Annotated in this window: 102 protein-coding genes and 2 pseudogenes (1 of these 104 running past the window's edge); 35 read left to right on the top strand and 69 right to left on the bottom strand. The window is 69.4% G+C overall.

Annotation, left to right across the window (positions count from 1 at the left end):
* Nucleotides 1–503 precede the first annotated feature (503 nt).
* Nucleotides 504–1,130: a hypothetical protein gene (locus tag ABGB08_RS07460; protein WP_347587679.1), complete on the top strand. Its 627-nt coding sequence runs from the start codon at nt 504–506 to the stop codon at nt 1,128–1,130.
* On the opposite strand, the gene ABGB08_RS07465 is transcribed toward ABGB08_RS07460, so the two are convergent.
* Nucleotides 1,127–1,816 (bottom strand): hypothetical protein, encoded by a 690-nt coding sequence (locus tag ABGB08_RS07465; protein ID WP_347587681.1) that lies wholly within the window; start codon nt 1,814–1,816, stop codon nt 1,127–1,129. The genes ABGB08_RS07460 and ABGB08_RS07465 overlap by 4 nt on opposite strands.
* Nucleotides 1,817–2,131: 315 nt before the next feature.
* On the opposite strand from ABGB08_RS07465, the gene ABGB08_RS07470 reads away from it, so the two are divergent.
* On the top strand, nt 2,132–3,481 hold the full coding sequence (locus ABGB08_RS07470) for a wax ester/triacylglycerol synthase domain-containing protein (RefSeq protein WP_347587683.1): 1,350 nt from the start codon (nt 2,132–2,134) through the stop codon (nt 3,479–3,481).
* Nucleotides 3,482–3,556: 75 nt separating this feature from the next.
* Here ABGB08_RS07470 and ABGB08_RS07475 read toward each other — a convergent pair whose 3' ends face one another.
* Both ABGB08_RS07475 and ABGB08_RS07480 read right to left on the bottom strand, forming a co-directional pair.
* Complete coding sequence (locus tag ABGB08_RS07475; protein WP_347587685.1) at nt 3,557–4,399, bottom strand: oxidoreductase; 843 nt, start codon at nt 4,397–4,399, stop codon at nt 3,557–3,559.
* Nucleotides 4,400–4,444: 45 nt separating this feature from the next.
* Entirely contained in the window at nt 4,445–4,786 is a 342-nt protein-coding gene (locus tag ABGB08_RS07480) for a nuclear transport factor 2 family protein (protein WP_347587687.1), read from the bottom strand.
* Between the two features lie 98 nt (nt 4,787–4,884).
* On the opposite strand from ABGB08_RS07480, the gene ABGB08_RS07485 reads away from it, so the two are divergent.
* The gene (locus ABGB08_RS07485) at nt 4,885–5,409 is read left to right on the top strand and encodes a helix-turn-helix domain-containing protein (protein ID WP_347587689.1); all 525 of its coding nucleotides are present in this window, start codon (nt 4,885–4,887) and stop codon (nt 5,407–5,409) included.
* Here the strand turns inward: ABGB08_RS07485 and soxR are convergent.
* Complete coding sequence (gene soxR / locus ABGB08_RS07490) at nt 5,392–5,856, bottom strand: redox-sensitive transcriptional activator SoxR (protein ID WP_347587691.1); 465 nt, start codon at nt 5,854–5,856, stop codon at nt 5,392–5,394. The genes ABGB08_RS07485 and soxR overlap by 18 nt on opposite strands.
* A 55-nt stretch (nt 5,857–5,911) precedes the next feature.
* Here soxR and ABGB08_RS07495 point away from each other — a divergent pair, with 55 nt between their 5' ends.
* Together ABGB08_RS07495 and ABGB08_RS07500 are read left to right on the top strand one after the other, a co-directional pair.
* Nucleotides 5,912–7,129 (top strand): NAD(P)H-binding protein, encoded by a 1,218-nt coding sequence (locus ABGB08_RS07495; protein WP_347587693.1) that lies wholly within the window; start codon nt 5,912–5,914, stop codon nt 7,127–7,129.
* 5 nt (nt 7,130–7,134) lie between these two features.
* Nucleotides 7,135–7,578, top strand: a complete 444-nt coding sequence (locus ABGB08_RS07500; RefSeq protein ID WP_347587695.1) for an SDR family NAD(P)-dependent oxidoreductase — start codon at nt 7,135–7,137, stop codon at nt 7,576–7,578.
* A 71-nt stretch (nt 7,579–7,649) separates the two neighbouring features.
* On the opposite strand, the gene ABGB08_RS07505 is transcribed toward ABGB08_RS07500, so the two are convergent.
* The 8 genes from ABGB08_RS07505 to ABGB08_RS07540 form a co-directional block, all read right to left on the bottom strand.
* Nucleotides 7,650–9,290, bottom strand: a complete 1,641-nt coding sequence (locus ABGB08_RS07505; RefSeq protein ID WP_347587697.1) for a hypothetical protein — start codon at nt 9,288–9,290, stop codon at nt 7,650–7,652.
* A 17-nt stretch (nt 9,291–9,307) separates the two neighbouring features.
* Nucleotides 9,308–10,774, bottom strand: a complete 1,467-nt coding sequence (locus ABGB08_RS07510; protein WP_347587699.1) for an FGGY family carbohydrate kinase — start codon at nt 10,772–10,774, stop codon at nt 9,308–9,310.
* On the bottom strand, nt 10,771–11,781 hold the full coding sequence (locus ABGB08_RS07515; protein WP_347587701.1) for a LacI family DNA-binding transcriptional regulator: 1,011 nt from the start codon (nt 11,779–11,781) through the stop codon (nt 10,771–10,773). Before ABGB08_RS07515 ends, ABGB08_RS07510 begins: the two co-directional genes overlap by 4 nt.
* Before the next feature lie 16 nt (nt 11,782–11,797).
* On the bottom strand, nt 11,798–12,442 hold the full coding sequence (locus ABGB08_RS07520) for a hypothetical protein (protein WP_347587703.1): 645 nt from the start codon (nt 12,440–12,442) through the stop codon (nt 11,798–11,800).
* The gene (locus ABGB08_RS07525; protein WP_347587705.1) at nt 12,442–13,287 is read right to left on the bottom strand and encodes a carbohydrate ABC transporter permease; all 846 of its coding nucleotides are present in this window, start codon (nt 13,285–13,287) and stop codon (nt 12,442–12,444) included. The genes ABGB08_RS07520 and ABGB08_RS07525 overlap by 1 nt, the downstream gene beginning before the upstream one ends.
* Nucleotides 13,284–14,234 (bottom strand): sugar ABC transporter permease, encoded by a 951-nt coding sequence (locus ABGB08_RS07530; protein ID WP_347587707.1) that lies wholly within the window; start codon nt 14,232–14,234, stop codon nt 13,284–13,286. Before ABGB08_RS07530 ends, ABGB08_RS07525 begins: the two co-directional genes overlap by 4 nt.
* Nucleotides 14,235–14,261: 27 nt before the next feature.
* The gene (locus ABGB08_RS07535; protein ID WP_347587709.1) at nt 14,262–15,584 is read right to left on the bottom strand and encodes a sugar ABC transporter substrate-binding protein; all 1,323 of its coding nucleotides are present in this window, start codon (nt 15,582–15,584) and stop codon (nt 14,262–14,264) included.
* Nucleotides 15,585–15,712: 128 nt separating this feature from the next.
* On the bottom strand, nt 15,713–16,708 hold the full coding sequence (locus ABGB08_RS07540; RefSeq protein ID WP_155353429.1) for a LacI family DNA-binding transcriptional regulator: 996 nt from the start codon (nt 16,706–16,708) through the stop codon (nt 15,713–15,715).
* 140 nt (nt 16,709–16,848) lie between these two features.
* Here ABGB08_RS07540 and ABGB08_RS07545 point away from each other — a divergent pair, with 140 nt between their 5' ends.
* Complete coding sequence (locus ABGB08_RS07545) at nt 16,849–19,314, top strand: GH116 family glycosyl hydrolase (protein ID WP_347587712.1); 2,466 nt, start codon at nt 16,849–16,851, stop codon at nt 19,312–19,314.
* A 121-nt stretch (nt 19,315–19,435) separates the two neighbouring features.
* Here ABGB08_RS07545 and ABGB08_RS07550 read toward each other — a convergent pair whose 3' ends face one another.
* From ABGB08_RS07550 to ABGB08_RS07560, 3 genes are all read right to left on the bottom strand, one after another.
* A complete protein-coding gene (locus tag ABGB08_RS07550) occupies nt 19,436–19,657 on the bottom strand; it encodes a hypothetical protein (protein ID WP_347587714.1) in 222 nt (73 codons plus the stop codon).
* Nucleotides 19,658–19,710: 53 nt separating this feature from the next.
* Nucleotides 19,711–20,484 carry a neutral zinc metallopeptidase gene (locus tag ABGB08_RS07555; RefSeq protein WP_347587716.1) on the bottom strand — a complete coding sequence of 258 codons (774 nt, stop codon included), beginning with the start codon at nt 20,482–20,484 and terminating at the stop codon, nt 19,711–19,713.
* 123 nt (nt 20,485–20,607) lie between these two features.
* Nucleotides 20,608–21,486 (bottom strand): SDR family NAD(P)-dependent oxidoreductase, encoded by an 879-nt coding sequence (locus ABGB08_RS07560; RefSeq protein WP_347587718.1) that lies wholly within the window; start codon nt 21,484–21,486, stop codon nt 20,608–20,610.
* A gap of 88 nt (nt 21,487–21,574) precedes the next feature.
* Here ABGB08_RS07560 and ABGB08_RS07565 point away from each other — a divergent pair, with 88 nt between their 5' ends.
* Both ABGB08_RS07565 and ABGB08_RS07570 read left to right on the top strand, forming a co-directional pair.
* Nucleotides 21,575–22,231, top strand: coding sequence for a TetR family transcriptional regulator (locus tag ABGB08_RS07565; RefSeq protein ID WP_347587720.1), 657 nt, complete (start codon nt 21,575–21,577; stop codon nt 22,229–22,231).
* A 53-nt stretch (nt 22,232–22,284) separates the two neighbouring features.
* Nucleotides 22,285–22,911 (top strand): NADPH-dependent F420 reductase, encoded by a 627-nt coding sequence (locus ABGB08_RS07570; RefSeq protein WP_347587722.1) that lies wholly within the window; start codon nt 22,285–22,287, stop codon nt 22,909–22,911.
* A 179-nt stretch (nt 22,912–23,090) separates the two neighbouring features.
* On the opposite strand, the gene ABGB08_RS07575 is transcribed toward ABGB08_RS07570, so the two are convergent.
* The 9 genes from ABGB08_RS07575 to ABGB08_RS07615 all read right to left on the bottom strand — a co-directional run bounded on the left by ABGB08_RS07575 (nt 23,091) and on the right by ABGB08_RS07615 (nt 34,898).
* Nucleotides 23,091–24,947, bottom strand: coding sequence for an allophanate hydrolase (locus ABGB08_RS07575; RefSeq protein ID WP_347587724.1), 1,857 nt, complete (start codon nt 24,945–24,947; stop codon nt 23,091–23,093).
* On the bottom strand, nt 24,944–25,627 hold the full coding sequence (locus ABGB08_RS07580) for an isochorismatase family cysteine hydrolase (protein ID WP_347587726.1): 684 nt from the start codon (nt 25,625–25,627) through the stop codon (nt 24,944–24,946). The genes ABGB08_RS07575 and ABGB08_RS07580 overlap by 4 nt, the downstream gene beginning before the upstream one ends.
* The gene (locus ABGB08_RS07585; protein ID WP_155353443.1) at nt 25,624–26,172 is read right to left on the bottom strand and encodes an isochorismatase family protein; all 549 of its coding nucleotides are present in this window, start codon (nt 26,170–26,172) and stop codon (nt 25,624–25,626) included. The genes ABGB08_RS07580 and ABGB08_RS07585 overlap by 4 nt, the downstream gene beginning before the upstream one ends.
* On the bottom strand, nt 26,169–27,308 hold the full coding sequence (locus ABGB08_RS07590) for a BMP family ABC transporter substrate-binding protein (protein WP_347587729.1): 1,140 nt from the start codon (nt 27,306–27,308) through the stop codon (nt 26,169–26,171). Before ABGB08_RS07590 ends, ABGB08_RS07585 begins: the two co-directional genes overlap by 4 nt.
* A gap of 13 nt (nt 27,309–27,321) precedes the next feature.
* Complete coding sequence (locus ABGB08_RS07595) at nt 27,322–28,227, bottom strand: ABC transporter permease (RefSeq protein ID WP_347587731.1); 906 nt, start codon at nt 28,225–28,227, stop codon at nt 27,322–27,324.
* Nucleotides 28,224–29,276 (bottom strand): ABC transporter permease, encoded by a 1,053-nt coding sequence (locus ABGB08_RS07600; RefSeq protein WP_347587733.1) that lies wholly within the window; start codon nt 29,274–29,276, stop codon nt 28,224–28,226. Before ABGB08_RS07600 ends, ABGB08_RS07595 begins: the two co-directional genes overlap by 4 nt.
* The gene (locus ABGB08_RS07605) at nt 29,276–30,790 is read right to left on the bottom strand and encodes an ABC transporter ATP-binding protein (RefSeq protein WP_347587735.1); all 1,515 of its coding nucleotides are present in this window, start codon (nt 30,788–30,790) and stop codon (nt 29,276–29,278) included. The genes ABGB08_RS07600 and ABGB08_RS07605 overlap by 1 nt, the downstream gene beginning before the upstream one ends.
* Nucleotides 30,753–31,505, bottom strand: coding sequence for a GntR family transcriptional regulator (locus ABGB08_RS07610; RefSeq protein WP_347587737.1), 753 nt, complete (start codon nt 31,503–31,505; stop codon nt 30,753–30,755). The genes ABGB08_RS07605 and ABGB08_RS07610 overlap by 38 nt, the downstream gene beginning before the upstream one ends.
* A 147-nt stretch (nt 31,506–31,652) precedes the next feature.
* Nucleotides 31,653–34,898 carry an amidase family protein gene (locus ABGB08_RS07615; RefSeq protein ID WP_347587740.1) on the bottom strand — a complete coding sequence of 1,082 codons (3,246 nt, stop codon included), beginning with the start codon at nt 34,896–34,898 and terminating at the stop codon, nt 31,653–31,655.
* A gap of 313 nt (nt 34,899–35,211) precedes the next feature.
* On the opposite strand from ABGB08_RS07615, the gene ABGB08_RS07620 reads away from it, so the two are divergent.
* Nucleotides 35,212–36,297: a Gfo/Idh/MocA family oxidoreductase gene (locus tag ABGB08_RS07620; RefSeq protein WP_347587742.1), complete on the top strand. Its 1,086-nt coding sequence runs from the start codon at nt 35,212–35,214 to the stop codon at nt 36,295–36,297.
* Nucleotides 36,298–36,322: 25 nt separating this feature from the next.
* On the opposite strand, the gene ABGB08_RS07625 is transcribed toward ABGB08_RS07620, so the two are convergent.
* A complete protein-coding gene (locus ABGB08_RS07625; protein ID WP_347587744.1) occupies nt 36,323–37,006 on the bottom strand; it encodes an SDR family oxidoreductase in 684 nt (227 codons plus the stop codon).
* Between the two features lie 85 nt (nt 37,007–37,091).
* Between ABGB08_RS07625 and ABGB08_RS07630 the strand changes: the two genes are divergently transcribed.
* Nucleotides 37,092–37,559: a helix-turn-helix domain-containing protein gene (locus tag ABGB08_RS07630; RefSeq protein ID WP_347588079.1), complete on the top strand. Its 468-nt coding sequence runs from the start codon at nt 37,092–37,094 to the stop codon at nt 37,557–37,559.
* Here ABGB08_RS07630 and ABGB08_RS07635 read toward each other — a convergent pair.
* The 13 genes from ABGB08_RS07635 to ABGB08_RS07695 form a co-directional block, all read right to left on the bottom strand.
* Nucleotides 37,530–38,591, bottom strand: coding sequence for an MSMEG_0565 family glycosyltransferase (locus tag ABGB08_RS07635; RefSeq protein ID WP_347587746.1), 1,062 nt, complete (start codon nt 38,589–38,591; stop codon nt 37,530–37,532). The two genes, ABGB08_RS07630 and ABGB08_RS07635, sit on opposite strands and share 30 nt — an antisense overlap.
* Complete coding sequence (locus tag ABGB08_RS07640) at nt 38,588–39,424, bottom strand: carbon-nitrogen hydrolase family protein (protein ID WP_347587748.1); 837 nt, start codon at nt 39,422–39,424, stop codon at nt 38,588–38,590. The genes ABGB08_RS07635 and ABGB08_RS07640 overlap by 4 nt, the downstream gene beginning before the upstream one ends.
* Nucleotides 39,425–39,540: 116 nt before the next feature.
* Entirely contained in the window at nt 39,541–40,350 is an 810-nt protein-coding gene (locus tag ABGB08_RS07645) for a carbon-nitrogen hydrolase family protein (protein WP_347587750.1), read from the bottom strand.
* Complete coding sequence (locus tag ABGB08_RS07650; RefSeq protein ID WP_347588081.1) at nt 40,347–41,795, bottom strand: MSMEG_0567/sll0787 family protein; 1,449 nt, start codon at nt 41,793–41,795, stop codon at nt 40,347–40,349. Before ABGB08_RS07650 ends, ABGB08_RS07645 begins: the two co-directional genes overlap by 4 nt.
* Before the next feature lie 2 nt (nt 41,796–41,797).
* Complete coding sequence (locus tag ABGB08_RS07655) at nt 41,798–42,844, bottom strand: MSMEG_0568 family radical SAM protein (RefSeq protein ID WP_347587752.1); 1,047 nt, start codon at nt 42,842–42,844, stop codon at nt 41,798–41,800.
* Between the two features lie 8 nt (nt 42,845–42,852).
* Nucleotides 42,853–43,365, bottom strand: coding sequence for an MSMEG_0572/Sll0783 family nitrogen starvation response protein (locus ABGB08_RS07660; RefSeq protein WP_155353453.1), 513 nt, complete (start codon nt 43,363–43,365; stop codon nt 42,853–42,855).
* A gap of 12 nt (nt 43,366–43,377) precedes the next feature.
* Nucleotides 43,378–44,196: an amidohydrolase family protein gene (locus tag ABGB08_RS07665; protein ID WP_347587755.1), complete on the bottom strand. Its 819-nt coding sequence runs from the start codon at nt 44,194–44,196 to the stop codon at nt 43,378–43,380.
* Nucleotides 44,193–45,467, bottom strand: coding sequence for an MSMEG_0569 family flavin-dependent oxidoreductase (locus tag ABGB08_RS07670; protein ID WP_347587757.1), 1,275 nt, complete (start codon nt 45,465–45,467; stop codon nt 44,193–44,195). Before ABGB08_RS07670 ends, ABGB08_RS07665 begins: the two co-directional genes overlap by 4 nt.
* Nucleotides 45,464–45,730 (bottom strand): MSMEG_0570 family nitrogen starvation response protein, encoded by a 267-nt coding sequence (locus tag ABGB08_RS07675; protein ID WP_246268122.1) that lies wholly within the window; start codon nt 45,728–45,730, stop codon nt 45,464–45,466. The genes ABGB08_RS07670 and ABGB08_RS07675 overlap by 4 nt, the downstream gene beginning before the upstream one ends.
* A gap of 116 nt (nt 45,731–45,846) precedes the next feature.
* Nucleotides 45,847–46,704, bottom strand: coding sequence for an LLM class flavin-dependent oxidoreductase (locus tag ABGB08_RS07680; protein WP_347587759.1), 858 nt, complete (start codon nt 46,702–46,704; stop codon nt 45,847–45,849).
* A gap of 24 nt (nt 46,705–46,728) precedes the next feature.
* Entirely contained in the window at nt 46,729–47,604 is an 876-nt protein-coding gene (locus ABGB08_RS07685; protein ID WP_347587761.1) for an NAD(P)-dependent oxidoreductase, read from the bottom strand.
* Between the two features lie 70 nt (nt 47,605–47,674).
* The gene (locus ABGB08_RS07690; RefSeq protein WP_347587763.1) at nt 47,675–48,067 is read right to left on the bottom strand and encodes a hypothetical protein; all 393 of its coding nucleotides are present in this window, start codon (nt 48,065–48,067) and stop codon (nt 47,675–47,677) included.
* A gap of 57 nt (nt 48,068–48,124) precedes the next feature.
* Entirely contained in the window at nt 48,125–50,524 is a 2,400-nt protein-coding gene (locus ABGB08_RS07695; RefSeq protein ID WP_347587765.1) for a choice-of-anchor L domain-containing protein, read from the bottom strand.
* A 1,029-nt stretch (nt 50,525–51,553) separates the two neighbouring features.
* Here ABGB08_RS07695 and ABGB08_RS07700 point away from each other — a divergent pair.
* Nucleotides 51,554–53,692 (top strand): hypothetical protein, encoded by a 2,139-nt coding sequence (locus ABGB08_RS07700; RefSeq protein ID WP_347587767.1) that lies wholly within the window; start codon nt 51,554–51,556, stop codon nt 53,690–53,692.
* Nucleotides 53,693–54,273: 581 nt separating this feature from the next.
* Here the strand turns inward: ABGB08_RS07700 and ABGB08_RS07705 are convergent.
* Nucleotides 54,274–54,939, bottom strand: a complete 666-nt coding sequence (locus tag ABGB08_RS07705) for an NAD(P)H-binding protein (protein ID WP_347587769.1) — start codon at nt 54,937–54,939, stop codon at nt 54,274–54,276.
* 62 nt (nt 54,940–55,001) lie between these two features.
* On the opposite strand from ABGB08_RS07705, the gene ABGB08_RS07710 reads away from it, so the two are divergent.
* On the top strand, nt 55,002–55,379 hold the full coding sequence (locus ABGB08_RS07710; RefSeq protein WP_155352429.1) for a helix-turn-helix domain-containing protein: 378 nt from the start codon (nt 55,002–55,004) through the stop codon (nt 55,377–55,379).
* 31 nt (nt 55,380–55,410) lie between these two features.
* On the opposite strand, the gene ABGB08_RS07715 is transcribed toward ABGB08_RS07710, so the two are convergent.
* From ABGB08_RS07715 to ABGB08_RS07745, 7 genes are all read right to left on the bottom strand, one after another.
* Nucleotides 55,411–56,901 (bottom strand): tetratricopeptide repeat protein, encoded by a 1,491-nt coding sequence (locus ABGB08_RS07715; RefSeq protein ID WP_347587772.1) that lies wholly within the window; start codon nt 56,899–56,901, stop codon nt 55,411–55,413.
* Between the two features lie 440 nt (nt 56,902–57,341).
* Complete coding sequence (locus ABGB08_RS07720; protein ID WP_347587774.1) at nt 57,342–58,187, bottom strand: helix-turn-helix transcriptional regulator; 846 nt, start codon at nt 58,185–58,187, stop codon at nt 57,342–57,344.
* Nucleotides 58,188–58,196: 9 nt separating this feature from the next.
* Entirely contained in the window at nt 58,197–58,721 is a 525-nt protein-coding gene (locus tag ABGB08_RS07725; RefSeq protein WP_347587776.1) for a DUF6879 family protein, read from the bottom strand.
* 2 nt (nt 58,722–58,723) lie between these two features.
* Complete coding sequence (locus ABGB08_RS07730) at nt 58,724–59,050, bottom strand: hypothetical protein (protein WP_347587778.1); 327 nt, start codon at nt 59,048–59,050, stop codon at nt 58,724–58,726.
* Between the two features lie 120 nt (nt 59,051–59,170).
* Nucleotides 59,171–59,926, bottom strand: a complete 756-nt coding sequence (locus ABGB08_RS07735; protein ID WP_347587780.1) for a class I SAM-dependent methyltransferase — start codon at nt 59,924–59,926, stop codon at nt 59,171–59,173.
* Nucleotides 59,927–60,139: 213 nt separating this feature from the next.
* Entirely contained in the window at nt 60,140–60,649 is a 510-nt protein-coding gene (locus tag ABGB08_RS07740; protein WP_347587782.1) for a DinB family protein, read from the bottom strand.
* A 42-nt stretch (nt 60,650–60,691) separates the two neighbouring features.
* Complete coding sequence (locus tag ABGB08_RS07745; RefSeq protein WP_347587784.1) at nt 60,692–61,357, bottom strand: class I SAM-dependent methyltransferase; 666 nt, start codon at nt 61,355–61,357, stop codon at nt 60,692–60,694.
* 124 nt (nt 61,358–61,481) lie between these two features.
* Between ABGB08_RS07745 and ABGB08_RS07750 the strand changes: the two genes are divergently transcribed.
* Entirely contained in the window at nt 61,482–62,060 is a 579-nt protein-coding gene (locus ABGB08_RS07750) for an XRE family transcriptional regulator (RefSeq protein ID WP_347587786.1), read from the top strand.
* A gap of 295 nt (nt 62,061–62,355) precedes the next feature.
* Here the strand turns inward: ABGB08_RS07750 and ABGB08_RS07755 are convergent, their stop codons facing one another.
* From ABGB08_RS07755 to ABGB08_RS07775, 5 genes are read right to left on the bottom strand one after another with little or no spacing between them, the layout of a single operon-like run.
* Nucleotides 62,356–63,687 carry a UDP-glucose/GDP-mannose dehydrogenase family protein gene (locus ABGB08_RS07755; protein WP_347587788.1) on the bottom strand — a complete coding sequence of 444 codons (1,332 nt, stop codon included), beginning with the start codon at nt 63,685–63,687 and terminating at the stop codon, nt 62,356–62,358.
* A gap of 38 nt (nt 63,688–63,725) precedes the next feature.
* A complete protein-coding gene (locus tag ABGB08_RS07760; protein WP_347587790.1) occupies nt 63,726–64,895 on the bottom strand; it encodes a NosD domain-containing protein in 1,170 nt (389 codons plus the stop codon).
* Between the two features lie 3 nt (nt 64,896–64,898).
* The gene (locus tag ABGB08_RS07765; protein ID WP_347587792.1) at nt 64,899–66,836 is read right to left on the bottom strand and encodes a right-handed parallel beta-helix repeat-containing protein; all 1,938 of its coding nucleotides are present in this window, start codon (nt 66,834–66,836) and stop codon (nt 64,899–64,901) included.
* Nucleotides 66,833–68,806, bottom strand: a complete 1,974-nt coding sequence (locus tag ABGB08_RS07770) for a right-handed parallel beta-helix repeat-containing protein (protein ID WP_347587794.1) — start codon at nt 68,804–68,806, stop codon at nt 66,833–66,835. The genes ABGB08_RS07765 and ABGB08_RS07770 overlap by 4 nt, the downstream gene beginning before the upstream one ends.
* Nucleotide 68,807: 1 nt before the next feature.
* The gene (locus ABGB08_RS07775) at nt 68,808–70,070 is read right to left on the bottom strand and encodes a glycosyltransferase family 2 protein (protein ID WP_347587796.1); all 1,263 of its coding nucleotides are present in this window, start codon (nt 70,068–70,070) and stop codon (nt 68,808–68,810) included.
* Between the two features lie 486 nt (nt 70,071–70,556).
* On the opposite strand from ABGB08_RS07775, the gene ABGB08_RS07780 reads away from it, so the two are divergent.
* Both ABGB08_RS07780 and ABGB08_RS07785 read left to right on the top strand, forming a co-directional pair.
* Nucleotides 70,557–71,459: an ADP-ribosylglycohydrolase family protein gene (locus ABGB08_RS07780; RefSeq protein WP_347587798.1), complete on the top strand. Its 903-nt coding sequence runs from the start codon at nt 70,557–70,559 to the stop codon at nt 71,457–71,459.
* 42 nt (nt 71,460–71,501) lie between these two features.
* Nucleotides 71,502–72,071, top strand: coding sequence for a DUF4291 domain-containing protein (locus ABGB08_RS07785; protein ID WP_347587800.1), 570 nt, complete (start codon nt 71,502–71,504; stop codon nt 72,069–72,071).
* A gap of 204 nt (nt 72,072–72,275) precedes the next feature.
* Here ABGB08_RS07785 and ABGB08_RS07790 read toward each other — a convergent pair.
* The 4 genes and pseudogenes from ABGB08_RS07790 to ABGB08_RS07805 all read right to left on the bottom strand — a co-directional run.
* Nucleotides 72,276–72,941: pseudogene (locus ABGB08_RS07790) on the bottom strand (ABC transporter permease); the annotation flags it as partial.
* A gap of 88 nt (nt 72,942–73,029) precedes the next feature.
* Nucleotides 73,030–73,137 (bottom strand): annotated as a pseudogene (locus ABGB08_RS07795) (ABC transporter ATP-binding protein); the annotation flags it as partial.
* A 125-nt stretch (nt 73,138–73,262) separates the two neighbouring features.
* Nucleotides 73,263–74,045 carry a hypothetical protein gene (locus ABGB08_RS07800; protein WP_347587802.1) on the bottom strand — a complete coding sequence of 261 codons (783 nt, stop codon included), beginning with the start codon at nt 74,043–74,045 and terminating at the stop codon, nt 73,263–73,265.
* Nucleotides 74,046–74,117: 72 nt separating this feature from the next.
* Complete coding sequence (locus tag ABGB08_RS07805) at nt 74,118–74,972, bottom strand: enoyl-CoA hydratase/isomerase family protein (protein ID WP_347587804.1); 855 nt, start codon at nt 74,970–74,972, stop codon at nt 74,118–74,120.
* A gap of 123 nt (nt 74,973–75,095) precedes the next feature.
* On the opposite strand from ABGB08_RS07805, the gene ABGB08_RS07810 reads away from it, so the two are divergent.
* Nucleotides 75,096–75,722, top strand: a complete 627-nt coding sequence (locus ABGB08_RS07810) for a TetR/AcrR family transcriptional regulator (RefSeq protein ID WP_347587806.1) — start codon at nt 75,096–75,098, stop codon at nt 75,720–75,722.
* A gap of 186 nt (nt 75,723–75,908) precedes the next feature.
* On the opposite strand, the gene ABGB08_RS07815 is transcribed toward ABGB08_RS07810, so the two are convergent.
* Nucleotides 75,909–77,135, bottom strand: coding sequence for an IS110 family transposase (locus ABGB08_RS07815; protein WP_347588084.1), 1,227 nt, complete (start codon nt 77,133–77,135; stop codon nt 75,909–75,911).
* Nucleotides 77,136–77,397: 262 nt separating this feature from the next.
* Here ABGB08_RS07815 and ABGB08_RS07820 point away from each other — a divergent pair, with 262 nt between their 5' ends.
* From ABGB08_RS07820 to ABGB08_RS07840, 5 genes are all read left to right on the top strand, one after another.
* Nucleotides 77,398–77,931 carry a hypothetical protein gene (locus tag ABGB08_RS07820; RefSeq protein ID WP_347587808.1) on the top strand — a complete coding sequence of 178 codons (534 nt, stop codon included), beginning with the start codon at nt 77,398–77,400 and terminating at the stop codon, nt 77,929–77,931.
* Nucleotides 77,931–78,521 carry a thiamine pyrophosphate-dependent enzyme gene (locus ABGB08_RS07825; protein WP_347587810.1) on the top strand — a complete coding sequence of 197 codons (591 nt, stop codon included), beginning with the start codon at nt 77,931–77,933 and terminating at the stop codon, nt 78,519–78,521. The genes ABGB08_RS07820 and ABGB08_RS07825 overlap by 1 nt, the downstream gene beginning before the upstream one ends.
* Complete coding sequence (locus tag ABGB08_RS07830; protein ID WP_347587812.1) at nt 78,518–79,141, top strand: aldehyde dehydrogenase family protein; 624 nt, start codon at nt 78,518–78,520, stop codon at nt 79,139–79,141. Before ABGB08_RS07825 ends, ABGB08_RS07830 begins: the two co-directional genes overlap by 4 nt.
* A gap of 346 nt (nt 79,142–79,487) precedes the next feature.
* Nucleotides 79,488–81,521 (top strand): M6 family metalloprotease domain-containing protein, encoded by a 2,034-nt coding sequence (locus ABGB08_RS07835; protein ID WP_347587814.1) that lies wholly within the window; start codon nt 79,488–79,490, stop codon nt 81,519–81,521.
* Between the two features lie 139 nt (nt 81,522–81,660).
* Nucleotides 81,661–82,104: a hypothetical protein gene (locus tag ABGB08_RS07840; protein WP_347587816.1), complete on the top strand. Its 444-nt coding sequence runs from the start codon at nt 81,661–81,663 to the stop codon at nt 82,102–82,104.
* On the opposite strand, the gene ABGB08_RS07845 is transcribed toward ABGB08_RS07840, so the two are convergent.
* On the bottom strand, nt 82,094–83,170 hold the full coding sequence (locus ABGB08_RS07845) for a saccharopine dehydrogenase NADP-binding domain-containing protein (protein WP_347587818.1): 1,077 nt from the start codon (nt 83,168–83,170) through the stop codon (nt 82,094–82,096). The two genes, ABGB08_RS07840 and ABGB08_RS07845, sit on opposite strands and share 11 nt — an antisense overlap.
* A gap of 103 nt (nt 83,171–83,273) precedes the next feature.
* Here ABGB08_RS07845 and ABGB08_RS07850 point away from each other — a divergent pair, with 103 nt between their 5' ends.
* From ABGB08_RS07850 to ABGB08_RS07875, 6 genes are all read left to right on the top strand, one after another.
* Nucleotides 83,274–84,203 (top strand): AraC family transcriptional regulator, encoded by a 930-nt coding sequence (locus ABGB08_RS07850; RefSeq protein WP_347587820.1) that lies wholly within the window; start codon nt 83,274–83,276, stop codon nt 84,201–84,203.
* Between the two features lie 132 nt (nt 84,204–84,335).
* Nucleotides 84,336–84,926, top strand: a complete 591-nt coding sequence (locus ABGB08_RS07855; protein ID WP_347587822.1) for an RNA polymerase sigma factor — start codon at nt 84,336–84,338, stop codon at nt 84,924–84,926.
* The gene (locus tag ABGB08_RS07860; RefSeq protein ID WP_347587824.1) at nt 84,919–85,917 is read left to right on the top strand and encodes a CU044_5270 family protein; all 999 of its coding nucleotides are present in this window, start codon (nt 84,919–84,921) and stop codon (nt 85,915–85,917) included. Before ABGB08_RS07855 ends, ABGB08_RS07860 begins: the two co-directional genes overlap by 8 nt.
* 381 nt (nt 85,918–86,298) lie before the next feature.
* Nucleotides 86,299–87,771, top strand: coding sequence for a heparinase II/III family protein (locus ABGB08_RS07865; RefSeq protein WP_347587826.1), 1,473 nt, complete (start codon nt 86,299–86,301; stop codon nt 87,769–87,771).
* A gap of 34 nt (nt 87,772–87,805) precedes the next feature.
* Nucleotides 87,806–88,111 carry a hypothetical protein gene (locus ABGB08_RS07870; RefSeq protein ID WP_347587828.1) on the top strand — a complete coding sequence of 102 codons (306 nt, stop codon included), beginning with the start codon at nt 87,806–87,808 and terminating at the stop codon, nt 88,109–88,111.
* 278 nt (nt 88,112–88,389) lie between these two features.
* Nucleotides 88,390–88,911, top strand: coding sequence for an XdhC family protein (locus ABGB08_RS07875; protein WP_347587830.1), 522 nt, complete (start codon nt 88,390–88,392; stop codon nt 88,909–88,911).
* A 28-nt stretch (nt 88,912–88,939) separates the two neighbouring features.
* Here ABGB08_RS07875 and ABGB08_RS07880 read toward each other — a convergent pair whose 3' ends face one another.
* A complete protein-coding gene (locus ABGB08_RS07880) occupies nt 88,940–89,797 on the bottom strand; it encodes a helix-turn-helix transcriptional regulator (protein WP_347587832.1) in 858 nt (285 codons plus the stop codon).
* An 86-nt stretch (nt 89,798–89,883) separates the two neighbouring features.
* Between ABGB08_RS07880 and ABGB08_RS07885 the strand changes: the two genes are divergently transcribed.
* Complete coding sequence (locus ABGB08_RS07885) at nt 89,884–90,669, top strand: SDR family oxidoreductase (RefSeq protein WP_347587834.1); 786 nt, start codon at nt 89,884–89,886, stop codon at nt 90,667–90,669.
* Between the two features lie 47 nt (nt 90,670–90,716).
* Nucleotides 90,717–90,947 (top strand): hypothetical protein, encoded by a 231-nt coding sequence (locus tag ABGB08_RS07890; protein WP_347587836.1) that lies wholly within the window; start codon nt 90,717–90,719, stop codon nt 90,945–90,947.
* 3 nt (nt 90,948–90,950) lie between these two features.
* On the opposite strand, the gene ABGB08_RS07895 is transcribed toward ABGB08_RS07890, so the two are convergent.
* Nucleotides 90,951–92,213, bottom strand: a complete 1,263-nt coding sequence (locus tag ABGB08_RS07895) for a phytase (RefSeq protein ID WP_347587838.1) — start codon at nt 92,211–92,213, stop codon at nt 90,951–90,953.
* A 254-nt stretch (nt 92,214–92,467) separates the two neighbouring features.
* Here ABGB08_RS07895 and ABGB08_RS07900 point away from each other — a divergent pair, with 254 nt between their 5' ends.
* Nucleotides 92,468–93,331, top strand: coding sequence for a methyltransferase domain-containing protein (locus ABGB08_RS07900; protein WP_347587840.1), 864 nt, complete (start codon nt 92,468–92,470; stop codon nt 93,329–93,331).
* Here the strand turns inward: ABGB08_RS07900 and ABGB08_RS07905 are convergent.
* The 5 genes from ABGB08_RS07905 to pstC form a co-directional block, all read right to left on the bottom strand.
* Nucleotides 93,309–95,681, bottom strand: a complete 2,373-nt coding sequence (locus tag ABGB08_RS07905) for an Ig-like domain-containing protein (protein ID WP_347587842.1) — start codon at nt 95,679–95,681, stop codon at nt 93,309–93,311. The genes ABGB08_RS07900 and ABGB08_RS07905 overlap by 23 nt on opposite strands.
* 10 nt (nt 95,682–95,691) lie before the next feature.
* Nucleotides 95,692–97,611 (bottom strand): phosphate ABC transporter substrate-binding protein PstS, encoded by a 1,920-nt coding sequence (locus tag ABGB08_RS07910; protein ID WP_347587844.1) that lies wholly within the window; start codon nt 97,609–97,611, stop codon nt 95,692–95,694.
* Nucleotides 97,608–98,393: a phosphate ABC transporter ATP-binding protein gene (locus tag ABGB08_RS07915; protein ID WP_347588086.1), complete on the bottom strand. Its 786-nt coding sequence runs from the start codon at nt 98,391–98,393 to the stop codon at nt 97,608–97,610. The genes ABGB08_RS07910 and ABGB08_RS07915 overlap by 4 nt, the downstream gene beginning before the upstream one ends.
* 98 nt (nt 98,394–98,491) lie before the next feature.
* The gene (gene pstA / locus ABGB08_RS07920) at nt 98,492–99,655 is read right to left on the bottom strand and encodes a phosphate ABC transporter permease PstA (protein ID WP_347587846.1); all 1,164 of its coding nucleotides are present in this window, start codon (nt 99,653–99,655) and stop codon (nt 98,492–98,494) included.
* A gap of 1 nt (nt 99,656) precedes the next feature.
* Nucleotides 99,657–100,742, bottom strand: coding sequence for a phosphate ABC transporter permease subunit PstC (gene pstC / locus ABGB08_RS07925; protein WP_347587848.1), 1,086 nt, complete (start codon nt 100,740–100,742; stop codon nt 99,657–99,659).
* A gap of 340 nt (nt 100,743–101,082) precedes the next feature.
* Between pstC and ABGB08_RS07930 the strand changes: the two genes are divergently transcribed.
* From ABGB08_RS07930 to ABGB08_RS07945, 4 genes are read left to right on the top strand one after another with little or no spacing between them, the layout of a single operon-like run.
* Nucleotides 101,083–103,791, top strand: a complete 2,709-nt coding sequence (locus tag ABGB08_RS07930; protein ID WP_347587850.1) for a hypothetical protein — start codon at nt 101,083–101,085, stop codon at nt 103,789–103,791.
* Nucleotides 103,788–105,353: a sortase gene (locus tag ABGB08_RS07935; RefSeq protein ID WP_347587852.1), complete on the top strand. Its 1,566-nt coding sequence runs from the start codon at nt 103,788–103,790 to the stop codon at nt 105,351–105,353. The genes ABGB08_RS07930 and ABGB08_RS07935 overlap by 4 nt, the downstream gene beginning before the upstream one ends.
* A gap of 11 nt (nt 105,354–105,364) precedes the next feature.
* Nucleotides 105,365–107,569, top strand: a complete 2,205-nt coding sequence (locus ABGB08_RS07940; RefSeq protein ID WP_347587854.1) for a hypothetical protein — start codon at nt 105,365–105,367, stop codon at nt 107,567–107,569.
* 2 nt (nt 107,570–107,571) lie between these two features.
* Nucleotides 107,572–108,210 (top strand): acyltransferase, encoded by a 639-nt coding sequence (locus ABGB08_RS07945; protein WP_347587856.1) that lies wholly within the window; start codon nt 107,572–107,574, stop codon nt 108,208–108,210.
* Here ABGB08_RS07945 and ABGB08_RS07950 read toward each other — a convergent pair.
* Both ABGB08_RS07950 and ABGB08_RS07955 read right to left on the bottom strand, forming a co-directional pair.
* Nucleotides 108,152–109,018, bottom strand: coding sequence for a sulfotransferase (locus ABGB08_RS07950; RefSeq protein WP_347587858.1), 867 nt, complete (start codon nt 109,016–109,018; stop codon nt 108,152–108,154). The two genes, ABGB08_RS07945 and ABGB08_RS07950, sit on opposite strands and share 59 nt — an antisense overlap.
* A 90-nt stretch (nt 109,019–109,108) precedes the next feature.
* Entirely contained in the window at nt 109,109–110,296 is a 1,188-nt protein-coding gene (locus ABGB08_RS07955) for a substrate-binding domain-containing protein (RefSeq protein ID WP_347587860.1), read from the bottom strand.
* A 217-nt stretch (nt 110,297–110,513) separates the two neighbouring features.
* Here ABGB08_RS07955 and ABGB08_RS07960 point away from each other — a divergent pair, with 217 nt between their 5' ends.
* Nucleotides 110,514–110,903 carry a hypothetical protein gene (locus tag ABGB08_RS07960; RefSeq protein ID WP_347587862.1) on the top strand — a complete coding sequence of 130 codons (390 nt, stop codon included), beginning with the start codon at nt 110,514–110,516 and terminating at the stop codon, nt 110,901–110,903.
* On the opposite strand, the gene ABGB08_RS07965 is transcribed toward ABGB08_RS07960, so the two are convergent.
* The 3 genes in view from ABGB08_RS07965 to ABGB08_RS07975 are tightly spaced (each overlapping or abutting the next) and all read right to left on the bottom strand, a layout consistent with a single transcriptional unit that may run on beyond the window.
* Nucleotides 110,900–111,571 carry a class I SAM-dependent methyltransferase gene (locus ABGB08_RS07965; RefSeq protein WP_347587864.1) on the bottom strand — a complete coding sequence of 224 codons (672 nt, stop codon included), beginning with the start codon at nt 111,569–111,571 and terminating at the stop codon, nt 110,900–110,902. The two genes, ABGB08_RS07960 and ABGB08_RS07965, sit on opposite strands and share 4 nt — an antisense overlap.
* The gene (locus ABGB08_RS07970; RefSeq protein ID WP_347587866.1) at nt 111,568–112,809 is read right to left on the bottom strand and encodes a glycosyltransferase; all 1,242 of its coding nucleotides are present in this window, start codon (nt 112,807–112,809) and stop codon (nt 111,568–111,570) included. Before ABGB08_RS07970 ends, ABGB08_RS07965 begins: the two co-directional genes overlap by 4 nt.
* Nucleotides 112,806–112,973: the 3' portion of an O-antigen ligase family protein gene (locus ABGB08_RS07975; RefSeq protein ID WP_347587868.1), read on the bottom strand. The gene runs 1,311 nt beyond the window's last position; the window shows 168 of its 1,479 coding nt (coding positions 1,312–1,479); the start codon falls outside the window, past its right edge; its stop codon occupies nt 112,806–112,808. Before ABGB08_RS07975 ends, ABGB08_RS07970 begins: the two co-directional genes overlap by 4 nt.

Consider the following 112,973-nt stretch of genomic DNA (forward strand, 5'->3'; position numbering starts at 1 on the left):
ACCCAGGCCAGGAACCCAGGACTGAGGAAGTTCTCCGATCCTGAGACAGCGCGTGAAGGGTCGATCCTGGCCACCATGCGTAGCCACGCGATCGGCGCGCCACCATGCGTAGCCACGCGATCGGCGCGCCACCATGCGTAGCCACGCGATCGGCGCGCCACCATGCGTAGCCACGCGATCGGCGCGCTACGCCTGCTGAACTTCACCGACATCGCCGAAGGCACCCGCTGGGCGCGCGACGACTTCCACAACCCGCTCATCGCCCTCGGCCTCACAAGGTGAGAATTCCTTCGGCCCTGCCCCGCACGCCTGGGCGCGGGAGGCGTCATTATCTGGACGTTCAAGTCGAAGACGATAAGCGCCGGATGATTTAAACCGATCCGCTCTGTATTAATGGGAAAGATGGGGGTTGGTAGCTCGGTTTCGGGAAATGGACTCTTGGCCTGCGGCAAAGGACTTCAGCCCCTGACGTGGCGCGCCCGTGGCCGGGCAGGGTGGCGTCCATGAAAGTCCTCGTCACGGAATCCGTTCCGGCGGCCGGAACGGTCCCAGGGGCGATGCTGGCACTCGACGGCCACAACGTCGTGTTCTGCCATCCGGCCGGCGCCGATGTAGGGCCCGCGCCCTGCATCGGGCTGGCGGTCGGCGGCCGTTGCCCGCTGAGACCTGGTGAGGTGGATCTGGTGGTGGACATCAGACCGGCTTCCGGGCCGTTCACCATGCGGGAGGCGGGAGCGATGTGCGCGGTGCGCACCGGCACGCCACTCCTGATCGCCGGTCGCCCGCCCACGGGATCCACCCTCGCCGAGGAAGCTGTGGAGGTGTGCGAGCAGGATGAGCTCCTCGCGGCGTGTGCGAAGGCGGTGGCGCCCACCGGCCCAGTCGTCCGCCGAGCGGTCATCGAGGCGGTGGCGCCCATCGCACGACGACTCGGAGAGACCCCTGATGTCCGGCTGCTCGACGTCGAGGGCACCGTGCACATCTATGTCTCGCTGCTCAACGATCCCGACGACGTGGTGATCGAGGACATCCGCCGGGCGGCCTGGCTCGCCTTCACCAGGGCGACCCGTGGCCGGGTGCAGGCCGTGAGCCACATAGCGGTACGGACGAAGTCCACAAGCCGGCCCTAATGAGGTAGCTCAGGAGCCAGGGGGCGGATGGCATCAGCGGCAGGCGCCGGTGACTGAACGCCCGTACCCTCCGGTGTGGTTCGTTCCGCCCGGTCGCGGATGCCGAGCAACATCTTGCGCTCCATGATGAGGCTGCCCGGTTCGACGATCAGCAGGTTGAGCAGCTTGGCGGACGGTGCCGCGTCCGGAGTGGAGATGCGGTTGCGGCTGATCAGGCGCGTCGTCTTGCCCTGGGCGAGGAGGATGAAGGCCCACACCCAGGTGCCGTCGCCGGACCTGAAGACCAGCGCCCGGCCAGGTTCCACGATCTCGGCGCACATGACCGGTCCCTTGTCCCCCAGCGGGAGCTTGTCGCCGACCTTGAGATCCTGGTACTCGGGAAGGATCTTGTCGGCGCTGTGCATGTTCAGGCCGAGCAGGTTCTCGATCCAGTCATAGGTGTACGCTCCCGCGCGCCCGCTGCCCATTTGGACCAGCCATGGCCAGACGGCGTCCGTGGTCGCCCCGATGGTGACGGCACGGGTGGAGATCAGGCAGGGCGGCGGCAGAAGTTCGTCTCCTGGTAGTTCGCGCCCTATCTCCTCCGGGGTCGCACCCCAGGTGAGGCTCCATTTGCGCAGGAACAGCGCGTACGTAGCGGTGATCGCGCCGGCTGCCACGCCCGCCTTGACGAGAGATCTGATCATTGTGTCCTCCCCTGGGACGGAATGTCGATCGCCACTCCCCCGGTGGGGACGGCGTATCGATGGCGACCACGCGGTGGCGGCTCGCCGTTCCCAGCCAAACAGCCGGCAGCGGGCGGATGCGAGGGACGTACGTCCCATTGCCCGCGTCCTTCGGCCTCCACCTGGCGCGGGCAACCGAAACCCGAGGATCACCGGCCTGAACGCCTTTCTCGGCGAGCCGACCAATGGCACCACTGATGATGACCTCCGCCTCATGGCGAGCGGCGTGCGGCCGGGCCAGGCTGGGAACGCGTACGGGTGTGAGGAGCACGGGCTGTGACACACGCGAAAATCGACCGCGCCAGCGGCACCGACCTGGTCAACCTCGCGGTCGATGTCGGGCCGGTCCCCATGCAGGCCGGAGCCTGCCTGATCCTGGACACCAAGCCGGGTTTCGACGTGGCGCTCGCGCAGCGGCTGATCGCCCAGCGCGTCCAGGCGATCCCGCGGCTGCGCCACCGACTGGTCCCCACACCCGTGGGCGGCGGCCGCCCCATCTGGATCGAGGACCCGTCCTTCGACATCGACCATCACCTGCGAGTCACCCGCTGCCCACCGCCCGGCGACCAGAACACGCTGCTCGACCTCGCCACGCAGATGCTCAGCCAGCCGCTGCCGGCGTCCCGGCCACTGTGGTCGATGCGGCTGGTGACCGGCCTGCCGGATCACCAGATCGCACTGATCGCCTGCTTCCACCACGTGCTCACCGACGGCATGGGAGGCCTGGCCATCCTGGCCGGACTGGCCGACGGCGTAACCCCGCCCCCACCGCCGGACTCCTTCCCGCAGCGCCTGCCGCCCTATCGCAGGCTCGCCTCCGACGCCTGGGCCGCTCGTCTGCGTGCGCTCGCCCGCGCACCGCGTACCTGGCAGTATGTCAGGCGCGCCGTCACGGACCTGCGGGCCCTCCCACGGGCGGCCCGCAGTTCCCTGAACCGGCCCACCGGCCCACACCAGCGGGTGGCCGTGGTCACCGCGCCCCTCCAAGAAGTCCGGCGAACCGCGCACGCCCATGGCGGCACCGTCAACGACGCCGTCCTGACCGCCGTCACCGGCGCCATCCGGGCGCTGCTGCACAGCCGCGAGGAGACCCTACCGGCGCTGGTGGTGTCCATCCCGGTGTCGGCACGACCGTTGGCCACCATCGCCCAACTCGGCAACCAGGTCGGCGTCCTGCCGATCAGCCTGCCCACCGCCGGCACCCTGGCACACCGCCTGGAGCGGACGGCGGCGATCACCCGAGCCGGCAAAGCGGCGGCAAGAACGGGAGCTTCCGCCGAACTGGTCGCCAGCGTGAACCGGATCTCCGCCCGCCTGCACACGCTGCGCTGGATGCTCAACCACCAGCGTCTGATCCACACCGTCGTCAGCAACCTGCGCGGCCCCGAACAGCCGCTGACCCTCGCCGGCGCCACGATCCGCACACTCATCCCGATCTCCCTGGTACGGGGAAACGTGACCATCGCCTTCACCGTCCTGTCTTACGCCGACGCTCTGACCGTCACGATCGCCGCCGACGCCACCCACGTCCCCGACCTGCCCATCCTCATCGCGGCCCTGGAGGCGGAATTCGCGGCGATGAGGGAGCATCCTTCCACCGACCCCACAGGCAACCCGATCGGGTGAGCAGTGACCCAGGGGCGTTCCGGCATAAGCCGCTCGAACAGGTACTTCCCTTCGATCACGTACGTTCTCTGAGCTTCAGTGGCCGGGCGGGAAGTCCGAGCCGCGTGAGACGGCCTCGTGGGCGCGGATTTCGGTGAGCGTCGTTTCGAGCTTGTCGATGACCCTGTCGTACCCGCCGCTGCCGAGTACGAGCCGGTGAGGCGGGTCGTCCCGGTTGATCGCAGCGATGACGGCCCGCGCGCCGAGGCGGGGGTCGCCGGGCTGTTTGCCGTCCTGGTCCACCATGGCGGCACGGACGGTTCGCAGCATCTCCTGGTAGTCCTCGATGGTCTCCTTCACCGGCTCGTCAGCGAAGCCCGCGTAGGCCTGGGTGCGGAAGGCTCCCGGTTCCACGGCCAGCACCTTGATGCCCAGCTGCGCCACCTCCTGCCGCAGCACGTCCGTCATTCCTTCGATCGCGTGTTTGGCCGCGGTGTAGTGGCCGAAACCGAGGACTCCGGCCAGGCCCGCGACCGAGGACATGTTGACGATCCAACCGCTGCGCCGGGCGCGCATGCCAGGGAGTACGGCGCGGGTGACCGCCAGGACCGCGAAGAAGTTGAGCTCGAACAGGTTGCGCACCGCGGCGTCGTCCATGCCCTCCACCGAGCCGTACCAGCCGCGGCCGGCGTTGTTGACCAGCACGTCGATACCGCCGAAGCGTGCCTCCGCGGCCGAGACGGCCCGGTGGATCTGCTGGGTGTCGGTGACGTCGAGCGGGAGCACGAGCACCCGGTCACCGTGGGTCTCGGCCCAGGCCCGCAGTTCCGCGGGCCTGCGGGCGGTCACTACGACACGGTCGCCCTCCTCGAGCGCGGCGTCGGCGAAGGCCATCCCGAACCCGCCGGGGGTGCCTCCGGTGATGAACCAGGTCTTCATGTACATCCTTGCGTGGGCGAAGAGGGATTCCCGGACCGCCGGCCTTCAGGGCTCGATGACGAGGTGCTCGATGAGGGCGCCGCGCAGGGTGAAGCGGTAGTGAAGATCCACGGTGCCGCCGGGGAAGTCGCCCTCCAGATGCTGGGTGACGGTGTAGTGGCGGTCGCCGGTCCGCTCGGCGGCGATCGGTGTGGTGGTGAAGGTGTATTCGCTGGCCGCGTGGTTCATCCATGTCTCGATGGCGCCGACGCCGGTGTGGGTACGGCCGTCGTCGACCACGGTGGCGTCAGGGGTGAAGTGCGCGAGTTCGGCGGCGGTGTCGCGGACGCGGTGCGCGATCAGGAAGCCGGAGATGGTGCCGGGAAGCGCGTCGAGGGCGATGGGCATGACGTCTCCTTCGGAGATCAGAAAGGGTATTCCATCAACGTACCTACTGCTAAAATAGAAGTAAGTAGCTTCGATAATAGCAGTAACGAGGGAGCGGCATGACAGGGCGCACCAGACCACAGGACCGCGAATGCCCGCTGTCGACCACGATCGAGCATGTCGGCGAGTGGTGGACCCTGCTGCTCCTGCACGACGCCTTCGACGGCTACACCCGCTTCGACCAGTTCCAGGAGAATTTGGGCATCTCCTCCAGCATGCTCACCGCCCGCCTGAAGACCCTCGTGGCCGACGGGTTGCTGGAACGCCGCCCGTACCAGACCAACCCGGTGCGCCACGAGTACGTCCTGACCGAGCTGGGCCGATCCCTGCGGCCGGTCATCGTCGCCATGGCGGCCTGGGGCAACGCCCGCCTCGCCCCGGGACAGCGCAGCATGATCCTGATCGACGCCGCCACCGGCGAAGAGGTCGAGCCGGTGGTCGTCGACGCCAAGACCGGCCGCCGCCTGGAGGACAGCCGGACGTACGTCTTCACCGCCGGCCCGGCCGCCGGCCCGGGCATGCGCGCCCGCTACATCCCCCAGGAGAGCGGCAGCGCTCGACGCAGCCTAAGCGGGGGCTCCTGAGCTGAGGCGGTGCGGCCCGCTGCCCTTCTCGCCGAGCCGGTCCCCCGGGTTGACCAGCAGGCACTGCTCGAACGACAGGCAGCCGCAGCCGATGCACTCGGTGAACAGGTCGCGCATGCGTTCCAGCCGTTCGATCCGGGCGTTGAGCTCCTCGCGCCAGCAGTCGGACGCCCGTACCCAGAACTCCCGGGTCGGGGTGGCGCCTTCGGGCAGGAAGCCCAGGACCTCGCCGATCACCGCGAGCGGGATGCCCACGTTCTGCGAGGCGCGGATGAAGGCCACCACGCGCAGCGTCGTCCGGTGGTAGCGGCGCTGGTTTCCGGACGTACGGCGGCTGCGAATGAGCCCCTGGCGCTCGTAGAAGCGCAACGCCGACGCGGGCACGCCGCTGCGCTCGGCGAGCTCGCCGATGGTCAGTTCCTTGGTGTTCCAGGGCACGGTGCTCACATATCAGAGCCTAGAGGTTGACTTAAACATATGTTTAAGTCCGAACATGGCCAGCATGACTGATCTGAACAAGAAGGTGCTGGTCACGGGAGCAACCGGCAACGTGGGCAGGCGCCTGGTCGCCATGCTGGCCGAGGCGGGTGTCACGCCGCGCGCGCTCGCCCGGGACCCCCGCTCGGCCGGCCTGCCGGACGAGGTCGAGGTGGTACGCGGCGACCTGACCGATCCGGGTTCCCTCGACGCGGCGCTCGAGGGTGTGGACTCGGTGTTCCTGCTGTGGCCTTTCCTCACGGCGGAGGGAGCGCGGCCCGTCGTGGACGCGATCGCCAGGCACGCGCGCCACGTGGTCTACCTTTCCGCCTTTTCCGTACGCGATGACCGCACGGAGAACGGGGTCTGGGGCGAGGTGGAGCAGCTGATCGAACACGCCGGAACGCAGTGGACGTTCCTCCGGGCCGGCGGGTTCGCCACCAACACCCTGGGCTGGGCCGGTGAGATCCGCGGCACGGGCGTGGTGCGGGCGCCGTACGCGGGCGCGGCCCGGTCGCTGATCCACGAGGCCGACATCGCCGCCGTGGCGGCGCTGGCGCTGACCGAGGACGGGCACGCCGGTCGGCGGTACGTGCTCACCGGCCCGGAGGTGCTCACTCAGGCAGAGCAGGTGCGCGTCATCGGCGAGGTGATCGGGCGGAGCCTGCGCTTCGACGAGCAGCCGCCCGAGGAGGCCCGCGAGCAGATGATCGCCGCCTGGGGAGATCCGACTTTCGTGGACCAGGCACTCGGATATTGGGCCAGCATCGTCGACGAGCCGGAGCTGGTCACCTTCACCGTGGCGGAGCTGACCGGCCGACCGGCCCGTACGTTCCGGGAGTGGGCCCGCGACCACGCGCCCGCCTTCCGGAACTCCGCGGATGTCGCCAACGCTTATGTCGGGACGTTCCGGCAGGGATCGATGGAGGAGGCCCTGGCGCTGCTGTCGCAGGACGTGGTGCGTGTGGCGCCGCTGGAGGGCGCGGAAGAGCTGACCGGCCTGCGAGCGATCATGGAAAATGCCCGGCTGCTGACGGCGGGCTACGACATCCACGGCGTCGACGTCGACGGGCCGTTCCTGGCGGGTGACCGGTTCGCCGTCAAGTTCACCTTCGACGAGACCGACCAGCGAACCGGGCGGCGCGAGAGCACCTCGAAGATGTCGCTCTACACGGTGTCCGGCGGGCGGATCGTACGGGAGGAGGTCTACTACCTCGACGGACCGCAGGCCGTCACCCGATAGCTACTATGGCGTATGACCAGCGAATCCCCCGCGGTGGCACGGCGTCGGCGCGAGCAGCTCCGCGACTTTCCGCGTACGCGCCGGGCGCGGCTCACACCGGGCGCGACAAAACCAGGCTGGACGCCGCAGTCGAAGACCTGGACAGCGGGGACCGCGTCCTGGCCATGCGCGGCGACACGGCGAGCCTCCCCGACCTGGACGCGCTGACAGCCGCGATCCGAAGCCGGTACGGCCGCTTGGATGTGATCTTCGCCAACGCGGGCATCGCCTCATTCCAGCCAAACGGCGAGATCACCGAGGCCGATTTCGACCACATGGTGGACATCAACTTCAAAGGAGTGTTCTTCACCCTCCAGAAGGCCCTCCCACTACTGTCCAACCACGCAGCAATCGTGATCAACGCATCATGGACCCTGCGCCGAGGAACACCAGCACGGCACGTGTCATGAGACCACTGTCCAGCACGCTGGGAGAAGTCGCGACAGGGTGGGGCCCCAACGTGAGAGCCCCACCCTGAAGATCAGGTCAGGTGTGTTTCGCCGCACAGATGGACGGTGACGCCGAGTTCGGCGAAGAGTGCGGCCTTGGTGACGAGTGCCTTGTCGGCCGTCTCCGCGTCAGGGGCGTACGCGACGTTGAGGTGGTTGGCCTTGTGGCGGGCCATGAACTGGTCGCGGCTGACGCCGTGGAAGACGGCGTGCATGATGGGCCAGGCGGGCGTGGTCGCCAACGAGCGGCGTTCGGTCTCCTCGTCGGGCAGCGATATCGCCGAGGCGCGGCCCAGGTCGACGTGGAGCGCGCCGCCCTGTACGAAGACCCGGCTCCAGACGATCTCGCCGGGCTTGCAGACGCCCTTGATGGTCGATCCGCCGAGCGGGAAGTAGACGGGGTCCTGCCGCCAGCCGACCGCGCCCGCGTATCCGTCGGCGAAGTGCGAAGGGGGCACCGAACCGGAGATCTCGAAGACCCAGACGAACCGGCCGTCGTATTCCTCGCCCCAGCGCACGTCGTGGAGGGTGGTCGCCGGGTCGAGGCCCATGGCCGTCCAGATGCGGTTGGTCACGAGCGCGTCGACCGCGACCCCCTCGTCGGCCTCGTTGAAGTGGGGCAGGGCCTGCCCGTCCCACAGCACCCGCGCCCCGTCACGCGAGGTCACCGGCGGGCGGTCGACGTTGTTGAGGATGCCCTCGGCGAGGTCGGAGGCGGGCGAGAGGTCCTTCAAGCCCTGCTGGTACTGGATTCCCACGGCGTCCAGGCCGAAGTCGTCGCTGATGCGCAGCGCGGCGATGTACATCTTGTACTGCCAGCGCAGCTGCGCGGGGGTAAGTTCGGTGGCTTCGTCCGTGCCGAGGCGGAATGTCATGCCCTTGGCGACGAGCCAGGCGCCGATGGCGTCCGCCTCCTGGTCGGACACGGTCTGCATCTCGGCCCAGAGCGCGCTCTGGGAGAGCCGCTCCTTGTAGATGCCGATCGGGTTGAGCAGCTCGTCGTCGATGATCGCGTTGTACATGCCCATGCAGCCCTCGTCGAAGACGCCGATGATGGCCTTGTCGGCGAGGAGTTGCCGGGCGAGCGCGCGGCCGAGGGCGCGTTCCGGGCTCTCGGGCAGGGCGGGCAGGTCCCGGACATGCGACAGGTCATGGGCGATGGTCCCGTTCTGCACCCAGCTCTTGATGCCCGCCTTGAACCAGTCGTCGGTGAAGTCGACGCTCCAGATCGTCGAGTACTCGACGCCCATCTTCGCCATCCCGGCGTTGAGGCCGAGCAGGCCGACGAGGCCGGGCCAGTCGCCCGCGAAGTTCGCGACGGTGAGGATCGGGCCCTGGTGCGTGCGCAGCCCGGCGAGCACGTGGTGGCTGTACTGCCAGACGGCCTCGGCGACGATGAGCGGCGCGTCGACGGGGATGTTCTTGAACACCTCCAGCCCCATGCGCTGGCTGGAGATGAAGCCGTGGCCGGTGGCCGGGTCGACCGGGTTCGCCCGCAGCACCGCCCAGCCCAGTTCGGCGAAGGCGGCCGTGAGGTCGGCCTCCATCCGCACCTGGGTGGGCCAGCCCGCCAGGTTGGCGGTGGGCCGCAGGTCTCCGCTGGCGATGAGATAGGCCGTGTTCGGCGACGAGGCCGGGCGGCTGGCCGGAGCGGGGAGGGTGTAGCTGTCCATGGTCTTTCCTCCGAGGGTTACGCGAGCATCCGTTCCCGGGCCGCGAGCGTGTGGGCGATGGTTCTGGTGGCCGGATAGAGCTCGCGGTACATCGCGTACAGCTCGTCGTAGCCGGATCGCAGCGAGGGATTCGGGATGATCGTCTCCGCGGGTGGGTTCCAGTCGGTGATGGCGGCCGAGACGAGCGTGCGCGCCGCGAGGTAGGCGGCGCCGTAGGCCGCCCCGATGGTCGTGGCCGGGATGACCTGGGGCAGGCCGGTGACGTCGCTGACGATGCGCGTCCACAGCCCGCCGCGCGTGCCGCCGCCGACCGCGACCACGCGTTCGACGTGCGCGCCCGCGGCGTGGAGCGCCTCGATGTTGTGGCGTACGCCGAGGGCGGTCGCCTCCAGCGCGGCCCGGTAGAGGTCGCCCCTGGTGTGGCTGAGGGTCAGACCGGCGATGACGCCGCGGGCGTCCGGGTCCTGCAAGGGTGTGCGCTCGCCCGCGAAGTACGGCAGGACGAGCAGGCCGTGCGCGCCCGGCCCGGACTCTTCCGCCTCGGCGAGGAGGGTGGCGTAGTCGGGCGCGCCGACGAGGTCGCGCAGCCAGGTCGTGAGGGCGCCGGAGGTCGCCATGCCGCCCGCGAGGTTGTGCGAGCCGCGGAACGCGCCGACCGTGCCCCACATGGACGGCGTCCTGAGCGGCCGTTCGACGGTGGCGATCAGGAACATGGTCGTGCCGTACATCAGCATGAGGTCGCCCGGGTTCTGGGCGTCGACGCTCACGGCCTCGGTCCACGCGTCGATCGAGCCGGTGATGACGGGCGTGCCGGCGGCAATGCCCGCGACCGGCTCGCGGGTCGTCCCGGCGATCTCGTCGGACCAGGCGAGCGCCGGTAGCTCCAGCTGCGGCGCGATGTGCCCGGCCCACGGCCGGTGCCAGTCGACGGCGCGGATGTCGAACATCGGCGTGCACTGGCTCGCCGAGTGGTAGTCCAGGGTGTACGCCCCGGTGAGGCGATACGCGAGCCACGACGCGGGCATGAACAGGCGGCGGGCGCGGCTCCAGGTGGCCGGTTCGTTCTCGGCGAGCCACCGGAGTTTCGGCCCGACGGCCTGCGAGGACAGGACGGAGCCGCACCGGTCGAGGATCGCCTCCGGGCCGCCGAACTCGGCGGTGAGGTCCTCGATCTGCGTGGCCGCTCGGGTGTCGACGCCGTACAGGATCGCCGGACGCAGCGGCAGGCCGTCCTCGTCCGTCAGCAGCACGCACGGTCCCATGCCGCTGACACCCACCGCCGCGATCTCGGCTCCGGCGGTCAGCTCGGCGGCGAGCTCGCGGAACTCGGTCCACCACAGCTCGCCGTCCATCTCGACGTGGCCGGGGCGCGGTCGGCTGACCTCGTGTTCGCGTACGGCGGAGGCCAGCAGCCGCCCGGTTTCGTCCACCAGCACGCCCTTGCTGCTCGACGTGCCGATGTCGACGCCCAGAAAGAATTTCACTGCTTCTCCCTTGATCTGCGATCGGCGCGCAGGACCACGGTCCGCGCGGGGCCGTCGTCACCGGCGATGCGGTCGAGCAGCAGGCCCGCCGCCGCCTCGCCGAGCTTCCTGGCGGGCAGGTCGACGACGCGGATGCCCCGCCGCCCGAAGGACGCGAACGGCAGGTCGCCGAAGACGGCGAGGCCGAACCCGGGCGGCGCGAGCCCCGCGTCGTGCAGCGCCTCGATCGCTCCGGCGGCCATCAGGTTGTTGGCGACGACCGCGGCGTCCGGCGGCTCGCGGAGCGCGAGCAGCTCCGCCATGGCGGCGCGGCCGCCGTCGACGCGGTAGTCGGCGTAGCGCAGCAGCTCGTCATGGCGCAGCAGCTCGTCGTCGCCCGCGCCGTGGCGGTCGCGGCTGGCCTGCTGCCAGCCCTCCATGCGGAGCTGGGCGGTCTCGACCGAGCTGGGCCCGGTGATGCAGGCCACCCGCGAGAACCCGGCGGCGAACAGCGACTCCGCGGCCGACAGCCCGCCGGCCCGGTTGTCGACGGTGACGGCGTCGATGTCGGCCCGGTTCAGGCTCCGGTCGACGGCGACGACGGGACGCCGGTGGGCGATGAGCCTGCTCACGTCGCTGGTGGCGTCGGCCGGAGCCAGGATGACCCCGGCCATGTGCTCCGCGATCGCGATGTCCATGTACGTCGACTCGCGCGCCGGATCGTCGTCGGTGTTGCACAACACGACCGAGAATCCCCCCGCCCGGGCCCTGTTCTCCACACCCCGGGCGAGCGCGGTGAAGAACGGGTTCTCGATGTCCGGGATGATCAGCGCGATGACCTCCGAGTACTGACGGCGCAACCGCCGGGCGGTCCGGTTGGGCGTGAAGGCCAGCTCCGCGGCGGCGGCGCGCACGCGCCGTTCGGACTCCGGCGAGACCCGCGCCCCGTTCATCACCCGGCTCACGGTGGCCGCGGAGACTCCGGCGCGGGCGGCCACCTGGTAGATCGTCACCTTCGCGTCGGCCATCCGGTCCCGCCTGGGGTCATTGCCGCGAACCCTGGAGTTCGTCGATCTCGCCAAGAAGCGCGAGCGTCTGGGTGGCCGTGATCGCGAGCAGCAGCGGCAGGACCACGACGGCCAGGACGCCGGTGGAGGCCGCGACCGCGAAGCCGCCCAGCCAGCCCAGGCCGACGAGCGTGAACGCCCAGCTCGGCCGGTACGCGACCAGGATGGCCCCGCCCCGCAAGGCGCGCAGGCCGTACCGCCCGCGAAGCGCGCCGTAGACGAGCGCGTACGGGAAGACGAGCAGCAGCCCGGCGGCGCCCAGGGTGGCGGCCAGCGCGGCGGCTCCGCCCGAGGCCAGCCCGAACCCGGCCAGCGACACACCTGCCGCGAGCATCAGCGCGAGCGCAGGATCGATCTCGCGCAGCAAGGCCAGGCGCGGCCCGTCGCCCCGCGCCAGAGCGGCGGCGAACCGGGCCAGACCGGTCAGCGCGAGCGCGGGCGGCACGGTCGCCGCGGCGAGCATCCAGTCCGGCGCCGCAGCGAGGATCGCCACCAGCAGCGGGGCCGCCGAAGCGAGGCCGAACACACCCGCGGCGAGGCAGCGAGGCAGCTCGTGCCAGCACGCGAGCACGCCGCGCTTGACCAGCCACGGCAGCGTCGCGGTGCGCGATCCGGCCCGCATCAGAGCTTCAGCCCGCTCGACGCGATGGACTGCACGATGTACCGCTGCGCCGCGATGAACACGACCAGGACCGGGACGATCGCCATCGCGATGCCCGCCGCGATGGTGCCCAGGGACCCGGTGGAGAACCGGCCGGCGAGCAGGACGAGGCCGACCGGGAGCGTCTGGCGCTCGGTGTCGCTGATCATCACCAGCGGCAGCAGCAGGTCGTTCCACCAGTAGGTGAAGCACAGGATGCCGAGCGTCGCGATCGACGGCCCGGACAGCGGCAGGATGACCCGGGCGAAGGTGCGGAACCGGCCCGCGCCGTCGATCTTCGCGGCCTCCTCCAGCTCGCGGGGCAGCGACAGGAAGTGCTGGCGCAGCAGGAAGATCCCGAACGCGCTGAAGATGCCGGGCAGGATGAGCGCCCACAGCGTGTTGGTCAGACCGATCTTCGACATGACCAGGAAGAGCGGGACGATCGTGACCTGGATCGGGATCATGAGCGACCCGATGACGACGGCGAACAGCACGTTCTTGCCGCAGAAGTGCAGCCGGGCGAAGGCGTACGCGGCCGTCGAGCAGGTGATCAGCTGCGCGGCGGTGACCGTGCCCGACACGATGATCGAGTTCAGGAAGAACCGGAAGTACGGCACCTGCTCGGCGACCAGCCCGAAGTTGCGCACCGTGAGGTTCTGGGCGTCGAAGGTCGGCGGCAGGCGGTACAGCTCCGCGTCGGAGCCGGAGAAGGCGCCACGGAAGATCCACAGGAACGGCGCGGTGATGGCGACGGCCGCGACGGCCAGGACCAGGAAGGTCAGGACGCGGGCGGCCAGGTGCCCGGGGCGGAGGCGGGTGCTCATGAGTAGTGCGTCCATCTGCGCGAGAACCAGAACTGGATGGCGGTGAGCACGACGAGGACGAGCGCGAAGGTGATGCCGATCGCGGAGGCGTAGCCGAGGTCGAAGTCCCCGAACGCCCGGTCGTAGAGGTATTCCACGATCGTGCGGCTGGAGTCGCCCGGGCCGCCCTGGGTGAGCACGCGCGGCTCGGCGAAGATCTGGAAGGAGTTGATGGTGTTGATCACCACGAGGAAGAAGATGGTCGGCGAGAGCAGCGGGAACGTGATCCGCCAGAACCTGGTCCAAGCGGAGGCGCCGTCCACGATGGCCGCCTCCCGCAGCTGGTTCGGGATCGACTGCAAACCGGCGATGTAGACGAGGATCGAGAACCCGATCGTCTTCCAGGAGTTGACGATGATGACCGACACCGGGGCGAAGGCCGAGGAGCCGAGCCAGTCGATCCGGTCGATGTGGACCAGGCCGAGCAGGTAGTTGACCAGGCCGAGGTCCTTGTTGAGCAGGAAACGCCAGATCAGGGCCACCGCGGAGGCCGACACGACGAAGGGGAACAGGAAGGACAGGCGGAAGAACCCGCGCAGCCAGCGGGGCATCCGCGTTTCGAGCAGCACCGCGAGCAGGAGCCCGGCGACGACGTTGACGGCGAGGATCGCGAGCGCCATGTAGGTCGTCGAGCCGTAGACCCCGAGCAGCCGCTCGTCGTGCAGGAGCCGGTCGAAGTTGTCGAGGCCGACGAACGTGCCGTCGCTGAGCAGGTTCCAGTTGTAGAAGCTCAGCCCGAGCACGCCCACGGTCGGGGCGAGGACGAAGACGAGGAACATCAGGATCGACGGCGTCAGGAACGCCAGCGCGGCCGGCCCGTCTCCCCTTCGGGTGCGCGGGGCCGGTGGCCCGGGGTCGGCGACCGCGTGGTCGCCGGCCCCGGGCCGGAGTGTGCTACTGGTTGTCATGATCTGCCTTGCGGGATCGTGTCGGACTCAGCAGGTGACGATGCCGCTCAGTTCACTCTGCAGGCTCTTGAGGCCGTCGGAGACGGGGGTCTCGGCCGCGAAGATCTGCTGCAGGTGGCGGAGGACGGTCGACTCGAACGTGCTGTACTTCGCCGGGGCGGGGTACGGCACGAGCGTCGGATACTTGTCGATGCTGTTGTAGTAAAGGTCGGAGTTGGCGGGAGGAACGCCGACCTTGGAGATCGTCTCCGCCACCGAGCGGCGCGACGGGATGGAGTCGCCGGGCTTGTCAGGGGTCCCGACGTACTGCTTCTCGATCTCGTCGCTGACCGTGAACTTCTGGTACTCCCAGGCGAGGTCCGGGTTCTGCGACGACTTGAGGATCGGGTACCCGGCGCCGCCGAACACCGTCTTGTAGGTGTCGCCCTTAGGGTAGAGCTGGATGTCGAACGCCTTGAACCCCGCCGGGAGGAAGGTGGCGATCGGCCACCGGCCCGCGCCGAACATGGCGACCTGGCCGTTCTGGAAGCGGGTGAAGACATCGCTCATCGGCATCGGGGCCGGGGCGATCCCCTCTTTGATCAGGTCGTTGAGGAAGGTCACGGCCTTGTTGACCTGGGGTGTGTCGGCCGTGGCCGTGCAGACGTCGTCGCTGGTGAGGTTGCCGCCGGCGTTGGCGACCCAGGGCATGATGCCGGGGAAGATCTCGTTGCTGGCCCAGGTGAAGCCGTACTGGTCGGGTTTGCCGTCGTTGTTGGTGTCGGCGGTGAGCTTCTTGGCGGTGGCCTTGAAGTCGTCCCAGGTCCAGTCGGCGCTCGGCGGTTCGACACCGGCCTTCTTGAAGACGTCGGTGTTGTAGTAGACGACCATGTCGTTCCAGCCGTAGGTGAGCGTGACGACGTCGCCCTTGACGGTGAATCCGTCGATGAGGCCCTTGGCGATGTCGTCGACGATCGCCTTCGCGCCGGCGTCCTTGTCGAGGTAGGCGTTGATCGGCTGGACGAGGTTGTTGGCGTGCACGAACTGGGCGCCCTCGCCGGAGATGACCATCAGGTCGGGGCGCTTGCCGGACGCGATGAGCGTCGCGACGTTCGCGTAGTAGGTGCCCCAGTTCTCTCCGGTGACCGGGGTGAGGGTGACCTTGACATCGGTGTGCGAGGCCATGAAGGAGTCTGCCGTGGCCTTGTTGCCGCTCTCGGCGGCGGGGCCGTAGTTCCAGTAGACGATTTCGAGTGATTTGTTGCCGGACGACGACGGCGTGTCCGAGCCGCTTGCGCAACCCGCAAGGGCGGTCGCCGCCAGCGCGGTGACCGCGCAGGCCAGCGCGACCTTGCGCTGGGGGATGTTCATAGGCCTGCGTCCCTCTCTAACAGCTGTGGGGTGCGCCACAGTGAAGTCTAAGAAATCGATTTCGTCAAGAGTCGAACAAGAAGTCAGCAGAACGCCCTCTGATCAGGGAGATAACGTCCTGGCATCGATTACAGGGCTAGGCCTTTGCCCGGCGGCACCGGAGGGCTAACCTCCGCGCGCAGCACCACGGTGCGGAGCGGCTGGGTGTCGCCGCCGATGCGGTCGAGCAGCATCGTGGCGGCGGTCCTGCCCAGGTAGCGGGCCGGAAGCCGGACCTGCACCACGGTGGCGGGGGCCAGCACCATGAAGGGCAGCTCGCCGACGGCGGCGAGGCCGAACGTCTCCGGCGGGATCCCCGCCTCCGCGATCGCCTGTAAAGCGCCGATGGCCATCAGGTTGTTGGTGGTCACGACCGCGTCCGGCGGGGTGTCGAGGGCGAGCAGGGCCTTCATCGCCGCGTGGCCGCCCTCCACCCGGAAGTTGGCGTGCTGCAGGTAGCCCTCGTGCGTGCCGGTCCCGCGCGCGGCGACGACCTGCCGCCAGCCGAGGAAGCGGTCCTCGGTCATCTCGATCCCGGCCGGGCCGGCGATGCAGGCGATCCTGCGATACCCGGCGTCGAAGAGGGCGGCGGTGGCCGCGATCCCGGCGGCGCGGTTGTCGATCTTGACGGCGTCCACCGGATACGGCGTCGTACGGTCGACGGCCACGACCGGGCGCCCCAGCGACACGATCGCGCCGAGATCGACTTCATCCGAGGCCGGGGACAGGATGACGCCCGCCATCTGCTCGGAGGCGGCGATCTGCAGGTAGCGCAGCTCCTTGCCGGGATTGTCGTCGGTGTTGCAGAGCACGACCGAGAAGCCCGACTCCTGGGCGCGGTCCTCGACCCCGCGGGCGAGCGCCGTGTAGAACGGGTTCTCGATGTCGGGGATGAGCAGGGCGATGATCTCCGAGCTCTGCTTGCGCAGCCGGCGGGCCGTCTTGTTCGGGGTGAAGGCCAGCCGCGCGGCGGCGTCGCGGACGAGCCGCTGTTTCTCCTCCGAGACGGTGAGCCCGTTGAAGACGCGCGAGACGGTCGCGGGAGAGACTCCGGCGAGCGCCGCTACCTCGTAGATCGTGGCCATAGAGCTCCACATTACCGACCCGGCGTGAAACCGGCCTCCGTCGTAACCGCACTTGACACCTCCTGTGACCTCGCCCTACGTTTGTGAAACCGATTTCACGATCAAGGTCTTCAGCCTGGCTTTACGAAGGGAAGGCGCCGGTGAGGCGTTACACGGGAGAGGCGCGGCGCGCGGTCGCGTTTCCGCTCGGCGGCTTCGGCACCGGACACGTGGCTCTCGGCGGCGACGGCGCGCTGCGCCAGTGGCAGCTGTCCGGGGTGGCCAACCATCGCGGCTTCCTGCCCGACAGCTTCTTCGCGCTGCGGGTCTCCTCGACCGAGCCGCCCGGCGACGTGGTCCGGCTGCTGCGTTCCGCGCCGCTGCCGCCGCACGAGCGCCCGGCGCCGAACGTGTCCGACGCCGAGGTGCCCGACGCCGACCGCCTGCCGCCCTGGCCGACCGTGGCCGGCACGGAGTTCCGGGCCGCCTATCCCTTCGCCGAGGTGTCCTACCTGGACGAAGAGCTGCCGGTCGCGGTGTCGCTCTCGGCGTTCACGCCGTTCGTGCCGCTCGATCCGGACGCCAGCGCGCTGCCGCTGGTGCGGTATCGCTTCACGGTGCGCAACACCAGCGCGGAGTTCCGGCACGGCTGGCTGCTCGGGACGCTGCAGAACGCGGTCGGCTGGGACGGGGTCACGCCGATCGACGGCACTCGCGGCGCGGGCTACGGCGGCAACGTCAACCGCCTGCTGCGCCGTCCCGGCCAGACCGGCGTGCTGATGGATCATCCGGGCCTGGCCGAGGACGATCCGGCGTACGGCGAGATGCTGCTGTGGACCGACGGCCCGGCCGCGGCGCTGCCCCGCGCGATGAGCGCCGAGGCGATGCTGCGTTTCGTCGAGACCGCGAAGCTGGTGACCCCGATCCAGCTGGGTGACTACAGCGACGCGGCCCTGCGCGACGCGGTCGCGGACGGGGTGTCGCCGTTGCGCGCTCCGGCGGGCCCGAGCCCGGCCGGGCACACCTGGGACGCCGGCGTGGCGGTCGCGTTCGCGCTGCGTCCGGGTGAGACCACCACGATCGATTTCGTGCACGCATGGTGGTTCCCCAACCGGTACGCGGATTTCGACCGGTTCGGTCCCACGCAGTCGTACGGGCGGAGCAGGTTCTGGGTCGGCAACCACTACGCCGGCCGGTTCGGCGGCGCGCTGGACGTCCTGGACGCCTACCTCGCCGACCGGGATCACCTCGATACCGCCTCGCGGGCGTGGGCCGACGCGGTCGCCCACAGCGACCTGCCGGAACCGCTGCGGGAGGTGGTCTCCGCCCAGGGCACGCTGGTGCGCTCGCCGACCCTGTTCCGTACGGCCGACGGGCGCGCCTACGGTTTCGAGGGCGCGCTCGGCGCCTCCACCCGCAACTGGAACGGCGACGCCGGCGGCTCCTGCCCGCTCAACTGCAACCACGTCTTCAACTACGAGCAGGCCCTGGCCAGGCTCTTCCCCGAGCTGGGGCGCAGCATGCGCGAGACGGAGCTGTCCGTGCAGGGGCCCGACGGATCGTTGCCGCACCGGGTGGAGCTGCCGCTGTTCCTGCCGCAGTTGCACGACGTGCGGATCGGCGGCCCGGAACGCCCGGCGCTGGACGGCATGCTCGGCGCGGTGCTCAAGACCTACCGCTCGGTGCTGGACGGCGCGGGCGTCGACTGGCTGCGCGGGCACTGGCCGGCGTTGCGCCGCCTGATGGACCACATCACGACAACCTGGGACTCCGACGGCGACGGGGTGCTGCACGGCGACCAGCCGGTCACCTACGACATCAGCCTGCACGGGCCGAACATGTTCGTCGGCGGGCTGTGGCTGGCCGCGTTGCAGGCGATGCGCGCGATGGCCGAACTGGTCGAACCGGCCGCCGCGCCGGCCTTCGCGGACCGGTTCGCGACGGGCCGCGACAGCTACGACAAGCTGCTGTGGAACGGCGAATACTATGCCCAGCCGGTGACCGGCGAGGACAACGACTTCGGCGTGGGCTGCCTGTCCGATCAGCTTCTCGGCCAGTGGTGGGCGCACCAGCTCGGGCTCGGCTACCTCCTGCCCGAGGACCGGGTACGCGCGGCGCTCGCCGCGATCGTGCGGTACAACCTGCGCACCGGGTTCGGCGAGCACGACTACCGGGTCTTCGCCGACGGCGACGAGACCGGCCTGGTGGTGTGCGGCTGGCCGAACGGGGGCCGTCCGGAGGTGCCGTTGCGCTACTGCGACGAGGTGTGGACCGGCGTGGAGTACCAGGTGGCCGCCCATTGCCTGTACGAAGGGCTCAACGACGAGGCCATGCGGATCGTGACGGCGATCCAGGAACGCTACGACGGCACCCGGCGCAACCCGTTCAACGAGGTCGAGTGCGGTGACCACTACGTGCGGGCGATGGCGGGCTGGTCGCTGCTCGACGCGTACACCGGCTTCGGCTACGACGCCACCACCCGGCGGCTGCGGATCGGGCGGCGGCCCGGCAGGTTCCCGTTCGTCGCCGGCACCGGCTGGGGCACGATCACGGTCACCGGCGACGGCGCGACCATCGACGTCCTGGGCGGCGAACTACCGGCCGATCTGACCGTCGACCTTCTCTGACGTACACCAACATGGCCGCACTCCGCGGCTGACAACCATCCAGACCGCTACGCGACCTGTACCGTCACCGCGGTGAGCGTAGCGGTCCGGGCTTTTGACACTCCTCGTCCTAGGAGCGGCATCACCATCCGTCGTAGCGAGCTGACCATCTGGCGATGAGCAGGGCATCCTGTTCCGGGTCGCCTTGCAGCTCCTCTTCGTGGATCGCGAGGGCGGCGTGCTCCTCGTAGCCAGGGTCACCGGGACGGAGTTCGACCACACCATCGACATGCCCGCCGTCGGGAGTCTCGACGTGGAAAGGCGCCAGAAGGGTGCCATCATTCCGACGGACAGTGGTCCACATGCTGTTCGCCCTCCCTCTGTACGCCATGGCGTCGACCAAATACCCCCGGTGTGTCAGGCGACCTTAGACGAAGAAGCCGTCCAGGTGTTGCACTCCGAGAGGGACAGTGACTGGAAGCCGCGGTCGAGCCAATAGGCGATATTCCGGCCCTTACCGTGGTCGTGGACCTTGTGGTATTCGTCGCCGCCGCTCTGAGCTGTGCCTAGGAGGTTCTCCCAGTCGTTGGGGAAACGTTTCGCGGAGGTCCAGATACTGCTGATGAGGGCACCACTCAAGCACTCGGCCTGTAATTCGAGGCGGCGGGACTGTTCGTTCAGCTCGCTCCTTCCCCGGGACGGGAGACCATGGGAGGCTTTGATCATTCCGCCGAGGTGTTGAACGTGGTGGCCGTACTCATGGGCGACGGTGTGCATCAGATCCAGGCTCCACGGGTCGTTGAGCGCGGACTTGTCCAACAGCACCATGAAGCGGCGTTCCCGGTAGCAGTACCTGGCGGCGGTACCCGCTTCCCAGGCTGAGCCGCAGAAGCGCTGAGGCTTGAGGGTGAACGCGACCCTGGCCTTGGCGAACGGGAGGCGGGCTTTCTTCGCGTGGTCCGCCCAGATGGTGTTGAAGCACTTCAGCAGGCTTTGCACGTACACCTTCGAGGCGGGGACGTTGTTTCGCTGGTGAATGGGGTCGAAAGCGCATTCGGTTGGTGTGATCAAGCCGCTGCGGTACAGCTTGTTGTGGGTCAGGGTGCGGTCCTTTACGGGGTAGGCGTTGGCCGTACCGGAAAAGAGCGGCAGAGAAAGCGCGCATGCGGCGACGAGGGGGAAGAAGCGCATGCGGCCATCGTAGAAGCTTGATCGTTACCAGGTCGCGGGCGATTGCCGGACGCCCAGGAAGAAGGCGGCCGACAGGTCACCCAGGGGCGAACGTCGGGCGGGCCTGCCCCAGTCGCTATCTCGTCAGCCGTTCAGGTGTTCCGCGGTGGTGAGGCCGAGCATTGTGGCGGTGTGGTCCCACAGGTGGCGGGCGAGTTCATGGTCGCCGGATTGGCGGTACTTGGGCTCTCGGCGCTTGAGGAGGTTGAAGTAGGCGCCGTTGGCCGGCTGGGGGTCTTCGAGTGTGGCCAGGTGGAGGAGTGGTTCGGCGGCCTTCTCGGGTGGGAGAGCGATGGCCCTGGCCAGGGGGGAGCGCATGATCCGGCGCAGGATGGCGTTGTCGCGGAAGAAGTCGCTGGCGACGGCGCCGGGGTGGAAGGCGGTCGCGGTGATGCCGGTGCCCTGGGTTCGGCGGGCCAGTTCGCGGGTGAAGAGGATGTTCTCCAGCTTTGTCGTGCCGTAGACGCGGAAGGCGCCGTAGCCGCGGGTGCTGTCGAGGTCGTCGAGGTCGACGCGGCCCAGGCTGTGCGCCTGGCTGCTTGTCGAGATCACCCGGGCGTCCTTGGCGGTGGCCAGGCGGTCCAGGAGCAGGTGGGTGAGCAGGAACGGGGCCAGGTAGTTGACCTGGAAGGTCATCTCGTGGCCGTCCTCGGTGATGGTTCGCCGGGCGATCTGGCCTCCGGCGTTGTTGGCCAGCACGTCGATGGTGGGGTAGCGGTCGAGCAGGGTGTCGGCGAGCGCTCGTACATCCGACAGGCGGCTGAAGTCGGCGAGGTGCGGTTCCGCGCCGATCGCGCGGGCGACCGCGTTCGTTTTCTCCGGTGAGCGGCCGACCACGGCGACGGTCGCGCCGAGGGCGGCGAGCCCGCGGGCTGCGGCGGCGCCGACGCCGGCGCTGGCTCCCGTGATCACCACGGTCTTGCCCCGCATGTCGCGCGCGGCCTGACCCGTCTTGTCGTTCATGGCATCGCTCTTTCTCCTGCGACCAAATGTGAGGGGGTCCTCAGGTTAGCATAATATGAGGGATCCCTCAGGTTGATAGGCTACGCGCATGGCACCCGGCCCCCCGCGTCTTCGGCGTGACGCCCAGCGCAACTACGACGCGCTGGTGGCGGCGGCGCGCGACGCGTTCGCCGAGCACGGGCTGGAAGCCTCCCTGGAGCAGGTGGCCAAGAGAGCCGGGGTCGCCATTGGCACGCTTTATCGGCATTTCCCGACCCGCGGGCACCTGGTCAGCGCGATCTTCTCCGAGAAACTCCAGGCCTCTGTCGCCGCCGCGGAACAGGCGCTCGCCATGAAGGACACCTGGGCCGCGTTCTGCATGCTGCTCGAAAAGCTATGTGAGCTGCAGGCGGATGACCGCGGCTTCAACGACCTCACCTCCGCCGATCCGTACGCGATCGACGACATCGCCTGCATGCAGACCCGCGTACGCGACCTTGGGACACAGCTCCTCCGGCGCGGACAGCGGGAGAAGGTCATCCGCCCCGATCTCACCCCCGAGGACCTGCATCTGCTGATCTGGTCGCAGAGCCGGATCATGGAGGCCACCAGCGGCATCGCCCCCCACGCGTGGCGGCGCCATCTGCACCTGCTGATCGACGCCTACCGCGCCGACCGCGCCCACCCGATCCCCGAGGCGCCGCTCACCCCGCAGCAGCTGAGCCGCGCCATGGCCCGCCTCTGCGATCCGGCCAGGCGCCAATAGACCCCCTGACCTGGTCGGGAATCGATCCGGGGGGTGGGGGTGTTGCAGCGGGCATGGTCATCGGATTCATTGGCAGTGGAAACATCGGTGGGACCGTGGCGCGGCTGGCGGTGAACGCCGGGCACTCGGTGGTGGTGAGTAACTCGCGCGGGCCGGAGACGCTCGCTGAGCTCGTGGCCGAGCTCGGGCCGAACGCGCGGGCGGGCACTGCGGAGGAGGCGGGGAGGGCCGGGGAGATCGTGGTCGTGAGCGTGCCGTTCGGGGTTCACACCAAGGTGCCGGTCGAGCCACTCGCGGGGAAGATCGTCATCGATACCAACAACTACTACCACGAGCGGGACGGCCGTTTCCCGGACATCGACGAGGGTCGTAACACCGACAGCGGGGCGCTTGCCGATCACCTGGGGACGGCGCGCGTGGTCAAGGCGTTCAACACCATCTACTACGTGGACCTGGGCGAGCACGGGCTCCCGGCGGGCGATCCCGCGCGCAGGGCGCTGCCGATCGCGGGTGACGATCCGGACGCGAAGCGCGTCGTGGCCGAGCTGCTGGACGAGTTCGGGTTCGACACGGTCGACGCGGGGGCGCTCGCGGAGGGCTGGCGCTTCCAGCGTGACAAGCCCGCCTACGGGCCCCGGCTCACCGCGAGCGAGCTCCGGGAAGCCCTCACCAAGGCGTGACCCGGCCCGACCATCTTGAAATTCGCCGGTGGCGAGCCTGCCTTCCTGAGGCTCGCCACCGCGTATCACCACTGTCCCTCCTAGCGCCGAGGTGCCGCCGGGATTGACCGTGCATGCAAGGGCACCCCCGGAGGGGCGTCGCCGGGGCTCTCCACGAGGATTGACCGTGCATGTAGGGGTCAGCCGCTGCCCCGGCTGTCCAGGTACGCGGGCCAGCTGCCGAACTCGGTGATGTCCTTGGCGTCGGCCGCGGCGTAGGACTCGCAGAGGAAGCCGTACACCTGGCTGCCGTCGAGGAGTTCGATCGTGCCGAGGCCGAGGGGGGCGGGGATCTGGACGAGGAGGCGGCCGAGGGCTTCGGGGGTGAGGTGGTGGAGTTCCACCTCGATGGATTCGCCGCCGAGCATGCGCGTCATGCCGGGGCGGTCGCCGAGGTCGAAGAGGCGGTAGATGGGAGCGGTACCGGCCAGCCCCTGGCAGAGCGCGCCCAAGGCGGCGAGTTGGGGGTGTAGCGGCTGCCCGGTCCGGTGCGCGCCGACGACCGCCAAGGTGGCGGCCTCCCGCATCCGCGCCTCCCCACGCGGCGTCTCTTCCAGGGGGTGCCGGGTAGCGCCGGTCATCCCGCCGGTGGCGTGGTGGAAGACGCGGGCCAGGTCGGCGAGCAGGGCGTCGGAGCCGGAGGGACCGAGCAGGGTGAGCCCGTGCGGCCTGCCTGTGGCGGTCATTCCGGCCGGTACGGCTATCGCCGCCAGATCCAGCAGGTTGGCGAACGTGCTGTAGTGACCGAGCACCGAGTTGCGCCGGATCGGGTCGGCGGCCATCTCGGCCAGGGTGAACGTGGTCGGCACGGACGGCACCGCGAGCACATCGACCTCCGCCCAGGTGGCGGCTGTCTCGGCATCCAGCTCGGCGAGCCGCCGCAGGCCGCGGAACACGTCAACCCCGGTGATGTCCCAGCCTCGGGCCAGCACGTCCCGGGTGACCGGATGGATGTCATCAGGGTGCCCGGCCACGAAGTCCCCGATCCCGGCGAGCCGTTCCGCCAGCCAGGGGCCCTCATAGAGCAGGCGTCCCGCCGCGAGGAACGGCGCGAAGTCGACGGCGACGATCTCGTGCCCGAGCCCGGCCAGCTCCGCCACGGCTTCGCCGAATCCCGCCCGCGCCGCCTCGTCCCCGAAGAACTCGGGGAGTTCCGGCACCCCCACCCGCAATCCCCCGATCCCCGCCACAAGGGCGTTCCGCCGGGCCTGTCCCACCTCCGGCAATCCCCCGGTCCCCTCCACGGGGGCGTTCCGCCGGGTCTGTCCCGCCGCCGGCAATCCCCCGGTACCCTCTCGCCGAGCGTGTTCCGCCGTCCCGGTCACGGCGAACCTGGAATCGGACATGATGCCGACGGCGGTGGCGGCATCAGGGACGGACAACGCGAAGACGCTTGCGCAGTCGAGGGAAGCGCAGGCGGGGACCAGGCCGGTGGTGGGGACCAGGCCGCGGGAGGGTTTCAGCCCGACGACGCCGGTGAGCGCGGCGGGCACCCGGCCGGAGCCGGCGGTGTCGGTGCCGATCGCGAAGCTGACCAGGCCCGCGCTGACCGCCACCGCCGAACCCGAGCTGGAGCCCCCGGAGATGAGCCCCGGCACGAGGGGCGACTCGCACGCGCCGTACGGGCTGCGGGTGCCCGACAGCCCGGTGGCGAACTGGTCCAGGTTGGTCTTGCCGATCAGCAGCGCGCCCGCCGCGAGCAGGCGTTCGACCAGCGGAGCCGTACGATCGGGAACGTAGGCGAACGCGGGACAGGCGGCGGTCGTGGGCATCCCGGCGACGTCGATGTTGTCCTTGACCGCGAACGGCACTCCGTACAGCGGACCGGGGCGGACCTCGGCGAGCACGTCCTCGATCGGGCGCAGGGTGATCCACACGCCGTCGTCGCCGCGCGCGCGGATCCGCCGGTGCACCTCCCCGACCACGTCGGCGGGGGTGAACTCCCCCGCCGCGTAGCCGCGGGCGAGCGCCGCGAACTGCAGGCCGCCGACCGTCATCCGAGCCTGCGCAAGAGCGCGGAGGACGGGGCGATGGCGCCGAACACGCCGCCCTGCATGGTGACCATCTTCAGGGCGGCCTCGTAGTTGCCCTTGTCGGTGGCGCCGGTGCAGTCGGTCAGCAGCAGACACTCGTAGCCCCGGTCGTTGGCCTCCCGCATGGTGGTGTGCACGCACACGTCGGTGGTGATCCCGGTCAGGATCAGGTGGGTGATCCCGCGCGTGCGCAGCAGCAGGTCCAGGTCGGTGGCGTAGAACGCGCCCTTGCCGGGTTTGTCGATGATCGGCTCGCCCTCGCGTGGCGCCACCTCGGGGACGATCTCCCAGCCGGGCTGGCCCCGGACCAGGATCCGCCCGCACGGGCCCGCGTCGCCGATGCCCGCGCCGATCCGCCGCGAGCGCCACAGCTTGTTGGGCGGGCAGTCGGACAGGTCGGGGCGGTGCCCCTCCCGGGTGTGGATCACCAGCAGCCCGTGCTCCCTGGCCGCCGCCAGCACGGCCGCCGTGGGCTCCAGGCCCGCCCGGGTGAGCGACAGGTCGTAACCCATCATGTCGACGTATCCGCCGGGACCGCAGAAGTCGACCTGCCAGTCGATGCAGATCACCGCCGTGGTAGCGGAGTCGAGCTGCCCGTCGAAGGGCCACGCGTACGGCTCAGCTTTTATAGCCTGATATTTCATGATCGCTCCATAAGAGTGGCGACGGCCGAGCGGGAGCCGACGGCGCCGAAGATGCCGCCGGACATCTCGATCGTGGACAGGGCGCCCTGGCGCAGGTCCGGGGCGGCGGAGCCGCAGGCGTCCTCGACCAGCAGGCACTCGTAGCCGCGGTCGTTGGCGGCCCGCATGGTCGAGTGCACGCCGAGCTCCAGGCAGCAGCCCGCCAGCAGCAGCAGGTCACGCCCCGCCGCCCGGAGCACGGAGTCCAGGTCGCTGCCGTGGAAGCCGTCCCAGCCCGCCGCGTGCACGACCTGGTCGGGCCGGCGCGGCGGCGCCTCGGCGGGCGGGGCGGGCGGCCAGCCGGGCGGGCGCACCCGCACCGAGATGATCAGCCCGCCCGCCCCCCGCACCTGGCCGGCCAGGACCTCGACCGGGTGACCGGGGTCGACCGCCTGGCCCCGGTCGGCGGGGTGCGGGCAGGCCACCGCCAGCAGCGCCAGCCGTACCGGATCGAGACGGCCGTGCCAGGGCCAGGGGTAGGGGGTGGTGCCCGGGACGGTGGTCATGACTTCGGCAGCGAGCCGACCACGCCGGCCACGAAGTAGTCGATCTTCTCGATGGTGGTGTAGTCGGGCACCGTGCCCTCGGGGATGCGTACCTTGCCCTCCTGGTCCTTGATCGGACCGGCGAACGGGGAGCTGGTCTTCAGCAGCTCGCGGGCCTTGTCGATCTCGGCCTTGGTGGCGTCGTCCACGAGCGGGCCGTACGGGGACTGGACGAAGGGGTTCTCGCCGGTGCGGTAGCCGACCCGGAAGTTGTCGTTGTACTTCGACCCGGTGAAGGCGCCGCCGAGGGCGGTCTTCACGATGTCGGTGTAGAGCGGGCCCCAGTTCCACTGCGAGCCGGTCAGCCAGCCCTTGGGCGCGATCGCGGAGGCGTCGGCGTGGTAGCCGACCGTGAACTTGCCGGCCGCCTCGGTGGCCTTGATCACGGTGGCAGTGCAGTCCTGGTGCTGGGTGATGACGTCGACGCCCTGCTTGAGGAGGTTCGCGGCGGCCTCGGCCTGCTTGCCCGGGTCACACCAGGAGGAGGTGCTGACGGTGAACGTCTGCGCGTCCGGGTTGACCGACTGGGCGCCGAGCTCGAAGGCGTTGATGTTGTCGATGGTCTGGGTGATCGGGAAGGCGTAGACGTAGCCGAGCTTGCCGGTCTTGGTGGCCTTCCCGGCGGCGATCCCGGCCAGGTAGACCGGCTCGTACACGGTGCCGAAGAAAGTGCCCGCGTTCGGCGGGACCGCGGCGGTGATCAGGTTGCCCTGCTGCACGACGGCGACGTCGGGGTGCTCGGCGGCGACCTTCAGCGCGGCGTCCAGGTGGCCGTAGGAGGTGGCGAAGATGATTCTGGCGCCCTTAGCGATCATCGAGTTCATCACCCGGGCGGCGTTGTCGTCCTCGGGCACGTTCTCCGCGGTGATCACCTCCAGGTTGGGGAACGCCTTGGCCACCTCCTGGCTGCCCTGGTAGGCGGCCTGGTTGTAGCCGAAGTCGTCCTTGGGCCCGACGAAGATGAACCCGACGGCGGCCGAGTCCTTGCCCGGCGGGGTGCTCCCGGTCGTCGACGTGGTGGCGGTGCCGGTGGTGTTCGCGGAGCAGGCGATCAGCGGGAGGGTGAGCAGGACGGCCAGCGTGGTGAGTTTGCGCATGAGGTTGTCTCTCCTAGGTGAACACGCGGCGCAGTTCCTCGGGGGCGGCACGCAGGGTGCGGCGGCCGAGGATCGCCAGGATCGCGAGGGTGATCAGGAAGGGCAGCGCGTCGAGGGCGAACTGGTTGAGCGATTCGCCCCTGGCCTGCAGCGCCGGAGCGAGAGCGAGGGCCGCGCCGAACAGGTACGACCCCGCCATCACCCACAGCGGACGCCAGGCGGCGAAGATGACCAGGGCGACGGCGATGAAACCCCGCCCGGCGGTCATGCCCTCGAACCAGGCGTGCGCGTACGCGGTGGCGAGCTGGGCTCCCCCGATCCCGGCCAGCGCGCCGCCCGCCACGACGGCGGCGCCCCGGATGAGTCCCGGCCGGTAACCATGGACATGCAGGACATCGGCGCGCTCCCCCGCCGTGCGCAGCAGCAGCCCGCCCCGGGTCGACCGCAGCCACCACCACAGCAGCGGGGCCGCGGCGAACGACAGGTAGGTGACCGGGTCGTGCTGGAAGAGGATCTCACCGAGCACCGGCAGGTCGGCCAGGAGCGGCACCGGCACCGGGTCGAATCCGGGCGCGGCCCGGCCCACGTAGGCCGCGCCGAACAGCGAGGTCAGGCCCAGCCCGAGGAACATGACGGTCAGGCCGGTGGCGAACTGGTCGGATCGCCGCCAGACGACCATCACCGCGTGCACCAGGGCGAGCAGCCCGCCCGCGAGCGCCCCGGCGACCAAGCCCACCCAGGGGCTCCCGGTCTCGGCCGCCAGCGCGTACCCGCCGAGGGCGCCCACCAGCATGGACCCTTCGGTGCCCAGGTTGACCACGCCGGCGCGCTCGGCGATCGTCTCCCCCAGCGCGGCGAACATGATCGCCGTGCCGCCCCGGACGGCGCCGGTGAGAACATCCACGACCAGGTCACTCATGACGGGCTCCTCTTGGCGGTCCAGCCGAGCACGGCGAGCAGGATCAGGGCCATCAGCACGTTGACGGTGGCGGCGGGCAGGCCGCTGTCGAGCTGCAGGCTGTCGCCGCCGACGGTGATCGCGGCGAGCATGAACGCGGCGGCCACGGCGGGCAGCGGGTTGTGCCGGGCGAGCCAGGCGGCCAGGAAGGCGATGTAGCCGATGTTGGTGGTCAGGCCCGGCCGGAGCTTGAACTCGATGCCGGCCAGGTGGATCACGCCCGCGAGCCCGGCCAGCGCCCCGCCCAGCAGCATCGCGGTCAGCAGCAGCCGGGCCACCGGCAGCCCGGCCCGGCGGGCCGCCTCCGGGTTGCCCCCGGTGACCGCGAGCCGGAAGCCGAACGCGGTGTGCCGCAGGGTGAGCCAGACCGCGGCGGCGGCCAGCAGCGCCAGGATGATCCCGGCGTGCACCGCCGTGCCGCCCAGCAGCGGCAGCCGCTGCTCGATCGCGAGCGGCGGGGTGGCGGGCTGGCCCGAGCCGTTGGCGTCCTTCCACGGCTCGTAGATGAGGTAGAGCATCACGTCGAGGGCGACGTAGTTGAGCAGCAGGGTCGTGACGGCCTCGTTGACGCCGACGGTCACCCGCAGCGCGACCGCGAGCCCGGCCCACAGCGCCCCGCCCAGCGCGCCCGCGACCAGCATGAGCGGCAGCGCCGCCGGGCCGGAGACGACAAGACCGACGCCGGCCCCCGCCACCGCGCCGATGATCACCTGCCCCTCGCCGCCGACGTTGGCCAGGCCCGCCCGGGCGGGCAGGACCACGGCCATCGCGGCCAGGACGAACGGCGCGGCCTTGATCACGATCTGTTCGAGGCTCGCCCCGGTGGTCATCGAGACCACCATGTCGCCGAGCGTGGCGAGCGGGTCGGCGCCCTTGGCCAGGAGCAGAACGCTGAAGATCGCGATCGCCCCGGCCAGTGCCCCCACCCAGCGGCCGGCCGCCGCGGCCACGCCCGATCGGGGCGAGACGAGGGGCGAGGCGACCGGGGTCGGCGTGAGCTGCGTGGTCATCAGGCACCTCCGAGCATCAGGCGGCCGATCTCCTGGCGGTCCGCGCCGCGCGCCGGCACGATCCCGGCCAGGTGGCCGTCGTGCATCACCGCGATCCGGTCGCTGATCGCGATGAGCTCGTCCAGGTCCTCGGAGACGACGAGCACGGCGGCGCCCGCGTTGCGGCGTTCCAGGAGGAGCTCCTGGGTGCGCCGGGTGGTGGCGATGTCGAGCCCGCGGCTCGGATAGGCCGCCACCACCAGCACGCTGTCGCCCCGGCCGAGCGCCCGGGTGAGCATGACGCGCTGCACGTTGCCGCCCGACAGCTCGGCGACCCGGCGGTGCCCGGCGGCCATCTGCAGGCCGACCCGGGAGTCCAGCTCGGCGGTGGTCTTGCGCACCGCGGCCCAGTCCACGTTCGCGCGGCGGCGCGGCACCGCGGGCAGGCCCAGCGCCACGTGCTCGACGATCGTCAGTCCTGGCACGACCGCGTCGGCCAGCGGGTCCTCGGGCACGTCGCAGACCCCGCGGCCCAGCGCCTGCCGCGGGCCCGTCACCTCGGCCCCGGCCACGGTGACGGAACCGGCGGAGGCCGGGCGCAGCCCGCACGCCACCTCGCACAGCTCCCGCTGCCCGCTCCCGGCCACCCCCGCGACCCCGACGAGCTCGCCGGGCCGCACCTCCAGGCTCACGTCCTTGAGCCGCCGCACGCCGCTCGCGCCGAAGGCGCTCACGCCGCGCATGGCCAGCACGGGCTCGGCCGCCTGCGGCGGCTCGGGCCGATCGGCCGGCAGGCTGGGTACGGCCCTGCCGACCATGGCCTCCACCAGCTCCGCGTCGGTGTATCCGCTTGGATCGACTCCGCCGAGGATTACCCGCCCGCCGCGCAGCACGGTCACCCGGTCGGCGATCGCGCGCACCTCGTTGAGCTTGTGCGTGACGATCACCACGCCGTACCCGGCGGCACGCAGCCGCTCGACCACGCCGAACAGCGCGGTGACCTCCTGGGGCGCCAGCACGCTGGTCGGCTCGTCCAGGATGACGATGCGCGAGCCGGTCATCAGCACCTTGAGGATCTCGGCGCGCTGCCGCTCCCCGATCGACAGGTGCGCCACGCGCGCCTGCGGATCGACGGCGAGCCCGTGCTCGGCCGCCGCCTCGGCGATCATGCGGGATTTCACGCCGCGCACGGCCAGGGCGACGTTCTCGGTCACGGTCAGCGCCGGGACCAGCCGCAGGTCCTGGAAGACCATGCCGATCCCGAGGGAGCGGGCCTGCGCCGGGGAGCCGACGGTGACCGGCGCCCCCTCGACGGAGATGTCGCCCGCGTCGGGGCGGTGCACGCCGTACACGAGCTTGAGCAGGGTGCTCTTGCCCGCGCCGTTCTCGCCGACGAGGGCGTGCACCTCGCCGGGCCGTACGTCGAAGTCGACCCCGTCGTTCGCGAGCACCTCGCCGAACCGGCGTGTCAGGCCTCGGACGGCGAGGAGTGGTATGTCAGTCTTGGGCCCGGTTCGGGGTTCGGTCAATGTCATGGCGCCTGCCTCGGTTGAGGGCCATCTGGGTGATCGCGCGAGCGGCGCGCCGCTCCACGACGTCCATCGACTCCCCCACGTGGCGGCGCATCGCGGTCAGCGCCTCGGCGTGCCGGCCGGCCAGGACCTCCTCGGCGATCTCCAGGTGCTGGATGATCGTGAGGGTGATGCGGTCCTCGGTGAGGAAGTCGTACATGCGCACCGCCCGGATCCGCGCGTTGACCGCGGCCAGGGTGCTCGTGAGCGCCGCGTTCCCCGACGCGCGGCTCATCGTGACGTGGAAGTCCTCGTCCATCAGGACGAACTGGGGATCGGGCTCCGGCTGGTCGTCCCGCAGCGCGCGCCACTGGTCGCGCAGCGGTTCCAGGATCGCCGCGTCGTGGGCACGCACGTCCGGGTCGAGAGCACGGCTGATGCCGCGCAGTTCGAGAGTGATCCGCAGTTCGTAGAGATCTCTGAGGTCGGTCAGGTCCGGCTGGGCGACGTAGTAACCGCCGTCTTCACCGCGTTCCACCAGGCCGTCGGCGAGGAGCCGGACGAGCGCCTCCCGCACGGGTGTGCGGGAGACCCCGAGCTCGGCCGCCACTCGCTCCTCGACCAGCCGGGCCCTGATCGCGAAATGCCCGATCATCAGCCTGCGGCGCAACTCGCCGTAGACCTGGTCCCGCCGCAGCTTGATGGCTGGATCCCGTTCTGTATACAGACCTGTATCCACGGCATGGACGCTAAAGATGCGCTATTTCCTGACAAGTCGGCTCGGGTTAATTCGGTGTAGCCAACCCCTCACGATCCCTCGCGGGGCTTCGTACACAAAAAAGGGGCCCGCGCCGGTCGACGGCGCGGGCCCTGCGGGGGTTGCGGGTCAGTCGGACAGGAGGCGGTCGCCGGGGTGGCAGAACTCCCCGGTGAAGAACGTGCCGCCGGGCACGCACCGCCACATGCTCGGGTTGGTGTAGCTGGGCGCCAGGCGGACGTTCGTCGCCTGTTCGAGGGCGTAGCCGTCGGCGAGCAGGGTCGCCTCGCTGAAGGCCGTGCCGACGAGGGTGACGCCGATCGGGTTGCGGCCCGCGGAGCTGGTCTGCACGCCGTATCCGGCGGGGAGCGTCAGCACCGGGTAGCCCGCGCGGTCGGCGTTCCCGACGAGCGCGTTGCCACCCGGCACCATGATGGCGTCGAAATCGTCGGACTTGTCGCCAGGCGTTCCGTTGGCGAGGATGCCGTCGATCAGCGCCTTGTTGGACGCCTTGCCCGCCTCGAGGTCAGCCGTGTACGCCGCGCTGGTCGCGGGGTCGGACAGGTCGACCGCCTGAGCGGCGAGCAGCTGACCCTGCTGGTACTTCAGTCCCTCCACGGGGTTGGCGTTGTTGTAATCGATGATCGCCTGAAGCGACTTGTTGTAGGCGGACAGGTAGCCGTTCAGATCGCGCTTGAACTCCCTGGCCACGATGCTCGCCGGGTCGGGGTTCGGCGCGCCGATCGTCACCTGGGTGGTCGTGGCCCCGAGCGCCTGCACCGCCGCCACCATGGCCGGGTACGGCGCCGTCGTGTTCGACACGACGGCGATCTTCTTGCCCTGCAGGGCGGTCGTGGTCAGGCCCGCGGTGTAGTCCTTGACGGGCGCGCCCGCCGTGGCCGGGTCGGCCGCGTCCGGCCCGGCCAGGACCGTGAGCGCGCTCGCCGCGTCATACACCGTGCGGGCGATCGGCCCCGGCGCGTCCTGCGACCGGGCGACCGGCAGCACGCCGGCCCGGCTGACCAGGCCGACCGTCGGCTTCAGTCCGACGACACCCGCCGCGTCGGCGGGAGCCACCAGCTGGGCCGAGTCGAGCGAGGTCTCCATGCCCACGGTGAACGCCGCGAGCCCGGAGGCCGTCGCCGCCGCCGAACCGGCGGAGGAACCGGCCGGGGTCTTGTCCGTGTCGGACGGCAGGAGCACCTGACCGGCCAGCGAGGAGTACCCCTTCGGCAGGTTCGCGTCGAACACGCCGTTCAGCTCGGTGATGTTCGTCGTGCCGAGGATGATCGCGCCGGCGGCCTTGAGCTTGGCCGCCACCGTCGAGTCGTCCTTCGGCTCGAGGTCCTGCATCGCGATCGAGCCGCCCGTGGTCGCCAGGTCGTCCACGTCGAACCCGTCGTTGAGCAGCACGGGGATGCCGTACAGCGGCGGGCGCACCGGCCGCTTGTCCGTCGGGTTGGCGTCCTCCTTCTTGTACTTGTCCTTGTCCCGGTCGAGCCGGCGGGCCTCCTTGATGGCGTCCTCGTTGATCGAGCGGACCGCCTGGGTGGCCGGGCCCTCGGCGTTGGTCAGCGCGATCCGGTAGAGGTAGGACCTGACCAGGGCCTCCGAGCTCAGCTTGTTGGACAGGAGCCGGGCCTTGAGGCTCTGCACCGACTCCGTCTCCAGCGAGAACGGCAGCGGCCTGGGCTCGTAGCCGAGCAGGTCCATGATCGTGTCGTAGTCGGGGTTGCAGTGCTCACGCTCGCTGTACGGCGGCGCGGGAACCGTCTTCGCGCAGCGGTACATGCTCGGGTTCACCGAGCTGGCCGGCTGGCGCAGGCGGGTGCCCTGCTCGATGACGTATCCGACGCCCAGCAGGTCGAACTCGCTGTAGGCGTTGCCGTGGACCTGGACGGCCACCGCGCGCCGGTGCGTGGCGGAGTACCCCATCGGGATCGTGATCGTGGGGTACCCGGCCTGCGGCCCGTTCGGCACGCTGCCGAGGATCGCGATCACCGGGTCGGCGGGCTGGGTCGGGTCGGAGTTGGGGTAGGTCACCATGTCGTTGATGGCCTTGTGCCAGGCGGCCTTGCGGATGGCAAGGTTCGTCCGGTACGCGGCCTCGTTGGCTCCGCCGGGGGTGACGTCGGAGAGCGACGAGTTCAGGTGGTTGTTGTTGCCATATTTCAGAGCCTGGTGGGCGTTGGCCTGGTTGTCGGCGACTTCCTGGACCAGTGACTGGATCGGCGCCTGCGGGCCGAGCCGCTTGTAGTACTCGTCGATGCTCTTGTGCTGCTCGTACCCGCTGGGCAGGCTCGGCAGCGTGGGGATGGACACGCTCGGCCGCGGCACCATGATCGCGCCCGCGGCGGTCAGCGCGTCGTAGGCGATCTTGAGCGGGCTGCCGTCGGTGAGGGTGCCGTTGTAGCCGATCTTCTTGCCCTGGACGAAGTCGACGTCCAGCGCTTTCATATAGTCCGGCAGTTGCGCCGGGAGCGCGGGGATGATGCCGGTGGCGATGTAGTCGTCGCCGAACATCGCGCGGTAGCCCGCGTCGGCGTCCGGATCGGGACCGGCGATCGAGGCGAGCGTCATCGCCGCGTCCGACACGGAGCGGACCATCGGCCCCGCCGTGTCCTGCGAGGCGCTGATCGGCGCGATGCCGTACCCCGGGACGAGCCCGACGGTCGGCCGGAGCCCGACCAGGCTCTGCGCGTTCGACGGGCTGATGATCGAACCCGACGTCTCGGTGCCGATGCCCAGCGTGGACAGCGCCGCCGCCATGGCCGTGCCGGTTCCGGACGAGGAGCCGCTGGGGTTCTGGTCGGTGTCAAGCCCGTGCAGGACCTGCCCGGTGAGGTTGCCGAAACCTGACGGCTGGCTGCCGAAGCTGTTGGCGTATTCCGAGAGGCCAAGCTTGCCGAGGATCACGACCCCGCTGGCGCGGAGTTTCTTGGTGATGCCCGCGTCGGTCGCCGGGTAGGAGTCACGCAGGGAATAGTTGCCGGCCGAGGTGTACATGCCGGTGACGTCGACCAGGTCCTTGAGCAGGATGGGCAGCCCGTGCGCGGGGCCGAGGACCTGGCCCTTCGCCCGCAGCTTGTCGGCCTGCGCCGCGTCCTTGAGCGCGTCCTTGTTGAGCTGGGTCACGGCGTTCAGCCCCGGACCGCGCTTGTTCAGCGCGTCGATCCGGTCGATATAGGCCTGGGTGAGCTGGACGGAGGTGAGCTGTCCCTTGGCCATCATGTCCACGGCCTGGGCGCCGGTGAGCGTTTCCAGGTCGAGTACGGGCGGCTTGGGTTTGGCCATGGCGGCCGTCGGAGCGAGCGTCGTCGTGAGGGAGAGGGAGAGGGAGAGTAAGGCGATGAGGGTGAAGCGCAATCTGTGCACCACGTGCTCCTTGAGGAACCCGGTAATGCCGTGACCGTATAGACGGCCAGTTACAGCCAAATGTCCGGAATGTTCCCGGCCCGAAACCAAAGATCATGGGTCCGAATCTGGGCGTGATGTGCTGGCGGGTCCCGCGATGGGCGATTCTGTACGCGCCTGCTCAGCAGCCCAGCAAACGGAAATGATAGAACTAATGTGACACTTGAGGCGTTTGTTCCATGCGACCCAGAAGGGGCAGTTATGCGTCCGCTGCGTGTCACGGGCCCCTGGCGGCGCCGGCAGATCGACTCTCTTTCGCAGGAAGGAAAGCGTGATGGGTGCTCAGTCCGCGGGCCGTTTCGGGTTGGTGGGCAGCGGGTGGCGTTCGGAGTTCTTCGTGCGTCTGGCCAGGCAGTTACCTGAGCGGTTGTCGGTTTCGGGGGTGGTGACGCGATCGGCCGAGCGGGGAGCCGAGGTCGAGTCCCAATGGGGAGTGCCGACATTCCGCTCCATCGGGGACATGCTCGCGGCCGAACGGCCCGAATTCGTCATCACGTCGGTGCCGTGGCCGGTCAACCCTGTGGTGATCAAGGAGCTGGTGGAATTCGGCGTCCCGGTGCTGGCGGAAACCCCGCCCGCCGCCGACCTGGACGGGCTGCGCGATCTGTGGCAAGCCGCCGGTTCGAGCGGTCTGGTGCAGGTGGCCGAGCAGTACCTGCACATGCCGGGACACGCGGCGAGGCTGGCCCTGGTCCGCGAGGGCGTGATCGGCGAGGTGACCTCCGTCCAGGTGTCCTCCACACACCTCTACCACGCCGTCTCGATGATCAGGCACCTGCTCGGAGCGGGCTTCCAGGAGGCTGCCGTCAGCGCCCGATCCTTCACCGCTCCCCTGGCCGACCCGCTGTCCAGGGACGGCTGGACCGGCGGCTCCGCCCCGAAACCGGCGTCCACCACGATCGCCACCCTGGAGTTCGCCGGCGGCATGGGCCTCTACGACTTCACCGACAATCAGTGGTGGAACCCGCTGCGTGCCCGCCGGATCGTCATCCGGGGGTCCCTGGGCGAGGTGGTGGACGACCGCGTCGTCCGCTTGGCCGACCCGAGATCTCCCGTCGAATCCCCTCTCATCCGCCGCCAGACCGGGATCGACCTGAACCTCGAAGGCTTCGACCTGGACCACATCAGCTTCGACGGCCGCGTGGTGTACAGGAATGAGTGGCAGGGTGCCCACTTCTCCGAGGACGACCTGGCCGTCGTCAGCCTCCTGTGCCAGATGACGGCCTGGTGCCGGGACGAAGCCGCAGAACCCTACCCGCTGGCCGACGGCTGCCAGGACCACCAGATCAGCCTGGCCATCGGAGAATCGCTGCGCTCCGGAACCCCTGTCACCACCACCCGCGAAGCCTGGGCCCGGTAGACCACGACACCTGTTCGCCACGCCCCTAGGCCAAGGGCTCCGACAGGTTCCGCTTGACCGTGCGGCTGAGGTCGTCGGCGAGGATCTCCGCCGTGCCGGAGGCGATCCCGTCCAGGGCGAGCGCGGCGACCACCGCCGGGTCCAGCTTGTTCTCGGGCGCGACGTACGCGGCCATGTCGGTGTCCATGTAACCGACGTGCAGGCTCGCCACGTGGATGCCCTTCGGCGCGAGCTGCCGCCGGACGGCGTTGGTCATGGCCCACCCGGCGGCCTTCCCCGCCGCGTACGCGCCGTACTCCGGCAGGTGGGCCCAGGAGAGCACGGACAGCACGTTGAGGATCGCGCCGCCGCCGTTGGCCTCGATGATCGGCGCGAACGCCCGCGTGACGGCGAGCGGGCCGAAGTAGTGGCTCTCCGTCTCCAGGCGGATCTTGTCGAAATCGCCGCCGATCAGTGACGTGTGGGTGGAGATGCCCGCATTGTTGATCAGCAGGGTGACGTCGGAGGCCTCCTGGGCCGCCTTCGCCACCGTTTCCGGCTTGGTGAAGTCCAGTTCGAGCGGCACCGCGCCGGGCACGTCGACGGTCTCGGGCCTGCGGGCGGCGGCGTAGACCTTCGCCCCGCGGTCGATCAGCTGGGTGACGAACCGGCGGCCGAGCCCGCGGTTGCCGCCGGTCACGATCGCCACCGAATTCTCGATCTTCATCATGCTTCCCCTTCTGGCTTGGAACAACCAAGCTAGCATCAAACTTGGAATAGGCAAGCAAGGGGGTAGCCTGTGCGGTGTGAGGAGGATGACTCGCCGCGCCCTGCAGGACAGCGACTGCTCCATCCAGCGCAGCCTCGAGGTGATCGGGGATCCCTGGACGGTGCTGATCCTGCGTGAGGCGTTCCTGGGCACCACACGTTTCAGCGACTTCGTCGCCGCCACCGGCATATCCACCGACCTGCTCGCCGACCGCCTCGCGGTGCTGGTCGAGGCGGGTGTGATGGAGAAGCGCCCCTACTCAGAACCGGGCAAGCGCACCCGGTACGGCTACCTGCTCACCCCTACGGGCCTGGAGTTGCGCGTCGTGCTCGGCGCGCTCCAGCAGTGGGGGGACGCGCATCGCCTGCTCGGCGGCTCCCCGTCCATGGAACGCCGCAGCCGCACGACCGGGCAGCGTCTGGAGGTGGCGTTCGTGGACGAGTCAGGCGAGGCGGTGGCCTTGGGTGACGTCGAGTTCGTCCCCTCAGCCGGTCAGCGAGGTGTACAGGTCTAGATGGGCCTGGGCGGCGGCCGTCCAGGTGTGCCGGAAGGCGAGCGTGCGGCCCGCCGCGCGCCTTGACGGGTCCGGGACTCCGGCGGCTTCGCGGATCGCGGTGGCGAACGCGGGGACGTCGGCCGCGTAGCGCGCGGCGCCGGTGAAGACTTCGCGGAAGACGGGGAGGTCCCGGGTCACCAGGGGGACGCCGGCGGCCAGCGCCTCCATGGCGGCCAGTCCGAAGCCCTCCTTCGTGGAGGGGAAGGCGAACACGGCGGCTCCCGCGACCAGGGCGGGCAGCTCGTCGTGGGCCACCGGCCCGAGAACCTCGGGCCGCACGCCGAGTTCGGCCGCGCGGGCTTCCCAGGCCGCCCGGTAGTCGCGGTAGTCGAACAGGGTCTCGCCGCCCGCGATCACCAGCCGGTGCTCGGCCGGGTCCAGCAGGGCGTAGGCCTCAAGCAGGTCGATCGAGCCCTTCCGCGGCTCGATCCCGCCCACGGTCAGGATGTACGGCCCGAGCCGGGCCCGCCACCGCTCCCCCGAAGCCGACGCGAACCGCGCCGCGTCGACGCCGTTGGGGATGACCGTGGCCTTGATGCCCCACCCGTCGGCGAGTTCGGCCGCGACCGCGCCGGAGACGCAGACGTGCGCCCACGGCCGCGTGATGGCCCGCTCGTGGCAGGCGGCCAGCTCCGGAGTGGTGAAATGGTCGATGTGGTGAACAGTCCGGATGCAGGGTCCGGCCGCGTTGGCGCTGATGCAGTCCTGCGCGTGCACGATGTCGTACCGCGAGGGGTCGAAGGCGTCGCCCAGCAGGGCGATCGACCGCAGCACCCGCGATCCTAGGGTTTCACCCTCAACGTCGGGGCACGGCACGATCCTGATCCGCACCCGGGGATCGACCGGCCGGAAGAAACCCAGGTCCCCGCCCCTGCCGAGCGACCACACGGTCACGTCCGCGCCCAGCCCGGCCAGCGCCTCGGCGAGCGCGAGCGTGTGCACGACCCCGCCGCGCGGCTTCGTCGAGTACGTCAGCAGCGCGATCCTCACCCGGAACCGGCCCGGTAGCTGCCCGGCCGGCGCTCGCCGATGTGGTTGAGCACCCGGCGGGCGTTGGCGATCTCCGCGGCCACGTCCAGTTCGGCGACCGCGAGGCCCGCCTTGGACCAGGTCCTGGCGAGGATGTCCCCGCCGGGCCCGACCACCTTGGCCTGGCCGAGGAAGCGCATCCCGCCCAGCGCCCCCGTCTGGTTGGAGGAGGCCACCACGACCTGGTTCTCGGCGGCGCGGGCGCAGTCGTACAGGTCGAAGAGGCGGGACTGGCGGTCCTGGGCCATCCGGGGGGCGCGGTTGGTGATGCTGGTGGGCCACGCGGACAGGCAGGCGATGATCTCGGCGCCGTCCAGGGCCAGGCTGCGGGCCGACTCGGGGAAGGTCTTGTCATAGTCGATCAGCATGCCGATCCGCCCGGCCGGGGTGTCGAAGGCGTCGAACCGGTCGCCGGGGTCGTAGGCGGCGACCTCGCCCGCGGGCAGGTGCACCTTGCGGTGGCGGCCGAGCACGCCGTCGCCGGTCACGCAGACGGCGGCGTTGTAGCGGCGGTCGCCGCCGGCTTCGCAGTAGCCGACGCAGACCACCATTTCGGCGGCCAGTTCGGCGACCTGTTTGAGCAGCGGATCGTCCGGGTCGAGCGCGGGCGGCAGCGCGCCGGGGTCGGGGTGCCGCAGGTCGGCGAGGTAGCCGCCGAGCGCCGCGTCGGGCAGCACGAGCAGGCCCGCGCCCGCCTCCCGCGCGTCCGCCACCAGCTTGGCGATCCGGCGCAGGTCGAACTCCAGGTCGCGGCCGAAGTGCGCGGAGGCCGCGGCGATCCGTAGCGTTGCCACGAGTCAGGATCCTCCCACGGGAGCCGCGTGTTAATTAAAAAGTCGTGATCTGGACAGCCGCAACGGTGAGTCGCCTGGTCGGCGGCTATGCGGCTGTCTATGGGACGGGTTTTTGGTTAATACGTCTCGGGACGGCGGTCGCGCAGGTGGCCCATGGACCGCCGGGCGGCGGCGAGCGCGGCCTGGACGTCGAGTTCCGCCACCGCCATACCGCCGTCCACGGGAGTGCTCGCGAGGATCTCCCCTCCCGGACCGACGATCTTGGCCCGCCCGACGAAACGCAGGTCGCCGAAGGATCCCGACTGGTTGGCCGACAGCCAGACCACCTGGTTCTCCAGCGCCCGCGCCTGGTCGAACAGGTCGAACCGGCGCGTCCACCGGTCGTCGGCCAGGTCGGGGGCCGGGTTGGTACGGCTCGCCGGCCACGCCGACACGCACACCACGATCTCGGCCCCGTCCAGCGCGAGCGCCCTGGCCGACTCGGGAAACGCCTTGTCGTAGCAGATCAGCATGCCCAGCCGCCCGACCGGCGTGTCGAAGGCGGCGAACCCGTCGCCCGCCGCGTAGGAGCTGTCCTCGCTGAGCGGCTGGTGCACCTTCCGGTGGTGACCGAGCACGCCGTCGCCGGTCACGCATACGACGCTGTTGTAGCGCAGGCCCGCGTCCGACTCGCAGTATCCGGCGCAGACGACCATGTCCCCCGCCAGGCTGCGCAGCCGCCGCATCTCGGGCCCGTCGGCCGCGAGCGCGGGCGGCCCTTCCGCGTCGCCGTCGAGGTTGGCCAGGTAGCCGCCGAGACAGGCCTCGGGCAGGGCGAGCACCCGCACCCCGTCGGCCCTGGCCCGGCCGGTCAGGTCGGCGATCCGGGCGAAACACTCCGCCATGTCCCGCCCGAACGGCGCCGCGACCGCGGCCATCCTGATCATGCCGGTCCCATTCCGGTGACGGGCCCGCTGAGCGCCTCGGTCAGCTCGCCGTCCGGCCAGCGCAGCCGTACGCCACGGCCGGAGGTGAGCTCGCCGCACTCGGCGCCGGTCGCGGGCCCTGCCGGCAAGCCAGGCGCGTCCGGGGCATCGGTGGTGAGCATGGCGAACCCGGGGAAACACGTCAGCCAGTCGCCCATGGTGGCACCCTGCGGCCGTGGCAGTCGGGACATGTCCAGAACCGCCCCGCAGGAACTGGCCTCCGCCAGCATGCCGAGCGTCCCGGCGATCCCGGCCATGGACACGTCCTTGGCCGCTGCGGGCTTGGCCGCCCCAACCGCGCCGATCATGGTGCGAAGCTCGTCGGGGGTGCGGATTGAGGTGGAATCCCACTGCCGTCCCGTATATCCGGGCCGCCAGCGCCCGCCCAGATCCGCGGTGAGCCGCACCCGCTGCCCCGGACGCCCGCCACCACCCGGGACCGGATGGGCGGTACGACCGAGCGCCGTCACCGACAGCGCCGCTGGAACGCCGAACTGGGTGTGGCCGCCCAGCACCGGCACCCCGTACGCGTCGGACGCCCGGTGCAGCCCCGCCAGCACCCGGGCCGCGAACGAGGCGTCCCGCGCGCCGAGCGCGTCCAGCAGCCCGACCGGAGCCGCGCCCATCGCGGCCAGGTCGTTCACGTTGACCAGGACGGCACACCAGCCCGCCCAGTCAGGGTCCCGTTCCACCATCGACGGCAGGATCGCGTCACAAGCCGCGACCAGGTCACCACCCGGCACGGGCGCGCCGTCGTCGCCGACGAAGCCGCGCCCGCCGAGGTCGAGCCCGCGCAGCAGCGGCCCCAGCGCGGCCTTCCCCGCGGCCGCCGCCGCGACCCGGCCGATCGGCCAGCGCATCAGCACGTGCGGCACACCCTGGACGGCGACCGGCCGGACCCGCCGCCAGCCGAGGCGGACGAACAGCGACTCGTGCCTGGCCTGCACGTCGGCGTCGAACCGCACGACCCCTGCCGCCTCGGCGTGCGCGCAGGCGGCGCGGACCAGGGCCGGGCCGACGCCGGGGGCGCCGCGCTGCCCGGGCGCCACCACCAGCCGCCCGCCACGCCACCACCCGAGGTCCGGCCCGTCGGCGGCGGGACCCAGCCGGACCCCGCCGATCACGGCTCCGGCCGGGTCCCTGGCCACCAGCACCACGGTCCGCGGGTCGTCGTCGTGGAAGTCCAGGTCGCTGTCGCCGAACAGGCCCTGGTCCTCCACGAACACCCGCCGCCGCAACATCCGGTAGGCGAACACGGCGCCCCGATCGTCGGCCCGCCCGATCGTGAACGGCCGGGGCGGCCGGGGGCTCTCCTGGCCGAGCAGGGCGGGCACGTCCACCGGCCACGGTTCCGCGTGCCATCCTTCGACCCCGAGCAGGGCGTCGCAGACCGACTCGGTGAGCATGGTCACCCGCCCGCCATCGCCAGCGCGCTGCACGCCCCGCAGGCCGCGCAGCCCGCCTGCTGCTCCGCACCGGTCATCCCCGCCGCCTTGAGCCGGGCCGCCACCCGCTCGGTGACCTCCCTGACCAGCTCCTTCGACGGCGCCGCGACACCGTCCCGGCGCGCCAGCGTGCCCGCCATCGGCCGCAGCGGCACCACGAACGGATACACGCCCCGCTCGATCAGCCCGGCCGCGCCCGCGACCAGCTCGTCGGCGTCCTCCCCCAGCCCGACCAGCAGGTACGTCGAGACCCGGTTCCGCCCGAAGACCCGGACCGCCTCGTCCCACGCCGCCTCGTACGCCGCCAGCGGCACGCCCGCCTTGCCCGGCATCCACCTGCGCCGGACCTCGTCGTCGAGGGACTCCACGTGAATGCCGATCGCCGCGGCCCCCGCCTCCCGCAACCTGCCGATCCAGGCCAGATCCTCGGGCGGCTCGCACTGCACCTGAACGGGCAACCCGGGCACGGCCGCCAGCACCGCGCGCACGCTCCGGACCAGCACCCGGGCGCCCCGGTCGGGTCCGCTGGTGGTGCCCGTGGTCATCACCATCTGGCGCACGCCGTCCAGCCGGACGGCCGCCTCGGCGACCTCGGCCAGCTGCGCCGGGGTCTTGGCGGCGACCGTCGCCCCCGAGCGCAGCGACTCCTCGATCGCGCAGAAACGGCAACGGTCGGCTTCGCCGTACCTGATGCAGGTCTGGACGACCGTGGTGGCCAGCACGTCGGAGCCGTGCAGCTTCGCGATCTTCTCGTACGGCACGCCGTCGGCCGTGACCAGGTCGTAGAAGCGCGGGCGCCGGACCGGGCGGATGGCCAGGCCGGTGTCCGTGCCGCCCAGGTAGAGGCGGCCGTCGCGCACGACGTACGGACTGTCGGGGTTGAGGGGGATCGCGGCGTCGGCGCCGTCGACCACGAGGTGGCCGTCGTCGCTGGGTCCCGCGCCCCCCTTGCGGCGTACTGGTGCGTCGAGCCGTACGCCGCGGATGGCGACGTCGACCCGGGTTCCCATCCGGTCCATCAGAACATGTACGTCGAGTTGATGATCGCGCCCTTGCGGGCGTAATGGATGAGCGCGTCCTGCACGTCCAGCGGATGTGTCGGGATCACGCCCTCGATCAGGTCCTCCTCGCGGGCACCGTGCAGGGACAGGCCGAAGCGGCAGCAGAAGACCTTGCCGCCCTCGGCGATGAACGTCTTGAGCGAGTTGTTGATGTTGTGCTCGCCGGGGAAGGCCGAGTTGCCGGTGGTCGGGAAGCCGCGGGTGGCCAGGCAGTTCAGCGAGCCGGGGCCGTAGAAGTAGATCGCCGACTCGAAGCCTTTGCGGAGGGCGCGGGTGGCCTGGAGGATCGCGACGAAGCTGACCGAGGACTCGTGGGCGATGCCGTGGACGAGGGTGAAGTAGGTTTCGCCGTTCTCGGCTTTGTAGTCGGGGAAGACTTTGGTGTCGCCGTACAGGCTGGAGCCCTCGGGCAGCGAAGGGTGCGGGATCTCGGTGAGGCTCGCCTGCTCGAGCTCGGTGAGGTCGGCCATGGAATTACTCCTTTATCCGTAGAGCTTCTCGAAGGTGTCGCGGAAGACCAGCCGGGACAGCTCGCCGTCGCCGACGGCGGCGCGGAGCCGGGCGTGCTCCCCGGGGTGGTCGCCCCAGGGCTCGTCGCTGGCGAACAGCAGCCGGTCGTGGCCGACGCCACGGCGGCCGATCTCCCGGACCAGCCAGCGGGGGGTGAATCCGATGGCCCAGGAGAGGTCGGTGTAGACGCGCTTGCCGGCTTCGATCCAGTCGAAGAACCGGTGGCCGGCGAGCTTGATGTGGCCGCTCGCGCCGCCGCCGAAGTGCACGAGGTGGATGGCGACGTGGTCGGCGTACCAGTCGACGAGGCGGCCGATCTCGTCGATGTCGGAGGCGGCGCCGGGTGAGGTGTGGACGTGCACGACCAGGTTGTGGCGGGCGGCGGTGGCGAAGATCTGGTCCAGGAGGGGGCGGCAGGCTTCGTCGGCGGGGTGGCCGCCGAGGAGGAAGCTCAGTTTTAGGGCGCGCACTCCCTGTTCTCCGGCGAGGGCGAGGGCCGCTTCCGTACGGGACTGGTCGGCGGGGCGAGGGGAGACCCAGAGCCCGCAGCGGACGCGGTCGTCGCGGGTGGCGGCTTCGAGGCAGAGCTCGTTGAAGGAGAACGCGATGTCCGGGTCGGGTACGCCGTAGTTGGGGATGACCAGGGCGCGTTCTGTGCCTTCCGCGTTCATGTCGGCGAGTAGTTCGGCGATGGTGGCGCGGGCGCCGATGTCGGGGTTGACCGGCGGGCCGCCGTAGAAGGGGTAGCTGGGGAGCACTCCGAGGTGGCGGTGCGCGTCGGCGGTCATCATGTCCCCAGCAGTTCGGGGTGGACGAAGTAGGCTTCTTTGGTCGCTTTGGCCGGGGGTGCGGCGGAGGCGATGTGCCTAGCCAGGTGTTCCGCGTCGCGGCCGACGCCGACGAAGCGGCCGGAACCCCAGGTGTGCTGCCAGGGCAGGCCCAGGAAGTAGAGGCCGGGGCAGCGGGTGACGCCGCGCTCGTGCGCCGGGTAGCCGGTGCCGTCGAAGACGGGGACGCGGATCCAGCCGTAGTCGCGCCGGAAACCGGTGGCCCAGACGATCGCGGCCAAGCTGGTGGCGTCGAGTTCGCCGGGCTCGTCGGGTGGCTCCCATACCCGGATATATCGGGATTCGGTGGGGGCGTCGATGCCGTGGAGGTCGATATAGGTGTCGATCGAGTCCTTGATGCCCTCGGAGACCGCGTCGGCGTGGTCCAGGTTGCGGCGCAGGTCATCGGCGAAATGGAGCGTTGCGCCGGTGACTTCGGCGAGGCGGCCGTACAGGCGCATGCCGTCGCGGGCGAAAGCGCGCAGGTCGATGTCGCGCCCGCCGTCCCGGCCGGTCACGTAGTGGTTGGCCCGCGCCCGGACCGCGTCCGGGTCGTCGAACTCGCTGATCGGCCGGTCGTAGTGACCCATCAGGTCCAGCCACGCCACCACGTCCCTGCCCCGATACCGCCGGGCGACCCGCGGCGCGCCGCCCACCGCCAGGTGCACCTCGCGTCCCGCCAGATGCAGGTCCTCGGCGATCTGGCAGCCCGACTGCCCGCTGCCCACCACCAGCACCGGGCCAGGCGGCAGCGCGCCCGGATTGCGATACTCCGCCGAGTGCACCTGCGGCACCGCGATCCGCTCGGCCATCCTCGGCACGCTCGGCGTCTGGTACGGCCCGGTGGCCACCACCACCTGATCCGCCGTCATCGTGCCCCGGTCGGTGGCGATCTCGAACCGCTCCCCCGCCGTGAGCCGCAGCGCGGCCACCCCCTCCAGGACGGGCGGCGCGAACGACTCGGCGTACGCCTCCAGGTAGTTCACGATCTCCTCGCGGAGCATGAAACCGTCCTGGTCGTCCCCCGCGTACGGGAAACCCGGCAGGCGGCACTGCCAGTTGGGGGTCACCAGGCAGAAGGAGTCCCACCGCCGGGAACGCCACTCCTCGCCGACCCGGCCACGTTCCAGCACCACGTGGCCCACCCCTCGCCGGGTCAGGCAGTGGCTCATCGACAGCCCCGCCTGCCCGGCGCCGATGATCGCCACCGGGTGGTGCGCGCCGTCCAGATTCATCTCTCGAATCCCTCGACGAGCACGTCACCGGGCTGGCCGGCGGCTTTCTCCACTATCTCGGTGAGTTGCTGGGCGGCAGCCGTACAGGCGAATCCGTATTTCGCCGCGACACGGTCGCTCGCGATTCGGAGCGCGTTTTCGCAGCGTGCCACGAAATCGGCTGTCGGGTACGCTTGGCCTGGGGAAAGATAATCCTCGACCACCAGGGAGGGCGAGTAGCAGCGTTGCACGGAACCATCCGGCCAGCGCACCCGGAAATACATTTCAGGCACTCGTACCTCCGCCGAAGAATCGGTCGCGTGCCTAAGATTTCAGAGCCGGGCGATTACCGAACGGTTTCATCCGGAATAAAACGGGGTTACCGGAATTACACTTTGTTTCATTTGGATCGGTCAGGCTTTCGCGCGATCTGTTCCAGAACCCGGAGGTCCGCGGCGAACCTGCCCCCCGGCACGGGCCAGTGCACCACGATGTCAGTGATGCCGAGCGCCTCGTACCTCCCGGCGTAGTCGTCGAACGCCTGGACGGAGGCGAGCGGCCGTTCGTCGGTCACGCCCGACAGCAGGAGCCGGTCGAGCTCGCCCGGATCGCGGCCGATCTCCGCGCAGGCCTCGCCGAGCAGGGCCAGCTGGCGTCGTACGGCGGATTCGGCGGTTCCCGTACGGTTGTAGCGGTTGCCCAATGTCACCCACGTCTGGGCATGGCGGGCGACGATCCGCATTCCCCGTGGGCCGCCCGCGGCGATCGCGAACGGCGGCCGCGGGCCGCCCACGAGCGTCCTCGTCGTCGACCAGGTACGGCCCCGCCAGCTGACCGGCTGCTCGCCGAAGGCCAGCTCCAGCAGTTCGACCCACTCGGCGAAACGTTCCGCGCGCTCGCGCGAGTCGGGCGGCGCCGCACCCAGCACGCCCAGGTCGTCGACGTCGCTGCCCGCGCCCAGGCCCACCGTCAGCCGGCCACCGGATATGTCGTGGACGGTCTTGAGCGCATGCGCGGCCGGGACAGGATGCCGGAAGTTGGGCGTGGTCACCAACGGCCCCAAACCGATCCTTGAGGTGACCGCGGCGGCAGCGGCCAGAACCGCGTACGCGTCGAACCACGGCCGGAGCCCACGCCATTCGACATGGTCGTACGCCCACGCGTGCGAGAACCCCCACTCCTCGGCACGACGCCAGACCTCAACCGCCGACGACCATGATTCGCCGGCCCAGATCAACACACCGACCCGGACACCCATCTACTCATTGTTTCAGTGGTGGCGTCAGGCTGTCGGGTCCTGGATGTGCGCGCGCCACGTGTGGCGGGGCTCGAAGCCGAGGGCAACGCGGGCGCGGTCGATGCTCATGAGGGATTCGAACTCGCCCAGCTCCTTGGTGATCTTCGTGGTGGGGAAGAGCTCGGCCATGAGCTGGGCCGACGGGGTGGTCATCGCGGTGTCCGTCGCGGCGATGATGTAGCTGCTCGAACCGGTGACATCGGCCTCCAGCGAGAGACGGGCGGACAAGGCGCAGTCGCGCACGTCGATGTAGCTCCACAGGTTGAACCGGCGCACCTGCGGGTCGTCCCAGGCGCTTCTGAACCGCTCGTAGTCCGTGGGCTTGATGACGTTGGAGAACCTCAGGCCGACGAACGGGATGCCGCTCCAGGAACTGATGTGCTCCGCCATCGTCTCGGTGAGGACTTTGGACAGCGCGTAGGTGGTGGTCGGGTGCGGGTAGTGGTCCTCGTCCAGGGGCGCGTACAGGGGCGGGGTTTCGAAATTCAGGCCGAGAGTGGTCTCGCTGGAGGCGTACACGATCCGGCGCATGCCCAGAGCCGCCGCGGCGTGGAAGACGTTTCCGTTCATGGTCGTGTTGGCACTAAGGGTGCGGGCGGGCGGCAGCAGCGTGGGCGCCGGGATGTTGGCGATGTGCACCACCGCGTCGGCGCCGGTCAGCACGTCGACGGTGTCGCCGTAGTCGGTGAGGTCGGCGCGGGTGTACTGAAAGTCGGGCCGCGACCACTGCGCGGGCAGAGCCTCCCCTGGGTGCGGAGTGATGTCGGTCGCGTTGACACGGTAGCCGTGCGCCAGCAGCTCGTGCACAGTGGCGGCGCCGACGACACCACCCGCTCCGGTCACACAGATCGTCTGAGACATGTTCGTTAAGTCCTGTCAAAAGTCTGATCAGTACGTCTACGACGATCCTGCACGATGATCCAGACCGGGGTCAGCTGAGGGGGATGGCGGCGATCTCCGCGTTCCTGCCCCGGCTGAGTACTCTGATCGTCGCCGGGGCTCCATCCACGGTCAGCTGTTGTTCCTCCGCGACGGCCAGATGGAGGCGGGCGGGAGTGACCCGTCCAGCCGCCGCGGGGTCGAGGACGAAGCTGTAGTCGTCCGGATGCCGACCCCGGTTGACCAGCCGGAGGACCCACTGGCCGCGCCCGGAGGAGATGAGGTCCAGGCGGGCGTCGTAGGGCGCGGTGAAGGCGCCGAGCGACTTGGCCTCCGAGGCGCTGACTCCCTCCTGGCCGGTCGCCGGGGAGGTGGTGGCAGGGGAGGCGCATCCCGCGCATATCACCAGAACGAGGACCGCGAGTGGAGATCGCGCTCTGGGCATGGGCTGCTCCTTTCATGAGGATGCGGGCGCCGCCCGGCCGGACGGCGCCCGCATCGATCAGGACACGAAGGTCAGCGTGACGCTGCCCGTCTTACCTGCGGCCGACCAGACGCCGCTGAACTTCAGCTTCTTGGCCGACCAGGTTCCCTCCACCGAGACTGTCACGAGCGTGCCGTCCGCGGCCGTCGCGACGATCGTTCCGGTGTAGAAGGGCCACTGATTCACCGTCTCGGACTTGACGAGATCGACTTTGAGGACCGGCTGACCCGCGGGAGCCGCGGTCTTGATGGTCGTCGGTGCGACCTCGGAGGGGACGAAGGACAGCGGTCCGGTCCGGTAGGCGCGGTTGAGCTTGAGCGTGCCGTCCAGCCGGAGGTTGGCGGTGATGGGCGCGAGCGCCTTCCCCACCATGTCGGACACTTCGGCCTTCACCGCGGGGTCGAGCCCGGCGTCCGGCAACCTCGTCAGCGCGTCCTCGGCGGCCGCCCGGGTGGCGGGATCGCTGAGATCGGGCACGGTGATGAGAGCGGTGTCGGACGAGAGCCCGGCTCCCGCCTTGCCGCTGGACAGGGTCGCCGTGACATGCAGCGCGCCGGGAGCGATCTTCGTCGTGTCGACGGGGACGGTCACCCGCTTGGTCGCGCCCGCGCCGACGGAGGTCGAGACGGTGCCCGTCACGTCCGGGTCATCGGACGTCACCTTGACGGTGAAGGTGTCGGTGACCGCGCCGCTGTTGGTGACGTCGATGTGGAGGTCCCGGCCTCCCGTCGACGGCAGGAGCAGGCTCGGCCCGACGATCTTCACCAGGCCGTCCCCGTCCTTGGCGAAGGCGTTCAGCGCTTTCGCGGTGGCGGGATCCAGCGTGTCGTCGGCTTCGGTGGTCTGCGGCAGCGGCGTGGAGTCACCCAGGTCGCCGACGGAGCCGCCGTCGAAACGCAGGTGGTCCCAGTCGACGAAGGGAGCCGTGCGGGAGTAGTCGAGCCTGCTGTCCGGCGGCAGTCCGGGCAGTTGGAACAGGTAGTTCATGATGCTGAGGTAGTCGGGCTTGTTGTTCACGTCGTCTCCGCCACCGTGGCGCAGCGCGAGGTTGTGCCCCAACTCGTGCATGAACGTTCCGCGTTCCTGCGTCCGGGTGAAACCACCGCCCCAGCCGGAGTGCCCGTCGGTGATCACGAGGTCGCTCGCGGGGATGCCCCGGGAGATGCCGGAGGAGCCGGAACCCGCGTAGGTGTTGCCGTACAGGACGTAATGGAAGGCGTCACGGCGGGTGAAGGTGAAATTCGCGGACTTGATGGTGTCGAAGGCACTCCAGTCGTACGCGCCGCCGTCAAAGGTGCCCAGGCTTTCGACGAACCCGACGGCGTTCGCCCGGCTGCGGTCGTCCCAGGTCGCCCCGGTCTGCGGGTTCATCACGCTGCCCGGACCGCTGTCGACGTGCACGCGGATGCCGTCGCCGCCCGCGGGGTTCGACACCGGAGCCGCCGCGAAGGCCGCCCGCACGTCGTCCAGCGCGGCCTGCTGCGGGGCGAGGTTCTTCCCGCCCCAGCAGATGAACCAGACGCAGGTGGGCTGCTTGTCCATCCAGTCGACCTCGATGAAAAGATCCCGGTGCTGCGGATCGGCCCCCATGGCCGGGAGGTCGACCTCCGGGGTTCCGTCGTTGTCGTAGTCGATGCCTTCGGTCTCCCACACGTCGGAGAGACCGTCGCCGTCGGTGTCGGTGAGTTCGGCGGTTCCGGGCGTGCAGGTGGGACCGTACAGCCAGCGGAGATTGTCCACGAGCACGGCGGAATCGTAGACCGGGTCCCCGAGATCCTGAATGGAGAGGAATAAGTCGATCGTTCCGTCCCCGCGGCGTTCCAGCGGGCTCGTCGCCGTCAGGGCCGGCGTCGCTCCGTCCATGTTGGTTCCCGGGACGGGCGCGAAACCGTAGACGGTGTTGATGGAGACGGCGTTGCCCTGCGAATCGTAGGCGAAGTTGTTCGGGGCGATCAGCTGACCGTCCTGGACTTCGAATTGCGACTCGTTGAGCTCGGCCGTGAACACGTCGTTGTAGGCCGAGCCGACGTACTCCGGGTATTCCTCGGAGAGGAAAGAGAAGTCGAACCCGACGCAACTCGCCGTGGCCGGCGGCCTGAGGTGGAGCTTCACCTGCGTGAGGTCGTTCCCGTCGGCGCCCGGCAACGCCGACTCGAGATCCGTCGAGATAAAGTTCTCCGCGGAGTTTCCTGGAACGTCCGCGGCCTTTCCGGTGGAGAGCACCAGGTAGTTCCCGCCCTGCACCGGCAGCCCCGCGATCGACGCGGAGCCGTCCCCCACCGCGCTGGGATCCCCAAGAGCCTCGGCTGAGACGACCGTCGCCGGATCGATGTCCAGCGCCGCGATGATGTCCTGAGCTGTGTCAGCGACCGCGGGTGCTCCCGGCAGCATGAGCGATACCCCGAATATCATCGCCATGCCGAATGTGATTCTACTTCGCATTCATACCTCTCTCGATGCGCTAATCACACCAAGGGCATACTCTTTGCCCCCAATTACGCCCCCTTGTCGCCCACAAAGCTAATCCAGCACCAATAACACGAGATAGCCCTACAGGAATACCATTTCAATAACACACCCGATTCGGACTCCGGTGACCCCATCCCCATAAGCCACAAAAACCCAACCGGGTGGGACAATGCGGCAATAACAACCAGCAGGTGCGCATGCTGATACATGCCTTATGCCCGGACCGAATAATCGTCCACAAACACGGACCCTCCATGTGATCGTTTTAGCAGATCGGACAAATATCGCTTATAGCGTGCACGGGCCGTCGTAATGCCGTGTCAAGTCCTAAATCAGAGGACAGTGCGTGCCAGGGCTTGACTCCATCCGCTACGAACCGCATCCCTACCTCAGTTCGCGCGACGGAGCCATGACTTGTGGGGCTTTATCAGAAATATGCCTCGCATACGCGATGCCAAGGAGGGCGAACGTGGGCGAACGGGGCGACTTGATGGCCGCCATGCAGGCGCGGCTGAAGAAAGTCGAGCCGGGGAAGGGCCGCCGTCGATCCTCGAACCAGGCACGCTCGATGACGCCCGGCGGCTGAGCGAACTCGCCGGCGACGACGATGCGGCGGCCCGCCAGAGCTGAAGGAGTTCTCAGATCGTGAGACCGAGAGCAATCAGCGGGTGGTGAAAGTCGTCGCAGACCCAGCGGGTTCCGTCGGCGATGTTGGTGAAGTTGAGCAGGCGTAGCGCGCCGATCGCGTAGCTGCGCATGATCGCGAGGAGGCCCGTTCTTCGCGGGTTGAGGGCCCGCGGGTTGGTGTCCAACTGCTGATCGGGCCTGGCGGATGACTCTTCGGATAGTGGTAGGTAGATCTTTTGACGGAGCTGTGACCTGCGGTTTTATCGCGGATCAAGGCCCGGTTTTGTCGTAGCCGCTGGATAGCGTGAGGGTGGTTGTTCGGATCCGCCGAAGCGAAAGGGGGGCGCCTTCATGCTCGGTTCTCCGATCGACGTGCGGGACCCCTCCCGCGCGAAGGGCGCCCGCGGACGCGAACTGCCCGCGTTCCTGAAGGGCACGGTGCTGGACCCTGACTACGTCCCGCCCCAGCGTCCCGCCGACGACACCTTCGACGACGCCCACAGCGACCCATACGGCGACGCGGGGCAGCAGAACACTCCGCAGCAGAACAAACGGCAGCAGTTCCTCTACGGCCACTCCACCGACTCTGGTCCTTCCCCCGATCCTGGCCGCTCCACCGACCCTGGCCGCTCGGCCAACGCCGGTCGTTCCCCCGACTCTGGCCGCTCGACCGACGCCGGTCGCTTCACCGATCCTGGTCGTTCCCCCGACCCTGGCCGCTCGGCTGACGCTGGCCGCTCGATGGGGCCGGAGGCCTGGGGCGAGCCGGTGGGTTCGGGGGTGCTGGTGGCCCAGTTCCGGCAGCTCGCCTCCCGGATTGCGATGGCCGACCTGCCCGAGGATGCCGGGTTGTGGGTGGGCGAGACGGAGGACCTGCTGTTCGCCCAGGACCGGCTGAGCTCGGCGATCGCCGCACGGGTGGGACGCGTCCACGCCACCGGTGAGGCCAAAAGCGCCGGCAGCGGCGGGCACGCCTCCACCGGCACCTGGCTGCGCGCCTCGGCGGGGATGAGCAGTGCGGGCGCCTCCCGGCTGATCCGGCTGGCCATGCAGTTGGCCCGGCTGCCTCTGGTCCGGGATCGGTTCGCGTCCGGCACGCTGGCCGAGGGGTCGGTCGAGGCGATCAGCCAGGTCACCACCCACCTGACCGACGCCCAGGCCGGGCTGGCCGAGCCGATCCTGCTGGACCTGGCCGACCGCGCCACCCCGGCCGAGATTCTCAAGGCCGGACAGTACCTGCGGGAGCTGCTGGACCCGGGCGCCCTGGACGATGACGCCGAAACCGACTACGCCGCCCGTTCCCTGCTGGTGCGCCCGTCCAGTACCGGCGGCGTGGAGGGGGAGTTCCGGCTGCCGCGGGAGGCCGGCGCCCGCCTGCGCGAGTTCCTCACCGCCTACGCCAGACCGAAAGGCAAAGACGACGACCGCCCACTCCGGCTCCGCCAGGCCGACGCCCTGTCGGCGCTGCTGAGCAAAAAGGTCACCACCGAACTGCTGGTCCTGGTCCGCGCCGAATCCCTCCCCACCGACCACCCCACCACCGGCGACCACCCCACACACGACCACCCCACCACCACCGACCACATCACCGACCACCCCACACATGACGCCGACTCCACCCATGCGGCGTCCAGCACGTCCACCATGCCCGCTATGCCCACTACGGGGGCGCCGCCATCGCAGAGCACAGCCGGACACGCCGACACCGCCGCGGCCGACGCAGTTGCGGCCGACACCGCTGACCCCGCCACCGACACCGACGCCGACACCACTGGCTCCAGCGATACCCGGCCCGGGACACCTCAGGCCGGTGACGGCTCGACCTGCCACGCGGCCGGTCCCCGCCACACTGAAGGCACGACTTCAGCCGGAGCGGGCGCCGACAGCACGAGCACCGGTTCAGCCGGAGCAGGTGCCGACAGCATGGACACGGGTTCAGCCGAAGCGGGCGCGGGCAGCACGAGCACGGGTTCAGCCGGGGCAGGTTCAGCCGGGGCGGGTGCCGGTAACGTGGGCGCGGGTGAGGGGCCGGTGGGGGATGTGTGCAGGACCTGTGGGCACGCGCCGGATCGGCTGGCGCCCGGGCTGCTGATCGCCACCGGGCAGCTGCTGCCCATCTCCGACGTCCACCGGCTCGCCCGGACCTCACGACTGGTCCGCCTGGTGGTCGACGCCCAGGGCCAGGTCCTGGACATGGGCCGCGCGGTTCGCCTGGCCACGCCCGCCCAGCGGCGGGCCGTCCTGGCCCGCTACACCACCTGCTACCGCGAGGGCTGCCCCATCCCCGCCGACATGGCCGAAATCGACCATGTGAAAGGCTGGGCTGAGGGCGGCACCACCGACCTGGACCTTCTCGCCCCCGCCTGCACCTGGCACAACCGCGACAAAGCAACCCACCCCGACCACTACCGCACCCGCCGCAACCACGACGGCACCTGGACCCTCCTCTACCACGGCAAAAGCCGCTTCGCCGGACGATTCCGACGCTGAACCGGACCGGCACGAGAGCGCCACCCACCCAGGCCGGGAACCCAGAGGTTGAGGGAGTTCCCCGATCCTGAGACAGCGCGTGAAGAGTCGATCCTGGCCGTGCGTAGCTACGCGATCGGCGCGCCACCATGCGTAGCCACGCGATCGGCGCGCTATGCCCACTGAACTTCACCGACATCGCCGAAGGTACCCGCTGGGCACGCGACGACTTCTGCAACCCTCTCATCTCCCTCGGCCTCACAAGGCGAGAATTCCTTCGGCCCTGGGCGGCCCGCTACCTGCTCGGCTGGCTGCACTGGAGCCGCTGGCCATCCAGCACACCCGCCATCACGCACCCCACAACCCCGCACTGTGGGCCGCCCCCCTTCACGCGGGCGCGTAGTGTCAGTCGTCGATCAATTCGGGGTCCGCGACACAGCTGGCCGGTTGACTGGACGGCACGCGGTGGCACGCAGTTCGGCGGCGGTCGGTTCAGCTGCTACGGCCCCAGTGTGGGCATGGGAGACGGGCGAGGACCACCCGCGCAGGTGGTCGGCAGCGGCCCTGGTGGCGCACTCTATAGATCTTGTACGACATGTCGATCAATGACTGTAGACAGGGACGCGGATCCTGTGGTGGGCAGGTCGTTCGATCTCGTCGACGATCGCGACGGCCAGGTCCGCGTAGGACAGTTGGCCGTCCTCCATGTACGGCTCCGTGGTGAGGCGATAGGAACCGGTCCGCGGGAGGTCGAGCGACAGGTTGGCGGGCGGGGTCAGCATGAGCCAATCGAGCGGGGTGCCCGCCGCGTTCAGGCGGTCGAAGCCGTCGGCGTGGGCGCGGGCGAACGGTTTGATCTCCGGCGGAAAAGCGGCCGGATCGTCCATGATCAGCCCGCCGGACCTGTCGGGCATAGTGGCGAATAGGCCGATCACCAGCAGCCTTCCGACTTTCGCCACGGTCAGGCCCGCCAGCAGGGCGTCTGCGGCCTTCACGAAGAACGCGGGATCTAGGGTGTCGAAACCCTGCTCTGGGCCGGAGAACGGGGACACCGCGTGGACCACGGCGTCCGCGCCTCGGGCGGCTTCCGCGATGGAGGCGGCGTCCGTCACGTCCGCGCGGACCAGGATGACGCCCTCCGTCTCCAGGTCTGGGTATTTGGCCGTGTCCCGCACAGCAGCGGTGACGCGGTGACCCCGCGACAACGCCTCGTCGACCACCGCGCGACCCGCACGGCCACCCGCTCCGAAAACAACGATCATGCTCATGGCCATGACGGTATCCACGGGATACTGGTTACTTCAACGATACTGGCCTATGCTGCGGGACCATGATCGAGCCACTTGATCCGGACATGTTCGACCCCATGTGCCCGTCCAGTGCGATCCCCTTTCAAATCGGCGACAAGTGGACGGGAATGATCGTTAGGTGCCTCGCCGACGGACCGAGGCGCTTCACCGAACTACGGGTTCCACTTCGCACGATCACCCCCAAAGTGCTCACCGCGACTCTGCGCGCCATGCAACGCGACGGACTGGTGACCAGGACCGCCTACGACGAGAACCCTCCCCGGGTCGAATACGAGCTCACCGAACTCGGGCGGAGCATGCTGATCCTCATCGACGCCGCCCGCACCTGGAGCGAGCAGTACCTACCGGCGATTCTCGCGGCCCGGCGAGCCAGCGAAGAGCTGACCACTTTCCGATGAGCACGCGGGGCACTTCCGCTGAGCAGGCCGGTCAACGGCCGCGAAGGTAGGTGAGCGTGACCTGGATCTCCCGAGACAGTTTCATCGCCGAGGGATCGGTGAAAGCGGCGAGCGCGGCCAGCGCGAGCTGCCACTGCGTGCGCGCCTGCGGGAGGCGTTGCAGCGAGGCCAGGGCCTTGCCCATGCCGACCAGGCTGAGCGCCTGATGCCAGCGGTCGCCCAGATCGCGGTGGACGGCTTCGGCGGCGCGGTGCAGAGTGACCGCCTCCTCCGGGCGGCCCTGCTCCCGGTGGATCTCCGCAGCCGCGGCCAAGGCCAAGGCCTCGCCGCCGCGATCGCCGAATTCGCGGAGGATCTCGGCGGCACGCTGGTAGGTCTCCAGCGCCTCGGCTCTCTGCCCAGCCGCGCGCTGCACCTGGCCGAGCTCCACGAGCCAGGAGCCCCGCCATATCGGATTGCCGACGGTAGCGGCTGTCGTGGCGATGGCCACGGCTGCGTCAATGGAGGCGCGGGCGCTGATCAGATCCCCTTGCGCCCGCTGAGCGCGGGCCAGCAGGAACAGCGCGTTCCCTTGCGAGCGCCGGTCGCGGAAATAGTCAAAGACCTCCACGATCTCGCTGAGGACGTGCGCCGCCTCCGCCGCCCGGTCCAGTTCGATCAGTGCCTCGGCTTCGTTGGCGCCGGTGACGGCCAGCCAGTGGGCCGTGTCATCGAGTTCGGCGAAAATGAGCGAGCTGTCCTCAAAGTGCGCGCAGGCTTCCCGCAGGTGACGTCGGCGCAGGCAGAGCAGACCGAGCGCGTTCACCGAACGCGCCTGGCCGAAACGGTCGCCCACACGACGGTAGAGCTCCAGCGCGTATCGATAGTGGGATTCGGCCTCCCGCAGGCGGCTGGTCTGGGCGTAGAGGTCGCCGAGGCTTTCGGCGGCCAGCGCCTGACCGGCAAGGTCACCGTCGTCGACAGCGGCGGCGGCCCCGATGGCGGCCACCTCCCGCCAGTCGGTGAAGGCGTTGCGGTGGGCGTAGACGGCGCGTAGCACCGCCGACATCCGCCAGGCCAGCCCATGCAGCCCGGCCTGCGCGGCGAGGCGGACAATGGAGACGAGGGTGGCCCGCTCGGTCTCCCACCAGGCCAGCGCGGCCTGCGGCTGGTCGAAGGTCTTCGGCGTGACCCCGGTTGGGACCTCCACCTCCAGGTCGTAGGCATCGCAGGGGGCGAGGGTGTGCTGGAGCCAATCGCAGGTGTGCAGATACCAGGACACCAGCCGCACCAGCGCGTCATCTGCCTGTCTGGCGGATAGCCGGGCCCGCACGGCAGCGTGGGCACGCAACGGCTCATCGATCCGGTACCGGCCGGGCACCACCCGCTTGACCAGCCCCACCCCGTCAAACGCCTTCAACAGGCCCAGAACCGGCCCAACCCCTCTGCCGTCCAGCGCAGCAGCCGACTCCGCCGAGAAATCAGCCCCGGGATGCAACCCGAGCAGCCCGAACAACCGCGCGGCATGATCGGGTAGCGCCAAGAGCCTTTCCTCTCGGTCAGCGCGCGTCTGGACGTCCATTGATCTCCCTACCTCTCGGTTTGGCTGATCTAGGGGAAACTGCCAGGAACGTGCATGACAAGCAGAGGGCTGCGGCTGCAGGCGGGAAAGGGGCGAAATGGGTGAAAGGGAAACACCCTCTCGTGCCGTCCTCCCTGAAGGACCTCATGGGTGTTGTCGCGTGTAGGCAGCCCCGACCCGATGTCGACGAACTGGCGGACCCTGGACGGGTAGGACCTGACGGGGGATCTGCGGTGCAGCGGGGGCGTGATGCCCAGAAAGGCCAGCGCTGCGCGCTTGCGGGGTTTCATCGTGCGGGGGCATACCTCACACGGTAAGTCGCAGGATTGCCCAGACTCAAGAATGATTCTCGAAGATGCTTGACATGTGTTTGCCCAGCTCCTGATGAGAATGACCGAGTATCACGACGATTCAGACGTATAGTCATCAACTACGCGTGCGATCATGTGACGGGCCTCAGTTCCGTAAACCGCCGACCCGGCTAGCCAGTCGAACGCCTTGGCGTAAACGGCGATTTCCTGGGGCTGGGTGAGAGTCAACTCGGCTGCGATTGTTTCTACGAGCACCGTCCGGTCATCGTAGATCCAGAAGCCGTGTTGGGCTGACAGCCGCGGACGTACCGCAAAGGGAATGATCCCGAACTGGACGTTACGCAGAGCCGACAAGGTCATTAGCCGGTCGAGTTGTGCCACCATCACATCGAGCGCGCAGAAACGGTAGCGCAGGACGGCCTCTGCGATGACGAAGTGAAACCGTGTACGCCCACGATAGAGCAAGTCCTGCCGGCGAAGGCGGGTTTGGATGGTTTCGTCGATGTCATCGGGAATCTCGTAGAACGCGGCGCTCTCCACGAGGAGTTCTCGTGAATATTCGGAGGTCTGGAGGATGCCCGGGATGAAGACGTTCTCGTAGTTCCGAATTAGAGATACTTGTTCCTCAAGATCCCGAATCGATTCTTGGCGAGCGCGCATCCCGGCGCGAAGTTGAGTACGCCACTCGGCGTACATGAACTCCAAGCTGCGCAGCGTGGCGAGCAGGTCTAGGGCCTGATCTTCGCTGCGTGTGGCACGCGTCCATCCGAGGATGTCGTCCTCCGATGGAGTTTGCCGTCCGTTCTCAATCTTGCTGACTTTAGGCTGCTGCCAGCCAAGCAGCTCCGCAAGCTGGTAGCCGGTCAGTCGCGCAGTCCGACGTAGCTCGCGAAGCCGTTGGCCGAGGGCTTGCCGTATGGGTTGTGGATCTGCCACTGGGTGGTTCTATCGCAAAATGTAGGTGAAGTGGGGAATGGCGTGATGCCAGGCGACGTCGCGCCAATAGCAATGTTGGACAACTACATCTGGATCCGTGATCATTTCAGCACCGAGAAGTTGGTCATCATAGTCGAAGTGGAGCACTGCCACCTTGCGGGAGTCGAACATCCAGTAATCGTGATCAGGCAGATCAAGGCTTCTCGCACGGCTACGAGGCAGATAGCGGATGTCCTCGCCAGCATCGATGTTGAGGTGCGTTCCGGCGATCTCGTAACGGATGTAGTCAGTATGAGGCTCGCTCACTACCCGCACGCGCTCGAACCGTTTTCCGTCCGAGGTTGCGGCCTGGATCATTTCACACCACGGCCTCATCGACCGTTCCTCGTCAGGATCAGGAAGCCCTTGGAGGAACAGCTGGAAGCCTTCCTGTTCGTCGGGCATGTTGTAGCGATCACGGACTTCGAGCCGGAAAGCGGTGTGCTCGAAGTTCGTGAAGAACGTGCCGAATTCCTCCCAGGGAACGAACTCCACGTTCAGCGGTCTTCCGGCGGGGCGAAGCCAAGGACTGCCTTCGGGATTTCGACGAAAATCTCACCGGGAAGCACGTCTCGAAGATCGGCGAGGGCTTCTGGGTCAGTCACCGCCTGCCCTTGGACAACGTAGGTGCCTCGGTCGGTTTCGTAGAGCGCTGGGCATCCGCCAGTCTTCGACGTCGTACCGAGTAGCCGCAGTCTCATGCTCCAGCCTTCCTGGTGATGCTTGAAGATTCTCGGTACGCCGATGCTGCGCCCACGGACGGGCTCTGTCAACCCGACGAAGCCAAGACGGTCCTGGGCCTCGTGCTTGTCGAGCCGACGCACTGGACGCACGTTGTACGCGTTCCCACATTCTGGAGACCATCACGCCTGACTGGACTGCGTCCTTGATCATGGCGTCGTCATCGCCCGGCGTCTGTTCGCGAAGCCGTTGCGATGGTTGTCTCACTCGCCATCCCGCGTTGACTCCCGCGGCGTCTTCTGCCAGACCGAAATGTGGCTTGTGCTGTCGCTGGTGAAGGGCTCGCGTTTCCAGTCGGCCCATCGCTCGAGCAAGGTCATTCCGGCGAGTCGGGCCATGAGGTCCAGCTCGGACGGCCATACGTAGCGGTGCGGCGACGATCGAGTCTCCAGTTGGCCGTCCACCACCCAGTAGTGATGGGAGACCGCGATCTGTGACGCGACGTCGTACTCCTCGAAACCGAGGTGCGCCGGGGTCACGGTGAACGGGTGGATGGTCTGGCCGGGCGGGAGACGCCGAAGTTCTGGGATGTAGACCTCGATGACGAAGCAGCCGCCGGGTTCGAGATGCGCCGCCACGTTGCGGAAGCAATCAACCTGTTCGTCCTGCGTGGTCAGGTTCGTGATCGTGTTGCGCACCAGGTAGGCGAGCTGGAAGGTGCCGCCCGGTCCGGTGGTCGCAAAGTCGCCGATGGTCACGCCGATGCTCTGCGCGCCGGGTTTGGCCCGCAGCTGCGCCACCATGGCGGGCGACAGCTCGATTCCGTGCACGCGAACGCCTCGCCGGCTCAGCGGCAACGCGATGCGGCCAGTACCGATGCCGAGTTCAAGAGCGGCGCCTGATCCTGCTAGATCGGCGAGGAAACTGACAGCCGGGTCAACGACCGCCGGGTCAAATAGTTCCGGCCACTTGGCCTCATACGTTTCCGCTATCCGTTCATCGAAGTTGTTCTCCGGCACAGACCCACTGTGACCACAGACCCTCCAGAGCCGCCACCCATTAACCCCGACCAGCCGCCGCGCCGTGCTCACCTGGCTCACATCGCCACGGCGTTCCCGCCGTTCCGACCGACCCTGGGCGGCGACCGCTGCCCGGGGTACCTGCCACACGGTGAACGCCGAGACCTCCACGACCGGACTGATCACGAGGCGGCCCAGTGCGCCGCGCGCTTGTCAGCGGCCGGTGGATCCGTCGATCTGCTCGCGGAGGATGTCGGCGTGGCCGGCGTGGCGGCCGGTCTCTTCAATCATGTGCACCAGGACCCATCGCATCGATGGTTGCGGCCCTGGGCGCGGGGGTCGCGGGGCGGGAAGGGCCAGGTCTGGGCAGGCGTCGATGACCTGGTTCGCTCGCTCGACGGTCTTCCGGTAGTCGGCGAGCACGCCGTCGACCGTGTCCTCCGCGGACGGCCGCATGGTCGCGCGCCAGTCGCCGGCATCCTCACCGAGGAAGTAGAACCGTTCGACGAACGCCAGATGCTTGAGCAGCCCGAGGAGGTTGGTGCCCGAGGGCACTCCGCCCGTTCGGACCTGCGGCTCCGGCACGCCCGCGACCTTGTCCGCGACCGCGTTCCGCAGATAGTCGAGGAAGCCCCGCAGGGTGGCCTTCTCGTCGGCGCCGGTGCGCGGAGGCGTGGTGTCCTTCGCCCGCGTCCTGGATCGCTGCGCGTGGTTTCCTGGCATCGAGGCACTCCGTTCCGACGTGACGTCGTGTGGTTCAGGCGGTCATCCGGCGGTTCGCTGGACGAGCAGGATGTTGTCGATGACGGTGGCGGTCTCACCGGCGGGTCCGGTGGCCCGGCGGCGGGGCATGTCGGCGCGCAGGACGGACCAGTGCGCGGGGTCGAGATCAAGTTCGGCGGCGATCTCGGTGGGTGTGGGGTAGTGGATGTCGGGGTCCTGGTTCCACGACCAGGGCGCGGTGGAGCCGTGGTCGACGATCAGCAGCAGACCGCCGGCGCGCAGGGCCCGTGCGGCGGTGCGCAGGACTCGGCTGCGGAGCAACGGGAACGGGGTGTGGAAGTACTGGGCGGAGACGAGATCGAACTGGCCGGCCGGGAAGCTTCTGGCCAGATCGTGCTGTTCGGTGGCGACCCGGTCCGCGATGCCGAGATCGCGGGCGCGTTCCCGCACCCGTTCGACGGCGGTGGTGGAGATGTCCACGGCGGTGACGTGCCAGCCCCGCTGGGCGAGCCAGATGGCGTCGCCGCCGGCGCCGCAGCCCAGATCCAGGGCCGCGCCGGGGCGCAGCGGTGCGGCGGTCTCGGCGAGCAGCGGGTTGACGCGGGCGTCCCAGGTACGCCGGGTGCGGTAGTGCCGCTCCCAGAACAACTCGGCGTCCTCGTCCGCCGCGCCCTCGGCGGTGGGTCGTCGGCGTCGGGTGGAATCCATCTGAGTTGCCCCTTCGTCGGCCGGCGTGATCCGATACGCACCTTCGATGCCGGTGATGTACCGACAGCATCGCCACCGCCGTTTCCCCCTTGCAAGAAAAGTTGCGGATCCGCATCATCGGGGGATGGACAACCCCGCAGGAGACGTTTTGGCCGGAGTTGGGCCGCGTCTGCGTGCCCTGCGCCGGGCGCGGAGCGCCACGCTGGCGGCGCTGGCACACGAAACCGGTCTCACAGCGAGCACCCTGTCCCGTCTCGAGAACGGCAAGCTCCGCCCCACGCTGGAGCAGCTACTGCCGCTGGCCCGGGCGCACGGCGTCCCGCTCGATGATCTCGTCGCGGCGCCGCCCACCGGCGACCCGCGCATCCACCTGCGACCAGTCCGGCGATCCGGGCTGGTGATGGTGCCACTGACCAGGCGGGCCGGCGGTATCCAGGCCTACAAGGTGATCTATCCACCCGCCGGCCGAGCGCCCACGATGAACCTGCGGACCCACGAGGGATACGAGTGGTTCTACGTCCTCAACGGACACGTCAGGTTCGTGCTCGGCGAGCAGGAGTTCCAGCTCGGCGTCGGCGAGGCCGCGGAGTTCGACACCCGCATACCGCACTGGATCGGCAGCGCCGACAGCCATCCCGCGGAGCTGCTCACCCTGTTCGGCGCGCAGGGAGAGCGCGCCCATCTGGCACCGTCCAGGCACTGACCATCTCAGCCCTCCGACAGCCGTGTTCGACGCACGGCGGCGGCGTCTCCCCTCCACCCGAACGACAGCGCTCCGACATGGTCGGCACCGTATGGCCGAGACAGAAACCACGACCACGACGCCATCCGCACCCGCGACGGCGATGTCGAGATCCCGGGGGCAGGTCAGCGCCGCGAACGTCGGTAGCCGTCTCGGCGTATCTTCGTTCCCGCTGACGAGTAACGGCTGGCAGCAGGCGGGAGGTAGGGCAGGATCCTCAAACTGCCTACCTCCCGGCTGAGCCGTAAGTCGCCTGTCAGGGGCGGCCCAGGGCGCGGTACTCCCAGCCCTCGGCGCGCCAGGCCTCCGCGTCCAGGGCGTGGCGGCCGTCCACGATCCGGCGGTTCCGGACCACCTGCGCCAGCGCGGACGGCTGAATCTCCCGGAACTCGGCCCACTCGGTCAGCAGGACCACCACGTCCGCGTCCTGGGCGACGTCCAGGGCGCTGGTGCCGTACCTGAGTTCGGGGTACGCGCGGCGGGCGTTGTCGAGAGCGGCGGGGTCGTAGACGCGGACATTCGCGCCCAAACCGTGCATGGTGCGGGCCACGTCCAGGGCGGGGGCGTCGCGGATGTCGTCGGAGTTGGGTTTGAAGGCGGCGCCCAGGCAGGCGACGCGCTTGCCGTCGAGCTGGCCGCCGAGGAGCTCCCTGACCAGGTCGATGGTACGAGAGCGGCGGCGGCGGTTGATGGCGTCGACTTCGCGGAGGAAGGAGACGGCCTGGCCGACGCCGATCTCCTCGGCGCGGTGCGCGAAGGCGCGGATGTCCTTGGGCAGGCAGCCGCCGCCGAAGCCGAGGCCGGGCTGGAGGAAACGGCCGCCGATGCGGTCGTCGTAGGCGAGGGCCTTGGCCAGGTCGCGTACGTCGGCGCCGGTGGCCTCGCAGATCTCGGCCATCGCGTTGATGTAGGAGATCTTGGTGGCCAGGAAGGAGTTGGCGGCCACCTTGACGAGTTCGGCGGTGGGCAGGTCGGTGACGACGGTGGGGGTGCCCAGGTCGAGGATCGGCCGGAAGGCCGCGGTGAGCTGGTCGCGGGCCCAGTCGGAGGCGACGCCGAAGACGAGGCGGTCGGGGCGCAGGGTGTCGTCGACGGCGAAGCCCTCGCGCAGGAACTCGGGGTTCCAGGCGAGTTCGACCTCGTCCCCGGCGGGGGCCAGCTCGCGGAGCATGTCGCCGAGCCGGGCGGCCGTGCCGACGGGGACGGTCGACTTGCCGACGACCAGGCAGCGGCGGGTCAGGTGGGCGGCCAGGGCGCGGACGGTGGCGTCGACGTAGGTGAGGTCGCAGGCGTCGGAGCCGGGCTGCTGGGGGGTGCCGACGCAGATGAAGTGCACGTCGCCGTGGGCGGCGGCCTCCTCGTAGGAGGTGGTGAAGCGGAGCCGGCCGGATTCCATGGTCTTGGCCAGCAGTTCGGGCAGTCCGGGCTCGAAGAACGGCACCTCGCCGGACTGCAATTTCTTGATCTTGTTGGCGTCCACGTCGAGGCCTACCACTTCGTAGCCCAGTGACGCCATGCAGATGGCGTGCGTCGCCCCGAGGTAGCCGGTTCCGATGACCGTCAGCCGTGGGAGTGCGGCGTCGCTCATGTCTGTACTTTCCTTTCGCGTGTGATTGAGCTCGGTGCTCAGGAACAGCTGCCCTTTTTGACGAGCGTGCCGCCGGTGACCTTGTTGTCGCAGGCGATCGTGTTTCCGCCGACGGTGTCGTTGACGCCGTATCCGCCGGAGTTGCCGAGATCGATGATGTTGGCGCGGAACACGTTGCCGGTGCCCCAGCCGTCCACGATCTTGTGGGTCTGGAAGCCGTCGGCGTTGGTGTTGCTGCCGGTGTTGGCCTCGATGACGTAGCCGTTGCCCTTGACGTCGACCCAGGAGTCGTTGTGCTTGGAGCCGCCGAGGACGGAGCCGTCGAAGATGTTGCCGACGACGCGGCCGTCGGAGGTGCCTTCCTTGATGTCGATCGCCTCGGCGGTGGCCCTGATGACGTTGCCGCGCACGAGGTTGCGGTCGCTGCGGTCCATCTGGCCGCCGGAGAAGGTCGCCCAGTTGCTCTCGGCGGTGCCGAGGTAGACGCCCTCGCCGAACTTCTCCCGGCGCAGGCCGGTGGCGTAGATCATGTTGTACTGGACGATGTTGTCGCTGCTGAAGTTGCGCAGGTGGATGGCTTCGTCGCCGATGTGGTGCACGGTCAGGCCCTGGATGATCGTGTGGCTGGTCTTGTCGGCCATCACGCCCTTCTGGCTGTTGCGGACCGTGAAGCCGATCAGCCGCCAGTGGCTGACCCCGTTGAGGTGGAAGGCGTAGCCCTTCTTGACGCCGCCGCCGTCGATGATCGCCTCGGGCGAGCCGCAGACGAAGATCGGGTCGGATTCGGTGCCGGCGACCGTGGCCACGAAGCGGCCCGCGTACACGCCGGGCTCCAGCTTGATCACGGTGCCGGGTTCGGCCGCCTCGATCGCCTCGGCGAGGCCGGCGGCGTCGGTGACGGTCACCGTGGCCTCCGGGCAGTCGATCGTTCCCTCGCCGGTGGGGACGGGGATGGCGGGGGGCTGTTGCAGGGCGACGAACGGTTCCACGTCATCCTCCTCTTGGTCCTCCACCTGCGATTCCTGTGGTACCTGGGACGTTTGGGAGGAGTCGGTCGTTCCACCGCTTTGCGGATGAATATCCTCAACTCGCATGCTCGGCTCGCTGGAGCCGCCGAAAATCCCGCGTACCAGCACCACCACGATCACCGTGATGATGGCCCCGGCCAGCATTCCCACCAGGGTCTTTCTGTCGATGTCCAGGCGCATCGCTCAGCTCCTCCCCGCCGGAGTGCGGGCGGCGGCGGTCCTCAGGACCTGCGCCGGCCGCTCCTCCAGCAGTGTCTGCTTCTCGTACGGATGGACGATTCTGCGGCCGACCCGCGGGCCGTCACCGCGCATGGCCCGCAGGGCCGAGATCACGATCAGCGCGATCACCGCGAACCAGATGATGTTCATCGGCTTGGCGATCCGCTTCACCATCGTCCAGAACCCGGCCGTGTCCTGCCAGCCGTCGACGTTGTTGGCCGTGGGGGTCTCGATGCCCTTCGCCCGGCTGGTGTCGATGGCGCTGCGGCCCGCGCCGCCCAGGGTGTTTCCGGTGATCTTGGTGCCGTCGGCGTTGCCCAGCAGGGAGATCGCGTGCAGGGACGCGGACTGGACCGTGTTGCCGGAGATGGTGGCCTCGGCGTCCCTGAGGAAGATCGCGGTCGCGGTGTCGCGGACGATGTTGCCGCTGACCCGGGCCGATCGCACACCGTCGCGGAGCGCGATCCCCTGGATGCGCTGGCCGGTGAGCCGGTTGCCGGAGACCTGCACCCCGGTGGCGTCCTGGCTCACCACGATGCCCATCTCCCCGCCGATCACCTCGCTGGTCTGTACGGCCAGCTTGACCCCGCCCTGGATCTCCACACCGTAGTGCCCGTTGTCCCGGGCCACGCTGCTGGTCACCGAGCTGCCGCCGAAGCTGCGCAGCGACTCCCCGGACGCCGAGGGCCCCCGGGCCAGCGGCAGGCCGCTGATGGTGAAGCCGTTGCCGGCGTTGTGCTCGGCCGTGGATCCGGTGATCGTGACGTTCTGGGTGCCCCGGGACAGCACGAATCCGTCGCCTCGGCTGTTGCTCACGGTGGTGTTCTCGATGGTGGCGTTGCGGGCGAACCGGTGCAGCAGCACGCCGTCGACCAGGCTGCCGCTCACCGTGACGTTGGTGATCCTGGTCTCGTTGGAGGCCGTGATGAAGATCCCGTACGCGTTGCCGGTGATCGTGGTGTCGGTGATGTCGCCGGTGACCAGGTTGGCCTCCGGCAGCTGGAAGGTGGCCTTCCCGCCGCCCGTACCGTTGGTGACCACGATCTCGTTGTCGCCGCCGCCGCTCGGCACAAGCTGGCCGTTGGGCATGAGCACCTTCGGCTGCTGCTCCCCCGAAGCGGTGGGCTTGGGCGTGGGCGAGACCGTGGGGGTGACGGTGCCCGCCGGGACGGTGGGAGGCAGCAGCCGTTTGGCGGTCTGGCTGGGCCGGTCGCTGCCGGTCATGGCCACCCCGCCGGTCGGGCCGCTCCAGAAGCCGAGATGCTCGACCGTCGCGTGGCTCATCTTGAGCTCCCCGCCGACCGCGCGCAGGTAGGCCCGCCCGTCGGCGACCTTGGTGTCCACCGTCCTGGTGTGGGTGTCCCAGCTGCTGAGCCGGACCGGGTTCTGGGCCGAGCCGTTGATGCGGACGCTCGCGCCGAAGCTCACGATCGACACGAAGGTGCCGGGCTCGCTGCGCATCCGGATCACCAGCGGCCCGGTCGCGTTCTGGAGCACCAGTTTGGACCCCGGGCCGAGGAACACGTTGATGCCCAGCACGTATGAATTGTCGTCCTGTTTCTGGAACTCCTCGCCACCCAGCTTCTCCAGGTCCGCCACCCGGTACGGCTCGCGCCGCTGCGGCAGCACCAGCGTCCGGCCGTTGGCCGAACTGGAGATGTGCGGCACCCGGGCGGCCGCGGCGGCCGGACCGCCCCGCGCCATCGCGGAGGACAGCGTGGCCCGAGTCTGCATGATCCGCAAATCCTCCTGGTCGACCAGGGTCGACTGCTGTTGCGCGTCCGCCGCGGACACCTCGTTGACGCCCGGCGTCGGCGGCGGGCGGTCGATGTAGGACAGGTACGCCCAGGTGCCGACCGCGGACAGGGTCAGCGCCATGAGGATGAGGAACAGGCGTTTCACCCTCTGCCCCCAATCGTCGGGGTCGAACCCGCGTGCGCCGGCGGCCGATGCCTGCTCGCACGGCCGGGCATGGGCACGGGCATGGTGTTCTCGGACTGGTCCTGCCCCCGCGCCGCGTGGCGCAGCAGCATGAGCGGCCGCTCCTCCATCGGCTTCTGGAGCTCGTACGGGTCGCGGATCTTGCCGCGCCGCCGCTTCTCCATGATGCCGCGGGACCGGATCGCCGAGACGATGACGAGCAGGAAGACGCACGCCCAGATCACGTTCATGGGTTTGACGTAGCGCTTGGCCTTGATCCAGAACGTCGAGGTGTCCTTCCAGCCGTCCTCGTCGTTGTTGTGCTTGTTCAGCTTGCCGGAGGAGCGCGCGGTGCTGATCGCGCTGGTGCCGGAGCCGATGAGGGTGTTGCGGGTGATCTCGGACCCGTCCGCCTGGCCGACCACGGTGATGCCGTGCGCCTCCGGGTCCGTGATCGTCGTGACCTTGTTTCCGACGACCGTGCCGTCGGAGTCGCGCAGGTAGATGCCGGTGGTCGTGCCCTTGATGGTGTTGCCCGCCACGTGCGCGCCGGTCGCGCCGTCGCGCAGGGCGATCGCCTGGCGGCGCTGGTTGGTCAGCTTGTTGCCGGAGATCTGCACGCCGCTGGCGCCCTCGCGGACCACGATGCCCATGTCGCCGCCGATGACCTCGCTGGTCTGCACGGCCAGCCGGCTGCCGCCGAGCACCTCGATGCCGTAGCGGCCGTTGTCGCGGGCGATGCTGCTGTTGATCGAGCTGTCGCCGTACACGGCCAGCGACTCGCCGCTCGCGGACGGGCCCTGCGCGAGGGCCCGGCCGTTGACGGTGAAGCCGTTGCGGCCGTTGCCCTGGGCCAGGCAGTCGGTGACCCTGACCTTCTCGGTGGCCCGCGACAGCACGAAGCCGTCGCCGCCGCTGCCGATCACGTCGGTGTTCTCGATCGTGGCGTTCTTGGCGAACCGGTGCATGAACACGCCGTGCACCAGGCTGTCGACGATCTTGTTGTCGATGATCTGCGTCTGGTTCGAGCCGGAGACGAACAGCCCGTACGCGTCGCCGGTGATCACGCTGTGCTGGATCGACCCGGACACCAGCTCATCGGCGAGCACGTGGGAGGCGGTGCCGGGGCCGACCGGGATGGTCTCCACGTCGCCGAAGTTGCCGCCGCTCTTGTCGGGGTTGTTGTTGGCGGCCAGGCGTTTGGCCTTGTCCTGGTGGCGCTGCGCCTTGGTCCTGTGCCGGTAGGCGCTGGCCGGCCGCTCGGTGCCGGTGAGCGCGATGCCCCCGGTGCGGCCGCTCCAGAACCCGAGATCCGAGACCTGCGCGTAGGTCATCTCGAACTCGCCGCCGACCGCGCGGATGTAGGCGCGCCCGTCGACTGTGGAACGGTCCGGTTGCTGGGTACGGACATCCCAGCTCGTGATGCGCACCGGATTTTTGGCGGTGCCCTTGATCTCGATGCTGCCGCCGAACGCGATGATCGAGCTGAACGAGCCGGGCAGGCTGCCCATCCGCAGCGTCAGCGGTCCGCGCAGCTGCAGGCGGGCGCCGTCGGCGACGAAGACGTGGATGCCGAGCAGGACCGAGCCGTCCTTCATCTGGCGGACGTACCGGCCCTTTTCGACCGCCGCCAGGTCCCTGAGCGTGTACGGGGCATTGGTGTTGCGCGCGGGCAGCACCAGCGTCCGGCCGTGCGACGAGACGAAGACCTGGGGTTGCTTGCGCTGGGCGGCCTCGATGCCGCCGGTCTGCAGCAGGGCGGTGAGCGCGGCGCGGGCCTGGACCAGCCGCTGGTCCTCCATGTCCACCAGAGCCGCCTGGGCTTCGGCTTCGTCGGCGGTGAACGTGGTGGGCGCCGGGTCGCGGGCGGCGGGAGGCGCGGCGGCGGCGGGAGCCGTACCGAGACCGAAGACCAGCGCCGCGATGAGGGTCAGTGGGGCGAAACGCGCCATCTCAGACCATCCCCTTGAGCGTGGCGGCGCTCTGGCCGGCCCCGCCCACCTGGTCGGCCGTTCGGGTCAGCCAGCCCTGCTTGTTCATCGTCAGGAACGCCCACAGTTTGATCGGCAGGGCGATCATGATAACCACCAGGCAGAGCAGCGGCAGCAGCAGGATCTCCGCGGGGTGGCGGCGCAGGTGCGACCAGCCGCGTACGCCCCGGCCCAGCAGCAGCCAGCCGACGGCCAGCCCGATGCCCCACGGGGTGAGCTCCAGCCTGCTGAAGAACAGGTAGGCGAGCGTGACGCCCATGGTCACCGGGGTGAGCAGGATCTGCAGCACGGTGACCTTGGTGACCAGCGGGGTCTTCCACAGCCACCCCTTCCACAGCGCCGTCAGGTAGCAGCGGTAGGAGTTGCGGCTCCACCGGACGCGCTGCTTGACGAAGGCGCGGAAGGAGTCGGGGAACATCGAGATGGCCCGGGCCGAGGACTGGTGCACGGTCTTGTATCCGGAGGCGAGGACCAGCCAGGTCAGGCGGCCGTCGTCGCCGGCGATGCACCGGCGGCCGAGGAAGAACTCGTTCTCCAGGTTGTGGACCACCGGGAGGATGGCCGCGCGCCGGTAGGCGGCGGTCCGGCCGGACAGGCAGGCCACCCCGCCCCGGCTGCCCATCGCGGGCACGTAGTCGTAGTAGCGCAGGTTGACCAGCCAGTCGGCGATGCGCCGCCAGATGCTGCTGGTCCGCTGGTAGACGTTCTGCTGGGTGCCGACGCCGCCGACCGAGGGGTCCTCGAACGGCATCTGGACGGCGGCCAGCAGGCCCGGCTGCCACCAGGTGTCGGAGTCGGCGAAGACCACGACCTCGCCGCGGGCCGCCCGGATGCCCACGCCCAGCGCGGAGCGTTTGCCGGCGTGCTCGTAGATGAGGACCTTGAGCCGGGGGTCCACCACCTCGTGCAGTTTCGTGTGGCATTCGGTGTCGCCGACGTCCACCACGATGATCACTTCGTACGGGTCCTGGTCCAGCCAGCTGGCCAGGCAGCGGACCAGGATCTCGGCGTCCTCCCGGTAGGACGGGACGACGACGGAGACCGTGGTCCGGTAGCTGTTCACGACCGGCTTGGCCAGCCGGGACAGCACCACCCGGTAGAGCCACAGCCCCCAGACGAGGAGGCCGGCCAGTCCTAGGGGGATCAGGTCGCGCCAGGTCCCGTTGGCACTGGAGCGAACGAACCATTCGTAGGCAGCATCAAACCAGTTTGCATCGGACGCCACGTGATCCTCCTGGGCGATTTGCCCCCACATGCCCAGTTTGACCTGGGCAAACTAGCCCTTCTCAGACAAGGGGAGAACCTACGGGTTGGCGCACCGCAAAATGGCGGGAACGGTGCAATTGTTATAAGCCTGAAGAAATTTGCACCGGGGGCAGGTGAGACCGATGAGGCGACCGATATGGATCATCGTGGATTTGGGCGAACGTGCGTTACGGGAGATTTAGTAAGAAACCTTTTTTATGACAAGGGATCTTTACTCCGAGAATGGGATCATGGTCAAAGTTGCCCGCCATCCTCCTGCTGGCTCATGTTTTGCGACGGCCCGAGCATGAGAACCTTATTCGGATCACCGGCTTGGGATGGTAACTATTCCGACTCAATGATTTAGCAGGAAATTTCACGACATGGTGTCGGCTGGACTCGCGCGGATGCTATGGCCTAATCGCGAAGGACCCGATTGAGAAGATCGGTGCCACAATGGGGGGCGATGCTGACCGAATCCCGATTGCGCGCGACCGCCTCCCTGCACGGCCTGGCCCTCGGCGACGCGCTCGGCTCCCAGTTCTTCGTCCCCGCCAACCGCCAAGCCCTCACCGACCGCTCCCTGCCCCCCGGACCCTGGCAGTGGACCGACGACACCGAGATGGCCTGCTCCATCCACCGCGTCCTCACCGAGCACGGCACCATCGACCAGGACGAACTCGCCGCGAGCTTCGCCGCGCGCCACGATTTCGACCGCGGGTACGGCCCCGCCACCAACCGCATGCTGCGCCTGGTCCGCGAAGGCGGCGACTGGCGAACCCTGGCCACCGGCCTGTTCGACGGCAGCGGCTCGTGGGGCAACGGCGCCGCCATGCGGGTGGCACCGCTCGGCGCGTGGTTCGCCGGCGACCCGGCCCGAGCCGTACGGGAGGCGAAGGCGTCGGCCCAGGTCACCCACACCCACCCGGAAGCCGTCGCGGGCGCCGTCGCCATCGCCGTGGCCGCCGCCACCGCCGCGGCCCAAGCCGACCTCACCCCCGGCCGCTTCCTCGACCAGGTCCTCCACCACACCCCACCCAGCCAGGTCCGCGACGGAATCACCGAAGCCCGCCGCCTGCTCCCCCTCACCGACCCCGTCCTGGCCGCCCGCACCCTGGGCAACGGCCGCGCCGTCTCCGCCCAGGACACCGTCCCCTTCACCCTGTGGTCCGCCGCCCGCCACCTCGACAACTACGAACAGGCCTTCTGGACCACCGCCACCGCCGGCGGCGACATCGACACCACTTGCGCCATCGTCGGCGGCATCATCGCCACCCGCTCCCCCCTCCCACCCCATTGGCCGTCCTCCCGCGAACCCCTGCCCGCCTGGGCCAACGTCGCAGCCCGGCCGTCCTCAAGCGATGATTAATCTGGTTGCCGGTCGCGAGCCCGGGTCGTCACGCTGGGGCGCATGAACATGCCCTATCGGCAGATCCGGGCCGTCTACACCGAGGAGGCGGTCACGGTCTACCAGGCCTATGACCCGGCCATCGCCACTCCGGCGCTCGCCGCCCAGCGATTCGTCGCGCCGTTCAAACGCGAGCGGATGACCTGGATCAAACCCTCGTTTCTGTGGATGATGTACCGCTGCGGGTACGCCACCAAGCCCGGTCAGACCCGGGTTCTGGCCATCGAGTTGTCCCGCGACGCCTTCGAATGGGCGCTCGCGCACTCCTGCCTCAGCCACGGCGCGCAGCACAAGCGGGACTATCCCGTACGCGTCCAGTGGGATCCCGAGCGTGACGCGCACCTGCACGCCCTGCCGTACCGATCCGTCCAGATCGGGCTGTCCGGCCAGGCCGTCGACCGCTACCTCGACGGCACGCTGACGATCACCGACGTCACCCAGCGAGCGCACGACATCCACCAGGCACTCCGCGACCGCTCGGACGTCACCCCGCTCCTTCCGGTCGAGTATCCCTATCCGCTCTCCGACGACCTGAAGACGGTAATCGGCGCCACGATGGCGTCCGAGGCATGATGCTGATCGTGCAGCGGATCGTGATCCGGTGGACCAAGCAGGGCCGTGGCGCGGAGGAAGCGGCCAAGCGGCGGGGAGTGCCCACCGCCTGCTCGCTCCCACCGCCGCCGGATGCCCAGCTGACCTGCCATAACATCCTCGCGGACCAGCGAACCGGCTACGAGCCGGTCGGCGTTCTCGACGGCTTAAATCTTCCCGCCCAGCTCAACGGCCTGCGTTTCGAACAGGCCGGACCGGACATGCGTGTGATGCGCGCACCGGTTTGGGCCTCCTACCCGACCAACCGCCACCCCGGCCAGGTCTTTCTCCTCCCTCCAGGCTCGCGGGCTCGTTATCAGGGACGAGGAGAAGGGCACCGACGAGTACGGCGAGGCTGCCCGTGGTGGACCGGGTCATCGTGCCGACGGCTACCCCGATGAGGGCGATGATCGTCAGATAGAGGAGTGCTCCAACGAGCGCTCTCACGATGCCCGGGTCGGTGATCGAAGCGGCGGGGAGCCCGGCGCGGCTGAGCACGAGCTGCACCAGGGTGAAGCTGGCGAGCGTCGTGACGAGGCCGATGACGAAAGCGATCGCGGCCACGACGGCGGCCTTCGCCGTGAGGAGGCGGGATCGTGACGGGATGGTGGCGAGGCTTGTGCCGATCATGCCGGTGTCGTACTCACGCGTGATGCTGAGTGCGCCCAGCATGCCGACAACGACTTGCGCGAGGAGGACGCCCTTCAGACTGGTCGCGGTCGGATCCCACCCGGCGGGCAGGTCGGACGGCGACGCGCCGAACAGGCCGGACGCTCCAACCGCGCCGAGGGCGACGCCTGCCACGATGGTGCCCAGTGCTGCGATCCAGGTGCTCCGGACGCTGCGGAGTTTGGTCCATTCGCTCGCTCAGTCTCTGGATCGTGCCGGTATCAGCTTCGAAGAGGCGCCGTACTCAACCCTCCTCATCACAGGGGCTGACACCTCTGGGCCCGAGGAACCCGGTGATGACGCCCGGCTCGGCTGTGAAGGACAGATCGTCTACGACGGTCTTTGCTCCATATCGTTTCGTCAGTCCTCGTGCTCGAATGCCGACGGCGTCTACGGCGTTGGGCTTGGCTTGCGTGAGCGGCACGTGTGCTCCCTTCCTCACAAGTACACTAGTCGGTGTGGTTTTTGGAAAACTTAGAGCGTGCTGAGAACAGGGCGCCACGGTCAGGGCTGGGACGGAACGCCGATCGCGTCAGTCCACGCGAGGATCGCTTCGGCGTAGCCCGTGAAGTTGCTGCGCTGGATGACGCCGGACGCGTCGATGTGACGCGACTCGGAGAGTCCGAACTGGCGCAGCAGGTCCAGGACGAGTGGTCGCGCCGCACGCGCGAGGTCGGGCGACAGGCACGTCGCGAGGTCGACGGTGTGTCGACGGGGCTCGACGTCGGCGATCCGGTGGGTGCCCGCGGGAGCGTAGGTCTGGGTGTTGTGGTTCCATACCTCGATCGGCGCTGTGCGGTCGGCGGCGGTCGGCGAGGTGAGGGTCAGTTCGACTGCGGCGTCGCCGAGGACTGTGGCGTGATCGGCGTAGGCCGCGGTGAGGCGCAGGAGCGCGATGGTGATCCATGCGACGGCACCCTCGCCGACCGCCCAGACCGGCGTGCCGTCGGCGGGGCTGTCGCGGAGCGTCCCCACCTGGAGCGCGCCGAGCGCGGATCCGTCCGCGTTGAGCTGGCAGTAGTAGCCCTTCACCGGCTGGCCCGGCGGACGTTGAGGCGCGAAGGTGAGGCTGTCGGCACGGGTCTCCGGCTGATCGGATCCGGTGATGATCGGTGCCGGCCACACCGCGACCTGCTGTCGCATCCATCGTCGCAGTTCGTCGCCGCTCGCCGCGCCGAACTCGACCGATGCCGGGCGGACCGGCACCGCGCTCACCACGAGCCACGGCGACTCGGCGCTCAGCCGCGTGGTCGCGTTCGTGACGAGCCGCTCATGCCGATCAATCATCGTTCGTACACCGCTTTCCTCGTGCCTTCGTGGCAAAGCCGACAGGTCGGCCCGGTCCGAGCCGAGTCGAGGTCAGAACAGCTTGCGCGCCTCGGAGTCGGCGAGCAGCTCCGGGTTGGGCACCCGCGACTTGCTGGCGACGTTGGCGAGCATCTGATGCGCCATGTGGAAGCCGAAGTCCTCGGTCACCGCCTTCTTCCAGTGCCGTGACAGGATGTTGTGGGCGGCCCACCGCGTGTAGCGCGGCCGCTTCATGATGAAACGCGCGAGTTCCCAGGCGCGATCGAGCAGCTGCTCGCGAGGGAGCACGTCGCTGACGATTCCCCATTCGAGGGCCTTGCCGGCCGGGATCGACTTGGCCGCGTAGATGTAGTATGCGGCGCGCTTGGGGCCCATCAGCGCTTCGAGCGCCATGCCCTGGCCGTCTCCGGGAGGAGAGCCCAGCCAGAAGTGCGGGTCCATGAAGTCGGCGTCGGGCGCGGCGAACGTGACGTCGCTCATCATCGCGAACTCGGTGTGCACGCCCGGGCCGTTGACGGCCGCGATCGTCGGGATGTCGATGTTGTTGGCGAAGCTCTCGATCAGCTTCCAGCCGTTGGTCATCCGCTGGTAGATGTGGTCCGGATCCAGATCGGAGGCGGGTTTGGGGTTGAGCCCCTTCGGGTTGCCGGTCATCCACTTGTCGCCGGTGCCCGTGATGATCAGCACGTGGTTCTCGGGATCGTTGCCGATCTCCTGCCACACCCGCGTCCACACGTTGTGCGCGGCGTGGGTGTGGGCATACGGCCCGTCGTTCGTGTGCAGGCGGACTTCGATGATGCCGTCCTCGCGCCGCATCCGGAAGAAGTCCGAATACCTGGCCGAGTACTCCTCGAACGTGGGCGGGGCAAGGTAACCCTCCCAGTGATCAGCCGGATTGAACGCCATGCGACTACCTCCATGTAGTGGGCTGCCGCCGCTCGATCTGTCGAGGCTCGGACGGTTCCAGGGCGGACTCACCATAAGTACACTAATCAGTGTGGTTTTAGGAATCTAGCGTATGCTGAGCGCATGTCGAGGGCTATCGCGGCGGTTCAGACTCCTGGGCGCCGGCTGCGGTCCGAGGGCAAGAGGGCCGCGATCTTGGATGCGGCCGAGGCGCTGTTCATCACCGAGGGCTACGAGCGGGCGAGCGTCGACGCCATCGCGGCCCGAGCGCAGGTCTCGAAGCGCACCGTCTACGACCACTTCGGGGAGAAAGGGACGATCTTCCTGCGGGTGCTCGAGCGCGTGAACGACGCGCTGGTCAGCGCCGTTCGTGCCGCGATCGACCAGGAGCTCACGCCGGGCCGTGACCTGAGCGACGCGTTGACGGCGTTCGGGCGACGAGTGGTCACGCAGACCTTTCCGTCATCCGACTACGTGACCTTCCGGCGGCTGACCTCGCAGCAGCGGTCGGTACCTCAGCTGGCCGAGACCGCGCGCGACCGCCCCGAGCGGATGCTGGAGGAACGCTTCGCCGTACTGGCCGCGGACGGCGAGATCCGGGCCGCGGACCCCCGCCTCGCCGCGCGGCACTTCACCGCTCTGACGATCGGCCTCGCGCTGGACGCGCTGGAGGGCGCCGGGGCGGAGGAGCCGGAGATCCTGGCGATCATCGCCGACGGAGTCGACGCGTTCCTGCGCGCCTATCGCTGACCTCGCCCGTCTCGTCTCAGGAGTGCCGAGCGGGGCTCGTCAAGACGTCGGACACGAGAGGCACGGACCTCCCGTCCGCATCGAGGCCCCGCGACGAACGTGGACGCCCGGACTCCCGGCAGTCTGCGGATCCACTCTTCTGCGTTCCTCAAGTCCGGCTCGTTAGACATCCCAGGAGCTTAAGTGTCAAGCTGTGAGCGGTTCGGCGTGATGCGACCAAGCGGTTGTTTCGTCGTAGGGTGTGCCGTTTTTGAGACAGCCGTGCAGGATACCGACGAGCCGGTTGGCGAGTTGGCGCAGCGCGGTGTAATGGCTCACCTCACTGGCTCGTTGCTTGTCGTAGTAAGCGCGAGCACCGGGCGAGGCGTTGAGCGCGGCGAAGGCCTGGACGACCAGGGCGTCAACGAGCCTGTCGTTGTGAACGAACCGGGCCAGCACGACCTTCTTCTTGCCGGAGGCTCGGGTGATCGGGCTGGTGCCGGCATAGTTCTTACGCGCCTTGGCATTGACGTACCGCTTCGGGTCGTCGCCGAACTCGGCCAGCACCCGGGCGCCAAGGATCGAACCCAGTCCCGGCTGGGACTGGATGATCTTAGCGGCCGGGTGCTCGCCAAAATGCGCCTCGACCTGGCCTTCCAGGGTCTTGATCTGCTCATTCAGAACGGTCAGGACGGCCGCGCTCGCTTGCACGGTGGCCGCGTAGGCGCTGGCCACCACCTCAGGCTGGCCCAGATGCCCGGCCCGCAGTGCCGCCTGGATCTTGGCCGCCTTGTCCGCGATGCCGCGGCGGCGGGCCCGCTTCAGCGCCGCGCTGATCTGGCTGATCGTCAGCCTCGCGGCCGAGGCCGGTTCGGGGGCTCTGGTCAGCAGTTCCAGGGTGTCGGCGGCGGTCAGGTCGTCAAAGGCCTCCAGCGCGGCGGGGAAGTAGTCGCGCAGCGCGTGCCGCAGCCGTTGCATGTGACGGGTGCGTTCCCAGATCAGCGTCTTGTGCGCCCGGGCAACCACCTTGATCGCCGCGGCCAGGGCGCTGTCCCCGGCCACCGCCCGCAACTGGTGAGAGTCGGTCCGGACCATGTCGGCCAGCACGTGGGCGTCGCCCGCGTCGCTCTTGGCCCCCGACACCGAATGACGCTTACGGTACTCGCTGGCCTGCAGCGGGTTGACCGCGAACACCCGATACCCGGCGGCGATCAATGCCTGCACCCACGGGCCCCGGTCGGTCTCGATCCCGATCAGCACCTGCTCGGCCTGCTCGTCCGCGGCCTCGCCGAGCTGTTCGGCGATCATCGCGTGCAGCCGGGTCATGCCCGCCACCCCCTCCGGCAGCCGGGCTTTGGCCAGCCGCTTGCCCGAGGCGTCCATCACCTCCACGTCGTGATGGTCTTCGGCCCAGTCGTCCCCGACGAACAGCAACTCTTCTCCCACCTTCGATACCGAGCTCCTCCGGCAGCCGGTCGGGAGAACCATCAACGACCTAATGAATCAGTGCTACGCCATGGCGGCGGGCACGACATCCCATCAGCGATCAACTCACCCAGTTACCGGCAGGGGCACGGTCTTTCATCAGGACTCAGGTCCAGGAACACAGAGTGCTCACCTGCCAGTGGCTACCAATCCGAAGTCTGCCCGATGACCTTGGGCAGATCCGTTAACTCTCATTAGGAATCACCCAGAAATGACATACGCAGAGGCCGTCGCCGACGGCATCTGGGCAGCGGGCGCCGCGCGGGTCGGGTACATCCCCTCCGTGACCGTGGCGCCGATCATCAACGCGCTGGTCGCGTCCGACGGTGGGGCGAACGGCGTCTCCCCCCGCGTCACCCCGCTCTCTCGCGAGGAAGAGGCCATCGGCGTGATGGGGGCGGTCGCGTTCACCGGCAAGCTCGGCGCGGTCGTCATGCAGGACAACGGCTTCGGCAACGCGCTCACCGCGCTGACGACGTTCACGCTGTCCTACCATCTGCCGCTGCTCATCTTCGCGAACACCCGGGGAAGCCTCGGCGAGTACAACTCGATGATCCACTCCATCAGCCAGCCGGTGCCGGCCATCCTGCGCGCGGTCGGACTCCCCGTCATCGAACTGGACCGCAGGAGCGGCGCCGACGACTGGCGCGACACCGTCCAGGAGGCGGGCGTGCACGCCGTCATGACATACCGGACCGTGGTCGTCCTCGGGTCCTTCTGGAACACCGACGGAAAGGTCGCCTGATGAAGCGGATCGAAGCACTCGACGTACTCGCGGACCTGACGAGCCGGCATCCCGTCGTCGTGACCTGCGCGGCGACGAGCCGCGGGCTGGCGTCGGTGAAGGACAGCGACAACCACCTCTACATGCTGGACGCGATGGGGCTCGTCGGATCGGTGGCGACCGGGCTGGCGCTCAGCGTGGACCCCTCCGCGCCGAAGGTCGTCGGCATCGAGGGGGACGGTTCGCTCCTCATGAACCCGAACGTCCTCCCCACGGGTGGCTACCTCGCCCCCGGCAACCTGCTCCTCGTCCTGCTCGACAACGGGGTGTACGGATCGACCGGGGCGCTTCCGACTTACTCCTCGAAGATCGACCTCGAAGCATTGGCGGCCGCCGCGGGATGGACCACCCGCGCCACGGACACCGTCGATGGGCTGAGAGCCGCCTTCGGGGAACTGCTCACGGTGCGGGGGCCGGCGTTCCTGTACGCCCGCATCGAGGAAGGCAACGCCCAAGGCATCGAGAAGCTGCTGATCGACCCGGTCTCGATCACGGGCCGGTTCACTCGATGGCTCCGGGAGGTCCATGCCGTCGCGGAGGTCGCAGCGTGACGCGCGCCGGTATCGTCACGATCAATCCCGCGTCGGGCGATGAGCTGGGCTTCTACCCGTACACGACGCCCCAGGACATCGACCGGGTGCTCCAGGTAGCCGTGGCTTCGCGCTGGGGGCGGTCACGCGTGGAGGACCGCGTCGCGGCGATCGGCCGGCTCGGTGAGGTCCTGGCGGAGCGTCGAGAGCCGCTCGCCACGCTCATCACGCTCGAGATGGGGAAGCCGATCGGGCAAGCGCGAGCCGAGATCGACAAGTGCGTCAGCGCCTGCCGCTACTACGCCGAGGAGCTTCCCGGGATCCTGCGGCTCACGACCGGTACGGACGACGACGAGCTCATCGCCATCGCGAACTCCTCCCGCTACGGGCTGAGCAGCAGCCTGTGGAGCACCGACAGCGATCACGCCGCATCCGTGAGCGCCAGGATCCACGCCGGAGCCGTCTTCATCAACACGATCTCCGCGACCGATCCCCGCCTTCCCACCGGCGGCATCAAGGCCAGCGGCTACGGCCGCGAGCTCGGCAAGTGGGGGGTCTACGAACTGGCCAACCTCCAGGCACTGCGAATCCGCACGACGCATCACCAGACGAGGAGGAGCGAAGGTCCATGCGTGAAGTGAGCGATGCGTCGGATCACCCACCGGATCAGGTCGGCGTTGTGCTCTCAGGCTGAGGTCCGGTCGGTCAGGCCGTGGTGTTCGGCTGCCCGGACGCGGGCGACATCATCGTGAGCGACGGACGCTCGAGCCCGCTTGGGGCGGCGCTCGCACTGGTCAAGGACACCATCGAGGTCACGGCTCCCCGCTCCGGCTTCTTCTGATGCCGGCGCACCCAAAACTGTTTCGACACTCCTAACAAAGTGTCAATTGATCTCTAAATATGGTCTATATAACGTGACATAGTATGAGACGCCCCCTCAGGTTGCTCCTGGCGACCGTGGCACTGTTGCCCCTCTCGTTACTTTCGGTGACCCCTGTTTCCGCTGAGCCCGCGCCCGACCCCGAGTTCCCCTGGCGCTACGACCACTGGCCGCAAACCCAGCCGTGGCAGCAGGACGAGCCCGGCGCGGCCCAGCTCCGCTCCCTGGGCGGTCAGCAGGGGCACCCGGCCCCGATCGACCCGCAGAACTGGAAGAACCCGGACCACATGACGTGGGCCGACTACAAGAAGGTGCCGGGCACCAACTGGGCCGACCCCGCGGTGCCGGGCTCGACTCGCACCTTCAAGGGCGCCCTGGTCCTGCTGGACTACCCCAACCAGCCCTTCGTCGTCACCCAGCCCAAGGGCTCGACCGTATTCAAGAACCCCACCGCGGAAGCCCACGACATCCCCCGCGACCAGGTCGCCAAGTTCTACCAGGACTTCCTCAACACCCCGAACGACCTCAACCGCGGTCACACCATCCACGAATACTGGATGGAGGACTCCGGCGGCCGGTACGGCGTGAACCTCACCGGTTTCGGCCCTTACACAATGCCGGGCAAGGACCACGAGTACGCGCTGGAGTACCAGCGGAACTCCTGCCCGGCCGGGGACACCTGCAACAAGAACCTGCGCGCCGACGGCAACGCGGCCTGGCTGGCGGCGGTCGGCCCGGAGACCGTGGCCCAGTACGACTTCGTCTTCTTCGTCAGCGCCGGCCAGGACGAGTCGTCCACCTGGCAGGAGTTCGGCATGATGAAGTTCCCGACCAAGGAAGACGTCACCGACGAGTTCGGCCCCGACGACCCGGCCCTGCCGAACTGGTCGCCCACCCGCTACGTGGAGTGGACGTCCTGGCAGGCGGGTTCGACCTTCTGGCCCAACGCCCGCTTCGGCGTCGACTCGGTCCAGGCGGAGAGCTCCGGCATGGGCGTGTACGCCCACGAGTTCAGCCACATTATGGGCATCGCCGACAACTACAACAACCCGTACGCGATTCCGGCCCGAAGGGCGTACACCGGGATCTGGGAGATGCTCAGCCGGGGCAGTTTCAACGGCCCGGGCGGCCCGCACAGTCGCTGGCTGATCCCGCCCACCGGGGGCGGCTCGATGGGCGCCCAGCACATGCTGCGCAACAAGATCAAGCTGAACATGGTCGACGAGGCGAACGTGCTGCGGCTGAACCGGGACGCGCTGGACGAGTCCGGGCTCGTGGTGGCGGAGGTGACGGCTCGGGCCGTACAGCCGGGACCGAACGGGCTGATGGGCGTCAACATCGCGATGGGCGCGGACCTGAGCCCCGCCTGTTCGACCAGCACCGACCCGCTCTGTGACGGCGGACGCTACAACAACTACACGGTCGAGGTCGTGGACCGGATGGGCGCGGACTCGTTCACGCCTGACTCCGGAGTGCTGCTGGCCAAGACCAAGGACCAGGACCAGGCCCCGTTCGAGTGGGTCATCGACGCCAACCCGCAGGACATCGGCATGACCGACTACGTCCTGCCCGATCGCACCGAGGTCCCGATCACGATCGGCGACTACCGGCAGCTGTCGGACGCGCTGTTCCACGCCGGCGCCGACTCCGGCAGCGAGTTCGAGTTCACCGACGAGGCCAACCGCCTGCACTTCTACGTCCTGGACGTGAAGCGCTCCAGCAAGGGCGTGCTCTCCTACCGGGTGGCGATCCGCTCGCTGGACGGCTCAGGACCGCAGAAGCGCGGCGTCCAGGTGCTGCCCAGCATCGGCATCACCGCTGGCGACAGCATCGCCACCTGCAAGTTCCCGGTGCTCAACACCGGCAAGAAGGCCGCCACCACCGCCCAGCACCCCGAGGACGTGTCCGCCTACCTCAACAATGACGTCTACCGCCTCACCGCCGAGGTGGAAGGCCGCGGCTGGACGATCTCCCTGCCCAACCAGCTCGCCACCGCCGAGTTCGGCAAGAAGGTCACCGTGCCCGTGCACGTCCTGCGGGCCAAGGGCGGCGCCCTGCTCGCCAAGGTCAACCTGACGGCCACCTCGGAGAGCGACCCCACCAAGAAGTCCAAGTCCACCTGCCTCGCCGTAGGCCGCTAAACCCTTTTGAGGGGTACGGCAACCGCCGTACCCCTCATGACATCTGACCAGGGCCCTAGGGAACTTCCCGGCACAGTCCCCGAGGCCATGTGATGCCGTCCTTTCCTACCGTTTCGGATATCAGACAACGGGAGGAACCATGGCATTCACCTCTGGCAGTTTCCAGATTCCGTTCGGGCTGGCCCCGGCCCTGCTCAGCGGAAAGATCCAGGCCGAACTGGTCGACGTGGGCGGCGGCCCACCCGCCGACGTCCTCAAGGCGGGAGACCCCTTCCAGGTCAACCTCACCTGGGAGCTCACCGGCTCCCTCGCACCCATGATCGGCGGCACCTGGCAACTCCGCCTGCTGATCGACGAGATCGGCGGCCCGCACGACGCGCCCTTCCCCGCGGTCCCCCAGACCAAGCCCCTCACCGGCCTCAACGCCTACTCCGACGCCATCGTCGTCACCACCGGCCTCCCCGCCGGCCCCGGCGGCAGCAGCTACGCGATCGTCGCCTCCCTCAGCTACCTCAACGTCGCCGGCACCCCCGGCGCCATGGGCGGCTACGTGGACCTCGGCCTCGTGAGCGTCATCGCCTGACATCCAGGGATGCGACGCCGAAGTCGCCTCCCACCTCAATGGTCCAGTGGACGCCGTGGGGAAGCAGGGAGTCCAGGAAGCCGGCCGGGTCGTAGGCCTGACCGGGTGCGAGTACGCCCGGCTTGGCCGGGTTGGCGGCCAGGCGGCGGGCGCTCTCAACAGCGATCACGGCGGTGGTGCCGTAGGTGTCGGGGCCCTGCACCACGCCGCGGCCGTGGCGGCCGTCGGTGGCGACGGCGTCGATCACGTAGGTGAACCGCTGGGTACGGCGGTCCTCCTCGGTGGGTCCCTCGGGCAGCCCGGCGATGATCGCCGGGTCGAGGGGAACGCTCAGCCGGGCGCTCAGCGCGGCCTCAGCCAGGCCCTCGACATGCCGCACCTGGACGTGGCGCGGGATGGTCACGACCTCGCACAGCGGAAACTTCGCCACGGGCACCGCCTCTGAGCCGCCGGGCAGGATGATCGACGTGTGCCTGGCAGGGATGCCGACACGCCAGGCGCCTCCGTCGTAGCCGAGGCCGCCCGCCTTGATGAGGTCCATGCTCTCGATCACCGACCGGAGTGACCCGCGGGACGGCCCGCCGCCTCCGGTGATGACGTGGATGCTGGAGATCTCCTCAAGCGGTCCGAGGCGTTCGGCGAGGAGGCCGGCGACCAGGTCCGCGGGAACGCAGGCGTCGTTCGCCGCGGGAACGACGGTGACCCCGACGGCCTCCGCCGCCGCCCCGAAGGTGTCGAAGATCTCCTTGAGGTAGGACTGCTCCCCGGCGGTGTCGACGTAATGGCGGCCCGCGGCGATCGCGGCCCGGACCACCGCCGCGCCCGTCGGGGTGAAGGGGCCCGCGCAGTTGATGACCGCGTCGGCCTCCCGGAAGGCGGCGACGAGGGCGTCGTGATCGTCGGCGGCGGCCGGCCGTACGTCCGCTTCGGGCAGGCCGATCGTGGCGGCGGCCTCGCGCAGGCGCGCGGCGTCGCGGCCGACCAGTATGACTTCAGCGCTCCGGGTGGCTTCGGTGACGATGAGCTTGCCCTGGTAACCGTTTGCGCCATAGATGGCGAGCTTCATGTAGGTCTCCTGTTCGAGATGCCGGTCACACCTCACCGTAGGGACCCGTGCTGAGACGCCCAATACGTCAGAAGCTTCACTGCTTGCCTTATCGTCTTCGGAAATGGATGTCCTCTCCGATGTGATCACCGCCATGCATGCCGGTGTGCCGCACTCGGCGCGTGTCGTTCGTACCGCCCCGTTCGGCCGAAGGTTCCCTTCGAGTGACGGAGCAGGATTTCACGTGGTCTTGCAGGGGGCGGGGTGGTTGATCCCCCAGACCGGCGATCCCCTCGCCCTCGAGTCAGGCGATGTGGTCTTCCTGTCCCGCGGCGGTGCGCACGGCCTGGCCGACAGCCTGTCCACCCCCCTGGCCGACGTGTCGACGTCGCTGGCAGAGATTCGGCCCGATCCGGCCGAGGCGTCGACGACCGGTGCCCCGGCCATGGTCATGCTCTGCGGGGCTTACCTCCTCGACCGCTCTCACGCGCACCCGCTCATGGCGGAACTGCCGGAAGTCGTCCACCTGCCGACCAAGGCCGGCCGCCACTCGGGGCTACGCGCGGCGTTGGACCTCCTCCGTGGGGAGTTGGAAAGGTCCCGTCCCGGGACCGACGCCATGGTTCCGGCCCTGCTGGACGTGCTCCTGCTGCATATTCTTCGCGCCTGGTTCGACGAACGATCGCAGGAGGGCGCAGCCACCGGCTGGACCGCGGCGCTGCACGATCCGGCCATCGCGGCCGCGCTGCGGGCCATCCACAGCGAGCCGGAACGGCAGTGGAGCGTCGAGGACCTGGGCAGGCATGTGGGTCTGTCCCGCGCGGCCTTCGCCCGGCGGTTCACGACCCTGGTCGGCCAACCCCCTCTGACGTATCTCACCTGGTGGCGCATGACCATCGCCGCCCGGCTCCTGCGCGACTCCGACGCACCCGCGAGCGCGGTGGCAGGCAAGGTCGGCTACAACTCGGAGTACGCGTTCGCACACGCGTTCAAACGCACGTACGGCAGACCACCAGGCAGCTACCGGCGACAGGCCCGAGGCGCCGGATCCTGACGTTGTCGGAAAGGCGGGGATGTGCTGCGCGAGCGGATCGACTACCGCTGCGTGAAAGGGGATGGGCGGATCGGGAGATACAGGGTGTCCGACGCTCGTAGCCGAAGGAACGCACATGACGGGAAGACCATCGTGACCACGGTGTCCTGGGCCGGGCATCGGGCTGGGGATGCCGAGGTGGTGCGGCGGTCGCTGGCCGAGTCCGAGCGGTTCAGTGTGATCTTCGATGCGTATTTCGCGGAGATCCATCGGTATGTGACGCAGCGGCTGGGGCCCGACAGCGCGGAGGACGTGGTCGCGGAGACGTTTCTCACCGCGTTCCGGAAGCGGGCGCGGTATGACCCGTCTCGGGCGAGTGTCCGGGTCTGGTTGTACGGCATCGCCAGCAATCTCATCCGCCGCCACCATCGCACCGAGGTCCGCACGCTGCGAGCTCTCGGACGGCACGGCCCAGATCCCGATTTTCCGGGACATGAGGAAGAGGTCTCCACGCAGGTGAGCGCGCAGAGCCTGCGTCCGGACATCGCGGCGGCCGTCGCTGAGTTGCATCAGCGGGATCGTGACGTGTTGCTGCTGGTCGCGCTGGCAGACCTCAGTCACGAGGAGATCGCCGCCGCGCTGGGGATCCCGTACGGGACGGTGGGCTCGCGGCTCAATCGCGCCCGGCGCAAGCTGCGGGCGGCGCTGGGCGACAGCAACCCGATGGGGGGTGACCATGGATGAGCTGACGCGGGTCCGGGAACTGTACGGCGAGCCGAAACCCGACCCGGTTCTCAAGGCCAGAGTGGGCGCCCTGCTCGAGGCCGAAGCGCGGCGGCGGCTGCGGAGGCCGTGGACGGCCGCGGTGGCCGGTCTGGCCGCGGCTGTCGTGGCGGCGGTGGTGATCGCGCTGCCGGGGGGATCCCCGGGAATTCCGGTGCCCACGCCGGAGCCCTCGGGGCGGTCGATCCTGCTGGCGGCGGCGGTCACGGCGGAATCGGGGCCGGTGCAGGCTGGGGCGTACTGGCGGGTCAGGAAGCTGGTGCGGCAGCGGTATCCGGAGATGCTCGGCGGGGGCGAGAACCGGTATTGGGTGATCGATCCGCGTATTTCGGAGCAGTGGGTTTCCCGGAATGGAAAGGTCTGGGCTGGTGCGGTCTCGCTGGGGGCGGAACCGGCTGGGCCGGGCGACCGGGAGGCCTGGCTCCAGGACGGCTCGCCCGCTGAGTGGCCTGGGCATCAGGTGTTCACGGCGGCGGGGCCGAGCACGCTCGCGACCGTACGTGGCGGGGTGGCGTTCAGCATGGCGGGGCGGCCGATGACGTTCGCGCAGATCAGGAGCCTTCCGGCCGATCCCGTGGCGCTTCGTGCCCACGTCGCGGAGATCGTGTCGGCGGACGAGGGCGTGGTGGCGGACGCGCTCAGTGGTCTGCTCTGGAGCAAACCGTCTCCCTCTGACGTACGGGCCGCGGCCTACCGTGCTCTCGCGGACCTGCCGAATGTCACCTACCTCGGCACGCAGGCCGACGAATCGGGCAGAGCTGGAGCGGCGTTCTCCTTCACGCTGCGGGAGCCGTCTGGCCTGGTCCGCCGAACATTGATCATCGACACCGGGAATTCCCAGGTCATCTCCTCCACCACCGACGCGGTCGGGGTGAAGAACGACCAGGTCGAACTCGTCCTGGAAGCCGGTTGGACAAACGAAAGACCATCGGCGCCACAAGCCCCGGGATGACCGCTTAACGACCAAGCCAGAACCGGTCCCGGAAGCCGGTTGAACGAACGAAAGACCATCCGCGCCGCACCCCCCGGAATGACCGCTTAACGACCAAGCCCGAACCGGTCCCGGAAGCCGGTTGAACGAACGGCCCGTCCCCCATAACGACCAAGCCGAACTGGCCCCGGAGGCCGAACGAGCGAACGCGCCGGGCATGCCCCGATGACGGTCGTTTGCCGGTAATCCCCCGGCCCTCGGGGTCCCCTTCTCTGGTTTGGAGCAATCGCTTGTTTTGGCATGCCCTCATGACGATGGCGGATTCGCGTCTCTCGTTGGCCACCAGCGACGGGGCCGGTGGTCGCGGGTCCTGGTGGGATTTCGATCGATGTGGAGCAGGTGATGGCGGGGCGGGTGGGATTCGTTGGGCTGCCTGTCGTTGATCTGGGGCGGGATATCGACTGGCGGGCCGATCCGCACCGCAACCGGTCGTGGATGTTGAATCTGCACGCGTTGCGATGGATGGGCGGGCTTGTCGTCGCGTACGAGAAGGGCGGGGATCGGGCGCTGCTGGAGCGTGCGGCCGAGATCGCCGAGGACTGGGTGCGGAAGAACTCGCGGCGCTGGGCGGGGGTCAGCGCGTGGGCGTGGGCTGAGCATTCGGTGGCGCTGCGGGCGCCCGCGCTGGTCCGGCTGAGCGCGCATGTGCGGTCGAACTGGCTGTCCAGAAGCCTGATCGAGCATGCTCGCGTGCTGTCCGATCCCGCCCTCTACCGGCCCGGGCACAACCACGGCCTGGACCAGGACATCGCGCTGCTGGCGATCGGCTGCCGCTTCCGCCGAAGGCGGTGGACAGAGCTGGCGATCAGCCGGATGGCGGCGTCGGCGGAACTCGCGATCGACGACCAGGGCGCACTGCACGAGCAGGCCCCCAGGTACGGCGTCTACGTGCACAAACGGCTGGGTGTCGGGCTGGACGCGATCAGAGGGTGTGGGGCCGTGATCCCTCCAGGTCTGGAGGAACGGCGCCGGTCGCTGGAGACCTACGTAAGTCACGCCACCCAACCGGACGGGCGTCTGGTGCCCATCGGGGACAGTCCGGCCGACACCCGTCCCGTGGGCTTCCGGAACGAGGAGGCGACGGTCAAGATTTTCGACAGTGGTTATGTGTTCGGGCGTACACGATGGAATGACCGCAGGTCGGCGTATTACTCGATCAGGTTCGGGCCGGGGCGGAAGTTGCACGGTCATGAGGATCATCTGGGTGTGACGTATCACGCGCATGGCCGGGACATCCTGGTGGAGGCGGGGTTCCATTCGTACGAGAAGGACGCCTACCGGGAGTGGACGACCTCGCCGGAGGCGCACAATGTCCCGGTCGTGGTCGGCGGGGAGTTCCGTCCGGATACGGCTACGCGTCTGGAGCACTCCGATGTGAGGGCGACGCGGCAGAGCTTCCGGCTGTCCGACGACGCATACGGGGTTGTGCGCACAAGGTCGGTGCTGGTCAATCATGGTCCGGATCTGATGGTCGTGCTGGATAAGGTCCCGGAAGGCGCTCAGCTGCGTAGTCTGTGGCATCTCGCGCCCTCGCTTCGGGTGATCTCGAACCGCGATGGCCGACTGGTCCTGGCGGACGGGGACTGGCGGGCGACCATGGTGTTCCTCCCCGCTGGAGAGCCGGAATTGCGCCAGGGCATGGTCTCCCCTGGCTATCTGCGCAAAGTGGAGACGACGACGGTTCTTTCACCGCCGGGCACCAGGGTGCTGACCTTGATCGTGCCGGGTGCCGACAATCCGGAGATCTCCTTCCGCGACGGCGGAATCACGGTCGGCGGTGTCTCCTTTCCCGCGTGGCAGTTGACGACGGCATAGGAGCTCACGCAGGGGGCGACCTATCGTGGCTGTCATGAGTGACCCCTGCCCATGTGGTTACGACTCCCGCACGCCACCCATCACGTGGGAGGACGGGTACGCCTTGTCACTCCACTACGACAAGATCAGGAAATTTCTGGACATCGTGGTGCGGGACAACTCTCGTTGGCTCGGGGTGCTGCGGTGCACGAACTGCGGGCGGTTGTGGGGCGAGGACGCCATCAGCTCCGGCCAGGCCGACTTCCACTACGTGTATCCGATCACAGCCACGAACCCCGAGGCATGGCTCGCATCCGCCGAAACACTCGTCCTTCCTCACCGCCGCGACAAATCGTCATGAAGCATCATCGCCAACACGGCTCTTCACGACCCGCTCGATCGCCGCTACGAATCTTCATGACCCGCTCGACCGCCGCCACGCCCCTTCATGACCCGCTCAAACCGCCGACGCGACCCCTGATGACCTGTCCCACCGCCGCCACGCCCCTTCACGATCCGCTCAACCGCCGACGCGACCCTGATGCCCCGCCGTGTCCCTTCCCGGCATTCCATCGCGGCGTACCCTGAGATGACCGGTCGTGAAATAACCGGCTGCCGGCTACGTGAGAAGGTTCTGAGATGGCCCACGTTCACGACGCGTCCTGCGCGGTCGCTCACGGGGAAGCGGCTCCGGTCGAGGAGACGCGTACGCTTGTCGCGGTCTTCGCCTCCCCCATGGCCGGATTTCTCCTGAAATACGGCACCGATCTGGGCTACCGGCCGATCTTGTTCGAGCCGGATCCGGACCGGATCGTCGAGTTCCCCGGCGTGAAGCGAGTCACCGAGCCCACTGCGGAGTTCGACGAAACGGCCGACGTCGTCGTCACCGACCACCATCGGGACGGGATCGGACCGATACTCCGTGATGTCCTCGGATACCCGGTCCGGTGGATCGGCATCATCGGAAGCCCTCGCCACCAAGGACCCCACGTCCAGGCACTCACCGAACTGGGAGTCGCCGAGTCGGAGATCGCCCGGGTCCATCGACCGATCGGGCTCGACATCGGATCACGCACCCCACCGGAGATCGCCATCGCCACCCTCGCCGGACTGATCGCCGACCGCAACAACCGCCCAGGCGGATTCGCCTTCGCCCGATAACCGCTCGCCGGTAATTGTTCCGGCTCCGTCAGAGCGACCTGCTCGCATTGACGCACTCGGCTCCAAGTACATTCAGAAGAGCCAAAGCCTCGGCGCCAGAGGATCCTGGCGGCGCGCTGTAGAGCACGAGGTGCTGGTCGCGGTCCGTGAGCGTGAGCGAGTCGCAGTCGACGGTGATTTCCCCGACGACCGGGTGACGGAAAGTCTTCGTGAGCATCGGCGCAGCCTGCACGTCGTGCCGCTCCCAGAGTCGGGCGAACTCGGCGCTGGCGTCGCGGAGCTCGTCGACGAGTTTGGTCACCGCGGGGTCGGATGGGTACCGGGCGAGGGTGGATCGGAGCCCCATGACGACGTGGTGCCGGAACTCCGCGGCGTCGGAGATCCCGTATGGCGTCGCATCGGCGCGCGCCGACCCGAGGAATGCCCGGCGCGCGAGATTGCGGTCCTCCGGGGCGAGCTCAGCGAAGTCCTCCATGAGCGCGGCCGCGAGGTCGTTCCACGCGAGCACCTCGAACGTGGCGGACGTCACGAAAGCGGCCGTCTGCGGCAGCCGCTCGAGGAGCGCGAGAATGCTCGGGCGGACGTCGCGCCGATGCAGTCCGGTACGGCTCGGCGCAGTGCCCGCGAGGACGTGGAGGTGATCGGACTCGGCGTCCGTGAGCCGCAGCGCGCCTGCGATCCCGGCGAGGACCTCGCCCGACGGTCGCGGCGCCCTGCCCTGCTCGAGCCGGACGTAGTACTCGGTGGAGATGTGCGCGAGGACCGCGACCTCCTCGCGGCGAAGACCTGGTGTCCGGCGTCGCGAGCCCGAGGGGAGGCCGACGTCCTCCGGCCGGAGCCGCTCGCGACGGCTACGGAGGAACGCCCCAAGCTCCTGCTTGTCCATACCCCAAGTCTGCACGCTGTGCGGCGACGGATCCTGGTACCGCCTGTGCCTGCATCCGGATCCCGGGCTGGCACGACGCTGTCAGCATGACAAACAACATCGACACCGCCCCCATCGGCCTGCTCACCGGCAAGGTCGTATTCATCACCGGCGCCAGCCGCGGCATCGGCGCAGCTGCGGCCCGGCTCTTCGCACGGGAGGGCGCCGCTGTCGTGCTCGCCGCCCGCAGCACCGACGCCCTCGACCGCATCGTCACCGAGGTCCGCGCCGATGGGGGCGTCGCCGACGCCGTCGCCCTGGACCTCGCCGACCGCGCAAGCATCCGCGCCGCCGTCGACCGCGTCGAAGAGCTGCACGGACGGCTCGACGGCGCCTTCAACAACGGCGCGGCGATCCAGCAGCAGGTCGGCCCGCTCGACACCACGACCGACGAGGACATCGACGAGCAGTTCGCCGTGAACTTCCGCGCGCACTGGACCGCCATGACCGCCGAGGCCGCACTCATGCGACGGAACGGCGGTGGGGCGATCGTCAACACCTCGAGCATCGGCAGCCGCCGCGCGAACCCCGCCCTCCCCGCGTACGGTGCCATGAAGCGCGCGCTCAACAGCATTACCGAGACCGCCGCGGTGAGCTGGGCCCGTGATGGCATCCGGGTGAACGGCATCACCCCCGGCGGCACCGCCACGGAGATGATCGACGCGTGGGAGGCGGCGACGCCCGGCATCGTCGAGCGATTGAAGGCATCGATCCCACTCGGACGGATGGCCGAGCCCCACGAAGTCGCCGAGGCGGCCGCATGGCTGCTAAGCGACCGGGCCTCGATGGTGACCGGCGCGATCGTGCCGGTGGACGGCGGCGCCGGCGCCTGAAAGGGAGAGCCCGGGCAAGCCATCAGGGACGGCCAGCCCAACTGATCGTGCGCCAGAACCTTGGGTATGCGTTTGGCCCCACCGAGGGCCGCCGGGGCCGCCGGTCCCCCGGTTTGGCAGTCCAGGCCCTCACCGAACTGGGCGTCGCCGTGCCGGAGATCGCCCGGGTGCATCGCCGATCGGGCTCGACATCGGGTCGCGTGCCCCCGCCGGAGATCGCCATCGCCGTGTTCGCCGACCGCGACAACCGCCCGGGCGGGTTCGCATTCGCCAGGTGAGGATCAGCCCCGGGTGTCGACGAGCAGGCCCATCCGGCGGGCCACGTCATCCCACTTCACCAGCGCGAACGCGTTCCCGCCGGTACGGGCGACCAGCAGGCCCTTGCCGTAAGGCGATCCGAGGGCCAGGTTCGTGACGGCCAGGCTGCCGGTTGCCGGGACTGAGCCGATGCGGAATCTGCCCATGTATTGGACGGGCTGCCGGTTGTACACGGCGAAACGGCCGTTTCCGGGGGTGGCGGCGATCAGGTAGCCGGGGCTGCCGGGGGCGCGGTAGAGGGCCAGCGCGCCGACGTCTTCGAGGCGGTCGCTGCCTTCGCCCGGGCCGCAGGTACCGTCGGCGGCGGGTAGGGCGCCGAATCCGGAGACCACGTCGACGAGGGAGGGCTGGCCGGTGAGGTCTGGGGTGAGTTGCCAGATGCCGACGCCGCGCTGGGCGACGTAAAGGGTGGACGTGTCGGCCGCCAGGCCCACGACGGGGGCGGGACCGCAGGGGGTCCATGGGGTCAGGTCGTGGGTGACCAGGTCGGTGGGCAGGTCGAGGGTGCGGACGACCTCGTACGCGACCTTGCGGCCCGCGGCGGGGACCAGCCGCACCAGCGCGAGCCGGGCGGCGCCGTCCTGGGCGACGACCGCGTACACCCCGGTGGCGTCCTGCCAGACCCTGACGTCGCGCGGGACCCCGTCGGGGAAGATCACCGGCATGTCGGGCGCGGTGACCTCCTCGATGAGCGGGTTTCCGAAACTCGCGGCCACCGGCCGGAAGGCGAGGGCGCGCAGCCTGCCGGTCGCGCCGTCGGTGACCACCGCGATGTCGTTGGTCCACGCGGGGTCGAAGCGGAACCGGTAAAACACGTCCACACCGGTCAGCCGGACCCCCGGGCCGTGCAGGCGGAGGAGGCGGCGGCCGGCCAGGTTGTATGCGGCTATGCCGCCGTCCTCGGCCGCGCCCACGACCACACTCTTGCGCCGGTCGGTCGGATGCCGCCAGATCCCCACGCCAGCGGCCACCCCACCGGCGACCTTGGCCAGACCGGCCGGACGCACGTAAACCTGCCCCCGCGCCTGAGGCGGGGTTTCCGCCGGAGCGGCGGGAGTCGGCTGCGCGGATGGGACTGCGGTCGACTGCTCTGGCGTGGGGGCCACCACGATGTCGAGCTCAGGGTCCCCCAGCAACTCGGCACCGGTCAGGTTCGCGTTGGTGGAAACCACCACAACCAACGCGACTGCGGCTACCACGGCCCCGGCGATCGGCAGCCTTCTCACAGCGGTCACTCCACCTCGTCCGAAATCACACGGGGAACACACGGGAGGCCGCATGGCGAACCACGCGGCGATCCCACAAGCGAACAACAGAGAACGGCCGATCATGGCGAAGCGGAGAGAACCCTCGGCGAACGCCGTGACAACATCCACACAGCTGCTGGTGAAGAACCTCATGTCGAGCACGCGTGTCGCTGTTCCTCCGTTGTTCCCCGCCAGGATCGCCGCCGTTGGCGGGGCCTCGCTAGGAATCCCCCATGACGACCACTGGCACGCCGATCATCGGCCCGGGGCGGCTGAGCCTGTCCGCCGCCCGCCATCCCAATCCCCTCTGGTGGACCCTCGGCCTCGGCCTGGGCCTGGCCAACGCGGTACGCCATCGTGGCAAGGCCTATCGGCGGCCGAGGCCGTACACGACGGAAGAGGTGGGGCGGAGTGTGGACTATGTGGTCGCGGTCGTCGACCGGTGGGAGGAGGATGGGGTCCGGAGTTGGGAGGGCCTGCGGGTGCTCGAACTGGGGCCTGGGCCTGACCTTGGCACTGGCGCGGTGATTCTTTCTCGTGGCGCGGCCTCCTATACGGCGGCGGACCTTTTTCCGCTCGCCGACGACGCGGGCTCGCGCTACTACGACGCCCTCGGGGAACGCCTGGGCGTGCCGGTGGATCTGGATCGGATCGGTTACCACGTGACCGCGTTTCCCGGGTTGCCAGGTCTGGACGGCCCTTATGACGTGGTGGTGAGCAGTGCCGCGCTGGAGCATTTCGACGACGTGCCCGCCACGTTCGCGCGGCTGGGCGAGCTGGCCGCGCCGAACGCGACCATGACCCACCATGTGGACGGCATGGTGCACATGCGCGGCATCCGCCCCCGCGACCCGCTCAACCTGCTCCGCTACTCGGACTGGACCTACCGGCGGATGAGCTTCCCCGGCGTGCCCAACCGGCTGCGCGCGAGCGACTACCTGGCGGCGGCCGAGGAGACGGGCTGGCGGGCGCGCATCGTGCCAGGCCGCGTCGCCACGGACGCCTACGTCGAGCGGGTACGACCCGGCCTGGCCAGGCCATTCCGGGATCGCACCGATCTGGCCACGCTGACCTTCAGCGTGGTCTGCGCGCGTTAGGGACTCCCCGGCCCCACGCGGTCGCCACGGTCGCCGGATCCGCGTACGTCGCGCCGCGCGCCTGGTTGAGGGCGCTGGTGAAGTCGTTCGCGCAGTACGACTCGCCGTCGCTGGTCCAGTGGGTCCGCCAGTCGCCGGTGCAGTCCCACTGGGTGCCGGTGCCGCCCAGGCGCTTGCCGCGCAGGAACTTGTAGATCTGAAGGATGCGCCACTGCCCGGGCACGCCCGACAACATCGCGGCCACCTGGTCTGGCGGGGTGTAGCGGGTGCCGTCGGTACGCGTGCCCAGCACGGGCACCCAGTGGTAGCAGGTGAGGGCGGGGTCGTTGCACCAGTTTCCGGCCAGGCCCTGCACGCTCACGAAATAGGGCGAGACGGCCTGCTCGCGCAGGTTGACGCCGTAGCCGTACTGGCGGGCGTAGGCGAAGCAGGTGGCGACCGGGTCGAGCTGGACCGCCGTGGTGGGCGGGCTGCCCACGTACCCGGGGTAGAGGAACAGGCCCCAGGCGCGTTGGTGGCCGTGGGCGGCGAAGGCGTCGAGGGAGCCGCAGGTCTCCGCGCGCAGGGTTTGCGGGGTGGGCTGTGGCTGCCCGGCGGGCGGGGTGAGATTGATGTAGTTCGCGCTGTGGCTGACGAAGCTCCAGCCGTACTCGTCGCGCAGCCGTTCGGTCTCCGGCCAGGTGGCGTAGTCGGCCAGGGTCGGGTCGCAGAAGTTCTCGTCGGCGTAGCGGACCACGACCGACCCGGTGACAGGGATGTTCCGGGCGCGCAGGTCGTCGGCGAGGTCGCCGAAGAGGGGCACGGAGCCGCGTCTGAGCTGGCAGTTCTGGTCGACGGCACCGAGTTGCGAGCGGCTCGCCAGCAGCGTGACATAGCCGGCGCCCGCGCCGCTGCCCCGGCTGAACGGCACCGCGACCGAGGCGGTGAGTCCCCGGTCGTCGGCCGCTTCGGCGCGCAGGGTGAAGTTGCCGTACGACGGCGGGGTCCAGGTGGCCGACCAGGCCGAACCCTGGAGCGCGGGCCGGAAGGCGACGGCGGCCGGGCCCCAGCCCCCGGCGGGCTGCCAGTACTGGCCGGTGTCCCGGCTGATGACGTAGAGGCGCACCTCGCGTACCGAGGTGTCGTCGGTGGCCGTGCCGGAGAGCGTGATCGGGCCGGCGCCGTACCCCTTGCCGAGGATCGGCGCGGTGATCGCGACCTCGGGGGCGAACGCGGCCGAGTCGGGGCCGCCGACCGTGAAGGGCACGCGGGGGTAGGCCGGGTCCTCCTGGCCGGCCGCGTCGATGGCGGTGAACTCCGCCTGGTAGCTGCCGGGGCCGGGTGGCGTCCACGCGAAGGACCAGCCGGTCCTGGTGAAGAGCTGCTGCCCGTTGGCCACCGACGCCTTGCCGCCGTCCCGCGGGCCGGTCAGCGTGACCGCGCGCCGCTGGTAGGCGCCCCAGGTCCCGTCGGAGCGCAGCCACTTGCCGGTGCCCCGGTCGAGCAGGGCCACCACCACGGAGGCGACGCCGCGCGCGTCGTCGGCCACGCCCTCCCATTTCACCGGCCCGCCGCCGGGGAAGGCCCGGCGAGTGGTCGTGACGGTCGTGGCAGGCGCGTTGGCGTCGGCGAAGAAGGTGCGGCTGATGTCGCGGGTGGCGCCGGATCCGTCCCGCACCTTGACGGCGAAGGTGTACTGGCCGTCCTCGGGCGGGGTCCACCGGAATGTCCACGCGAAGGTCCCGGCACCGGTGAAGGGCGTGGCCTGGAGAGCCTCGTAGTTCGTGTCCCAGGTCCCATTCGGGTGCCACCACTGCTGGGTGCCCACGTTGCGTACGGCCACCCGGATGTCGGTGACCGCCACGTCGTCGGCGGCCAGGCCGCGCAGAACCACCTCCCGGCCCCGGGGGACGATCGCGTCCTTGGCGGGCTCGGCGATCGCCGCGTCCGGCTGCGCCGAGACGGCGGCGGGCAGTTCGGTGACGGTGAAGCGGCGGAACGGCAGCGCGGGGTCGGTGGATCCGTCGGCGGCGGTCGCGACAGCCTGGACCAGGTAGTCGCCCGGCTCGCCGCCCGGCCAGGTGTAACTCCACGCGCCACCGGGGCCGACGGGCACGACCGGAGCGCTGTAGTCACCCCAGGCGCCCGGCCGCCACCAGAGCTTCCCTGCGCGGTCCTGGATGCCGACCCGGACGGAGACCGCCCCGGTCGCGGTGCCGCTGACGGTGATGGGGGCGCGCGAGTGCAGCGTCCCCTCCCCCGGGGTGCTGATCTGCGCCGCGGGCGCGGCGACAGCGCTCCCGGCGAACGGCGGGACCACGATGACCGATCCACCCAGCAGAGCGGCGACGGCCAGCCGTCGGATTCTCATAGGTTCTCTCTCAGTGCTGGCGGGAGCGGCGCAGGCGGGCCGCCATCCCGGCCACGGCGGGACCGAAGACGACCGCGATCAGCGCGAGGACCATCGCGAGCAGCGTCCAGGGCGTGCTGGCGGCCTCCGCGACCTTCTTGACCTCGGTCGCGGCGCCCCCGGCGAGTTGCGGGTTGATACTGGCGTTGCCGCCGCTGGTACCCGAGCTGCCGGCCAGCGGGAGGACCTGCCCGTCGGGGGAGACGCCGGGCGTGGTTCCGTCGCCGGTGCCGGTCGTCGTCGAGGTGTCCCCGCCGGTCGGCGTGCCGCTGCCCGGGCCGCCGGTCTCTCCGTCGCCACCGCCGTCCCCGGCTCCCGGCGTGCTACTGCCCGGGCCGCCCGTGGCCGACTTGCTGGAACCGCCGGTCGGGTTGGACTTGCCACCGGACTTGGGAGAATTGCTGGGACTGGCACTCGACCCGCCGCCGCCACCGCTGGGATTACTGGCTCCCGGCGAAGGACTGGCGCTTGGGCTGGGCGAGTTGCTGTTGTTGTTATTGTTGTTGCTATTATTATTGTTATTGTTCTGATTGTTGTTATTGTTGTTGTTTTGCTCGTTGTTCTGATTGTTATTGTTGTTGTTATTCGGGGGGTTCTCCTCGATCGCCTTCTCGCCTTCCTCGTAGCACTTCTTCCCGTCCGGCAGGGAGAGGCTCTTGTAGTACGCGCCCCACTGGGCTCCGCTGGTTGGCAGCGCCGGATGGCCGGGCACCGAGTTGAGCGCGCTCAGGCCTTGCTCGATGAGTTCCTGCGGGAGCTGGGAGTAGCCGATCTGGTCGACGTTCTTCTGGCCCTCGGTGATCGCGTGCAGGGTGAACTTGCTGATCACCTCGCCCTTGGCGGCGTCGTACCCGTCGGTCGGCACGATGATGTAGTTGTAGCTGGAGATCGGGTACGCGTTGGGGTGCGTGTGCGCGTACACGTCGGTCAGATCGTAGGTGCCGTCGCTCTTGCGGTGGGCGGCGGTCAGCGCGATCGCCTGGCTGCACGCGGTCGGCTCGGCGTAGTTGCCGGAGGCGTTCTTCAGTTTGACCACCGGCAGCCCGACCTGGATGGCGTAGGCGTACTCGGCGTATCCGATGGCGCCCTTGCCCGCCTGCCCCTGCTGCACGGTGATGGCGACGGTGTCGGAGCCGCTCTTGTACTCCATGCCCGACCCGCGATTCTCCGGCCACTCGTCGGTGGCCCCGCAGATGGCACCCTGGCAGTCCTCGACTTTCGAGGCGGGCGGCAGCCCAGGACAGCCCTCAGCCCGCGTGCACCCGCCCTCCATGTAGCCCTTCCACCGGTCCCCCGCCTGCTTGCTGAGGTATTCGGTGAACACCGAGGTGGTCCCGGACCCGCCCTTGCGCACCACCGGATAGATCGGCTGGTGCGGCAGCCGCGCCTGGATCTCCGGGTTCTCCGCCTTGATATCGGGATCGTCCCAGAACATCTCGGGCTCGCCCCGATACTGCGTGTAGTACGCGCTGGTGAAGATCTTCACCAGCAGCGGCCCCGACAACTTCAGCCCGGTGATGGCCTGCCCGGCATTGTCCTTGATGCTGTACATGACGGCCGTGCCACCCCCGACCAGCGGCATGTACGTGTACGGAAAGTTCGGCAAGGCCTCCGTGCCGAGGTTGTCGGGGAACCGGTAGGACACGTCGCTGGAGGCGAAGTCGGCGTTCTCCCTCTTCGCGAACCGGTCCCGCCCGGCGGTGGACCCCACCTGCTGGTAGTTGATCGACAGTCCCTGCCGCCGCACGTCCACGGTCCACTGCTGGATCGCCAGATACGCGAAGGTGGACCCGGCCCCGTTCACGGTCGGCAGGTCCGCGCCGCTCGCGGGAGCGGGCCCGATCCCCAGGAAGACCAGGACCATCAACAGCGAAATCGCGACCCGGCTCATCCGAACCTCCCGTTGACGTAGTCGGCGGTGCGCGGGTCCTCGGGCGAGCCGAAGATGTGCTCGGTGGCGCCCTGCTCGACCACCCGGCCCGGCTCGTCCTCGGCCGCCAGGAAGAACGCGCAGTGCTGGGAGACCCGCTGCGCCTGCTGCATGTTGTGGGTGACGATCACGATCGTGACCTGGTCCTTGAGTTCATGGATGGTCTCCTCGATCCGGCGGGTGGAGGTCGGGTCGAGCGCCGAGCAGGGCTCGTCCATGAGCAGCACGTCCGGCCGGACGGCCAGCGACCTGGCGATGCAGAGCCGCTGCTGCTGGCCGCCGGAGAGCCCGCCCGCCGGGGCGCTCAGGCGGTTGCGCACCTCGTTCCAGAGGCCGGCGCGGCGCAGGCTCTCCTCGATGAGCTGCTCCCGGTTGCCGGCCTTGCGGCCGGTGAGTTTCAGCCCGGCCATGACGTTGTCGCCGATGGTCATGGCGGGGAACGGGTTGGGCTTCTGGAAGACCATGCCGATCCGCCGCCGCACCTCGGTGATGGGCAGCGCCGTGCCGTAGATGTCGTCGCCGTCCAGCAGCACGCTGCCGGCCAGCGTGGCGATCGGGACGAGCTCGTGCATGCGGTTGAGGATGCGCAGGAAGGTGGACTTGCCGCAGCCGGACGGGCCGATCAGCGCCGTCACCACCCCCGCGCGCATGTCGATGTTGACGCCTTCCAGCACCCGGCGCGCGCCGAACCAGGCCGACACCCCGACCCCGCGCAGCGTGCCCCCGGCCGGCTGGACCGGCATCGTGGCCGTGGCGGTCATGGTGGCCGTGGCGGTCATGGTGGCCGTGGTGGTCTCGGTCGCCGTGGTGGTCTCGGTCTCCTTCTCGGTCTCCTGGGTGCTCACTTCGCCGCCGCCTTCCGACGGCGGCGGCTGCTCCGGCCGCCGGGACCGGCGCCGCCCGCCAGCCGGGCCAGCACGAAAAGCACGAGCACGAGAATGAGCAGGAGCAGCGCGCCACCCCAGGCACGTTCCACAAAGGTCTCCTTGGAGCTTCTGATCTGGTTGAACACGAAGAGCGGGATGTTGTCCTGGTAGTCGGAGAACGGGTTGACGTTGAGGATGTTGGTCCCGCCGACCGTGAGCAGCACCGGCGCGGTCTCCCCGACCACCCGGGCCATGCCGAGGATCACCGCGGTGGCCAGCCCCGCCCGCGCGGTCGGCAACACCACCAGCAGCACGCTCCGCCAGTACGGCGAGCCCAGCGCCAGCGCCGCCTCCCGCAGGCTGCCGGGCACCACCCGGAGCACCTGCTCGGCCGCGATGGTCACCGTGGGCAACATCAGGATGGTCAGCGCCAAGCTGCCCGCGAAGCCGGAGAACCCCCACCCGGTGCGGATGACCACGATCGAGTACACGAACAGTCCGGCCACGATCGACGGCAGCGCGGTCATCGCGTCGGCCACCAGCCGGGTGGGCCGGGCCAGCGGGCCGGAGATCTCGCTCAGGTAGACGGCGGTCAGCACGCCGAGCGGGACCGCGATCAGGGTGGCGATGCCCAGCTGCTCCAGGGTGCCGATGAGCGAGTGCAGCAATCCGCCGTCACCGGCCTCCGACAGCGGGCCGGTCAGCTCCATGGTCTCGGCCAGGAAGCCGAAGTCGATCACGCCGATGCCGCGGATCGTGACGTACCCGACCACCAGGAAGATCGGCGAGAGGGCCAGCGCCGCGCCGGTGGTGATCAGGACGGAGGCCAGCCGGTCGCGGGCGGTCACCGGGCCGTGGCCGTCCCGGACGACCAGCCAGTAGATGGGCAGGGTCAGCACATACCAGGCGACGACGAACGCGACGCCCTGGATCCGGAACGGCAGGAACCTGTCGAAGATCAGCCAGGTCAGCAGCAGCGCGGAGGCGGCCGATCCGGCGAACTCCCCGATGTCGGCCCACCGCCAGGCCCGGGGCCGCCGCCGCGGCGACGCCTTCGCCGCCATCGTCGATACATCCGGGATATCCGGCTTATCCGGCTTTTCGGCGGGCTTGGGGTCGATAGCCCGGGTCGCTGCCATGTCAGGCCACCGACTTCGCGCGCTCGACCACGATCGCGGCCAGCAGGTTGATCACGATGGTCACCAGGAAGAGCGAGAGCCCGGCCGCCATGAGCGCGCTCAGGCCCAGCTCCTGCGCGTCGAAGAACTCCACCGCGATCCCGCTGGCCACGGTGATTCCGCCGGTCTCGAAGATCTGCGGCTTGATCTCGAAGCGGATGTTGAGGATCAGCGTGGCCGCGATGGTCTCGCCGAGCGCCCGGCCGAGGCCGAGCATGGAACCGCCGATGATGCCGGTGCGCCCGAACGGCAGGACTACTGTGGTGATCATCCCCCACCGGGTGCCGCCGAGCGCCAGCGCGCCCTCACACTCGTGCCGGGGGGCCTGCGAGAGCACCTCGCGGATGATCGAGGTGGTGATCGGGATCGACATCAGCGCGACCACCAGGCCCGCGTTGAAGAGCGAGGAGCCGGTGGCGATCGCCCGCATGAACGGCAGCGAACCGCCCAGCTGCGCCACCAGCCAGCCCTCGATCGGCTGGAGCCACGGGACCAGGAAGAACAGCCCCCAGAGCGCGAAGATCAGGCTGGGGATGGCCGCCATCAGGTCGACCAGCGAGGTGAGCGCGGCGCGGACGGCGCGCGGGGCGTACTCGTTGATGAACACCGCCGTGGCCAGGGCCAGCGGCACGGTCACCAGCATGGCCACGATCGCGGTGACGGCGGTGCCGAACATCATCGCGGCGACGCCGAACTCAGGCGGCGTCGAGTCGGGATCCCAGCGCTGCGTGGTCAGGAAGTCGAACCCGGCGGCCCGGAACGCGGGCAGCGCCTCCAGGAGCAGGAAGGCGCCGATCAGCACGATGATCAGCAGCGTGATCCCGGCGCCGGTGGTCGCCAGCGCCCGGTAGAAGCGGTCGCTCCCGCTCAGCCTCGCCTCGATCCGGCGAGGTCCCTCGTCGGCCAGGGGACCCTCGTCGCCCGGGGGTCCGGGAGGACCTGGCGGACTCGAGGGATCCGAGGGATTCGAAGGACCTGGAGGGTCCGGAGGTTCACCTAAGCCGAGGGCCGCGAGGCCCGTCGATCCCTCGGCGTCGTTCGATTCCACCGTGCTCCTATTGCTGAGGCTCATCGCTGAGGCTCTTGGTGCTGAGCGCTCCCCTTCGCGGGCATATGTCAGACCGAAGTGTCGCCATGCCGACCTGTCCGCATCACCAATCCCGGGTTAACGAGAACCGGCGCGACAATTGCCAGTCGCGGCGAATCGCGAGGTCAGGTGAATTCCGCCGGGCCTCCCGTGTCCACGGCACGACGTGCCAGTGAACACTCATGTCCGCCCCCCGATGCCATTGCCGGACGGGCACCCGAACGCTTTCCTTTTGGGGGATTACTGCCATTTGCAAGTGGAGAGCACTGTGTTGCGAGCGTCACGCAGGACCATAGCCGCCATGGGGGCGATCGCGATCGCCGCGGCCCTGCTGACTTTTCCCGTTCCGGGACCGACAAGCGCCTCGGCCGCGGCCGAACTTCCGACGGTGGAAGTCTGGACCGCCGCGACCGGCGGCACCCGCGTCGACGGCCCCGACGTCGTGGACCTCGACCCCGGCCAGACGGTGACGGTCCGGTGGCGCAACTTCGCCCCGAACTCCCCGGTCTCCCTCACCCAGTGCATCAACCCGTCCCGGATGTACTTCAGCATCGCCGGCCAGCTCCCGATCTGGGACGACCGCAAGGGCTGCGCCCACCAGACCCGCGTGCGCGGCGTGACCGGCCCCGACGGCGCCGGCTCCGCCTCCTTCCCCGTCCAGGTCGGCATCATCGACCCCAGCGTGATCTCCGAGTGGGAGAACGGCGGCCGCGCCGCCAACCTGCCGTTCCCGTGCAACGGCCAGAACAAGACCAGGCCGCAGGAGCTGACCTGCACGATCGTGGTCAGCGAGTGCGAGTGGAGCCAGCCGCTTGACCTGGTCCCCGACACCGCCCCGCCGACCGCCCGAACCCGCGCCACCGCGCCGGGCGACCCGGCCGGTACGGCTGTCGCCGCGATCAGCGGCCTCCTCCGCTTCAAGAACGACGCCGCCGGCACGCCCGTCACCACCCACATCCCACCGCTGGAACCCCCGCCGGTGCCGGAGCCGAGCATCCCGCCCCTCCCCGACCCGCCCACCACCCCCCGCCTCGGCGACCCGGTGAGCATGTCGGGGAGCAGCAACATCGCGGCGGTCATGGAGTCCTGGACCGAGGGCGCGCTCCAGCTCCCCCAGCACGTGGACGTCTCGGTCACCCGCTCCACCTCGGAACTGGGCGCGACCAGCCTCAAGGCCGGGTTCGACAGCGCGTTCGCGCGCGGCGCCGACTTCACCGTCACCAGCGTGCCGTTCGACGCGCTCGACACCCCGGACAGCGACGCGCTGACCGGCAAGGTGACCTACGCCCCGATCTCCCTCACCGCGCTCGCCATCGCCAACAGCGCCGAGTACGCCGGAGCGATCGTCCGCGACGCCCGCCTGGACGCCGACACGGTGGCCCGCATGCTCAACGGCGACTCCGGCGAAACCGGCACGCACGTGCCCACCTGGGGTTCGCTCGGCGGAGCCACCCTCCCGACCCTGCTCTCCACCCACAACCGCGGCTGCGAACTCCCGCCCAAGAAGACCGTCAACCGGGGCGTGCGGCTCGGCGCGTCCGGCCAGAGCCGGCTGCTGTCCCAGTGGATGGCCGCCAACCTCACCACCGACCAGTACGGCAAGCTTTTCGAAACCCCGCCGGGCAGCACCCGCCTGGTGCCGCTCTACCCGGGCTACAGCGGCTACATCTTCGGCTGGGAGGCCAGCGAGCGCATCGCCAGCCGGTACGGCACGGTCAAGGACGACGACCCCAACGCCCCGCGCGTACGCGGCGAGACCGGCGGGCTGGGTTACGTCGACGTCACCGAGGTGGGCGCGCTGGCCAAGCGGGGGTTCGCGCTGGGCATGTCGCCGCTGCGCAACGCGGCGGGGAAATACGTGCCGCCGAACGCGACCTCGATCCTCGCCGGGTTCGACCTGATGACGGAGAACGCGGACGGCACCAGAATCCCTCATTTCGACAACACCGGTGCCGCGGGCGCGTACCCGATGCCGATGATTCACTACCTGGCGGTCCCGGCGAACGGGAGCGACGGCAGCAACCCGCTCCCCGAGGGCAAACGTCGGGCCGTCGCCGGACTCATCCGGTATGTGGTGAGCGACGTGGCCCAGGCGAAGGTGGTCGAACTGGGCGGGACCAAGCTGCCCGACAAGCTCAGGGAACAGGCGATCGCCATCGCCGAGGACCTGGAATCGGCCACCAACGCGACCCCCTCACCGTCGCCCACGCCGACCACGTCCAGCACCCCGATGCCCCCGGCCGACGACGATGACGACACCCAGGACGACGGAGACGACAACGGCGGCGGCAACGGCGGCGGCAACCAGAACTTCACCGACACCGGCGAACGGCAGGCTCCCGATGACAACGCCGACATCCTCGACGGCCCCCAGCCGACGGTGACCGCGCGCGTCACCGTGACCCCGAGCCCGACCGCGCGGCCCTCCTCCTCCAACCGTGGCTCGCAGGACAACTCCTCCGGCTCCGGTGGCGGTGGCGGCTCCAGCGGCGGTGGCGGCGGTAGTGGAGGCGGCAGTGGTGGAGGCGGCAGTGGTGGAGGCGGCAGTGGTGGAGGCGGCGGCAACGGTGGTGGTGGCGGTGGTGCGGGCGATGATGATCCGGTCGTCGAAACGCCCGGTGACGTCCCGGCCAACCCCACTCCCAGCGACCCTGGCGTGAGTGGCGGCCAGCCCTCGGAGTCTCCTTCCGAAGCGCCGGTCAACCTCATCGAGGACGAAGGCTCGGTGCGCGCGGGCACGATCCCGGCGGGCGCGGCCATCATCCCGCTGGGCGTGCTGCTGGTGCTCGGCCTGATCGGAATCATGATCGGCGGATCATGGCATGGCTACCGGTACTGGCAGCTGCTCCAGGCCCGCCGCCAGCCCCAGCCCCAAACGGGGCCGCAGGCGCGGCGCCGACCGCACTTCCAGCCCGCGCCGCAGCCGCAGGCGCAGCCCCAGCGGGCCCCGACCCAGGACCAGACCCAGGACCAGACCCAGGCTCCGGGTGGGACAGGCACTCCGGCATGACCGCGAACGATCCTTCGCTGGCGGTCGCCGTCGAGACGGCGGCTCGCACGATCGAACGCCTGGAGGCCAGTGTCGCGCGCGCGGCGTCCGGTGTGGCTCCGCACGAGCACGCGAACGCGCTGGTGATCGCGGGTTCGGCGTCGGTACTGCTGGGTCAGCTGGAACTCGCCACGCCCCGGGACGACGAGGCGCTGCGCGAGCACACGAGGGGCCTCCGCGCCCGCTACGACGGTGCGCTGCTCCGCCTGGGCGGCACCGCCCCCGCCTCCCCGTTTCCGCCGATGACCACGGCGTCCTGGATCCAGGTCGCGCCGGGCCAGTTCGTGATGGCTCCCCCGCAACCGTTCATGCCGTACACGATGACCCAGCCGATGATGGCTCCACCGATGATGCCCCAGCCCGGCATGACCCAGCCGATGACGGCACCACCCGCGTGGACGCCACCCGACTCGACCCAGCAGATGGCGGCACCGCCCGCGATGGCGCCACCCCCGATGGCACCGCCGGGAATGGCCTGGCCTGGAATGGCTCCCTCGGGAATGGCTCCGCCGATGATGGGGCCGCCGATGATGGGCCCGCCCGGGATGGGGCCAGGGATGATGGGGCCGCCCGGGATGGGGCCGCCGATGATGGCGCCGCCTGGGATGTTTCCGCCCGCGAAGAAACGGCGTACCTTCTCCGAGACCATCGGCGGCCTCCCCGACGAGATCAAACGCATGGGCAGGGCCGCGATCACCGCGATCACCATCATGGGCGTGCTGCTGCTCGCCTTCTCCTGGTACGCCTCCTGGTTCGGCCACCTGATGTACGAGCGCAACCAGCGCATCATGCTCGACGAGCTCAACGAGGACTTCACCGCCGCCGCCACGATCGCCGCCGCCCCCCAGGCCACCGACAAGGACCTCACGGCCATCCCCGACCGCGGCAAGCCCATCGCCCTCCTGGAGATCGAGAAGATCGGCCTGAAGGAAGTCGTCGTCCAGGGCACCGGCACCGCCGAGCTGCGCGCGGCGGTGGGCCACTACCGGCCGGCTCCGATGCCGGGCCAGTCGGGCAACGCCGTACTGGCCGGGCACCGGAACCTCTACGGCAGCCCGTTCAGCCGGCTGGGCGAGGTCGCCCCGGGGGACAAGGTCGTGGCGACCACCCAGGAAGGGCGGTTCACCTTCACCGTCGAGCTGGTCGAGGAGGCCGGGACCGGACATGACGACTTTCTCGGCCAGGAGACCTTCGTCAACCGGCTGACGCTGCTCACCACCGCGGCGAACGGCGGGGACGGCCGGTTGGCCGTGGTGTCCCGGCTGGACGGCCAGCCCGCCTCGCTCAAGACCGTGGACCCCTCGCAACCCAAGGAGGACGAGCTCGGGCTCGGGCGGGACACCACCGCCTGGTGGCCCGCGCTCGGCTGGGGGGTGGCGTTGTTCGCGCTGCTAGCGGGAACGATCCAGCTCTATCGCCGGTGGCGGCGGTACTCCGCCTACCTGATCACGACCCCGCCGCTGCTGGCCGCCGGACTGCTCTGGTTCGAGGCGCTGGCCCGGCTGATCCCCTCGACGTACTGAGACGCCCGGATATGGCGAAAAATGGGCTGAAGTCGCTGGCAGGGTTCGCCGACCAGGCCGTCGCGAGCGCCACCAACGTCGCGCTGACCGTGGTGGTGGCGCGCGAGGTGGATCCGTGGACGCTGGGGGCGTTCGCGGTGGCGTACACGCTGTATCTGGTCGCGGTGGGGTTCTCGCGGGCGGTGGCCAGCGAGCCGCTGCTGGTCAGGTTCAGCCACGTGCCCGCCGACCGGCACCGGGAGGGCGCGCGGGGGTCCACCGGGGTGGCGATCATCATCGGCGTGGTCGGCGGGCTGGGCATGGTGGCCGTGGCACTCCCGGTCGGCGGCGCGATCGCGGACGCGGTGGTGCCGCTTGGGTTGTTCCTGCCCGCGCTGCTGTTGAAGGACGCCTGGCGGTTCGTGTTCCTCGCGGCGGGACGGCCAGGGCAGGCGATCGTCAACGACCTGGTGTGGGCGGCCGCGCAGGTGGTGTGCGTGGGCGGGGTGATGGTCTCCGGCGAGCCGAGCGTCGGGTGGTTCGTGGCCGCCTGGGGGGCGTCGGCGGTGGTGGCGTGCGTGGCGGGAGCCGTACAGGCCGGACTGGCGCCGTCGCCGTGGCGGGCCGGGCGGTGGCTGCGGGAGCACCGGGACCTGCTGCCCAGTTACACGGTCGACTTCGTGGCCCGGGCGGGCGGGCGGAACCTGACCCTGCTGGCGGTCGGCTGGGTGGGCGGGCTGCCCGCGCTGGCCGCGATCCGGGCGGCCGAGGTGCTCTTCGGCGGGCTGAACGTGGTGCTGCAGGCCGGATACCTGGTCGCGATCCCGCAGGCGGTCGGCGCGTTCCGCAAGTCGACGGCGGCGCTGCGGCGGGCGGTGTTCGCCCAGTCCGCGCTGCTGGTGCTGCTCTCCCTCGTCTACTCCGCGGTCATCCTGCTCATCCCGGACGCCTGGGGCCGCGCCCTGGTCGGGCAGACCTGGTCCATCGCCGAGGAGGTGCTGCTCGCGCAGGCGCTGCTCTACACCGGCATCGCCGCGATCACCGGGCCGGTGGTCGGCCTGCGCGCGCTCGGCGACGCCCGGCGCAGCGCCGGCGTGCGGCTGCTGCTGGTGCCGCTCTACATCGTTTCCAGCGTGGCGGGGGCCTCCCTGGCGGGGGCGGCGGGCGCCGTCCTCGGCCTGGGCCTCGCCCACCTCGCCGGGCTGATCCTGTGGATCGCCCAGTTCCGGACCCTGCTCCACATCCCACCCTCTCTCCAAGGAACCCCCATGGAACTCAACGAGTACGGCCGGCGGCATCGCGGGATCCTCACGCCGCTCCTCCTGGTGCCGCTGGTCGCGGCGGGCGCCGGTCTGGGCTGGGCGGCCATCCAGCCGGCCACCTACCGGCATGTCACCGAGCTGCAGATCCCCGCGCCCTCCGACACGGCCAGCGCGGCCACCGCCGAGCAGAGCGTGGCCACCTTCCGCAGCCTGATCAGCTCGCCGTCGGTGGTCAACGCGGTCGCCCGGGACACCGGCGTGGACGTGGCCCTCATCCGCGCCGGTCTCACCACCGAGCGGCCGTCGGAGGACAAGGAGCGCGGCAACGTGGTCCAGGTCGTGTTCACCGGCGACGACCCGAAGACCGCCCCGAAGGTGACCAGCGTGGCCGCGATCACCGCCGCCAACGAGCTGCTCGGCCCCAACATCGAGCGGGCCCGCAGCAACGTGGAGGGCGCGCAGGCCGCCGCCGACGAGCGGGCCAAGGCGGTCTCGGACGCGATGGCCACCAACGGCCTGGTGCCCGACCGCTACCGGGTGCTGCTCGGCGAGATCACCCGGCTGAAGACCGAGCTGATCGCCCCGTCCGGCAACCGCAGGCGCGGCGTGATCGCCCGGGCGCTGCGCGAGCGGGAGGCCGAGCAGAAGTCCATCGCCGGGCAGGTCGTGCCCTTCATGATGCTGCAGAACCGGGCCGACCAGGCGAACCGCTCGCTCATCGACACCACCACCAAGCTCCGCGAGGTGGAGGCGCGGCTGGCCCAGGCGCGCGCCTCGATCGTGCCGCTGACCAACGAGGCCGAGGCGATCGCGAAGTCCCCGATCATGATCCGCGCCGCCGCCATGGGCGCGGGCATCGGGGTGCTGCTGGCCATCGTCGCCCTCGGCCTGCGCGAGCTGCTGCGGCCGACGCGCCGGGGCCGGGACGAGCTGGTGCCCACGACGCCCGCCCACCAGCTGCCCGAGCGGGTCTGACCATGTATCTGGCGCTGGTGCGGGGCTGGTACCGGACCTGGCGTCTGGCCGGCATCGGCTGCTGGACGCTGCTGTTCCGGGTGCGGTACGCGCCGTTCGTGCGCATGCATCCGACCAGCAGCGTCTGGGGTCCGGTCAAGCTGCGGCCGTTCTGGTTCAAGGACGGCCGCACGCGCACCGACATGCTCAGGGTCGAGCTCGGCCCGCGCGCCCACCTGGAGGGGTCGGTGATCGTCCAGGGGGGCGGGCGGTTCGTGCTGGGCGCGAACTCCTTCGTGGGAAGCCTGTCGGTGATCGGCGTCAACGACTCCGTGGTGGTGGGCGCGAACGTGATGATCGCGCAGGCGGTGTCCATCCGGGACACCGACCACCGGGCCGCGGACGCGGGCGCGCCCATGATCGGGCAGGGCATCGAGACGGCGGGGGTCGTCATCGAGGACGACGTGTGGATCGGCCACGGGGCGGTCGTGCTGCGCGGGGTGCGGGTCGGGCGGGGGGCGATCGTCGCCGCGGGGGCGGTGGTGACCCGGGACGTGCCGCCGGACACCGTGGTGGGCGGGGTGCCCGCGAAGGTGCTGCGGGTCAGAGCGGGTAGCCCCGCGCTTCCAGATGCGTACGGAGCGAGCCGGTCAGCCGGCTGAGCTGGGCCGCGGTGAGGTCACGCTGGTAGGCGGCCGCGCGGGAACCGGTGAAGGCGTGGCGGGCGAAGCCGCGCTCGAAGGCGGGCGTCCAGGGCAGGCCGAGGAAGTCGAGCATGACCTCGAAGTGCTTCCTGGGGTTGTCGAGCACGTCCTCGTACCGGATTTCCAGCCAGTCGCCCGATCTGGCCTGGTCGTAGGCGTCCATGAGGAGCTTCCAGGCCAGCCCGGCCAGCAGGACCTGCGAGCGTCCTGAGGTCTCCCACTCCTGGGCGTACGCGGCGGGCAGCGGGCCGAAGTGCCAGCCGGACGGGCCGAGATGGCCGCGCCACCAGGGCATCTGGAGGAAGGAGTTGGCGACGGCCCGGCCGTCCCTGACGACGTGCACGACCTTCGCGGCGGGGAAGACCTCGCGCAGCAGCCTGGTGCGCGGCCAGCCGGTGAACTTGTGCAGGTAGTGCGGGCTGCCCTCGGCTTCGGCGCGGTTGTCGAAGAACGCGCGGAGACGCGCGGCCAGCCACGGGGTGACATCGTCGCCACGCAGGTCACGCTCCGGGTCCACGAGCAGCGGACTGACCTCCCTGGCCAGCGCCCGGTATCCCTCGGAGGGGGCGAAGCGGGGCCGCCCCTTGGCGTTGAGCCAGGGTGGCGTCCTGCGGTAGATCAGGCCGCTGCGGCGGCGGATCGCGGCGGGGCAGCGGGCGTATTTGTCGTCCAGGTTGGAGATGAAGCCGACGTCGGGATGCCTGGCCAGCACCTCGTGCACCAGGGTGGAGCCGCACCGGCCGGTTCCCACCACGAAGCTCAGCATCCGAGGACCCTCCTGAACAAATGGGGCAGCCGGACCCGGCGAGCCCGCCGGGTCCGGCTTGGGGGATTGGCTTAGTCGAAGCTCACGAACTTAGTTGAAGTTCACGAAGTTGCACTTGTTGCCGGTCGCGTTGACCTTCACGAAGCCCGCGTCCGTGATGACCTTGTCGATCGCGAGACCCCAGTTGCGGTCGACGTTGGCGTTGGCGATACCGGGGTTGGTGTCGCCGACCTTCTTGCTGTGCGTGGCGTTCGGCTTGCAGATCCAGCCGTTCTCGCCGATGTAGCCCTCGATCCAGCCGGGGCCGCCGCGACGGTAGACGTTGTACAGCGTGCGGTTGTACTGGTAGGTGCTGTTCTGGATGGTGGCCGGCGTGGCGGCGATGCCGCCGACGCTGATCAGGTCCGTGTCGGCGTCGGTGCAGTTGGCGACACCGGTGCTGTACTTGCCGAACGAGGCCCACCAGATGGAGGCGCCCTTCTGGGCAGCGGTCAGGTTGTTGATCTCGGTGCAGTCGTTCTCGAAGAAGACGCCGCCGCCGGTGGGCGCGACACAGACGTTCGGGTCGCCGCCGAGGAACGAGTTGAAGGTGGCGTACGTGCCGGAGCTGGTCTGCACACCGTGCACGATGATCTGAGTACCGGCGGTGCCGCCGAAGTCGCCCCAGTCCTCCGCGCAACCGTCACCCGACACGTCCCGGAAGATCTCCTGGAGCTGCGCGTGGGTCAGGTTGGTCACCGGGCCGGAAGCGCCGCCCAGCCACTTGGGGATGGCGATGGCGTCCTTGGCCCAGCCGACGTAACGGAGCTGGTCACCGGCGTTGCAGGTGGAGGGGATGCTGCTGACCGAGGAGGAGGAACGCGCGTAGCTCACCGGCGAGACGCCGGCCAGGCCGTCGTTCTGCTGGCAGAGCTGGCGCAGCCCGGCCGAGGACCCCTGCGGGTACTGGCTCAGGCCCACCTCGTGGTCGTAGTTCTCGGTCAGCACGGTGGTGGGCAGGTCGGCCAGGCAGGTGTACTGCGGCACGTTGGGGGGCAGCACGAGCTCACAACCGGGCGAGGCGTTGAACGCCGCGTCCATGGCCTGCATGGCGAAGTACGTGGTGTCGGAACCGCTGCCCCGGATGACGCTGTTCATCTTGCCGTCAGCGAAGTCGGGAAGCGCCCAGGCCGGCGTGGCGAGCGCCGTCACGGTGACCGCGGCCACGGCGACGGCACCCATGCGCCGCGCCAGGCGGCGCAGCCGCCCTGGGGTAGCTGACTGGATTTCGGTGGACATGGAACCCTCTATCCTCTCGGGCCTTACTGACACGGGCGATATTGCCAGTGATCCGCCCGCCGCCAACAAACCCAGAACGACGGAAAGGGAAACGAATACCCCGCTTTCAGGCGACATTTCGGGACAACGGGCTGGTTGTTTATCTTCCTCATCCGTTTACCCTTATGGCATTTCACGTCGGCCCTGCATGCATGTGAGGTGCGGACACTGCCATGCCATGAGAAAGCTCTGGGTCATCGGTACGGCTCTCGCCGTCGCGACCGCCTGCTCCGCCACGCCCGCGCCCGGCGCCACGACCACGGTCGCCCCGACCCCCGACCCCGCGAACACCGCCGCCGCCTTCGGCCACGAGGTGCGGATAACCAGCACCGGAGCGGTGCCGAAGTTGCTCGTGTCCGGTGTCGGCGAGGAGGTCGCGTGGCGGAACGACTCCGGTGCCGAGGTGACCGTACGGCTGATCGACGGCACTCCGCCGTCGGGCACGCTGAAACCCGGCGACGTATTCAGCCACACGTTCGCGACCGCCGGGACTTTCGCCTACATGCTGGGCACGGAAAAGGACCCCGCCGGTGCCGTCGAGGTTCTTCCGCACGAGCCGGCGAGTTAATCGCGCACGGCGATGAGTGATTTCCGGAGGCCGAAGAGGCGCTCGGAGAGATGCTCGGAGCCGGGAAAGTAATAACGCATCAGGGTGCCGGTCATCAGCTCGATCTCCAGCACCTTCGGCAGCGCCTCCGCCCGGGTCCTCGGCCGCACTCCCCACGACAGCGGCCACCGGGCGGCGACCGCGGTCTGAACGGGAACCGGCAGGAACTGGAACATCGGGAACAGCCAGTGCGGTTCCAGCGGGAAGTACTGGTACGGCGCCTGCACCCAGTGCCGCTCCGACAGCCCGTGCACGCTGGCGGCGAACCTGCGGCGCATCTCGTGGCCGCCCACGTGCTCGATCACCGAGTTGGAGAAGACCAGGTCGAACCGGCGGCTGGCCACGTTCGACGGCAGGTCGCAGGCGTCGCCCAGCTGGACGGTGATCCAGTCGGGCGCCTCGTCCACCGGCGGTTCGAGGTTGAGCAGGTGCACGTGGGCCGGTCGGGCGGGGGCCCGGGTCCAGGTCCGTACCGAACCGCCGAGGTCGATCACCTCCATGTCGGGCAGGTCGGGGAAACGTTCGAGCAGCAGGTGGAAGCGGCGGGTGCGCAACTTGGTGTTGACCGAGTCGGGACGGCCGATGAAACGCTGCCGGATCCGTCGCCCGAGATCCTGATCGGTGGTCATTTCGCCTTCCTGGTCATGCGGGCCGCCTCGGCGTAGAACTCGCGGAGGCGGTTGGTGTGGCCTTCCGGCCCGAACCTGCGGATGGCCAGGGCGCGCGCGGATTGGCCCATCGCGAGCGCGCCCATCGGGTCGCGGATCAGGGCCAGCGCGGCGGAGGCCAGTTCCATCGGCACGTCGGCGGCGATCAGGCGGCCGGTCGCGCCGTCGGTGACCAGTTCGGGGATGCCGCCCATGGCAGTGCCGATCACCGGGACCCCGCAGGAGAACGCCTCCAGGATCGTCATCGGCTGGTTCTCGTACCAGCGCGACGGCATCACCAGCGCGGTCGCCGAGCGCATCAGATCCACCACCTCCTCGCGGGGCAGCCGCCCGAGGAAGGTGACCCGGCCGGGGGCGACCTGCTCGGCCAGGGTTTCCAGCGCCGCCCGTTCGGGACCGTCCCCGGCGATGACCAGGCGGCCCTGCGCGCCGAGCAGGCCGACCGCGCGGATCGCCGTGTCCACGCCCTTCCCCTGGTGCAGGCGCCCGACGAAGACGAGCGGCCCGCCCGGCTCGGTTTTGGCCGGGATCGAGGTGGGGTCGCCGAAGTTGTCCAGCACCTGGAGCCGGTCGGGGTAGATCCCGGCCCTGGTCAGCTGGCCGGCCAGGAACTTGCTGGGGCTGATGAAGACGTTGACCGAGTCGTACGCGCCGAGCCTGCGGTGCAGCCAGGTCTCGGTGGCGACGGCGAGGCTGGCGGCCAGCGAGTTGTCCTTGCAGCGGCGGCGGATGGGCTCGCCGAGGCCGCCGTCCACGCAGGCGGTGCAGATCTGGCCGTGGTCGAGGAAGGAGTAGGACGGGCAGGCCAGCTTGTAGTCGTGCAGCGTCATGACCATCGGCACCCCGGCGTCGCGGAGCGCGGCCACCACCGAGGGCGAGAGCTGGTGGTAGATGTTGTGCAGGTGGGCGACATCCGGCTGGAACTCCTGGATCAGCCGGGCCATGCCCCGCCGCGCGCTGGTCGACCACATCATGCGCCCGACCCCGCGAACCTGGGAGATCGGCCCCCGCGACCCTGGCGTCATGTCTATATATTTCGGGAAATGCTGGTCGTAGCCGGTGGGCAGGTTCTCGGGATGGGACATGCCGAAGAACGCCACCTGGTCGCCCCGCCTGGCCTGCAGCTCGGCCAGATCCAGCATGTACGACTCCGCCCCGCCCCGGCGGTACAGGAACTTGTTGACATGCAGGATCTTCATCTGGCCGACTCCGCTCCGAGCCGCGGGGCGACGGTGCCAAGGCGCAGGGCGATCCCGGCGAACACCGCGAAGTACCACATGACCACGACGGACGTCATCGCGTTGTCGGAGATCGCGGAGACCAGCAGCGCGGCCACGCACCCGGCGAACGCCACCGCGCACCC

It is taken from the genome of Acrocarpospora sp. B8E8, from assembly GCF_039871605.1.
In the GTDB taxonomy this organism is placed as follows: domain Bacteria; phylum Actinomycetota; class Actinomycetes; order Streptosporangiales; family Streptosporangiaceae; genus Acrocarpospora; species Acrocarpospora macrocephala.

Excerpts from the sequence above, each read along its gene's own strand:
- ABGB08_RS07550 (WP_347587714.1), bottom strand. The coding sequence starts at position 19,657 with ATGTGGACCACTGTCCGTCGGAATGATGGCACCCTTCTGGCGCCTTTC.
- ABGB08_RS07660 (WP_155353453.1), bottom strand. The coding sequence starts at position 43,365 with ATGGCCGACCTCACCGAGCTCGAGCAGGCGAGCCTCACCGAGATCCCG.
- ABGB08_RS07945 (WP_347587856.1), top strand. The coding sequence starts at position 107,572 with ATGTATCTGGCGCTGGTGCGGGGCTGGTACCGGACCTGGCGTCTGGCC.
- ABGB08_RS07535 (WP_347587709.1), bottom strand. The coding sequence starts at position 15,584 with ATGAACATCCCCCAGCGCAAGGTCGCGCTGGCCTGCGCGGTCACCGCG.
- ABGB08_RS07740 (WP_347587782.1), bottom strand. The coding sequence starts at position 60,649 with ATGCCAGGAAACCACGCGCAGCGATCCAGGACGCGGGCGAAGGACACC.
- ABGB08_RS07465 (WP_347587681.1), bottom strand. The coding sequence starts at position 1,816 with ATGATCAGATCTCTCGTCAAGGCGGGCGTGGCAGCCGGCGCGATCACC.
- ABGB08_RS07865 (WP_347587826.1), top strand. The coding sequence starts at position 86,299 with ATGGCGGGGCGGGTGGGATTCGTTGGGCTGCCTGTCGTTGATCTGGGG.
- ABGB08_RS07555 (WP_347587716.1), bottom strand. The coding sequence starts at position 20,484 with ATGCGCTTCTTCCCCCTCGTCGCCGCATGCGCGCTTTCTCTGCCGCTC.
- ABGB08_RS07950 (WP_347587858.1), bottom strand. The coding sequence starts at position 109,018 with ATGCTGAGCTTCGTGGTGGGAACCGGCCGGTGCGGCTCCACCCTGGTG.
- ABGB08_RS07480 (WP_347587687.1), bottom strand. The coding sequence starts at position 4,786 with ATGCCCATCGCCCTCGACGCGCTTCCCGGCACCATCTCCGGCTTCCTG.
- ABGB08_RS07845 (WP_347587818.1), bottom strand. The coding sequence starts at position 83,170 with ATGAAGCTCGCCATCTATGGCGCAAACGGTTACCAGGGCAAGCTCATC.
- ABGB08_RS07820 (WP_347587808.1), top strand. The coding sequence starts at position 77,398 with ATGACATACGCAGAGGCCGTCGCCGACGGCATCTGGGCAGCGGGCGCC.
- ABGB08_RS07710 (WP_155352429.1), top strand. The coding sequence starts at position 55,002 with ATGATCGAGCCACTTGATCCGGACATGTTCGACCCCATGTGCCCGTCC.
- ABGB08_RS07935 (WP_347587852.1), top strand. The coding sequence starts at position 103,788 with ATGACCGCGAACGATCCTTCGCTGGCGGTCGCCGTCGAGACGGCGGCT.
- ABGB08_RS07590 (WP_347587729.1), bottom strand. The coding sequence starts at position 27,308 with ATGCGCAAACTCACCACGCTGGCCGTCCTGCTCACCCTCCCGCTGATC.
- ABGB08_RS07670 (WP_347587757.1), bottom strand. The coding sequence starts at position 45,467 with ATGAATCTGGACGGCGCGCACCACCCGGTGGCGATCATCGGCGCCGGG.
- ABGB08_RS07910 (WP_347587844.1), bottom strand. The coding sequence starts at position 97,611 with ATGAGCCGGGTCGCGATTTCGCTGTTGATGGTCCTGGTCTTCCTGGGG.
- ABGB08_RS07575 (WP_347587724.1), bottom strand. The coding sequence starts at position 24,947 with ATGACGGTCGGCGGCCTGCAGTTCGCGGCGCTCGCCCGCGGCTACGCG.
- ABGB08_RS07915 (WP_347588086.1), bottom strand. The coding sequence starts at position 98,393 with ATGCCGGTCCAGCCGGCCGGGGGCACGCTGCGCGGGGTCGGGGTGTCG.
- ABGB08_RS07875 (WP_347587830.1), top strand. The coding sequence starts at position 88,390 with ATGGCCCACGTTCACGACGCGTCCTGCGCGGTCGCTCACGGGGAAGCG.
- ABGB08_RS07810 (WP_347587806.1), top strand. The coding sequence starts at position 75,096 with ATGTCGAGGGCTATCGCGGCGGTTCAGACTCCTGGGCGCCGGCTGCGG.
- ABGB08_RS07705 (WP_347587769.1), bottom strand. The coding sequence starts at position 54,939 with ATGAGCATGATCGTTGTTTTCGGAGCGGGTGGCCGTGCGGGTCGCGCG.
- ABGB08_RS07755 (WP_347587788.1), bottom strand. The coding sequence starts at position 63,687 with ATGAGCGACGCCGCACTCCCACGGCTGACGGTCATCGGAACCGGCTAC.
- ABGB08_RS07700 (WP_347587767.1), top strand. The coding sequence starts at position 51,554 with ATGCTCGGTTCTCCGATCGACGTGCGGGACCCCTCCCGCGCGAAGGGC.
- ABGB08_RS07595 (WP_347587731.1), bottom strand. The coding sequence starts at position 28,227 with ATGAGTGACCTGGTCGTGGATGTTCTCACCGGCGCCGTCCGGGGCGGC.
- ABGB08_RS07540 (WP_155353429.1), bottom strand. The coding sequence starts at position 16,708 with ATGGCCACGATCTACGAGGTAGCGGCGCTCGCCGGAGTCTCTCCCGCG.
- ABGB08_RS07600 (WP_347587733.1), bottom strand. The coding sequence starts at position 29,276 with ATGACCACGCAGCTCACGCCGACCCCGGTCGCCTCGCCCCTCGTCTCG.
- ABGB08_RS07625 (WP_347587744.1), bottom strand. The coding sequence starts at position 37,006 with ATGATGAAGATCGAGAATTCGGTGGCGATCGTGACCGGCGGCAACCGC.
- ABGB08_RS07965 (WP_347587864.1), bottom strand. The coding sequence starts at position 111,571 with ATGACCACCGATCAGGATCTCGGGCGACGGATCCGGCAGCGTTTCATC.
- ABGB08_RS07860 (WP_347587824.1), top strand. The coding sequence starts at position 84,919 with ATGGATGAGCTGACGCGGGTCCGGGAACTGTACGGCGAGCCGAAACCC.
- ABGB08_RS07685 (WP_347587761.1), bottom strand. The coding sequence starts at position 47,604 with ATGTCTCAGACGATCTGTGTGACCGGAGCGGGTGGTGTCGTCGGCGCC.
- ABGB08_RS07940 (WP_347587854.1), top strand. The coding sequence starts at position 105,365 with ATGGCGAAAAATGGGCTGAAGTCGCTGGCAGGGTTCGCCGACCAGGCC.
- ABGB08_RS07665 (WP_347587755.1), bottom strand. The coding sequence starts at position 44,196 with ATGATGACCGCCGACGCGCACCGCCACCTCGGAGTGCTCCCCAGCTAC.
- ABGB08_RS07870 (WP_347587828.1), top strand. The coding sequence starts at position 87,806 with ATGAGTGACCCCTGCCCATGTGGTTACGACTCCCGCACGCCACCCATC.
- ABGB08_RS07620 (WP_347587742.1), top strand. The coding sequence starts at position 35,212 with ATGGGTGCTCAGTCCGCGGGCCGTTTCGGGTTGGTGGGCAGCGGGTGG.
- ABGB08_RS07520 (WP_347587703.1), bottom strand. The coding sequence starts at position 12,442 with ATGCGGGCCGGATCGCGCACCGCGACGCTGCCGTGGCTGGTCAAGCGC.
- ABGB08_RS07605 (WP_347587735.1), bottom strand. The coding sequence starts at position 30,790 with ATGACATTGACCGAACCCCGAACCGGGCCCAAGACTGACATACCACTC.
- ABGB08_RS07750 (WP_347587786.1), top strand. The coding sequence starts at position 61,482 with ATGGACAACCCCGCAGGAGACGTTTTGGCCGGAGTTGGGCCGCGTCTG.
- ABGB08_RS07565 (WP_347587720.1), top strand. The coding sequence starts at position 21,575 with ATGGCACCCGGCCCCCCGCGTCTTCGGCGTGACGCCCAGCGCAACTAC.
- ABGB08_RS07850 (WP_347587820.1), top strand. The coding sequence starts at position 83,274 with ATGGATGTCCTCTCCGATGTGATCACCGCCATGCATGCCGGTGTGCCG.
- ABGB08_RS07675 (WP_246268122.1), bottom strand. The coding sequence starts at position 45,730 with ATGTATTTCCGGGTGCGCTGGCCGGATGGTTCCGTGCAACGCTGCTAC.
- ABGB08_RS07525 (WP_347587705.1), bottom strand. The coding sequence starts at position 13,287 with ATGAGCACCCGCCTCCGCCCCGGGCACCTGGCCGCCCGCGTCCTGACC.
- ABGB08_RS07805 (WP_347587804.1), bottom strand. The coding sequence starts at position 74,972 with ATGGCGTTCAATCCGGCTGATCACTGGGAGGGTTACCTTGCCCCGCCC.
- ABGB08_RS07630 (WP_347588079.1), top strand. The coding sequence starts at position 37,092 with ATGACTCGCCGCGCCCTGCAGGACAGCGACTGCTCCATCCAGCGCAGC.
- ABGB08_RS07825 (WP_347587810.1), top strand. The coding sequence starts at position 77,931 with ATGAAGCGGATCGAAGCACTCGACGTACTCGCGGACCTGACGAGCCGG.
- ABGB08_RS07955 (WP_347587860.1), bottom strand. The coding sequence starts at position 110,296 with ATGTCCACCGAAATCCAGTCAGCTACCCCAGGGCGGCTGCGCCGCCTG.
- ABGB08_RS07800 (WP_347587802.1), bottom strand. The coding sequence starts at position 74,045 with ATGATTGATCGGCATGAGCGGCTCGTCACGAACGCGACCACGCGGCTG.
- ABGB08_RS07580 (WP_347587726.1), bottom strand. The coding sequence starts at position 25,627 with ATGAAATATCAGGCTATAAAAGCTGAGCCGTACGCGTGGCCCTTCGAC.
- ABGB08_RS07970 (WP_347587866.1), bottom strand. The coding sequence starts at position 112,809 with ATGAAGATCCTGCATGTCAACAAGTTCCTGTACCGCCGGGGCGGGGCG.
- ABGB08_RS07570 (WP_347587722.1), top strand. The coding sequence starts at position 22,285 with ATGGTCATCGGATTCATTGGCAGTGGAAACATCGGTGGGACCGTGGCG.
- ABGB08_RS07645 (WP_347587750.1), bottom strand. The coding sequence starts at position 40,350 with ATGATCAGGATGGCCGCGGTCGCGGCGCCGTTCGGGCGGGACATGGCG.
- ABGB08_RS07585 (WP_155353443.1), bottom strand. The coding sequence starts at position 26,172 with ATGACCACCGTCCCGGGCACCACCCCCTACCCCTGGCCCTGGCACGGC.
- ABGB08_RS07885 (WP_347587834.1), top strand. The coding sequence starts at position 89,884 with ATGACAAACAACATCGACACCGCCCCCATCGGCCTGCTCACCGGCAAG.
- ABGB08_RS07690 (WP_347587763.1), bottom strand. The coding sequence starts at position 48,067 with ATGCCCAGAGCGCGATCTCCACTCGCGGTCCTCGTTCTGGTGATATGC.
- ABGB08_RS07485 (WP_347587689.1), top strand. The coding sequence starts at position 4,885 with ATGACAGGGCGCACCAGACCACAGGACCGCGAATGCCCGCTGTCGACC.
- ABGB08_RS07695 (WP_347587765.1), bottom strand. The coding sequence starts at position 50,524 with ATGGCGATGATATTCGGGGTATCGCTCATGCTGCCGGGAGCACCCGCG.
- ABGB08_RS07655 (WP_347587752.1), bottom strand. The coding sequence starts at position 42,844 with ATGGGAACCCGGGTCGACGTCGCCATCCGCGGCGTACGGCTCGACGCA.
- ABGB08_RS07515 (WP_347587701.1), bottom strand. The coding sequence starts at position 11,781 with ATGGCCGACGCGAAGGTGACGATCTACCAGGTGGCCGCCCGCGCCGGA.
- ABGB08_RS07560 (WP_347587718.1), bottom strand. The coding sequence starts at position 21,486 with ATGAACGACAAGACGGGTCAGGCCGCGCGCGACATGCGGGGCAAGACC.
- ABGB08_RS07495 (WP_347587693.1), top strand. The coding sequence starts at position 5,912 with ATGACTGATCTGAACAAGAAGGTGCTGGTCACGGGAGCAACCGGCAAC.
- ABGB08_RS07650 (WP_347588081.1), bottom strand. The coding sequence starts at position 41,795 with ATGCTCACCGAGTCGGTCTGCGACGCCCTGCTCGGGGTCGAAGGATGG.
- ABGB08_RS07745 (WP_347587784.1), bottom strand. The coding sequence starts at position 61,357 with ATGGATTCCACCCGACGCCGACGACCCACCGCCGAGGGCGCGGCGGAC.
- ABGB08_RS07760 (WP_347587790.1), bottom strand. The coding sequence starts at position 64,895 with ATGCGCCTGGACATCGACAGAAAGACCCTGGTGGGAATGCTGGCCGGG.
- ABGB08_RS07505 (WP_347587697.1), bottom strand. The coding sequence starts at position 9,290 with ATGGACAGCTACACCCTCCCCGCTCCGGCCAGCCGCCCGGCCTCGTCG.
- ABGB08_RS07900 (WP_347587840.1), top strand. The coding sequence starts at position 92,468 with ATGACGACCACTGGCACGCCGATCATCGGCCCGGGGCGGCTGAGCCTG.
- ABGB08_RS07680 (WP_347587759.1), bottom strand. The coding sequence starts at position 46,704 with ATGGGTGTCCGGGTCGGTGTGTTGATCTGGGCCGGCGAATCATGGTCG.
- ABGB08_RS07475 (WP_347587685.1), bottom strand. The coding sequence starts at position 4,399 with ATGAAGACCTGGTTCATCACCGGAGGCACCCCCGGCGGGTTCGGGATG.
- ABGB08_RS07530 (WP_347587707.1), bottom strand. The coding sequence starts at position 14,234 with ATGACAACCAGTAGCACACTCCGGCCCGGGGCCGGCGACCACGCGGTC.
- ABGB08_RS07905 (WP_347587842.1), bottom strand. The coding sequence starts at position 95,681 with ATGAGAATCCGACGGCTGGCCGTCGCCGCTCTGCTGGGTGGATCGGTC.
- pstA (WP_347587846.1), bottom strand. The coding sequence starts at position 99,655 with ATGGCAGCGACCCGGGCTATCGACCCCAAGCCCGCCGAAAAGCCGGAT.
- ABGB08_RS07770 (WP_347587794.1), bottom strand. The coding sequence starts at position 68,806 with ATGGCGCGTTTCGCCCCACTGACCCTCATCGCGGCGCTGGTCTTCGGT.
- ABGB08_RS07785 (WP_347587800.1), top strand. The coding sequence starts at position 71,502 with ATGAACATGCCCTATCGGCAGATCCGGGCCGTCTACACCGAGGAGGCG.
- ABGB08_RS07930 (WP_347587850.1), top strand. The coding sequence starts at position 101,083 with ATGGGGGCGATCGCGATCGCCGCGGCCCTGCTGACTTTTCCCGTTCCG.
- ABGB08_RS07780 (WP_347587798.1), top strand. The coding sequence starts at position 70,557 with ATGCTGACCGAATCCCGATTGCGCGCGACCGCCTCCCTGCACGGCCTG.
- ABGB08_RS07460 (WP_347587679.1), top strand. The coding sequence starts at position 504 with ATGAAAGTCCTCGTCACGGAATCCGTTCCGGCGGCCGGAACGGTCCCA.
- ABGB08_RS07840 (WP_347587816.1), top strand. The coding sequence starts at position 81,661 with ATGGCATTCACCTCTGGCAGTTTCCAGATTCCGTTCGGGCTGGCCCCG.
- ABGB08_RS07880 (WP_347587832.1), bottom strand. The coding sequence starts at position 89,797 with ATGGACAAGCAGGAGCTTGGGGCGTTCCTCCGTAGCCGTCGCGAGCGG.
- ABGB08_RS07500 (WP_347587695.1), top strand. The coding sequence starts at position 7,135 with ATGGCGTATGACCAGCGAATCCCCCGCGGTGGCACGGCGTCGGCGCGA.
- ABGB08_RS07960 (WP_347587862.1), top strand. The coding sequence starts at position 110,514 with ATGAGAAAGCTCTGGGTCATCGGTACGGCTCTCGCCGTCGCGACCGCC.